Source organism: Pseudooceanicola nanhaiensis DSM 18065 (assembly GCF_000688295.1).
Lineage (GTDB): Bacteria > Pseudomonadota > Alphaproteobacteria > Rhodobacterales > Rhodobacteraceae > Pseudooceanicola > Pseudooceanicola nanhaiensis.
On sequence record NZ_JHZF01000013.1, the window covers coordinates 1,286,799 to 1,395,890 of the forward strand.

The window sequence follows — 109,092 nt, forward strand, 5'->3', positions numbered from 1 at the left end:
GGCTCCAGATCCGGTGCCGGGCGAGGCGGCCGCGCAGCGCCGCGGCGTTCGGGATCCTGTAGAGGCGGAAGAGGTCGGTGCCGCCCGCCGGCGTCGCGCCCGCGCCCGCGGCCAGCCGGTCCATCCGCGCCGCATCCGCGGCGAGGCGGGCGCGCGTCCGCGTGGCCCAGTCGTGGTCGGCGAGCGCGCGGCGGCCGATCTCCTGCGCGGGGCCCGAGATGTGCCACGGGCCGAGCGTCTCGCTCAGGCGGTCGGTGAACTCGGGATCGCCGATCACGAAGGCCAGCCGCAGGCCGCCGAGGCCCCAGAACTTGCCGAGGCTCTTGAGAACCAGCGTCCGGGGCTCGGCCGCAAGCGCGATGTGCGAGCGATCGGGGGCGAGGTCGCAGAAGCTTTCGTCGATGACCCGAAGGCGGGCGCCGCTCGGCGGGGCCGGGTGCCAGCGGCCGTCGGGATTGTTCGGGTGGACGATCACCAGGGCATGATGGTCCGGCACCGGATCGAGGGCGAGGACCTGCCAGCCGGCTGCCGTGAAGGCGGGCGCGTATTCGTTGTAGGTGGGCCCGGGGATCGCGACGGTGCCGGCGGGCGTCAGGCCGGGCAGCCGGCCGATGATGGCGGAAAGCCCCGGCACCGGCAGGATCGCCGCCCCTTCCGGCACACCCCAGAAGCGGCGGGCCGCCTCGACAAGCTCCGTCTGCGCCGCCCGGTCGGGCAGGTCGCGCCAGGTGCGGGCGGAGAGGGCCGGGATCGGGTAGGGCACCGGGTTGATGCCGGTGGAGAGGTCGATCCAGGTGTCACGCGCGCCGCCGAACCGTTCGGCTGCGGCGTCGATCCCGCCCCCGTGGTCGCGCCCCATGATCAGCTCTCCGGCAGCGGCGGGTGGCGGGTGACGAAATGGCCCTTCACGCCCTGCGGCCACTGCCGGAAGGGGACCTGCCCGGTCTCGGAGGCGGCATGCAGGCCGGCATATTCGACGATCGCCGCAGCCGCCTCCGCGCCCGGCTCGAACCGGCCCAGGGTGTAGGAGAGCTTGCCGCCCGCCTGGATCGCGACGTTGCAGCCATGGGTGCAGCCCATCAGGCACGAGACCCGGCGGGTGCGCAGGCCCGCGGCCTCGGCCATCGGTTCGAGCAGCTCGGCCAGACGTGCGCCGTCGGTGTCGGGGACACCGCGTTCGGCCCAGTCCTCGCGCTTGCAGGTGTCGCAGATGGTGATCCAGGTGGACATTCGGGCCTCTCGATGTGATGCGCCTCGGCGTCGGTTTCGCTCGAAAATCCCGGGGGATGCCGGTCCGCCCCGGCCGTCGGAACATTCGCTTTGTGTCAGGCGTCCGAAAAGCGCCGGGTGGGCCGGTTTCGTTAACCGTTTGTTAGGAACTCGCTCGGACCGTGTTCATCATTCAGGCTTCCTCTAGCCTGTCGCGGCCCTTTCGCGCAACGAGGCAATGACCGGCATGACCCACGATCCGCAGCATGGCTCCCACGTGACACGGGTCCTGATCGTGGAGGCCGAGGCCGAGCTTGGCCGGCTCTGGCAGGGCCATCTGGTCCGGCTGGGCTGCGAGACGCGTCTTGTCCACGATCAGGACGCCGCGGTGGCGGCGCTGCAGGCGCGCGAATACGACGTGATCGTGCTGGACCTGATCCTGCCCGGAGGCGCGGCTCTGGCCGTGTCGGATTACGCGAGCTACCGGCAGCCGGGCGCCCGGGTGATCTTCGTGACGAATTCCGCCTTCTTCTCGGACGGGTCGATCTTCAACCATGCCCCGAACGCCCGCGCGCTGCTGCGGGCGGACGGGCCGCCCTCCGACCTGGCCGCCATCGTCGAGCATTACGGCGAGGCCGGGTAGGGCCGCGTTTCCGGCATTGCGGCGCGGGGGGGGCGGGCTAGGCTGAGGCCGCGCAGCGGGGGGAATCGCCATGCTCACGCCATTCGGTCCCGGTCTCAGGACCGCCGACGGCCCCGAGGTCGAGGTCTTCGGCTTCCGCTACCCGACACGCATGGCGCTGATCCGCCTCTCGGACGGCAGGCTGATGGCATGGTCCCCCGTGCGCCTGACCCCCGGCCTGCGCGACGCGGTGGAGGCCTTCGGTCCGCTGGCCCGGATCGTCGCGCCGAACGCGCTGCACCACCTGAGCCTCGGCGACTGGCAGGCCGCCTTTCCGGCCGCGCGTCTTCTCGCCCCGCCGGGGCTTGCGGCCAAACGGGGCGACCTGCGGATCGACGCGCAACTGGGGGAGGCGCCCGATCCGGCCTGGGCGGGCGAGGTCGATCAGGTCATGATCCGCACCCGGATCACGGACGAGGTTGTCTTCTTCCACCGGGAAAGCGCGACGGCGATCGTCACCGACCTGATCCAGCGCGTGCCGGCCGAGACTCTGTCGGGCTGGCGCGCCGTGGTGGCGCGGCTCGACCGGATGAGCGGGCCCGAGCCGCAGGTGCCGCGCAAGTTCCGGATGGCGATGACGGACCGCAACGCGGCGCGCGCGGCCGTGGGGCGCATCCTCGACTGGCCGACGCAGCGCCTGCTGATCGCTCACGGCGCCCCGGTCGCGGTCGGCGGCGGGGCTGCATTGCGCTCCGCCTTCGGCTGGCTGACCGGCTAGCTCAGCCGCGCCCGTGCGGCGCGGTCAGGTCGAGATCCGGCGTGATCGGGATGATCCGGTGCGGATTCACGGTCTCGTGGCTGTAATGGTAGTGCCGCACGATGTGGTCGAAATGCACCGTCTCCGCGACGCCCGGCCATTGGTAGAGCTCGCGCAGGTAGGGCCAGATGTTCGGGTAATCGACGATCCGGCGCAGGTTGCACTTGAAGTGCCCGTGATAGACCTTGTCGAAGCGGATCAGCGTGGTGAAGAGCCGCCAGTCGGCCTCGGTGATCGCGTCGCCCAGCAGGTAGCGGTTTTCGGACAGGATGCCCTCGATCCAGTCGAGGCTGTCGAAGAGCGGGCGGACGGCCTTGTCATAGGCCTCCTGCGTGGTCGCGAAACCCGCCTTGTAGACGCCGTTGTTCACGGTGTCGTAGATGCGCGCGTTGATCGACTCGATGGGCTCGCGCAGGGCCTCGGGCCAGTAATCGTCGGTGTTGCCGGTGATGCCGTCGAAGGCGGAATTGAGCATCCGGATGATCTCGGCGCTCTCGTTCGAGACGATCACCTCGCGCGCCTTGTCCCAGAGGACGGGCACGGTGACGCGGCTCGTCACCTCGGGCTCGGATTTCTGGTAGATCTCGCGCAGGAAATCGAAGCCGAAGAGCTTGTCGCCGGTGGCGCCGGGGAAATCGGTGCGGAACTCCCAGCCGTCCTTCAGCATGTCGGGATGCACGACCGAGACGTCGATATGCGCGCCCAGGTCCTTCAGCTGGCGGAAGATCAGCGCGCGATGCGCCCAGGGGCAGGCGTAGGAGACATACAGGTGGTAGCGGCCGCTTTCAGCCTCGAACCCGCCCTCGCCCGAGGGGCCGGGGCTGCCGTCTGCGGTGATCCAGTTGCGGAAACTCGATTCCTTGCGCTCGAACGCGCCGCCTTCGGAAAGCGCCTCGAGGCTCTCCTCGTGCCATTTACCGTCTATCAGCTGGCCCATGTCATCCTCCGTCGTGCTTCGGGTTCCACATAGACCATGGGACGCCGGTGCCTACGGGCAGGAGCGCGCAGGGGTTTTGCGCCCGCGCACAGGCGGCGCCGGAACCAGGGCGCGGAATGCCGCGAAGGGCGATTGCGGCGGGCGGGGGCCATCCCTATAGAGGGGGCAGACGATGCCGCCGGGGCAAGCCCGGGGGCCGGAAAGGAGCAGGCCCTCCGCGCCGACCCGCACAGGGGGCGCCGGGCCGGATCGTCATGGCCCCGCGGCGGGGCGTCATCCCCTTTCCGTGGCTGAGACGAAAGAGGGACTTCATGCGCCATCTCCTACGCATCACCACGGTGATTTCCGCAGGCACCGCCCCCGTGGCCGCCCTGGCCCACCCGGGCCACCTGACCGAGGTCGCGGGCCACGGCCACTGGCTGGGCGCCGCCGCGATCGGCGCGGCCATCGCCATCGGCCTCTGGCAGGCGCTGAAGGGCCGCAGGAACGCCGCCCGTGACGATGACGCGGCGGAGAGCGCCGAAGCCGAGCCGCAGGACGCCTGAGCCATGACGAAAATCGGAGTGATGATCTGCGGCCACGGCTCCCGGAGCCAGGCCGCGGTGGATGAATTCGCCGTGCTGGCCGAGAAGCTGCCGCCCCTGCTGCCGCCCGAATGGGAGGTCGATTACGGCTATCTCGAATTTGCCAACCCGGTGATCCGGGCGGGCCTCGACCGGCTGCGCGACAAGGGCTGCGAGCGGATCCTCGCGGTGCCGGGGATGCTCTTTGCCGCGATGCACGCGAAGAACGACATCCCAACGGTGCTGAACACCTATGCCGCCGAGCACGGGATCGAGGTCAGCTATGGCCGCGAGCTGGGCGTGGACCCGAAGATGGTCGCCGCCGCGGGCGCCCGGATCCGCGCGGCGGTGGCCGAGGCGGACGCGCGGAGCGGGCCGGTGCCGCTGGAGGAGACCTGCCTCGTCGTCATCGGCCGCGGCGCCTCGGACCCCGATGCCAACGGCAACGTCGCCAAGATCGCGCGGCTGCTGCACGAGGGGCTGGGCTTCGGCTGGTGCGAGGTCGGCTATTCCGGCGTCACCTTCCCGCTGGTCGAACCCTGCCTCGAACACGCGGTGAAACTGGGCTACCGGCGGATCGTCGTCTTCCCCTATTTCCTCTTCACCGGCATCCTGATCGACCGCATCTACGGCTTCACCGACCGGGTGGCCGCGGCCCATCCCGGCATCGAGTTCGTGAAGGCGGGCTATCTCAACGATCATCCCAAGGTGCTCGAGACCTTCGCCGAGCGGGTCCGCGAACAGATGGGCGCCATCGCGCCCCCGAACTGCGGCACCTGCCTGTTCCGGGAACAGATCCTCTCGACCGGCGAGACCGGGCACACCCATGTCACGCCCGCGGAACGCCGGGCGCTGGCCGAGGCGCGCGACAAGGGCCATCCGGCCCTCGGACCCGTTCCGCCGCAGACCTGCGTGATGTGCAAGTACCGGGTCGAGGTCCTGGGCTTCGAGGCCGAGCTCGGCGCCCCGCAGGAGAGCCATCACCACCATGTCGAGGGGCAGGGCGCCTCGGCACCGGGTTCCAACGTGGCCGATTGCACGCTCTGCGACACCTTCTGCACCGGCGCCTGCCGTCTGGAGATGCCGTGGCATCACCATCACCACGGGCACGGCCACGACCACGGCCACGGAGACGGCCACGGGCATCACCACCACCATCACGGTCATGACCACGACCACGCGCATGCGGAATACCCGCATGCGAAGCATCCCCACGGGCCGGAAAGCGCCCGGCCGAAATGACGCCGCTCTTCGACACGCATCTCGTCGTCGACTGGTCCGCGCGCAATGCGCCCAGTCCGGCCCGGCCGACGATGGATGCCATCTGGATCGGGATCGTCCGCGACGGGGTGGCGGAGGATCCGGTCTATTGCCGGACCCGGCACGCGGCGGTCGCATGGCTCTCGGAGTTTCTGGCCGGCGAGGTCGCGCAGAACCGGCGGGTGCTGGCCGGCTTCGATTTCCCCTTCGGCTATCCCCGGGGCGTCGCCCGCAGGATCTGCGGTTCCGACGCGGCGCTCGATCTCTGGGACTGGTTCGCGGGGCAGGTCGTCGACGGTCCGGACAACGTGTCGAACCGGTTCGAGGTGGCGGGACGGATCAACGACCTCTACGCGGGCACCGGACCTTTCTGGGGACGGCCCGAGACCGCACCGGTGCCGTCGATCCCGATCAGGGCCAATGCGCGCGAGGGCGGCGATCATCCGCCCGAACGCCGGATCGCCGACGCGCGGGCGAAGGGGGCCAAGACCGTCTGGCAACTCGCCTATTCCGGCTCGGTCGGCTCGCAGGTCATTCTCGGCCTGCCGGCGCTGGCCGCGCTCCGCTCCGATCCCCGGCTGGCCGGGCACGTGGCCGTCTGGCCCTTCGAGACCGGCCTCGCCGTGCCCGAGGCCCGGATCGTGCTCGCCGAGGTCTATCCCTCCCTGCTGCAGGCCCAGGCCCATGCGGCCGGGGACGAGGTGCTGGACCGGGCGCAGGTGCGGGTCACCGCCTCGGCGCTAGCGGGGCTGGACCGGTCGGGTGGGCTCGGCGCCCTGTTCGAGGCGACGGCCGACCTGAGCGCCGAGGAGCGCGAGACCGTGGCGCGGGAGGAGGCGTGGATCCTCGGCCTCGGCCACGAGACGGCGCTTGTGTCCGCCGCAGGGGGCGAGAGCCCCCCGGCGCAGCCCCGGCCGTATCTCCGCACCATGCGCTACGAGAAGGACCCGGCGGCGATCTACGCGCAGAGCTTTGCCACCGTCCGCGGCGAGGCCCGGCTGGAGCGGTTCGACGAGGGCATGGCCCGGATGGCGGTGCGGCTGATCCATGCCTGCGGCATGGTCGAGATCGCGGACCGGCTCGCGTATTCGCCGCTCGCCTTCGACGCGGGACGGGTGGCGCTCTTGAACGGCGCCCCGGTGATCTGCGATTGCGAGATGGCGGGCGCCGGGGTGATCCGGCGCTACCTGCCCGCGGACAACGAGGTGATCGTGACGCTGAACGATCCGCGGGTGCCCGCGATCGCCGCCGGGATCGGCAACACGCGATCGGCGGCGGCGACGGAGCTCTGGGTCGACCGGCTCGAAGGCGCGGTGGTGGCGATCGGGAATGCGCCGACGGCGCTCTTCCACCTGCTGGAGCTGCTGGACCAGGGCGCGCCGAAACCGGCGGTGATCCTGGGTTTCCCGGTGGGCTTCGTGGGCGCGGCGGAGAGCAAGGCGGAACTGGCCGCCAACCCGCGGGGCTGCGATTTCGTGGCGTTGCGCGGGCGGCGGGGCGGCTCGGCCATGGCCTCGGCCGCGGTGAATGCGCTGGCGGCGGGGCTGCCGGAAGAGAAGGTCTGAGAGGCGGGCGCGTCGCGCCGTCTCGCGTGGAACGGAGTACAGGGTGATGGCGGACGCGTGGCTGCATATCGTGGGGATCGGCGAAGAGGGGATGGACGGCCTCATGCCCGCCACCCGCGCCGTGATCGAGGCGGCCGAGATCATCGTCGGCGGCGACCGGCATCATGCGCTGTCCGACAGCGTGACGGCCGAGCGGGTTGCCTGGCCGCATCCCTTCGATGCGCTGATCGACGTGCTGAAGGGCTATCGCGGGCGGCGTGTCGTGGTGCTGGCCACGGGCGACCCGCTCTGGTTCTCGGTGGGGGCGCGGATCGGGCGGGCGCTGCCTGCGGGCGAGATCGTGTTCCACCCGCAGCTCTCGGCGTTCCAGCTGGCGTCCGTCCGGATGGGCTGGTCGATGGCGGATCTCGAGACGCTGACGGTCCATGGCCGGCCGGTGGAGCAGATGATCGCCTTCATCCAGCCCGATGCGCGGCTGCTGATCCTGACGACGGGCTCCGAGACGCCGGGCCAGATCGCCCGGTTCCTGACGGAGCGGGGGTTCGGCGCCTCGCCCATGACCGTGCTCGCCAACATGGGCGGGAAACAGGAGAGCCGCTTCGACGGGGTGGCGGAGAGCTGGGACCACGCGGTGCCCGCCTTCAACACGCTGGCGGTCGAGTGCCGGGCGGCGCCGGATGCCGCGCTGCTGCCGCGGGTGCCGGGGCTGGCGGACGAGCTCTTCCAGCATGACGGCACGATGACCAAGCGCGAGGTCCGCGCGGCGACGCTGGCGAAGCTCATGCCGATGCGCGGCGCGCTGCTCTGGGACATCGGGACCGGCTGCGGCTCGGTCGCCGTGGAGTGGATGCGGGCGGCGCGCTATGCCCGCGCCGTGGGGATCGAGCCCCGGGCCGACCGGCGGGCGATGGCGGCGGCGAATGCGCTGGCGCTCGGCGCGCCCCGGCTCGAGATCGTCGACGGGGTGGTCCCGGCGGCGCTGGAGGGGCTCGAGGCGCCGGACGCGGTCTTCATCGGCGGCGGGCTCTCGCGCGAGGTCTTCGTGGCGGCCTGGGAGGCGCTCCGGCCGCTCGGGCGGCTCGTGGCCAACGCGGTGACGCTGGAGAGCGAGGCGGTGCTGGCGGAACTCCACGCGGAATTCGGCGGCGAGCTGGTGCGCATCGCCGTGCAGCGGGCGGAGCCGGTCGGCTCCTATCGCGGCTGGCGGGCCTCCATGCCCGTGACGCAATGGTCGCTGGTGAAGCGGTGAGCGGCTTCGTGGACGCGGTGCGCGCCTGGCCCGGCCGCGGGGGAGGTGGCGCGTTCGGGAGCCTCCGGCGGGAGTATTTCCGGAAAGATGAAGAAGAGGGGCGGTCCCGGGGGACACGGGGCTGCGACGGGCTGCAGGCGGCCGACCCGCGGCCGGGATGTCGGGCTCTGTCGGCCCGGAGGGCGTGCTGATGGCGGGGGTGCTCTACGGCGTTGGACTGGGGCCGGGGGATCCGGAGCTGGTGACGCTGAAGGCGGCGCGGCTGATCGGGGCGGCGGAGGTCCTGGCCTATCCGGCGCTCGCCGGGGCGGCGAGCTTCGCGCGGTCGATCGCGGCGGGGCTGATCCCGGCGGGGGCCGAGGAGATCGTCATGGAGATGCCGATGACCGAGGCGCGGGGGCCGGCGCAGGTGGCCTATGATGCGGGAGCGGCGCGGATCGCGGCGGTGCTGGAGGGCGGGCGGGACGTCGTCTGCCTCTGCGAGGGGGATCCGTTCTTCTATGGCTCGTTCATGTACCTTTTCGCGCGGCTCTCGGAGCGGTTCGCGGTCGAGGTGGTGCCGGGCGTGACCTCGGTCACCGCCTGCGCGGCACGGGCGGGCGTGCCGCTGGTGGCGCGGAACGAGCGGCTGGAGGTGCTGCCGGGGACCTTGCCTGAGGATGAGCTGGCCGCAAGGATCGGCGGGGCCGAGGCCGTCGCGGTGATGAAGGTCGGCCGGCATCTGGGCAAGATCCGGCGGGTTCTCGCGGGGCTCGGGCTCGAGGGGCGGGCGGTCTACGTGGAGCGGGCGACGCTCAGGGAGGAGGTCGTGCTGCCGCTGGCGCAGGCGCCGGAGGCGGCGCCCTATTTCTCGATGATACTGGTGACGAAGGGGGGCGATCCGTGGCTCTAGATCCTGTGGTGATGGCGGTGTCGGGCTCGGGCGCGGGGGTGGCGCGCCGGGTGGCCGATGCGCTCGGCGTGGCGATGTGCGGACGCGCGGGGCGGGTCGCCGGGGCGGATGCGGGTTTCGCCGATGCGCTGGTCTTCGCGCGCGAGATGTTCGCGGCGGGGCGCCCGGTGGTGGGGGTCTGCGCGAGCGGGATCCTGATCCGGGCGGTGGCGCCTCTGCTGGGGGACAAGCGGGCGGAGCCGCCGGTCGTGGCGGTGAGCGACGACGGGCGGGTCGTCGTGCCGCTGCTCGGCGGGCATCGCGGGGCGAACCGGCTGGCGCAGCGTGTGGCGGAGGCGCTCGGCGGCGTGGCGGCGGTGACGACGGCGGGCGAGGTCTCGCTGGGGCTCTCGCTCGACGAGCCGCCGGAGGGCTGGGTGCTGGGGACGCCGGAGCTCGCGAAGGACGCGATGGCGCGGCTGCTCGCGGGCGGGACGGCCCGGATCGGGGGGGACGCGGCGGCCGCGGCCGACTGGCTGGCGCGGCTGCCGCAGGCGGCACCGTCGGACGAGGGCGGCCGGGACGTCGTGGCCATCGCGGCGACGACGATGCCTGCGGCCGAAGGCGTGCTGACGTACCATCCGCAGCGCTTCGCGCTCGGGGTCGGGTGCTCGCGGAACTGCCCGCCGGAGGAGCTCGAGACGCTGGCCCGGGACGTTCTGGCCGAGGCCGAGGCTGCGCCGGGGGCGATCCGTGCGGTCTATACGATCGACGTGAAGGCCGACGAACCGGCGGTCGTGGCGCTGGCGCAGACGCTGGGCGTGCCCCTGCGGGTGTTCCCCGCGGAGGCGCTGGAGGCGGTGGCCGGGCGGCTCGAGACGCCATCGGAGGTGGTCTTTGCCGAGGTCGGCTGCCACGGGGTCTCCGAGGGGGCGGCGCTCTGCGGGGCGGGCGCGGCGGGCGTGCTGGCGGTGCCGAAGCGCAAGACGGCGATGGCCACCTGTGCGCTGGCGAAGGTCCCGGGGGTGATCGACGAGCTGCGCGGGCGGCCGCGGGGGCGGCTCTCGGTCGTGGGCATCGGGCCGGGGCAGGCCGCCTGGCGGACGCCGGAGGTCTCGCGGCTGGTGGCCGAGGCGGAGGAACTGGTGGGCTACGGGCTCTACATCGACCTGCTGGGGCCGCTGGCCCTGGGCAAGGCGCGGTCGGATTTCCCGCTGGGCGGGGAAGAGGCGCGCTGCCGGTATGCGCTGGAACGCGCGGGCGAGGGGCGGAACGTGGCCCTGGTCTGCTCGGGGGACGCGGGGATCTACGCCATGGGGGCGCTGGTCTTCGAACTCCTGGACCGGGAGGAGGCCGCGGGCGGCGTGAGTGCCGCGGCGCGTCGGGTGGAGGTGGTCTGCTCGCCGGGCGTGAGCGCGTTGCAGGGGGCGGCGGCGCGGGCCGGGGCGCCCCTGGGGCATGATTTCTGCGCGATCTCGCTGAGCGATCTGCTGACGCCGCGGGAGGATATCCTCCGCAGGCTCCGGGCCGCGGCGGAGGGGGATTTCGTGATCGCCTTCTACAACCCGGTCTCGAAGACGCGGCGGACGCTGCTGGCCGAGGCGCGGGATATTCTTCTCGCGCACCGGCCCGGCGAGACGCCGGTGATGCTGGCGACCAACCTCGGGCGGGCGGAGGAGCATGTGCGCTACCGGCGGCTGGATGAACTGGATGTCGACGAGGTGGACATGCTGACCGTGGTGCTCGTCGGCTCGTCGAATTCGCGGCTGGCGCATCTGGGCGAGGGGCCGCGGATGTATACGCCGCGGGGCTATGCGCGGCGGATCGACGGGGATCTCTCGGGGAAGGCGGGGTCCAAATGAGCCTTCGGCACATGACTCATCGGCCCCCATCCTGGCCTTCCCCCGATCCGGGGGAAGGAAGCCCGTGGCGGGCCGACCCCCTTCTCCGGGACAGGGCGCCCGTGGCGGCGGCGGGGATGTCTGCCGAGATGCGGTTCGGGGGCAGGTCTGCCCCTGAACGCGCCTTTTCAAGTGTGGGTCGAGTCGCGCCCGCCTCAAGGACAGGCCGCGGCGGGGCCGCGGTGCGCGGCCGCGCATCCTTGACCGGGGCCCGACTCGCGACGGGAGAGATGTCATGACGGTGTTCTTCGTGGGGGCGGGGCCGGGGGATCCGGAATTGCTGACGCTCAAGGCGCAACGGGTGATCGCGGCCTGTCCGGTCTGCCTCTATGCCGGTTCGCTGGTTCCGGCGGAGGTGGTGGCGGGCGCGCCGGAGGGGGCGCTCGTGCGGGACACGGCGCCGATGACGTTGGAGGAGACCCATGCGGAGATTGTCGCGGCGCATGCGCGCGGCGAGGACGTGGCGCGGGTGCATTCGGGAGACCCGTCGCTCTATGGCGCGATCGCGGAGCAGATCCGGCTGCTGCGGCGCGACGGCATCGGCTACGAGATCGTGCCGGGGGTGCCCGCCTATGCCGCGGCCGCCGCGGCGCTCGGGCAGGAGCTGACGATTCCCGAGATCGCGCAGTCGATCGTGCTGACGCGGGTGTCGATGAAATCGACCTCGATGCCCGCGGGCGAGACGCTGGAGAACTTCGCGCGGACCGGGGCGACGCTGGCCATTCACCTGGGCGTGCGGAACCTGCGCGAGATCGAACGGCAGCTGGTGCCGCATTACGGCGCGGCCTGTCCGGTGGTCGTGGCCTACCGGGTTGGCTGGCCGGACCAGAGGCTGATCCGCGGCACGCTTGCGGACATCCACGCGAAGGTCCGGGCCGAGAAGATCACCCGGACGGCGCTGATCCTCGTGGGCCCGGCGCTTGGAGACGGGGCGGTCTTCCCGGATTCGGCGCTCTACGATCCGGCCGTGCCGCATGTGCTGCGGCCGCGGGTGCGCAAAGCATGACACTCCGATGAAGATTTGCCGCATTATCTTGACGTAAACGTCCCTCAGGTCAAACTTCGTCAGGGGCGCGCTGGAGAACGGACGAGTCGGATCATGACGGAATATCTGCCGAAAGAGCTTCGGGACGGTCTCAAGGCCGCAAACCAGCTGGCGCGCGCCAAGAAGAGCCGCCTGCGGGTGCGGGCGGGCGACGAGCTGATTCCCGTGATCCGCTTCTGGGACAAGGGCTTTGCCGTGGAGGCCGAGGCCGCGCCGCGGCTGCGCGGGCTGGTCGACATCTACGACGGCACGCGGCATATGTTCCAGTGCCTGATCGTGGCGGCCGACGAGGACGACGGCGAGATGTGCTACGATTTCAAGCGCGCGACGCCGGCCACCGATCATGTGCCGCTGGACTTCGAACGGCCGGACGACGCGCCGGCCGGGCTGATCGGGCGGAACTGACCGGCCGGGGCCGCAAGCGGGGCGACGCCGCGCCCGTCGCGCGGATTGTTATGCCTGATAGCAATTGTTGACAGCAATCTTCCCGCCGGTCATGGTGACGCCGACGGCGGAACCTCCGGCGGTGCGCGATGGCGCGCCGGGAACCGGGGGACGCCCGACTTGGGAGGATACCATATGACCATCATGAAGACCCTTTCCCGGGGCCTCGCCATCGGTGCGGCCGCGACGCTTCTGGGCACCGCCGCCTTCGCGCAGGAGGTGACGCTGAAGATGCACCAGTTCCTGCCGGCGCAGGCATCGGTGCCGAAACACGTGCTCGACGTCTGGGCGGACAAGGTCGAGGCCGACAGCGACGGCCGCATCAAGATCGAGCGCTACCCCTCGATGCAGCTCGGTGGCAAGCCGCCGGAACTGGTCGACCAGGTGCTCGACGGCGTGGCCGACATCGTCTGGACCCTGCCGGGCTATACGCCGGGCCGCTTCCCCTCGACCGAGGTGTTCGAGCTGCCCTTCATGGAGACCAACGCCGAGGCCACCAGCCGCGCCTACTGGCAGCTGGCCGAGAAGCACTTCATGGACACCGAGTTCGGCGACCTGAAGATGCTGGGCCTCTGGGTGCACGGCCCCGGCCTGATCCACTCCTCCGAGCCGGTGACCGAGCCCGCCGACCTGAACGGCGTCAAGCTGCGCGCGCCGACGCGGGTGACCAACCAGCTCTTCACCGGGCTGGGGGCGACCACCGTCGGCCTGCCGGTTCCGGCGGTGCCCGAGGCGCTGTCGAAGGGCGTGATCGACGCCACCGTGATCCCGTGGGAGGTGACCGCCTCGCTCAAGGTGGGCGAGCTGGTGAAGAACCACACGGAATTCGGCGACGCCTCGCTCTACACCGCGACCTTCATCTTCGCGATGAACAAGGACAAGTACGAGGCGCTGCCCGATGACCTGAAGAAGGTCATCGACGACAATTCCGGCGAGGACTTCTCGGCCTTCGCGGGCAAGGTGATGCAGGACTACGATGCCCCGGCGCGCCAGGTCGCCGTGGACCTCGGCAACAACATCATCGAGCTCACGCCCGAGCAGGTGCAGGTCTGGCGCGACGCGTCGGCCGGTGTCGAGAAGGCCTGGGTCGAGGAGATGTCGGGCCGGATCGACGCGCAGGCGCTCGTGGACGAGGCCCGCGCGCTGATCGAGGAAAACACCAAGTAACGCGGACGGGGGCGCGGCACAGGCGCCCCCGATCCCCCCGGAGGCGCGCGTTCCGCGATGACCAAGTTCTTCATGACCCTCGCCCGCGCGATGGCCGTGCTCGGCGGCGTGGTGCTGACCGCGATCATGCTGCTGACCTGCCTGTCGGTGCTGGGCCGGGGCGGCAACACCTTCCTGCACTGGGAGAGTTTCGAGGCGCTGGCCCCCGGCCTGTCGGCCCGGCTGCTCGAGACCGGCATCGGCCCGATAGGCGGCGATTTCGAGCTGGTCGAGGCGGGCATGGCCTTCTGCATCTTCGCCTTCCTGCCGCTGGCGCAGATCTCGGGCGCGCATGCCTCGGTCGACATCTTCACCAGCTACATGCCCGAGCGCTTCAACCGGGTGCTCTCGGCGCTCTGGGAGGTGCTCTTCGCGGTGGCGCTCGTGGTGATCGCGTGGCGGCTCTACGAGGGGATGGCGTCGAAGATGCGCTACGGTGAGACGACCTTCATCCTGCAATTCCCGATCTGGTGGGCCTATGGCGCGAGCTTCGCGGCCGCCTGCGTGGCGGCGCTCGTCGGGCTCTTCACGGCGGCGGTGCGGGTGATGGAGCTGGCGACCGGTCGGACCATCCTCGTCACCGGAGAGGCGGGCGCGTGAGCAATATCGAAATCGGCCTGTGGTCCTTTCCGGCCCTGATGCTTCTCATCTTCCTGCGCATGCCCATCGGGCTGGCGATGTTCGCGACCGGGATGGTCGGGCTGGGGCTGATCAATGGCGGCAATGCCGTGGGGCTCGCCAAGCTGAAGACCGAGACCTATTCGACCTTCTCGAGCTACTCGCTCTCGATCGTGCCGCTGTTCCTGCTGATGGGCCAGTTCGCGACCCTGGGGGGCATGAGCCAGGCGCTGTTCCGCGCGGCCGAGAGCTGGCTCGGGCACCGGCGGGGCGGGGTGGCAATGGCCGCCGTCGGCGCCTGCGCGGGCTTCGGGGCGATCTGCGGCTCCTCGCTCGCGACCGCCGCCACGATGAGCCAGGTCGCGCTGCCCGAACTGAAGCGCTACGGCTACTCGGGCGGGTTCTCGACCGCGACGCTGGCCGCCGGGGGGACGCTGGGGATCCTGATCCCGCCCTCGGTGATCCTCGTGATCTACGCGATCCTGACCGAGCAGAACATCGCCAAGCTCTTCCTCGCGGCCTTCATCCCGGGGATCCTTGCGGCCATCGGCTACATGATCACCATCGCGATCTACGTGCGGATCAACCCGAAATCCGCGGGCACCCGTCCCGCGATGCCGATGGCGGAGCGGTTCCGCGCGCTGGTCGACGTCTGGCCGGTGATGCTGGTCTTCCTCGCCGTGGTGGGCGGGATCTACCTCGGCTGGTTCACCCCGACCGAGGGCGCGGCCGTGGGTGCGCTCGGCACCGGGCTGATCGCGCTGGTGAACGGCGGGCTGCGGGGGCGGGCCTGGCTCGAATGCTTCTACGCGACAGCCCGCAACACCGCGATGATCTTCTTCATCGTGCTGGGCGCGGCCATCTACAACGGCTTCCTCGCGCAGACGCAGGTCCCGCAGGAGCTCAGCCGCTGGGTCCTCGAACAGGGCTTCTCCGCCTGGACCGTGCTGACGATGATCCTCGTGCTCTACCTGATCTTCGGCTGCCTGATGGACAGCCTCTCGATGATCCTGCTGACCATCCCGATCTTCTTCCCCATCGTCTCGACCCTCGATTTCGGGCTGGGGCCGGAGGAATTCGCGATCTGGTTCGGGATCATCGTGCTGATCGTGGTCGAGGTCGGGCTGATCACGCCGCCGGTCGGGATGAACCTGTTCGTCATCAACTCGATGGACCGCGAGACGCCGATCTCGCGGACCTACGGGGCGGTCATGTATTTCGTCGGGTCGGACATCCTGCGGGTCATCCTGCTGGTGCTCTTCCCCGGCATAACGCTGGGACTGCTGCGCCTCTTCCACTGACGGCGCGGCGCGAAGGCGCGGAGACACAAAGAGGAGGAGAGACATCATGGATATCACGGATGGCATCGGGGCGATCGTCACCGGGGGCGGCAGCGGACTCGGCGCTGCCACGGCGCGGCATCTCGCGTCGCTGGGTGCGAAGGTCGGCGTGCTCGACTTCAACGCCGAGGGCGCGCGCGAGGTGGCCGACGAGATCGGCGGGCTCGCGCTGCACGTGAACGTGGCGGACGAGGCGCAGGTCGAAACGGCCTTCGCCGAGTATATCGACTGGGCCGGTTCGGCCCCCCGGATCGTCAATTCCTGCGCCGGCATCGGCACCGCGGCGCGGGTGGTGAACCGCGACGGCGACCTGTCGATCGACAAGTTCCGCCGCACGCTCGAGGTGAACCTCGTCGGCACCTACATCGTCATGTCGAACGCGATCAAGGCGATGTCGTCGCTCGAACCGCTGGGCCGCGACGGCGAACGCGGGGTGGTCATCAACACCTCCTCCGTGGCCTATCAGGACGGCCAGCTGGGCCAGGCGGCCTATGCCGCGTCGAAGGGCGGCGTCGCCTCGCTGTCGCTGCCCGTGGCGCGCGAGACGGCACGCTCGGGCATCCGGATCATGGCCATCGCCCCGGGCCTCTTCGCCACCGCCATGGCGGCGGGCCTGCCCGAGGACATCCAGAAGGGCATCGAGGCCAACATCCCCTTCCCGCCGCGCTTCGGCGATGCCGAGGATTACGCCCTGATGGTCGAACAGATCGTGCGCAACAAGATGCTGAACGGCTCGACCATCCGGCTTGACGGGGCGGTCCGCCTGCCGCCGCGCTGAGGCGATGGCGGAGCCCCCGGTGGACATGCCGGCCGCGCAGGCCGGGGAGCGCCTGCCGGACCACCGGCTCAGGCGGCTGACGGGCTATGCGCTGCGGCTGGCCTATCACCGCCTGAAGAACGAGGCCTCGCGGGTGCTGGAGGGGTTCGGTCTCAGGACCCGGACCTTCTCGGCGCTCGCGATCATCTGCGACACGCCGGGTCTGCGGCAGACGCAGCTGGCCGAGGTCCTGCACATGGAGCGGTCCAACACCGTCACTCTGGTCGACGCGCTGGAACGCGGCGGGCTGATCCAGCGCCGGCAGGTGCCCGAGGACCGCCGCTCCTACGCGCTGCGCGCCACGGCCGAGGGACGCCGCGTCTGTGCCGCCGCCACCGCCGCGCTGGAGGCGCAGGAGGACGCGGCGCTCGCCGGGCTGAGCCCGGAGGAGCGCAGGCTGCTGCTGGGTCTTCTGGCGAAGGTGGACGGGGGCTAGGGCCGCGCGTCAGGGATCGAGGCGGCGCGCCTCGTCCACCAGCATGATCGGGATGCCGTTGCGGATCGGGTAGGCGAGCCCCGCCGCCTCGCTCACCAGTTCGTTCGCGTCCTGGTCGTAGCTGAGCGTCGTGTGGCTTTCCGGGCAGATCAGCGCCTCGAGCATTCGGCGGTCGAAGGCCGGGGCAGAGGGCGCCGTGGTCTCGGGCACGGGTGGGACGTTGGCTTCGGTCATTGCATGATCTCCTTCCCGTTGCCGCCACGCAGCATGTATTCCAGCAGCGTAACGAGCGTCTCGCGGCGGGTCGAGAGCGATGGCGCCTCGAGCAGCGCCTGCTTGTCCTCGGGCTCGAAGCGCAGGAGCATCGAGAGCGAGTTGATCAGCAGCTCGTCCTCCGCCTCCTTCAGGGTGTCCCAGTCGGTGTCGAGCTGGCGCTCGTTGAAATAGCGCGACAGCAGGTCGAAGAAGCGCGCCCGGTCGAGCTCGGTGTCGCTGTCCACGGGGCCGAGGTCGCGCTCGAATCCCGCCCAGTCGACCTCGCACCGCCGGTAGGGGGTGAAGCCGTCAAGCTCGCGCTTCACGCGATACCGCGAGATGCCGGTCAGCGTGATCATGTAGCGCCCGTCCTCGGTTTCCGAGAACTGCGTCAGCCGTCCGGCACAGCCGATGGTGTTCAGCTTCGAGGTGCCGTCCGGCTGGTCGTAGGGCTGGATCATGCCGATCAGCCGATGCGACGTCTTGAGCGTGTCGTCCAGCATCGCCAGATAACGCGGTTCGAACAGGTGGAGCGGAAGTCGCGCCCGCGGGAGCAGAAGCGCCCCCGGAAGCGGGAAAACCGGGATCACGTCGGGCAGGTCGGCCGATTTCATCATACGTCGGAACTAGCCCGCCCGCCGGATCAGGCAAATATCATGGAACTGAGTTTCCGGCGGCCGTGGAGCACCACCGGATCGTTCGGCTTCAGCGCATCGAAGATGGTGAAAAGCTGCGCCCGCGCGGCCCCGTCGTTCCAGTCGCGATCGCGCCGGAACAGCTCGAGCAGCTCGTCCACGGCCTCCTGCACCTGGCCGCTCGCATGGAGCGCCTTGGCCAGGTCGAACCGCGCCTGAAGGTCGTCGGGATCGGCCTCGACCTTAGCCGTCAGCTCGCCCACCGGACCGACGCCGGCCGCCTGCTTCTTGAGCTCGAGCTGGGCATGGGCGGCCTCGACCTCGGGCGATTTGGAGATCTGCACGGGCGCGCCGTTCAGGATCGCCTCGGCCTGCTCCAGATCGCCAAGCGCGATATGGGCGCGGACCAGCCCGCCATAGGCCGCCGCGTGTTCCGGATCCTCCTGCAGGATCGCGGCGAAGGTCTGGGCGGCATCCTCGGCCGCGCCCTCGGCCAGCATCTCCTCGGCCGCGGCAACCGCGTCGTCGAGCCCGTTCGAGGCATCCCCGCCCGCGGCCTCGATGGCGCGCTTGATGAAGGCGTCGAGCTCGGATTGCGGCACGGCGCCCTGGAACAGGTCGACCGGGCGGCCCTTCACGAAGGCCACCACCGTCGGGATCGACTGGAGCGGCAGGCCCTGCTGGGCCAGCGCCTGCGCCAGCCGCTGGTTCTGGTCGACGTCGATCTTGGCAAGGGTCACGGCGCCCTTGGCCTTGGTCACCGCCTGCTCCAGCATGGGGGTGAGCGTCCTGCAGGGGCCGCACCAGGTGGCCCAGAAGTCGACGATGACGGGGGCCTGCATCGAGGCCTCCACCACGTCCTGCATGAAGTTCGCTTCGGTGACGTCCTTGATCAGGTCGCCTGCGGGCTGTTCGGGCTGCGTCTGTCCGCCGAGTTCGATCATCGCTGCCAATCCTTGGGGTCTGGGTGTCTGCGTTCGGGTTCTATATGGACCGCGGGGGCCCGTGTGCCAAGGGGCGCATGGGGTCCGAGAGCCGGGAGAGGGGCGTGACGCCGGGCTGAAGCCCGGCGCCCGGTCAGAGATCGAAGGTCGCGAAGACCGGCACATGGTCCGAGGGCTGCTCCCATCCCCGCACGCTGCGCAGGATCTGCGAGGAATGTGCCGCGTTCGAGATGTCGGGCGTGGCCCAGATGTGGTCGAGCCTGCGGCCCTTGTCGGCGGCGTCCCAGTCCGGCGAGCGGTAGGACCACCAGGAATAGAGGTTGCCCTCCGGCAGGTCCTGCCGCGTGATGTCGACCCATTTGCCCGCATCCTGCGCCTGGGCCAGGTGCTCGACCTCGACCGGGGTGTGGCTGACCACCTTGAGAAGCTGCTTGTGGTTCCAGACGTCGTCCTCGCGCGGGGCGATGTTCAGATCGCCCACCAGGATCGACCGCTCGGGGCGCTCGGCGTGGAACCAGTCGCGCATCCCGGTCAGGTAATCGAGCTTCTGGCCGAACTTCACGTTCACCTCGCGGTCCGGCTTGTCGCCGCCCGCGGGCACGTAGAAATTGTGGATCACGGTGCCGTCCTCGAGCCGGCCCGCGACATGCCGGGCGTGGCCAAGCGCCGCGAAATCCTGGTCGCCCGCGTCCTCGATCGGCAGTTTCGACAGGATCGCCACGCCGTTGTAGCCCTTCTGACCGCGCGCCAGCATGTAGCGATAGCCGAGCGCCTCGAAGACCGGGAACGGGATCTTCTCGACCGGGCTCTTGCATTCCTGCAGGCAGAGGATGTCGGGCGTGTGGTCGGTCAGCAGCCGCGAGACCAGCGCCTCGCGCAGGCGGACGGAGTTGATGTTCCAGGTGGCGAGGGTGAAGGGCATGGGCGGGCTCCGGTCGATGACGTCAGGGGGCAGGGGTCCAACCTGCGCGGTCCGGAGTCAACCCCGGGCCGCCCCCCGCCGGCGCGCCTGCCGCAGGTCGGGGGGACCATGGGCGCGCGGCGCCAACCAGATGTGGCGTGCGCGCGTCAAGATCGCCCCAAATGAAGGTGTGCGCTTGCCGGACCGGCACCCGCCCGGCAGTGTCTGCGCGAGACTCACAACCGGAGCGGACCCTTGATCGTCGCGGAATCCATCGGCTTCGCCGCCACGCATACCATCTCGAGCATCCTGGCCGAGCTTCCGGGCTTCCGGGTGACCCACGGGTCCCAGAACTTCGAGACGGCGGGCGCCATCGGCACGCCGGCCCAGACGCCCGAGGATTTCGCGGCCAGCATGGTGGCGGCCGGAGACCGCGGCGAGCGCCCCGTCGCCCTGCACACGCTGTTCGATCCGCGCCGGATGCAGCCGGTCTGCGCCGGGCAGGGGATCCGCTACGCGCTGCTGCTGCGCGATCCGCAGGCGCAGGTGGAGAGCTGTTACGCCTGGGCCGCGAAGAAGACGCTCGACGGGGACGAGAGCACCTTCGTCTCGGCGATGAAATCCGCGCTGCCGGTGCTGCCGGGGCTGGGCATCCGGGCGACGCTGCCGAACCTGCTCTACGCCTATGCGCTGAACCACGTCTGCCAGTTCAATGTCGTGGGCCTCGACACCGGCGCGCCGGTGCTGAAGATGGAGGAGCTTCTGTCCGACGAGGCGCTCTTCCGCGATGCCTTCGATGTCGGGGCCGAGGCCGAGATCCCTCATTTTTCGGGCGAGGCGCGGCATCTGGCCTCGCACCGCGCGCGGGAGGGGCTGGAAGCGCTCGCCGCGCCCGAGCGCGCGACGATCCGCGCGCTCTTCCCCGTGCGGGCCGGCGCCACCGTGACGACACTGGCCGAGCTGGGGACCCGGCTGGGCTACGCGGCCTGAGCCGCCCGGACCGTCTCCAGCACGGGCCGCAGGTAGCCCAGGAAGACCTCCGGGTTCTCGGACATCGGGAAATGGCCCATGTCGGGCATGATCGTCACCTCGATGCCGAGCGCCTCGGCGAGGGCGCGGCTGTCCTCGGGGCGGCAGGAGAAATCGTATTCCCCGGTCAGCAGGTGCAGCGGGCAGGCCGCCACGTCGATCTTCGCCAGCTCGTCGCGGATGTCGCCCTCGGCCCCGCGGTAGAAGTGCAGGTCGCCCCTGAAGATGCCGGGCCCGCCCTGCATGTAGTGCCAGCGCGTCTCGTCCACGTGTTCGGACGGAGAGGTCGGGGCCATCAGCGAATGCGCGAAGGCGCCGCACATCCGCCCGCCGTGCACATCCGCCCGGTCGAGCCAGCCGGTGTCGTAATAGGGGTCGACATGGGCCGAGCTCTGCAGGCCGATGAGCGCCCGGAACGCCTGCGGATGATGCCGCGCGAGGTGCAGCACGATGCGTCCGCCGATCGAGCAGCCCATGGCCACCGGGCGGTCAAGCTCGAACGCCTCGCAGAACGCCATGATCTGGGCGACGTAATGCGCGGCGGTCAGGCTGTAGTCGTCGTCGACGGTGCCGGGGGCCGGGGACGATTTCCCGTGCCGGGGCATGTCGAAGACCATGACGCGGAAGTGACGAGTGATGTTCGGATCGTTCAGCACCGCGCGGTACTGGCGCCCGTCCGAGCCCGCGGTGTGCAGGCAGACGAGCGGGATGCCCTCTCCGGCCTCTTCCCAGTAGATGCGATGCCTGACCCCCTCGATCGCGATATGGGCGTAGCGGCCGAGGATCGGTTCGATGTCGAGGGCCATCATGCCACCTCCGGTCTGAGCGAGGCGAGAAGCCGCTTGATGTACATGAGGTGCTGCATCATCGGCAGCAGGTTGCCCTCCCACGCCATCCGGCCGTTGCGGAGCAGCGCGTAGATGTCGTGGTAGCCGGGGCGGGGCACGGCGGCGAGGAACGCCTCCCAGTCGCCCGGGGCGGCGGAGAGGCGGGTGTCCCACGACGGCGTGACATGCGGGCCCCGGCGGGCCTCGGTCACGGAGCCGTCGCGGATGATGAGCAGCGTGTCCTCCTCGCCCGCGCGCAGCATGAGCCGCATGTCGAGCCCCCGGGCCTGCGCCGCCAGCGGCGTGCCCGGCCCGGCGGTCCGCGTCAGTTCGTCGAACATGATCCCTCCCGTGTCTCCTCGGGTCAGCCTAGCAGGGTGCCGTGAGGGCGCGAGGAAAATCTGGCGGCGAAATCGGGGTCCCGGGGCTTCGCAGGGGCCGGCGCATCGGGTAGTCTGCGCGGCAAAACGCGCCGGAACTGGCAGGGGCATGGGCAGGCACATCTTTCACATTCTTGGCGCGCTGGCGCTGGTTCTGACGCAGGCGGGCACGGTCCCGGCGCAGGATTTCACCGGGCTGGCAAGGGTCGACCCGGCCGAAAGCGGCCTGCGCGAGACCGCCGGGGGGCTGACCGTCGAGCTGGCGCTGAGCCAGGGGGTGCCGTGGCGGGTCTTCACGCTCGACGCCCCGCCGCGGGCCGTCTTCGACTTCCGCGAGGTGGACTGGTCGGGGCTGGCCGGCGGGGCCTTCGGCGACGGTGTGCGCTTCGGCGGTTATCGTCCCGGCTGGTCGCGGCTGGTCGTCGACCTGCACGGGCCGCTGGCGCTCGACCGGGCCGGGCTTCAGGTGGATGCCGAGACCGGCCGCGCCCGGCTCGTCGCCCGCTTCGCCGAGGTCGGGGCCGAGCGCTTCGCCGCCCTCTCCGGCGCGCCGGAGGATGCCGGCCCCTGGGACGAGGCGACCGCCGAAGCCGTGCCGGCGCCCGATGCTCCGATGGTCGTGGTGATCGACGCGGGCCACGGCGGGATCGACCCGGGCGCGGAACGCGAGGGCCTTGTCGAGAAGGACCTGATGCTGACCTTCGCGCGCGAGCTTTCGGACGTGCTGATCCGGGCGGGCAACGTGGACGTGGTGCTGACCCGGCCCGACGACAGCTTCGTCTCGCTCGAGCGCCGGGTGGAGCTGGCGCATGAGGTCGGCGCGGATGTCTTCCTGTCGCTCCATGCCGACGCGCTGTCCGAGGGCGGCGCGCGCGGCGCGGTGGTCTACACCCTGTCCCAGACGGCCTCGGACGAGGCGTCGGAGAAACTGGCCGAGCGGCACGACCGCGACGACCTGCTCTCGGGCGTCGATCTCACCGGCAAGGACGACGTGGTGGCGGGTGTGCTGATGGACCTCGCCCGGACCGAGACGCGACCGCGCACGCACCGGCTGGCCGATGCGCTGGTGGCGGCCTTCCGGGCTTCGGGCGCGCCGGTCAATTCGCATGTCCGGCGCTCCGCGGGCTTCTCGGTGCTGAAGGCCCCCGACATCCCCTCGGTCCTGATCGAGGTGGGGTTCCTGTCGGACAAGCGGGACCGCACCAACATCGCCGACCGGGCCTTCCGGGCCAGGGTCGCCGCGGCGATCCGCGACGCGCTGGCCGCCTGGGCGCTGGAGGACGAGGCGCTGGCGCCGCTTCTCAGGCAGTGAGGACCCGCGAAAACGGTTGATCGGAGGGCGGAAACCCGGTTCTTTGCGCGGACCCAGGAGGAAGGCCGATGCCAGACACACCGTTTCCCGGTCTCCCGCCGATCCGGCGGGTGAGCTACGCCATGCTCGGCACCGCGCTCCGCCGCGCGCTGGCCGACATGGGCCGTGCGCCGCTCTACGGGTTCCTCTTCAGCCTGCCCTACGTCCTGATCGGCTGGATCCTCATGTGGGTGACGCTGCACACCGGGCAGAGCTACTGGCTGATCTTCGCCGCGGTGTCCTTCCCGCTGATCGGCCCCTTCGCGGCCGTGGGGCTCTACGAGGTCTCGCGCCGGCTCGAGAAGGGGCGGCCGCTGGCCCTGGGCGCCGTGCTCTCGGTCGTGACGCGGCAGGGCGGGCGGCAGCTGCCCTCGCTCTGCGCGATCATCGTCTTCCTGTTCCTGGTCTGGTTCTTCATCGGCCACATGATCTTCGCCCTGTTCATGGGGCTCTCGGTGATGACCAACGTCTCCTCGTCCTACGAGGTCTTCCTGACGCCGAACGGCCTGACGATGCTGGCGGTCGGCACCGTCGTCGGCGCCGGCTTCGCGCTGCTGCTCTACATGATCACGGTGATCGCGCTGCCGCTGCTGCTCGACCGCGAGGTCGATTTCGTGACTGCGATGATCGTGTCCTTCACCACGGTCACGGTGAACCCCGGGCCGATGCTGGCCTGGGGCGCGCTGGTCGCGGCTCTGACCTTCGCGGCGATGATCCCATGGTTTCTGGGCCTGTTCCTGACCCTGCCGCTCCTGGGCCACGCGACCTGGCATCTCTATGACCAGATCGCGGGGAAGGGGCCTCAGTAGTCCTTTTCGTAATAGAGGCCGAGGCTGGTGTCGCCCTCGTCCGACAGCCGTCCGCTCGCGCGGATGTTGTCGGTCACGTCGAGGTTGATCGAGATCGTGCTCTCGCCGCCGCTGGTCACCTCGACGTCGGTATAGACGTTCTCCGAGATGTACTTGCCCGCGCGGATCGCGGTCTCGCCCTGGTCGGTCTGGGTGATGTCCAGATCGTCGAGCCCGAAGTTCTCGCGGATCGAGCCCACGACCCCGCCGTTCGACCGGCCGGTGAGCGTGGCCACGGCCACCGCCAGCTGTGCCGCCTGGAAGGTCGAGAGCGATTGCAGGTCGCGTCCGAAGAAGAGCTGCGCGAGCACCTCGTCCTGCGGCAGGTCCGGTGTCGAGGCGAAGGTCACGTCCGGCGAGGTGGCCGAGCCTTCGACGATCACGTCGATGGTGTAGTCGGACGTGGTGTTGCGCGCGACGAGCCGGATGACCGGGTCGAAGCTGCCCTCGAAGCTCAGCGTGCCCTCCACGAGGTTGAGCCGCTTGCCAAGGATGTCGAGCCGCCCGCGCACCAGGTCGAAGGTCCCGACCGGCCGGATGTTGGACAGCGTGCCCTGCAGGCGGATGTCGCCCCGCAGCTCGGCGTCCAGACCGCGGCCGCGGATGAAGATCGACTCGTCGGTCCGCACCAGCACGTCGAGCCGGAGCGCACTCGTGCCGCCGCCGGCGCTGCCGCCGCCGGAGCCCGAGCCCGAGCCGTCGCCGACGAGGCCCGCGCGCACCCGCGTGATATAGCTGGGCCGGGATTCGTTCAGGTGGGTGATCTCGGGGATCGCCTCGACCCCGCCAAGACCGCCCGAGGGGATACGCACCTCGTTCTGGCTCAGCCCGATGGTGCCCGAGACAAGCCCGCCGCCGGTGATCGGCCCGTTGACGTCCACGGTGCCGTTCAGGACCGAGCTGAAGAGCCCGGGCCGCTCGACCCGCACGTTGCGGATGCTGGTCGAGAGGTTGGCGTTGAAGGGCGCGCTCAGCCCGACCGGACCCGAGACGGTGATCGCCCCGCCGCCCATCGTGCCGCGCAGGTCCACGTTGGCCTGACCGTTCGAAAGGTTGATGGTGCCGCCGAGGTTTTCCAGCGCGAGCTGCAGCTCGGGCAGGACAAGCTGGGCGTCCTGGACCGTCACCTGACCGGAGAGCGCGTCGAGCCCCGGCTGGCCGGACATCCGCAGGTCGAACCGCGCGAGCCCGGTGAGGGAGTTCGGCGTCAGGAACGGATTGGCCAGCGCCAGCGGCGCGGAGCCGTTGATGGTCAGGTCGACCCCGCCGTCGGGCAGGAGGATCCGCCCCGATACGGTTGCCGTCGTGCCGCCGGCGCCTTGCACCTGGACGTCGAGCTGGGTGGTGTCGCCGCTGCGGCCGATGTCGCCGCGCACGGTGAGCGGGCCGCTCAGGTTGCTTTCCAGCCGCCCCAGGTCGTCGAGCCGGGCGTTGAAGCGCAGGTCGATGGCCTCTGCGCCCACGGTGCCCGAGGCGCTCATCTCCACGGCGTTGCCGTCGAAGGTGAACTGGCTCAGCGCCAGCGTGCCGCTGCCGGTGTCGTAGGTGCCGCGCATGGTCACGCGGCTGGTCCCGGTCAGCAGGCCATCGACCACCGGGTTGCCGATGCCGATGTTGGTGCCCGTGGCGTCCAGCGTCAGCGCGTAGGAGGCGCCCTGCTGGGTGACGGTCGCGTTGAACTCGAGCGGGCCCGCGGTGCCGCCGGTGAACCGGGCGGAATTGTCGAGCTGGCCCGACAGTTCCAGCGCACGCTGGCCCTCGGTCAGGTTGCCCGAGGCGAAGAGGCTGACATGCGGCGTCACCAGGTTCAGCCCCTCGAGGGTGATCTCCTCGCCGACGACGAGCGTCAGGCTCAGGTCGGTCTCGCCCCGGAAGAGCCCGTCGACCATGGCCTGCCCGATGCCGATGTCACGGCCGCCGCCGCGCACCTCGATGCGGAAGCCTTCGGGCACCTGGGTGATCTGCGCGTTCAGGCCGATGGCGCCCGCAACCGCGCCCGGGCCGCCCGTGAGGAGCGCGGAGTTGCGCAGGAAGGTGCGGACTTCAACGTCGATCTCGCCGGGGGTGATGTCGCCCTCGGCGGTGACCTCGAACTGCTCGGTGCTCAGGCGGAAGTTCTCGAGCGTGTTGCCGTCCTCTCCGATCTGGGCCTTGTAGGTGAAGCTCGCCCCGCCGGCGAGCAGGCGGTCGACCTGCTCGATCCCGGTGATCAGGTCCGTGCCGGTGCCGACGCCGTCGATGTGCAGCCCGTCGGGCCGCATCTCGAGCCGCCCTTCCAGGCTGACCGGCCCGGCTTCGGTGCCGGTGAAGATGCCCGCGTTGGCCAGCGTCACGTCATAGGCGATCTCGCCCGAGCTGCTGGCCATGGTGCCGGAAGCGCTGCCCTCGATCTCGGGGTTGGAGAGCGTGAGGTCGCGGATCTCGAGCCCCTCGGTCGTGCGCGAGACATCGACCTTGAGCCGGGTGACCGGGTTGATCAGCGGATCGAGCGGCGCGACGCCGATCGACAGGTCCTCGGTCCCGCCCTCGGCCACGAGGTCGAAGGTGCCGCCGACGAGATCGGCGCGCAGGTCGAGCGCGAGGTCGGCCGCGCCGCTGAGGTTCATGCCCGACACGGGGGCGAAGGCCGAAAGGTCCTGCGCCTGCATCCGGGCATCGGCCCGCAGCTCCATCGTGCCCTCGCCGGGGACCAGGTCGATATCGCCGGTCAGCCCGTAGGTCTCGCCGGTGACGTCGAGGCCGCGGATCTCGACCGGGCCTTCGCCGGCCCAGTCGATCCGGGCGCTGCCGGTGATGTCCTGGCCGAGCGCCTGGCCGACGGCCTCGTCCTCCGCCACGAGCCCTGCCGCGGCAAAGGTGACATCCGCGCCGAAGCTGGCGTCCGCGCCGGTCACGATGTTGCCGTCGAGGTCGAGCGTCAGGCTCTCCGCCGTGTAGCCCGGCATCTGGAAGCCGAGCACGGCGAAATCGCCCCGCACGGCGGTGTCGGCGGCGGAATCGAACTGCACGTCCAGCGTGGTCGAGGCGACCGAGATCCCGTTGCCGAAGGGCAGCTCGATGCGGCTGCCGTCCTCGGACTGGATGCGCCCGGTGACGTCGAAGGCGACCGGCTGGAAATCCCCCGTCAGCCGGGCCGTGCCCTGCAGGTCGAGCGCCGCGGCGCTCAGCTCGAACGACGCGAGGTCGAGCGCGCCGTCGGCGGCGACGGTCCCGGCAGCGGTCAGGCCGACCTCGGTGCCGAAGAAGTCGCGGTATTGCTGAAGGACAAGCGCGGTGATGTCGCCGCCGAGGTCCACGGTGAAGTCGCGCCCACCTTCATCGTTTGCGGCCAGGGTCACGGCGCCCGTCAGCCGGTCCTCGCCGTCGGTGTCGAGGTCGATCTCGGCCCGGTAGTCGTCCAGCGGCCCGGTGCCCGAGACGGTGAGGTCGATGGCCGGATCGCCCGGCAGATCCATCAGGCTCGAGGCGATGCCGCCCGACGGTTCGCGCAGCGTCAGGTCCACCGCCAGCGTGGTGTCGGCGGGGTCATAGGACGCGTCGATGCTGAATTCGCCCGGCGCGTCGAGACGGTCGACCTTGATGTCCACGTCCATCCCGCCGTTCTCGAGAGAGGCGCTTCCGGTCAGCGTCAGTGTCGCCGCCTGTCCGAGCACGGCCTCGCCGAGGACGAGGTTGTCGACCGCCACGTCGTCGATGTCGATCGCCACGCGCAGGTTCGGAATGCGGAAGCCCGTCGCCTCGGGAGCCGGGGTATCGTCCTCGATCGCCTCGGGAAGGCGGGTGAGGGTGATGGTCTCGGCGGTGAGCGTGTTGATCTGGAGCCGGCCGCGCAGCAGGGCGGAGCGGTTCCAGTCGAGCTCGGCATTGTCGATCTCGAGCCAGACGCCCTCTTCGTCGGCGATGGTGAGCCGGTCCATGGTCGCGTTCGAGAAGATGCCGCCCGAGAAGCCCGAGATGTTCACGACGCGGCCCGCGTCGGACAAGGCGTTCTGGATCAGCCGGATGGTGAAGCTCTCGCCGTCGTCGGACGGCGTGTCCTGGGCGCCGGCCGGAAGGGCGAGGCCCGTGACCAGCGCGAAGAGAAGAATAAACCGTTTCATCAGAATGCCTGCCCGATCCCGACATAGATGCCGTATCCGCTTTCCCCGGAGATCGGCACGGCGATGTCGAAGCGCACCGGTCCGATGGGGGTGTAATAACGTCCGCCGATGCCGGCGCCCGCGTGGTCGTCGCCGCCCGAGAAGTCCGGGCCGGGGCTGACGTAGCCGTAGTCGACGAAGCCGACCACGCCGATGCTGTCCGTGACTTTCGCCCGGATCTCGCCCGAGAGGCCCAGGAAGCTGCGGCCACCGACAGGCTGGCCAGCGACGATGGCGCCGCTCAGGGACTGGTAGTCCTGACCCCGCACCGTGCCGCCGCCGCCCGAGAAGAACAGGAATTCCGGCGGCGTGCCCTCGATCGAGGCACCAAGGACCGAGCCGGCCTGAACCCGTCCGGCCAGCGTGAACCGCTCCGAGAAGGAATAGAAGGCGCGCAGGTCGGTCGAGAGCCGCGCCCCGCTTTCCGAGCCGTCGATGCCGAGGAACGGGATCGCGCCCACCTCGGTGTAATAGCCGCTTCTCGGATCGAGCTCGTCGTCGCGCCGGTCCCATGTCAGGTCGCCGCGCCCGAGGACGTGGTTGAAGTTGCGCTCGCCGTAGGCGTCCTCGACGCGGGCGAAGCGGACACCCAGCCCGAATTCGCCGGTGAGATCCTCGCTGAAGTAGCGCTGCACGCCGGCGATCGCCTCGAAGAGGTCCGAGACATAGGCCGGCTCGTCGTTGTGTTCGAGCGTGATGCGGAAGCGCGCGTCATTGTCCGGATGCAGGAAGGCCGGCCGCGTCAGCTGCGCCGTGAGCCCGTAGTCGATGCCGCCGGAATCGCCGCCGACCCCGCTGACGTCGCCGTCGATGCGGAAGCGTTCGGCCCCCCCGAAGAGGTTGCGGTGCAGCCAGTAGGCGTTGGCCGCGGCCCCCTCGTCGCTGCTGAGCTCGAGGCCGAAGCCGAAGCGGCGGGGCAGGGTGTCCTCGACATCGACGATCATGTCGAGCGAGCCGTCCCGGTTCGGCACCTCGGCCTCGTCGACGACCGCCGAGCGGAAGGCCCCGGTGCGGCGCAGGCGTCGCTGGGCCTCGCGCACCTCCTGCGGCGAGAAGGCCTCGCCGGTCGGGATGCCCGCGATGGCGAGGATCCGCTCCTGCCGCACGGCGCTGGTCTGGCTCCGTTCGCTCAGGAGCGCGCGTCCGAACCGCAGGAACGGGCCCGGCGCAAGGTCGATGCGCGACCGCACGGTGGCGTTGGCGTGTTCCGCGACAATGTCCTGCCCCGCGACGTCGGCCTTCGCGTGGCCCGCCTCGCGCCAGTCGTCGACCCCGTCCTGGGCGGCCCGGCGGATGACCGGGGTGGTCGCGGTTTCGCCCACGCGGTAGCCTTCCACCGGCTCGGCGTCCCGTGGCAGCGGCGCGATCTGCGCCCGCGAAAAGCGGTAGCGCGGCCCCGGCACGACTGTGATCAGGATGTTGTTGACGCTGGCCACGCGCCGCAGCGGCGAGACGTCCGCCGCCTCGGTCCCGTCGAGCTTGATGGAGACCACGCCGCCGAAATAGCCGTTCTCGTAGAGCGCCGCCACCATGCGCTGGTAATCGGCCTGCGCGGCGGCAATCAGCTCCTGCCCGTCGGTGGTGCCCTCTTCGACCGCGCCGAGCGCGAGGGACGCCGCCTCGAGGTCCTCCTGCAGGTCGGAGCCGGCGCCGGTGGCGACCAGCCGGGCTTCGGTGGCGTAGAGCTGTGATGCGGCGAGAACGGTGACCGTGCACGCGGTGAGAAGAGAGCGAATCATGGGGATGCACGGCCTCGGATTATCGTATTCGTCATTGACCCGACGATAACACGTCACGGCCCGGAGGCCAGTCACACTTACCCCGAGGTCAGTCGCCGGCGCGAAGCGTTGCCGACTCCCTTCAGTTCGCGTCCGGGGCCCCTGGTGGCCGACACCGCGAGCCTGGTCGCGCCCGCGTCGTTCTTCCGGAGGTTGTCAGCGCTCCCGGCGGGCGTGAGGCTCCCGGGGCAGCGGAAAGGGCGGCCCGTCTCCGGTGCCGCCCCCATCAGTCATGCGCTCGCCGCGCCGTCGCGAAGCGCGCTCAGATCAGCCCGGTTTCCGCGAGCATGCCGCGGCGCTTGGCCTCGTAGTAATAGCCGCGCGCGTACCATTGCACCGCTTTCGGCTCGCTCCCGTCCGAAACCATCCAGGCGCCGCGAAGGTATTTCACCGCGTATTTCAGGTTGGTTTCGGCGTCGAGCAGGTCGCCCGCGCTGCCGCGGAAGCCCATCGAGCGGGCGGTGGCGGGAAGGATCTGCATCAGGCCGTAATAGGGGCCGTTGCGGGCGTGGGGCCTGTGCGTGCTTTCGCGGACGATCACGCGCTGCACAAGCGATACGGGAACCTCGTATTCGTCGGCGTACTTGACGATCAGCTCGCGGAGCTCCGGGGTTTCGTTGGGATAGAGCGGCGCCGCGAAGGCGGCGCGGGTCACTTCGGGTTTCGGTGCGCAGGCCGCAAGCGATAGCGCTGCGACAAGCACCAGCAAACGACGTCTTGTGTGGGGCGTCATCCGGAACCGTTCCTCTTGCCTGTCCATCTCGTGGCACCGTGATTACGACAGGCATCGTCTCTGCGCCAAGCGCGGAGACTCCGCATGGGCAGACCTTCGCCGATCGGCGAGGTCGCTAGTCGAAGATCCCGGCGACGCGTCCCAGCAGCATGAAGGCCCGCGCCGTACGGGTGTTCGACAGGTCGGACAGTTCGGCATCCGAGGCGCTTGGTTCAAAAGCCTGCACCATCCGGTCGAAAAGTCTCAGGAAATGATGCGCGGCGTCGCGGAAGATCGGGTCCTGTTTCATGCGCCCGGCGGCCAGCGCGAGCGAGGACCGGTCGCGGATCCCGCCGAGCGGCGCCACGGGTTTGCCGCGCGCGCCCTCGGCGAAACGGCGCCAGACCTCGGGGCGGGCCATGTCGGGTTTCAGGTCGTCCATGTAGATGCCGTCCTGGCTTAGCAGGGTCAGCACGTCCTGCGCGGCCTGAATCAGCTGCGCCGCCTGCCGGTCCTTCAGCGCCCGGCGGAGCGCGGCGAATCCCTCCTCGTCCTCGGCGGTCTCGGGGAAGTTCAGCGCGCGGATGAAATCCTCCCGCTCCAGCGGCGGGGCGGTGTCCTCGGCCCGGGTGCCGAGCGGCAGGGGGGCCTGGTCGTCCTGCGGGGGCTGCGGCGGCGGGGCGAGGGGGCGGACCCGCTCGCGCGAGGACGAGAAGGTCGCCAGTGCCGTCTCGGTCTTGCGGGTGGCGGCCGCGATCTCTTCGAGCTTGCGGGCCACGGCGGGCTCCCCGGCCGCGCTCTGGCGCTGAGACTGCGCGACATAGGCCTGCCGGATCGCGTCGATCGCCGCCTGCAGCCGGGCGCTTTCCTCGCGCATCACCCGGGCCGAGCGCGCGGCCGTCGCGGCGACCCAGATCATCGCGACCGGCAGGAAGACCGCCATCAGCGTCATCACGAAGCGCAGGCTGTCGAAGGTCGCGGACTCGGTCCCGGTGGCGCTGTCCGTCGCAAGGAAGAACAGCGCCGAGCCGCAGAGCCAAAGGCCCGACAGCACCAGCGCCGCGATCTCGATCCCGGACAAGCCGCCGCGCTGCGGCCTGTCATAGATTCCCAGCGGGGTGGGGCGTGACTGGGGGTTCTCGCTCATGCGGGCCTCGTCCGATCCGTCGGGGCGTTCGGTCATGGCCGGCTCCCCCGCGGGTTACTTATAGACGATGTCGAGAATTTCGTAGGCCTTGTCACCCCCCGGTGTGCGGACTTCCACCGAGTCGCCCTCTTCCTTGCCGATCAGCGCGCGGGCGATCGGCGACTTGATGTTCAGAAGGCCCTTCTCGATGTTGGCCTCGTGCTCGCCCACGATCTGCCAGGTCTTCTCCTCGTCCGTGTCCTCGTCGACGAGGGTGACCGTGGCACCGAACTTCACAGCGCCCGACAGCGATTTGGGGTCGATCACGTCGGCCAGGCCGATGACGCCCTCGAGTTCCTTGATGCGGCCCTCGATGAAGCTCTGCTTCTCGCGGGCGGAGTGATACTCGGCATTCTCCGAGAGGTCGCCATGTTCGCGCGCCTCGGCAATGGCCTTGATGATCGCAGGGCGCTCGACAGACTTCAGCTGCTTCAGCTCGGCATTGAGCTTGTCGTAGCCGGCGCGGGTCATCGGTATCTTTTCCATCCGCCTCGTCCCTTCCTCGGGCAATGACAGAGGGGCCCCGTGAGGCCCCTGCTGCCGGATTCATCCGTCGAGACAGGGAACAGGATCGGAGGGGCGAATGCAAGGGAAAGTGGCGGGGGTTAAGACGGGCGGGAGCGGAGATTCGCGGAAGGCGCAAGGGAGCAGGATCGGGCGCGGCCGCGCGGCAAGGCGGGGTGGGTTCTTCACCCCGCCCTCGTCCCGTCCGATCCCGCACAGGCGCCGACACGGCAAGACCTCCAGGCCACCGCGTCAGCGCTGGTGCGACGCCACCTCCCACTCGATCCCGTCCCCGTCGAGGAAATAGAACCGCCGTCCCGGCGCGTAATCGCCGTGTTTCATCGGCTCGAACCCGGCCGCCTTCACCCTGTCCTCCACGGCGTCGATATCCTCGTCCGTGAAGACCGCGAGATGGTTCAGCATGCCCACCGAATGATAGCGCTTCCCCTCGACGCGCTCGCCGGAGCCGTAATCCGTCAGCGCCACATAGGCGTCTTCGGTGCCCAGGTGCACCCCGTAGCTGCCACCCGCGCCCGGCCCCTCCCACCGGATCCTCCAGCGGAAGATCCCGGCCAGCACGGCGGCCGAGGCCTTCGGGTCGGACACGGTGACGTTGGCATGTTCGAGACGGATACCCATGGCTTCTCTCCTTTCGGGGGATTCGATCTTGCCCCAGCCTGCGACCTCAAGTTAACTTCAGCTCAAGCGGAAACTGCAGGAGGCCCGCATGAAGGACGGTCTGCCCATAGGTTACGTGTCCGAACGCACCGGCCTCGCCGTCTCGGCCATCCGGCACTATGAATCCGAGGGGCTCGTGAAGGCGTGGCGCAATGCAGGGGGGCAGCGCCGGTTCGAGCGGTCGGACATCCGGCGGCTCTCCTTCGTGATGATCGCCCAGAAGCTGGGGTTCTCGATCGCCGAGATCCGCACCCAGCTCGAGGTGCTGCCCAAGGGCCGGACGCCGACGGCGGGCGACTGGCGGAGGATTTCCGAACATTTCCGCGCCCAGCTCGAGGCGCGCATCGACGCGCTGACCCGGCTGCGCGACGATCTCGACGGCTGCATCGGATGCGGGTGCCTGTCGCTCGAGCGATGCCGCCTGCACAACCCCGGCGACCGGCTGGCGGCGCAGGGGCCGGGGCCGCGCTCCGGGCCCGGACGGGTGGTCACGGATGTGCAATGACGCCGCGTTCCCCGGAAAACCTGTGCCGGAACGCGATAGAGCACTATTGTCATGATTGACCGTCCGGCAAGGAACGGTCTATCTGCCTGCGCAAGAATATTACCAGAAACGCCACCCGAGGAGGGGAAGCCGGAATGTCCGACGTCGAACGCGAAGCCATGGAATACGATGTGGTCATCGTCGGGGCCGGGCCTGCGGGCCTGTCGGCCGCGATCCGTCTGAAGCAGCTCGATCCCGAGCTCTCGGTCGTTGTCCTCGAAAAGGGCTCCGAGGTCGGGGCGCATATCCTCTCGGGCGCGGTGCTCGACCCCTGCGGTCTCGACGCGCTGATCCCCGACTGGAAGGAAAAGGGCGCGCCGCTCAACACGCCCGTGAAGGTCGACAACTTCTACATGCTGGGCGAGGCCGGCAAGGTCCGGGTGCCGAACTTCCCGATGCCGCCGCTCATGAACAACCACGGCAATTACATCGTCTCGATGGGCAATGTCTGCCGCTGGATGGCCGAACAGGCCGAGGGGCTGGGCGTCGAGATCTTCCCCGGCATGTCCTGCTCGGAGCTGGTCTATGACGGCGACCGGGTGAAGGGCGTCGTCGCCGGCGTCTTCGGGCTGGAGCCCGACGGGTCCATCGGTCCGAACACCGAGCCCGGGATGGAGCTGCACGGCAAGTACGTCTTCATCGCCGAGGGCGTGCGGGGCTCGCTCTCGAAGGAGCTGATCCGGAAATACGACCTCTCCAAGGGGCACGAGCCGCAGAAATTCGGCCTCGGCATGAAGGAGATCTGGGAGATCGACCCCGCCAAGCACAAGGAGGGCACCGTCTCCCACACGATGGGCTGGCCACTGGGCGGCAACGCCGGCGGCGGGTCGTTCATCTACCACGCCGAGAACAACCAGGTGTTCCTCGGGTTCGTGGTCCACCTGAACTACAAGAACCCACACCTCTTCCCCTACATGGAATTCCAGCGGTTCAAGACCCATCCGATGGTCAGGGACCTGCTCGAGGGCGGCAAGCGCGTCGCCTACGGCGCGCGGGCGATCACCGAGGGCGGCTATCAGTCGATGCCCAAGATGGTGGTGCCGGGCGCGGCGCTGCTCGGCTGCTCGGTCGGCATGGTGAACGTGCCGCGGATCAAGGGCAACCACAACGCGATGCTCTCGGGCAAGGCCGCGGCCGAGGCCGCCTATGCCGCGATCCAGGAGGGCCGGCAGGGCGACGAGCTGAGCGACTACGAGACCGAGGTCCGCGAGGGCGCCATCGGCCGCGACCTGAAGAGGGTCCGCAACGTGAAGCCGATGTGGTCCAAGTGGGGCCTGACCTCGAGCCTCGCGCTCGGTGGGCTCGACATGTGGACCAACACGCTCGGCTTCTCGTTCTTCGGCACGATGGGCCATGGCAAGACCGATGCGGAGGCCACAGAGCCCGCGGACAAGCACAAGCCGATCGACTACCCGAAACCGGACGGCAAGCTGACCTTCGACCGGCTCACCAACGTCTCCTTCTCGATGACCAACCACGAGGAGAGCCAGCCGTCGCACCTGAAGCTGAAGGATCCCGAGATCCCGGTGAAGATCGACCTGCCGAAATACGCAGGCCCCTCGCAGCGCTATTGCCCCGCGGGCGTCTACGAATTCGTGCAGGAGGACGGGCAGGAGCCCAAGTTCGTGATCAACTTCCAGAACTGCGTCCACTGCAAGACCTGCGACATCAAGGACCCGCCGCAGAACATCAACTGGACGCCTCCCCAGGGTGGTGACGGGCCGAATTACCCCAACATGTGAGCAATCCCGCGCCAATCGGCCGTTCGTTGCAAATTTGTGATGCCGTGTCCCCATGTCGGGGGCGCGGCATCATTGATTTGGACGCAGGCCTGCGGTTACGCTTGATTCAATGAAGAACCTGTAAGGGGAACGGCATGGCATCGAAACGGATCCGGGCGCTGGTCGCCGCGGCAGCACTCCTCGCCACCACCGCGCCAGTCGCGGCTCAGGGCGTTTCGGGTGATTACCTGGCAGCACGACAGGCCCGCCTTTCGAGCGATTACCGGGCGGCCGTCCACTATTACATCCGGGCCCTCGGTGCCGATCCCAAGAACCCCCAGATGCTGGAAGGTGCGGCGCTGTCGCAGCTCTCGCTCGGCGCGCTCGAGAAGGGCGTCCCGATCGCGCAGCGCATGGACGACAACGGCGTCCGCAGCCAGATCGCCAGCATGGTGCTCATCGCCGACGACGTGACCCATGACCGCTGGCAGGCGGTGCTCGACCGGGTCGCGGCCGACCGCGGCGTCGGACCGCTGGTCGACGGGCTGATGACCGCCTGGGCGCTTGCGGGGCAGGGCGACATGACCGGGGCGCTTGCCGCCTTCGAGAAGGTCGAGGGGCAGCGCGGGCTGCGCGGCTTCGCGCTCTATCACCGTTCTCTCGCGCTGGCCATGGTCGGCGATTACGAGGCCGCCGAAGCGATCTATACCGACCAGAAGGACGGCCCGCTGCAGATGACCCGCCGCGGCGCCATGGCCCGGATCGAGGTGCTGAGCCAGCTCGGCCGGAACGACAAGGCGATCCAGCTGATCGAGGCGCTGTTCGGCACCGACCTCGACCCGGCGCTGGCCGAGATGAAGCAGGCCCTGGAGGCCGGCGAAGAGCTCGAGTTCACCCATGTCCGCAAGGCATCGGACGGCGTGGCCGAGGTGTTCTATTCGGTCGCCGCCGCGCTGCGGGGCGAGGCCTCCTACGATTACACGCTGCTCTATTCCCGCACCGCCGAGCATCTGCGCCGAGATCACATCGACGCGCTGCTGCTCTCGGCCGAGCTGCTGGAAGACCTCCAGCGGCCCGAGCTGGCGGTCGAGACCTACCGCCGCGTGCCGCATGACAACCCGGCCTTCCACGCCGCGGAACTGGGCCGCGCCGCCGCGCTGCGGACCGCCGGCAAGGACGATGCCGCGATCGAGGTGCTGGCGCAGCTGGCCGAGACGCATTCCGACATGCCGGTCGTGCATGCCACGATGGGCGACTTCCAGCGCGGCCTGAAGAACTATGCCGAGGCCGTGCGCGCCTATGACGCCGCGCTCGAGCTCTACGGCTCCGAAGACACCTCCCGCTGGTTCGCGCTCTATGCCCGCGGCATCTGCCATGAACGGCTCGGCGACTGGCCCGCGGCCGAGAAGGACTTCCGCGCGGCGCTGGAACTGAACCCGGAGCAGCCGCAGGTGCTGAACTACCTCGGCTATTCGCTGGTCGAGGCGAACGAACACCTCGACGAGGCGCTGTCGATGATCGAACGCGCCGCCGCCGCCCGGCCGGAAAGCGGGTACATCATCGACAGCCTCGGCTGGGTGCTCTACCGCATGGGCCGCTACGAGGACGCCGTCGCCTACATGGAACGCGCGACCGAGCTGATGCCGGTGGACGCGGTGGTGAACGACCATCTCGGCGACGTCTACTGGGCCGTCGGCCGCGAGATGGAGGCGCATTTCCAGTGGCTCCGCGCGCTCTCCTTCGACCCCGAGGACAAGGACGCGACCCGCATCCGGCGCAAGCTGAAGGTCGGGCTGGACGCGGTGCTGGCCGAGGAAGGCTCCGAGCCGCTGACCGTCGCGGGTGACAACCGCTGACACTCCAGGGCACGGCGGTCGCGGCCTTCGCGCCCGCAAAGATCAACCTCGCATTGCACGTGACCGGCCGTCGGCCCGACGGCTATCACCTGCTCGATTCCCTCGTGGTCTTCGCCGACATCGGCGACCGGCTGAAGGTCGCGCTGTCGCCGGGCGCGCCCTCGATGACGGTCACCGGCCCGATGGCCGAAGGGGTGCCCGCGGATGGCCGCAACCTGTGCCTGCGGGCCGCCTATCTCTTCGGCGCGGATGCCGCGATCGCGCTGGAAAAGCACCTGCCGGCCGAGGCGGGGATCGGGGGCGGCTCCTCCGACGCGGCCGCGGTCCTGCGGGCGCTGACCGCGCTCACCGGCCGCCCGGTGCCGCCGGGGACCGAGGCGCTCGGTGCCGACGTGCCGGTCTGCCTCGACGCCCACGCCACCCGGATGCGCGGGATCGGCGAGGTGCTGGCCAAGGTCCCCGCGCTGCCGCCGCTGAACGCCGTGCTGGTGAACCCCGGCGTGGCGGTCCCCACGCCCGAGGTCTTCCGCCGCCTCGCCACGCCCGACAATGCCCCGATGCCCGAGCTTCCGGCGCTGGCCGACCCGGCGGCGCTCGCCCTGTGGCTCGGGGACACGCGCAACGATCTGGAAGCCCCCGCGCGCGAGGTCGCGCCGGTCATCGGAGAGGTGCTCTCTGCGCTCGAGGCGCAGCCCGGCTGCCTTCTGGCCCGGATGTCGGGGTCGGGCGCGACGTGTTTCGGCCTCTACCCCGACACGGACAGCGCCGGAAAGGCCGCCGCCGCCCTGCGGGAGGCGCAGCCCGGCTGGTGGATCCACCCGACGATCCTGCGGTGACGCCCGGACCCGGTGACGCGGTGCGCAGAAGACGAAGCCTGCGAAGGGCGGTGCGTGTCTGCACGCACCGCGCCGCTTACCAAAGCGACGCCTTCGCCCGCTCCGGCCAGCTCCGGTCATAGGCGTCCCCGCCGACCTCGCCCTGGGTGACGTCCGCGAGCATCTGCCCGACGGTGGGCAGGGCGGCGCTCTCGTCGCCCGCGCTCCACGTCCGGGCCCGCATCAGCGCCCGGGCGCATTGCGCGTAGATCTCGGAGATGGCGATCACGATCACCGTCCGGGGCCGCTTGCCCGCGCGCTCGAACCGGGCGCAGAGCGCCGCGTCCGCCGTGACGCGGGCGGTGCCGTTGACGCGGATCACGTTGTTCGACCCGGGCACCATGAACATCAGCGAGATGCGCCCGTCCCGCACGATGTTGCGCAGGGTGTCGATGCGGTTGTTGCCCTTCCAGTCGGGCAGGGCGAGCGTGGTCTCGTCGAGTTCCAGCACCACTGGGCCGTCATCGCCCCGGGGCGAGCCGTCGGTGCCCTCGGGCCCCACGGTCGAGACCATGCAGAGCCGCGAGGCCATGATCCACTGCCGGTAGGTCGGCGTCAGCCGGTGCGCCACCTTGCGCATCGCGGCGTCGCCGGGCGTGCCGTAATGCGCCTCAAGCGCCTCGATCGTCGTGAGAAATTCCATAGGGGTTGAACCCTCCTTCCCGCATCAGGGCATCCGACCGGGTCTCGACCACGGTCTCGAGCCGCTTCATGAAATGCGCCCGGTCGAGGCCCGGCTCGATCGGATCGAGGAACTCCAGCACCGCGAGCCCCGGCTTGCGCAGGATGCCCCGGCGTGGCCAGAACACGCCCACGTTCGTGGCGGCGGGCACGCAGGGCTGTTCGAGCTCGCGGTAGAGCACGGCGGCCCCGACCTTGTAGGGCACATGGACGCCGGGGGCCACGCGGGTGCCCTGGGGAAAGATGATCAGCTGTCCGGGCGGAGAGGTGCCGTCCGTCACGCCCGCGACCATCTGGCGGATCGCCTCGGCCCGGCGGCCGCGGTCCACCGGCACGCAGCCGATCCGCATCGCGTACCAGCCGAGGAAGGGGGCATAGCGCAGGATCGCCTTCATGATGAACTTGGGCGCGGGCGTCGCGTTCACGATCATGATGATGTCGAGGAACGACTGGTGCTTCGAGCAGATCAGCACCTCGTCCGTGGGCACCGTGCCGCGGATCTCGGTCCTGAGCCCGAGCATCCAGCGCGCCGTCCAGAGCACCCAGCTGGTGTAGTGATGCACCGCGATCTGCGCCCCGTCCCGGCGCAAGAGCGCGACCGGGACGTAGGCGATCGCCATGACCGCCATCACCAGATACATCTGCACGATGAAGAGCGCCGAGAAGACGTATTGCAGGGGCCCGTGTCTCATGGGATCTCCGCCAGTCTGCGCCGCGCGGCGGTCCGGGTGGCCCAGAAGGCGACCATGCCGGCCAGCGGCGGCAGGATCAGCGGCCAGAGCCAGTGCCAGCCCTGGAACCCCAGGCCGGTGAGGAAGCCGCCCTCTTCCTGCGCGGGCGGCAGGATCAGGATCGCGAGCACCCCCAGCACCATGCCGACCGCCGCCCCCGACAGGGCGCGCAGCGTGAAGCGGCGGACGAAGGCCCGCGTGATGTAGCTGTCGCGCGCCCCGACGAGGCGGAGCACCGCGATCACCTGCGTGTTGGCCGCCAGAGAGGCCTGCGCGGCCAGCGTGATCATCGCCGCCATCGCGGTGCCGATCAGCAGGATCGACACGAGGCCCAGGAGCCGCAGCCGCGAGGCCGCGGTGACCAGCGGCCGCCGCCAGCGGGTGTGGTCGTCCAGCACCGCGCCCGGCACCTCGGCCTGAAGCCGCAGGCGCAGCCCGGCGGCGTCATAGCCGGTGCCGTCCTCGACGATCTCGACAAGCTGCGGGATCGGCAGGGTCTCGACCGGCACGTCCGGGCCGAACCACGGCGCGAGCAGGGCGCGCTGTTCCTCGACCGACAGCGCGCGGGCCGAGGCCACGCCCTGCGTCGTCTCGAGCACGCGGAGGGCGGCACGGGTCTGCGCCTCCATCTGTTCGGCCGGGGCCGAGATGCGCAGGGTCGAGGTGCGCGCCAGTTCCGAGGACCAGCGGTCGGCCAGCCGCCCCGTGGCCAGCGACAGGGCAAGGGCGAAGACGGCGAGGAAGGTCATGACGGCCGCGGAAAAGAGCGTCAGCGTCGCGGTATGCCCCGTCGGCGGGACCACGCGGTCGGCCTGCGCATCGCCGCGGAGCGCGGTCATCACCCGGTCGAGAAGCGCCTTCACAGGTCGGCCCCCGCAAGCTGCACCCGACGCTGGGCGATCCGCAGCACCCGGGCCTGGACATGGGTCTTGGCGGCGCGGATCAGGCTCAGGTCGTGGGTGGCGACGAGGACGGTCTTGCCCATCCGGTTGAGCTCGACCAGCAGGGTCAGCAGGCGCTGCGACATCTCCCAGTCGACGTTGCCCGTGGGCTCGTCCGCCAGGATCACGTCGGGCGACATGATGATCGCCCGCGCCAGTGCCGCACGCTGCCGTTCGCCGCCCGACAGCTCGGGCGGGCGGGCCTGCGCGCGGCTCGACAGCCCGACCCAGGCCAGCAGGTCCTTGAGGTTGGCCTGCTCCTTCAGGGCGTCGCGGCCCGAGACCACGAGCGGCAGGGCGACGTTCTCGGCGATCGGCAGGTGGTCGAGGAAGGTGCAGTCCTGATGCACCACGCCGATCCGGCGCCGGGCCAGCGCGACCGCGTCCCGGTCCATCCCGCGCACGTCCTGCCCGAAGAGCGAGGCCTGTCCGGCCGTCGGAACGAGGGCGCCGTAGCAGAGCTTGAGAAAGGTCGTCTTGCCCGCCCCGGATGGCCCGGTCAGGAAGTGGAACGAGCCGGGCGCGAGTTTCAGCGTCACGTCGCTCAGAAGGTCGCCGCCGCCGTAATTGTAGGCCACGTTCTCAAGTTCGATCACGGAATAGAGCCCCCCGGGCCGGTCTCGCGACCCCCTTTTGCACAAGTGTCACGACGCTTTCAATTGGCAATGGGCGGCTTTCTTTGCTCTTTTCTGACATGGCCCAACAACATATGGTGGCCCAAAGAAATAAAGGGTCCGCACGCGCTGCGTGACGGGAGGTACGATGCGGCTAGTCTGTCCCAATTGCGGTGCACAATATGAAGTGCCCGACGAGGTGATCTCGTCGGAGGGGCGGGACGTGCAATGCTCGAACTGCGGCATCACCTGGTACCAGCCGAGTGCCGCGGCACTGGCCGCCGGAGAGACCGCGCGGCTCGCCGGGACCGGGACGGAGATGGCCGCCGGGGAGGTCGAGACCGACGCGGAGGGCGACTGGCCCGAGGACCCGGAGGTCCCGGAGGTCCCGGACGCGGAGGAGGCGGACGAGGACCTGTGGGACGAGGCTGCCGAGCCGGCGGATGCCGCCGATGACGACCTCTTTGCCGAAGACGAGTACGAAGACGAATACGAAGACGATTACGAAGACGGGGCCGGCGCGCCTGCGGCCGATCCGACCCTCGCGGAGAAGGTGGCCGACCCGGTTCCGGCTCCGACGCCCGCCGCGCGCGATGACGACACCGTGGCGCCGCTCGACACCGACGCGGCCGACGAGACCTGGGAGGACGAGGCGCCCGAGGATTGGGACACGCCTTCCGACGATCACGGCTCCGACGCGGCGTCGGACGACGACGACCCCGAGGCGTGGGACGAGCCTGCCGATGACGATGTACCCGACGCGACGGATGCGGCGGGAGACGAGACGCCCGCCGTCGCGGCCGCCCCGCGCGTGACCCCGCGCCGGCCGCTGCCCTCCGACGTGCAATCCGTGCTGCGCGAGGAGGCGGCCTTCGAGGCCCGCGCCCGCACGCGCAGCGCCGACCCTCTCGAGAGTCAGCCGGACCTCGGCCTGGGCGAACCCGAGACCGAGGCGCAGCGCCGCGACCGTGAATCGCGCGAACGGCTGGCCCGCCTGCGCGGCATGACCGCCATGGCCGCCGGGACCGGCGCTGCGGGCACGGCCGATCCTGCGCCTGCCGCCGCGCCCGCGCACGCACCCGCGCCGAAGCCAGCGCCGGAACCGGCCGCGGACCCGGCACAGGCTCCGCGCCGCGACCTGCTGCCCGATATCGAGGAGATCAACTCCTCGCTGCGGACCAAGGGCCCGAAATCCCGTCCCGCGCCGGGGGGCGAGACCGTGGTCGACACGCAGGACCAGCGGCGCGGCTTCCGGCTCGGCTTCGGGCTCGTGGTGCTGATCGGTGCGCTGCTGATCCTGTTCTACATGCACGCGGAATGGGTGAAAGAGACCGTCCCCGCGCTGGAAGAGACGACGGACGCCTATGTCCGCACCGCCGACGCGTTCCGCGCCTGGCTCGATACCCAGGCCGGACGGCTGCAGGCGTGGATGGAGGGGATGTCCGAATAGGGCAGCCCCGGGCGGCATCGGTCCTGCCCGGGCGGGGGCGCCGATCGGCAGCCTCGGAGCCGAAGGGCCCTTCGGCCGCGGCCGGGGCGTGACAGAGGGAACCGGCGCGCCTCCGGCCCTGAGCCTTGCGGCGGAGGCGCCGGCCGCATCACGCCAACCGCGCGTGGGACTTCAGAACCGCTCCATCAGCCGTTTCAGGTAGTCCAGCTCCACGTCCGGCCGTTCGCCTTCGCCCGAGCGGCGCCGGATCTCGTCCAGCAGCTCGCGGGCCCGGCGGTAGACGTCCTCGCCCTGCAGCATGTTGCGGTCGTTGCCGAGCTGGCCGTTCGAGCCGGCGTTGCGGCCGAGCGGGTCGTTGCGTTCGCCGCCGACGTTGCCCTGCATCTCGCCCTGGCCACCCTGCATCTCGCGCTGGTTCTCGGCCATGGCCTCGCCCAGGTTGCGCATGCCCTCGCGGAGCGCCTCCATCGCCTCGGACTGGCGGTCGATGGCGCCGGCGTAATCGTCGTTGCGCAGGGCGTCCTCGGCGCCGCGCATCGCGCGGTCGGCACGCTCGAGCGACTCGCGGGCCGCATCGCCCGCTTCGCCGCCGAGGTTCGGCAGGGCGCCGCGCTGGCGGTCGAGCTCGCGGCGGAGCTCTTCCTGGCGTTCGGCGAGCGAGCGGTCGTCGTTCGTGCCGCCCTGCGCCTGTCCGCCCGGCTGACCCTGGCCCTGGCCGGGCTGGTCCTGCTGGCCTTCGCCGGTCTGGCCCTCGTGCGACTGGCCCTGGCCCATGCCGCCGTTGCGGCCGGTGTTGCCCTGGCTCTGGCCGGAATTGGCGCCGGGATTGTATTGCTCCTGCAGGTCGCGGAAGGCTTCGTCCGACAGGCCCTGCTGGTTGCGCAAAGTCTCGGAGAGCCCCTCCATCGCCTGATCGCCCGGGCTTTGCCCCTGGCCGCCCTGGCCCTGGGTGACGCGCATGTTCTCCATCATCTGCTGAAGCTCTTCCAGCGCCTGCTGCGCCTCGGCCATGCGGCCCTGCTCCATCAGCTCCTGGATGCGGTCCATCATCTTCTGCAGGTCGTCCTGCGTCATCTGCATGCCGCCCTCGGGCTGCTGGCCCTGCGGCTGGTCGGTGCCGTCCTGCTCCTGCTCCCGCTGGGCCTGCCGCGACAGCTGGCGCAGGTAATCCTGCGTGGCATCGCGCAGATCCTGCATCAGCCGGGCGATCTCCTGCGGGGAGGCGCCGTTCTTCATCGCCTCGTTGAGCTTCTCCTGCGCCATGCGCATCCGCTCCATCGCGTCGTCGATGTCGCCTTCCTCGATCTCGAGCGCGAGATCCCAGAGCGCCTGCGCGATCTCGTCCCGCGTCTCAGCGGAGAGCGGTCCGGCCTTGGTCATCGCGTCGAGCCGGCGCATGACGGTGCGCAGCCGCAGGTAATGCGTCTCCTTCCGGAAAAGTCCTTCGGGCTGCCACGACACGGCCTTGAGCACCTGCGCCACGCGGCGCCCGTTCTCGCGGTTCCACAGCAGGTCGCGGCGCATCTCGATCACGGCGGCGGCCAGCGGGTCGAAGAAGCGGCGCGCGGCGAGCCTGATCTCCAGCCCCTCCGTCGTGCCCTCCTGGCCCGCGGCGTCGGTGGCGTGCAGGTCGATGGTGACGGGCATGTTGGCCCAGGGATGTTCGGAGAAATTGTCGATCAGGTTCTCCTCGAACTCCGCGCGGGAGCCGGAGATCGGCACCGGGAGCGGCAGGACGACGGGATCGCGCGCCTCGGGATCCAGCGCCAGCCCGTGCCGCCGGTCGAGCCGGTCGAGGTCCAGCGTGATCACCGCCTCGCCCCCCTCGACGCCGTAATCGTCCGAGGCCGCGAAGGGCAGGGTCATCCGGCCGTCGACATTCGCCTCGGCCTCGCCGGTGAGGGTCACGCTGGGCGGTTGGTCGGGGATCACCGCGAAGTCCCAGGCGCGGCCGCCGGGGCCGTCGATGGTGACCGTGCCGTCCCGCGCCACGGTGAAGTCCTGCGACGGCGTGCCCGGGTCCGGCAGGTCGCCGACCCGGCCAGAGACGTCCTCCGCCACCTGGATCGCGCCTTCCTCGCCATAGAGGCGCAGGGTCACGCGGCTGCCCTCCGCGACGCGGAGCGGTCCGGCCTCGATGTCGTTCAGGTAGACGACGGGCAGGCCGGTGTAGGCGGGCGGTTCGACCCAGCCTTCCCAGCTGGGCCCCGCCGCGGCCTGCGCGCTGCCGGGCGCCATGCCGGCCACCGATCCGACCCGCCAGAACGAGCCGAAGAGCAGCGCGATGCAGAGCGCGGTGAGCGCGACGTAGCGCATGCCGAAAGGATCGAAGCGGGCGACGCGGAGGTCGGGTTCGACCGGCTGCGCGGCTTCCGCCCTTGTCGCCATGCGCGACTGGTGCGCGGCCCAGATCCGGGCCGAGGCGCCGTCCTCCGCCCCCATCACCTGCGCATCGCGCAGGGCGGTCAGCGGGCGGCCGACGAGCGAGGCGTCGAGGCGCTGGAACGCGTCCTCCCGGCTGGGCCAGCGGAAGGCCATGGCGCCGCGGACGAGGAACCACAGCCCCGCGAGGGCGACGAGCACGCCCGCGACCCAGACGGTTTCGACCGAGGCATGATCCTGAAGGCCGAGCATCAGCGCGGCGAGCACCGCGATCAGCAAGGTCCAGAGCGGCCAGAAGGCCCGCGCCGCACGTTCGGCGAACATCCCGATGCGGGTCAGGACGAGCGGCAGACGGATCCGCTGCATCGTCCGACGCAGCAGCGCGTCGTCCTGGCGTGGGTCGCTCGGGGGGCCGTCGATCTGCTCTGCCATGCCTCGTTCCGGGACCGGTCGGTGCGCGGGACCCGGTCGTCTCCGCTTCTACCTCACAGCCATGAAGGGATGGTATCGCGGTTGAGCATCTCGTCAAAGGACGGTCGCGCCCGAATGACGGCGAATTGATCTCCGTTCACGAGGATTTCGGGCACCAGCGGGCGGGAATTGTATTCGCTTGCCATCACCGCGCCATAGGCGCCGGCCGAGCGGAAGGCCACGAGGTCCTCGGGCGAGAGCCGGGGCAGGGGCCGTCCGCGGGCGAAGGTGTCGCCGGATTCGCAGACCGGGCCGACCACGTCATAGGCGATCCGGTCGACCCCGGGCACGGGTTCGACCACCGGGACGATGTCGTGATGCGCATCGTACATCGCCGGGCGCAGCAGGTCGTTCATCGCCGCGTCGAGGATCAGGAAGTCCCGGTCCTCGCCCGATTTCGCGTAGATCACGGATGAGACGAGCAGCCCCGCGTTGCCGACGACAAGCCGTCCCGGCTCGATCTCGATCTCGCAGCCCTTGTCGCCCAGTACCTCCTTGATCAGGTTGCCGTATTCCAGCGGCAGGGGCGGCGCGGCGTTGCCCTGGGTGTAGGGGATGCCGAGCCCGCCGCCGAGGTCGAGCCGGCTGATCTCGTGCCCGTCGGCGCGCAGCTGGTCGGTCAGCTCTCCCACCTTCTCGAAGGCCGCGCGATAGGGGGCGAGATCGGTCAGCTGGGAGCCGATGTGGACGTCGATCCCCATCACCCGGATGCCGGGCAGGGCGGCCGCCTCGGCATAGACCGCCCGGGCGCGGGAGATCGGGATGCCGAACTTGTTCTCGGACTTGCCGGTGGCGATCTTGGCGTGGGTCCTGGCGTCGACGTCCGGGTTCACCCGGATCGCGATCGGCGCCTTCGTGCCGAGCGACAGGGCCACCTCGTTCAGCGCCTGCAATTCGGGTTCCGATTCCACGTTGAACTGCCGGATGCCGCCGACCAGCGCCTCGCGCATCTCGATCCGGGTCTTGCCGACGCCCGAGAAGACGATTCTGTCGCCCGGGATGCCGGCGGCCTTCGCCCGGGCGTATTCGCCGCCCGAAACGACGTCCATCCCGGCGCCCAGATCCCCGAGCGTCTTCAGGATCGCGAGGTTGGACGCCGCCTTCATCGCGTAGCACACCAGGTGTGGCAGGCCGTCCAGCGCCTCGTCGAAGAGCCGGAAATGCCGCGTCAGCGTGGCGGTCGAATAGACGTAGAACGGCGTGCCGATGGTGGCGGCGATGTCGGGGATGGCGACGTCCTCGGCATGCAGGATGCCGTCGCGATAGAGAAAGTGGTCCATGTCTGCCCGTCCCCGTGCCGTGTTCGCGGGAGGGATTAACAGGTTGGGCCGGGCGCGGGAAGATGGGGGAATGCGCAAGGCCGGGCTTCCGCCCGGCGCCCCCCTCACACCGGCCGCGTCCGCAGGAACAGATAGAGCGGCAATCCGCAGCTGACCCCGATCAGGAAGGTCGCGGGGATCGCCAGGAGCGCCGACCAGTTCCGGCGCGCCGAGACCTCGGCGAGGATCCAGACCGTCAGGGTGATCGCCGCGATGGTGAGATCCCAGACGAGGCCCGAGGTCGCGGCATTGGCATGCCAGGCCTCGAGCATGGCTCCGAGGCTCCAGCCGTTCTCCGAGAACCAGCTGACGAAATACGCCATCGGATGCACCGCGCCCCAGATCGCGAGCGCGAGAAACAGCAGGCGCAGGGGCGACATCAGAAGGTCTTCACCACGCCGATGCGGGCGTCGCCCGAGATGGTGATCCCGTTCGCGGGCGCCGTGCCGGCGCGGGTCGGGGGCACCGGTTCTCCGTCCGCGCCACAGGCGGCGAGGAGGGAGAGGAGGACGAGGGCGGAGAGGGGTTTCATGCCAGTTGCTCCTTCCAGCGGGCGACCTGTTCGCGGACCCGCTCGCCCGAGGTTCCGCCATAGGAGACCCGGCTGGCAACCGAATTGTCGACGCCGAGCACGGAATAGACCTCCTGCGTGATCCCCTCGTGTCCGGTCTGGAGCTCCGACAGGGAGAGGTCCGGCAGGTCGCAGCCCTTCTTCTCGGCCAGCGCGACGAGGGCGCCGGTCACGTGATGCGCCTCGCGGAAGGGCAGGCCCAGCTCGCGCACCAGCCAGTCGGCCAGGTCGGTCGCGGTGGAGAACCCGGCGGAGGCCGCGGCGCGGAGCGCCTCGCGGTTGGCGGTCATGTCGCCCACCATCCCGGTCATCGCGGCGAGCGCGAGCATCAGGTTGTCGGCGGCGTCGAACACCTGTTCCTTGTCCTCCTGCATGTCCTTGGAATAGGCCAGCGGCAGGCCCTTCATCACCGTCATCAGCGCGACGTTCGCCCCGAAGATCCGGCCGATCTTGGCGCGGATCAGCTCGGCCGCGTCGGGGTTCTTCTTCTGCGGCATGATCGAGGAGCCGGTGGAGAAACGGTCGGACAGCGTCACGAAGCGGAACTGGGCGGAGGACCAGATCACCAGCTCCTCGGCGAAGCGCGACAGGTGCATCGCGCAGATCGAGGCGTGGGCGAGGAATTCCAGCGCGAAATCCCGGTCGCTGACGGCGTCGAGGGAGTTCGCCATGGGGCGGTCGAAGCCCAATGCCTTCGCGGTCATCTCCCGGTCGATCGGGAAGGAGGTGCCGGCCAGCGCGGCCGCGCCGAGCGGGCTTTCGTTCATCCGCACCCGGGCGTCGGTGAAGCGGGAGAGGTCGCGCGAGAACATCTCGACATAGGCCATCATGTGGTGGCCCCAGGTCACCGGCTGCGCGGTCTGGAGATGGGTGAAGCCGGGCATCACCCAGTCGGCGCCCGCCTCGGCCTGGGTCAGCAGCGCGCCGATCAGGGCGCGCAGGCCCTCAGTCGCGGCGTCGATCTGGTCGCGGACCCAGAGGCGGAAGTCGGTGGCGACCTGGTCGTTGCGGGAGCGCCCGGTATGGAGCCGGCCGGCGGGGTCGCCGATCAGGTCCTTCAGGCGGGCCTCCACGTTCATGTGGATGTCCTCGAGCGCGGTGGAGAAGGCGAACTCCCCGGCCTCGATCTCTGACAAGATGGTGAGCAGGCCTTCCCGGATCGCCTCGGCATCGCTATCGCTGATGATGCCCGTTGCGGCCAGCATCGCCGCATGGGCCCTCGAGCCCGCGATGTCCTGTGCCGCGAGCCGCTGGTCGAAGCCGATCGAGGCGTTGATCGCCTCCATGATCGCATCGGGCCCCGCGGCGAAACGGCCGCCCCACATCCTGTTCGAGGTCTTGTCGCTCATCGGGCACCTTTCGGAGGTCACATGTCATTCCTGCGTTCCGCGATCCTTTATACGGGCTTGATCCTCACTGCAAACGGCGCACTTGCCGGTCCGATGCAGGCGGCGATCGAGGCCGCCAAGGGGGACGCGCTGAAGGCGCTGGCCGTGCGTGGGGAGCCGAAGGCGCTGCCGGAGGTGGCCTTCGAGGGCGAGGGCGGGCTGACCGGCCTCGCGGACTACCGCGGGCAGATCGTGGTGCTGAACTTCTGGGCCGTCTGGTGCGCGCCCTGCCGCGAGGAGATGGCGACGCTCTCGGCGCTCGAGGCCGAATTCGGCGGCGAGGATTTCGCCGTGGTGACGCTGGCGACCGGGCCGAACGCGGTGCCTGCGATCGAGAAGTTCTTCGACGAGATCGGGGTGGAGAACCTGCCGAAATACCGCGATCCGAGGTCGGTGCTGGCGCGGGGGGCGGGGGTGTTCGGCCTGCCGGTGACGCTGGTGCTCGACCGCGAGGGGCGGGAGCTGGCGCGGCTCGTCGGCCCGGCGGACTGGCATTCGGAGGAGGCGCGGGAGATGGTCCGGGCGTTGCTCGCGACAGAGGGGGCGTGACCTGACGGCGCGCCTGCGGCGCATTTTATCCATTCTTGCTGACGAGGGGGGCGTTGCCCCCCTCGAGCTCCCCCCAGGATACATGGACCAGAGGAAGATCAGGTTCCGGGGCCGGGCATGGCCGCGACGCGGTCGTGGCAATGGCAGGTGGTGAGGTGATCGTTGACGAGGCCGCAGGCCTCCATGAAGGCGTAGGTGATGGTGGGGCCGCAGAAGCGGAAGCCGGCCTTCTTCAGGTCCTTCGAGACCTGTTTCGAGAGCGCGGTCTCGGGGGGGACCTCCGCCTGCGTGGCGTATCCGGGCTGGAGCGGCTGGCCCTCGACGTAGCGCCAGAGGAAGGGGGAGAAGCCGTCCTTTGCCTCGATCTCGAGGAACGCGCGGGCATTGGTGATCGTGGCCTCGATCTTGCCGCGGTGGCGGATGATGCCGGGGTCGGCGAGAAGGCGCCGGACCTCGTTCTCGCCCCATTCCGCGATCACCGCGGGGTCGAAGCCGCGGAAGGCGCTGCGGAAATTGTCGCGCTTCTTCAGGATCGTGATCCAGCTCAGCCCGGCCTGGAACCCGTCGAGCACCAGCTTCTCCCAGAGCGCCCGGCCATCGTGTTCGGGCACGCCCCATTCGGTGTCGTGGTAGGCGATGTAGATCGGTTCGGGCCCGGCCCAGGCGCAGCGTTCCGGCATCTGTTCTTTCCGCGGTTCAGCAATTCTTATCGGTTCGGCGGCATTCTCCATGGATGGGCGCCGGGGGCAATGGGCCGGACGGCGCGGAACGGAGGCCCCGGATGTGGAGCGATGGCGAGAACGGCGCGCCCTTTGGCGCCCCGCCGCCCGACCGGCGCGGGATGGAGGCCACGGTGCGGGATGCCGTGGCCCAGGGACACGTCTCGCTGGCCTTCCAGCCGGTCGTGCAGGCGCTCAGGCCCGACCGGGTGGCGTTTCATGCGGGGCTGATCCGGGTCCTCGACCCGCAGGGCCGGCCGCTGCCGGAGGCGGAGGTCGCGGCGGCGGTCGAGGCCACGGCGACGGGGCGGGAGCTCGACCGCCTCGCGCTCCGGCTCGGGCTCGAGGCGCTGGCAGCCGAACCGGGGCTGCGGCTTTCGGTCGGCATGTCGGCGCGGTCCATCGGCTACCCCCGCTGGACGCGGGCGCTGAGGGAGGGGCTGATGCGGGATCGGACGGTGGGGGAGCGGCTGATCCTCGAGATCCCGGAACGCTCCGCGCTGCTGCTGCCGGACCTCGTGGCGCCCTTCATCGCGGATCAGGCGCGGCAGCGGATCAGCTTCGCGCTTGCGGGGTTCGGGGCAGGCTACACCGCGCTCCGGCACCTGACCGAGCTGCGGTTCGACCTGCTGAAACTCGACGGCGGTCTTGTCCGCGGCGTCGCGCGTCACCCGCAGAACCAGGTGCTGATCCGGGCCCTCGCCACGGTGGCGGCGACCTTCGACATCTTCACACTGGCGCCGTCGGTGGACCGGGGCGAGGATGCGGATTGGCTGACCGGAGCGGGGATCGACTGCCTCCAGGGCTCCTACTTCGCCGCGCCGACGATGCATCCGCCCTGGGTGTCGCTCGGACCGAGGGCGCAGGCGTGAGGCCCGAGGGGCGCGCCGGTGTCCGGAGCCTCCGGGCTGCTGCCCCGTCGCGTGGATGCGAAGAGCTGGCGGCAGGCGGGACGGGTCCGCGGCCCGGCGCGGGCGGGTGAATGGCGGCGCGCGCCGGTGTCCGGCGCGAGCATTCCCTTGCCGGCGCGGTCCGGGCCACCGCCTCCGGGACGCGCTGCCCTTGGGCCGCGGCGAGGCCGGGCGCGCGTATCTGTCCGGCGCGAAAATGGCCTTCACCCGGCGCGATGGTGAGCCGCAGCCCGGGGCCCGCCGCCGGCTCAGGTCAGGCCCGAGGCCGGTCTCGCCCGTGACGCCGGGGCGCGGCAGATTTCCGCTGCGGAGGGCGTTGTGACGTAGGGGCATCTCATATATGCGTTGCAGCATGGAGGCGCGGGGCGAGAATTCCCTGCGTCATTTGATGGAGGATCATCCATGACCAACGTCGTAATCGCCTCGGCAGCCCGCACCGCTGTCGGATCCTTTTCCGGTGCCTTCGCGAACACCCCGGCCCATGACCTGGGTGCGGCCGTGCTCGAAGCGCTCGTCGCGCGTGCCGGCATCGACAAATCGGACGTGTCCGAGACCATCCTCGGCCAGGTGCTGACCGCCGGACAGGGCCAGAACCCCGCACGCCAGGCCCATGTGAACGCCGGCCTTCCGATCGGATCGGCCGCCTGGAGCATCAACCAGGTCTGCGGCTCGGGCCTGCGCGCCGTCGCGCTTGGCGCACAGCACATCATGCTGGGCGACGCCGACATCATCGCCGCGGGCGGGCAGGAGAACATGACGCTCAGCCCTCACGTCGCGCACCTGCGCGCCGGTCACAAGATGGGCGACGTCAAGTATATCGATTCGATGATCCGCGACGGCCTCTGGGACGCCTTCAACGGCTACCACATGGGCCAGACCGCCGAGAACGTGGCCGAGAAATGGCAGATCTCGCGCGATCAGCAGGACGAATTCGCCGTCGCCTCCCAGAACAAGGCCGAGGCCGCGCAGAAGGCCGGCAAGTTCGATGACGAGGTGATCCCTTTCACCGTGAAGACCCGCAAGGGCGAGATCACGGTCGACAAGGACGAATACATCCGCCACGGCGCGACCAAGGACGCGATGGAGAAGCTGAAACCCGCCTTCGCCAAGGACGGTTCGGTCACCGCCGCCAATGCGAGCGGGATCAATGACGGCGCGGCCGGCGTCCTGCTGATGTCGGATGCCGAGGCCGAGAAGCGCGGCATCGAACCGCTGGCGCGGATTGTCTCCTACGCGACGGTGGGCCTCGACCCGTCGATCATGGGCGTGGGGCCGATCTATGCCTCGCGCAAGGCGCTGGAGAAGGCCGGCTGGAAGCCCGAGGACCTCGACCTCGTGGAGGCGAACGAGGCCTTCGCGGCACAGGCCTGCGCGGTGAACAAGGACATGGGCTGGGATCCGTCGATCGTGAACGTGAACGGCGGCGCCATCGCCATCGGCCACCCGATCGGCGCCTCGGGCGCGCGGATCCTGAACACGCTGCTGTTCGAGATGAAGCGGCGCGACGCGAAGAAGGGTCTCGCCACGCTCTGCATCGGCGGCGGCATGGGCGTCGCAATGTGCGTCGAGCGCGGCTGAGCGGACCATCCCCCGGAGAAGGCGCCTGCGGGCGCCTTTTTCTTGCCCGGTCAGGGATTTGCGAAAGAGGCGCAATCCCGATGCGGAGAGACGTGAATTTCATCGCGCAATAATGTTGCGCGCGACGGTCTTGCCGAGTAACAGAGTTACCAAGGGTATTCGAATACACGGAGGAGTGATTCATGGCCAGAACGGCACTCGTGACCGGCGGCTCGCGCGGCATCGGCGCGGCGATTTCCAAGGCGCTGAAGGCGGCGGGCTACCAGGTGGCGGCCACCTACGCGGGCAATGACGACGCCGCGAAAGCCTTCACCGAGGAAACCGGCATCAAGACCTACAAGTGGAACGTTGCCGATTACGAGGAGAGCAAGGCGGGCCTCGAGCAGGTCGAGGCCGAGGTCGGCCCGATCGACGTGGTGGTCGCCAACGCCGGCATCACCCGCGACGCGCCGTTCCACAAGATGACGCCCGAGCAATGGCACCAGGTGATCGACACCAACCTCACCGGCGTCTTCAACACGGTCCACCCGGTCTGGCCGGGGATGCGGGAGCGCAAGTTCGGGCGGGTCATCGTGATCTCCTCGATCAACGGGCAGAAGGGCCAGTTCGGCCAGGTCAACTACGCGGCGACCAAGGCGGGCGACCTCGGGATCATCAAGTCGCTCGCGCAGGAGGGGGCGCGGGCCGGGATCACGGCGAACGCGATCTGCCCGGGCTACATCGCGACCGACATGGTGATGGCCGTGCCCGAGAAGGTGCGCGAGGCGATCATCGGCCAGATCCCCGTCGGGCGTCTGGGCGAACCCGAGGAAATCGCGCGCTGCGTGGTCTTCCTGGCGAGCGACGATGCGGGGTTCATCAACGGATCCACGATCACCGCGAACGGGGCGCAGTACATCGGCGGGTGACGGGTGGTGGCCGGCACGGGCACCGCGCCCGCTCCGGCCACGGCCACGACCTCCGGCGCGCGCATGCGCGGAACGACAAGCAGGGGCCGCGCCGCAGGGTGTGGCCTTTTCGCTTGATTGACAGCGGCTTGGGCGCCGGTCATCCCCGGGGCCATGAAACACCCCGCCCGCCATCGCGCGACCCTCATCGGCTTCACCGCCGTCCTGCTCTGGGCGCTGCTGGCACTCTTCACCGTGGGCAGCGCGCCGGTGCCGCCGTTGCAGCTCAACGCGATGTGCTTTGCCATCGGCGGGGCGCTCGGGGTCGGCTGGCTGCTCGCCAGGGGCGGCGCGGCGCGGCTGAGGGCGGTGCCGCCGAGGGTCTACCTCTTCGGGACGGCGGGGCTCTTCGGATACCATGCGCTCTACTTCGCGGCGCTCAGGCTCGCCCCGCCGGCCGAGGCCGGGCTGATCGCCTATCTCTGGCCGCTGCTGATCGTGCTCTTCTCGGGCCTGCTCCCCGGCGAGAGGCTGGGGGCCGGGCACCTGATGGGCGCGCTCGCGGGTTTCGCGGGGGCGGCGCTGATCGTGGGCGGCGGCGCGGGCTTCGACAGCACGGCGCTGCCGGGCTATGCGCTGGCCTTCGCCTGCGCGCTGACATGGTCGGGCTATTCGGTGATCTCGCGCCGGCTGGGCGCGATCCCGACCGAAAGCGTGGTGGTCTTCTGCCTCGCCACCGCCGCGCTCTCGGTCCCGCTGCACCTGGGTTTCGAGGAGACGGTCTGGCCCGTCTCGGCCCTTGGCTGGGCGGCGGTCGCGGGGCTGGGGCTGGGGCCCGTGGGGCTTGCCTTCTACGTCTGGGACCACGGCGTGAAGCGCGGCGACATCCAACTGCTCGGCGTGGCGAGCTATGCCGCGCCGCTCCTGTCCACGCTGGTGCTGGTCCTGACGGGGTTCGCCGAGCCGACGTGGCGGCTCGGCGTGGCTGCGCTGCTGATCACCGGCGGGGCGGCGCTTGCCGCGCGCGCCAGTTTCCGGGCCGCGGACCAGGCGCCCTGATCCCCGGATGATCGCATCCGGTGAGGGTCAGCTCAGCCGGCTGATCTCTTCCTTGAGTCGCAGTTTTTCCTTCTTGAGTTCCCGGATCTCCTGATCGGAGCAGCCGGGCGACCGCTGTGCCTTGTCCACGGCGGCCGAGAGGACCTGGTGTTTCTTCTTCAGCTCTTCGATATGCGAACCCAAGCTCATCAGTCTCTCCTCTCAATGATGACAACAGGTGAAGTGGAACACAGATTTACATTTGTGTCACGCGGCACCGAAGCACTTTGAAAGAGCGGCTGTTAACAGCCGATTAGCGCGCGGCGTGGAATTCCAGCGCCGATTCGCCGCGCAGAATCGCGGCCGCGAGGGGGGTGTAGTCGGCCCGTCCGCCATAGCTGTCGCCCGCGTGGACAAGCAGCCCGTCATGCAGCCGGAAGGCGGCCCTGCCGCCCTTGCGGCCCCGCAGGAGCGCGAGCTGGCTTTCGCGGCCGCGGCGCGGGACAAGCGGTTTCAGCTCCAGCGAGCCGAGGCGCGCGGCGAAGGCGGTCAGCAGCTCCGGCAGGCGTTCGGCGCGATGGATGAAGGTCACCGTGCCCCCCGGGGCCGTGCGCCGGGCGGCGGCGGCGACCCAGATGTCGAGCGGCGTGGCCTCGCCATAGGCGGCCTCGCGCGAGGGGTCGGGCCCGGCGACCGAGGCGTCGCGGCGGAAGTAGGGCGGGTTGGCGATCACGTGGTCGAACTGGCGCTGGCGCAGCGCCGCGGGCAGCTCGGCCAGGTCGCCGGTGAAGACCTCCATCTCCAGGCCGTTCAGACTGGCGTTGCGGATGGCGAGTGCGGCGTGATCGGCCTGCCGCTCGACCCCGGCCAGCACGAGGCCCGGCACCCGCATGCCGGCGCAGAGCGCCGCCGTGCCGACGCCGCAGCCGAGGTCCAGCAGGCTCTGCCCCGGCTTCGCCGGCACCGAGGCGGCCAGCAGCACCGGGTCCACCCCCGCGCGGTAGCCCCGCTTCGGCTGGCAGAGCATCAGCCTGCCGCCAAGGAAGGCATCGCGGGAGAGGGTCGCCTCATCCATCCGCGTCGATTCCGTTGTCGCGGATCGTGCGGAGGGCGCGGTCGTAATCCTCGGCCCGGACCATCAGGCGGCGCGGCAAGATGCCGATGGATCCCTCGAGGACGCTCATGTTTACGTCCATTTCGAAGCAGTCTATATCCTCCCCCTGAAGCAGGGCCCGGGCGAAGGCGATCACGGTGATGTCGGTGCTGCGTAGGAGCTGTTTCATGTCGGGGAAAGTGGGGGTGCGACGCGGTTTTGTCGAGGTTGCTCTCCGGCGCTGAAGGAATGACGATGGATCAGGTAGCCACCAAACCGCACGACGCGCTGGCCGCGCATCTGGCAGACGAGATGGCGGCCGTCAACGAGGTGATCCGGGAGCGCATGGCCTCGCGCCACGCGCCGCGTATCCCCGAGGTGACGGCCCATCTTGTCGAGGCCGGGGGCAAGCGGCTGCGGCCGATGCTGGTGCTCGCCGCCGCGCGGCTCTGCGGATACGAGGGGCGCCACCACGTGAGCCTCGCCGCGACGGTGGAGTTCATCCACACGGCGACCCTTTTGCATGACGATGTCGTCGACGAGAGCGCGCAGCGGCGCGGGCGGCCGACGGCGAACCTGCTCTGGGACAACAAGTCCTCGGTCCTCGTGGGTGATTACCTCTTCGCCCGCGCCTTCCAGCTGATGGTGGAGCCCGGGAACCTGCGCGTCCTGTCGATCCTGTCCGACGCCTCGGCCACGATCGCCGAGGGCGAGGTGCTGCAATTGTCGGCGGCGCAGGACCTGCGCACGTCCGAGGACGTCTACCTCCAGATCGTGCGCGGCAAGACCGCGGCGCTGTTTGCCGCGGCGACCGAGGCGGGGGCCGAGATCGCGGGCGCCGAGCCTGAGGTCGTGGAGGCGCTGCGCGATTATGGCGACGCGCTTGGAATCGCGTTCCAGATGGCCGACGACCTGCTGGATTACGAGGGCGACGCGGGGGCCACCGGCAAGAACATCGGCGACGATTTCCGCGAGCGCAAGCTGACCCTGCCGGTGATCAAGGCGGTGGCCGCCGCCGATGCGGAGGAGCGTGCCTTCTGGGTGCGCTGCATCGAGAAGGGGCGGCAGGAGGAAGGCGACCTTGCGCAGGCCCTCGGGCTTCTGGCGCGGCACGGGGCGCTTGACGCGACGCGGGAGGCGGCCTTCGGATGGTCCGCCACGGCGAAGGCGGCGCTTGCGAAGGTGCCGGCGCATCCGGTGCGCGACATGCTGGCCGAGATCGCGGATTACGTGGTCGCGCGTCTGCGGTGAGCGGCTGCCGGGCCGCAGCCCGGCCTGCGGAGATCCGAGAGGGCGGGGTCTACCCCGCCTTTTTCGTTTCACTGCCTGCCGAAGCCCTGAGGGCGCGGGCGCCGGGCAGAGGTTCGCGCCAATGAAAAACGCCCGCTCCGTGGGAGCGGGCGTTTCGATGGCGTCCGAAGGCCCTACGCGTGGATCGCGCCGTCGCCGCAGGCCAGCGCGGCCTCGCGGACGGCTTCCGACCACGTCGGGTGCGCGTGGCAGGTGAGCGCGAGGTCCTGCGCCGAGGCGCCGAATTCCATCGCCACGCAGACCTCGTGGATCAGGTCGCCCGCGCCCGGCCCGATGATATGGGCGCCGAGGATGCGGTCGGTTTCCTTGTCGGCGAGGATCTTCACGAAGCCCTCGGCGGCGAAGACCGCCTTGGCCCGCGCGTTGCCCATGAAGGAGAACTTGCCCGCCTTGTAGGCGCGGCCGGATTTCTTCAGCGTGTCCTCGGTTTCGCCCACCGAGGCGACCTCGGGCCAGGTGTAGATCACGCCCGGGATGACGCCGTAGTTCACGTGGCCATGCTTCCCGGCGATCACCTCGGCGCAGGCCATGCCCTCGTCCTCGGCCTTGTGGGCGAGCATCGGGCCCTTCACCGCGTCGCCGATGGCGTAGATGCCCTTGACGCTGGTCGCCCAGTGCTCGTCGGTCTCGATCACGCCCCGGTCGGTCATCTTCACGCCGAGATCCTTGAGCCCCAGCCCGTCGGTGAAGGCCTTGCGGCCGGTGGCCACCAGCACGACGTCGGCCTCGAGCTCGGCCTCGCTGTCGTCCTTCTTGAGCTTGTAGGTCACCTTGGCCTTCGTCTTCGTGGCCTCGACCGTCTGGACGGCGGCGCCCATGATGAACTCCATCCCCTGCTTCTTGAGGATCTTCTGGAAGTTCTTCTGCACTTCGGGGTCCATGCCGGGGGTGATCTGGTCGAGGAATTCGACCACCGTCACCTCGGTGCCGAGCCGGGCGTAGACCGACCCCATCTCGAGCCCGATCACGCCCGCGCCGATCACCACCATCTTCTTGGGGATCTTCGGCAGCGACAGCGCTCCGGTGGAGCTGACGACGATCTTCTCGTCAAGCTCCACGCCGGGGAGGGAGGCCGCCTCGGATCCGGTGGCGACGATGATGTTCTTCGCCTCGTGGACCTCGTCGCCGACCTTGACCTTGCCCGCCTCGGGGATCGAGCCCCAGCCCTTGAGCCAGTCGATCTTGTTCTTCTTGAACAGGAATTCGATGCCCTTGGTGTTCTGGTTCACGACGTCCTGCTTGTAGGCCTGCATCGTCTCCCAGTCGACGGTGGGCGCCTTGCCCTTCAGCCCCATGGTGGCGAAGTTGGCTTCCGCCTCGTGCAGCTGATGGGTCGCGTGCAGCAGCGCCTTGGAGGGGATGCATCCCACGTTCAGGCAGGTCCCGCCCAGCGTCTCGCGGCCCTCGACACAGGCGGTCTTGAGCCCGAGCTGCGCGCAGCGGATGGCGGCCACGTATCCGCCGGGGCCTGCGCCGATCACGATCACATCATAGGATGCCATTTGCTTCTCCTTGGGTCGGTTGCGACGTCGGGGGCACGGGCCTCGCGTCGGTCATATATATGTCGTTCCGGGACGGCTGCCGTTGCATCGCCGTCATCCCTGCCATGTCAGGGCGGTTACCAGCAGGATCGTGGTGGCGGCAAGGCCGACGAGCCAGATCAGAGAGCGCCATGGCACCCAGCCGAAGACATAGGCGGGGATGTAGAGCACGCGGGCGGCAAGGTAGAGCCACGCGCAGGCCACGGTCAGCGGCCCGGACTTGTCGGCCACGGCCAGCACGAGCACCGCGATGGCGAAGAGGATCAGCCCCTCGAAATGGTTGTCGAGCGCGCGCTTGATGCGGCCGGGCTTGCCGGTCAGCTCGATCGGCTCGTCGCGCGGCCTGAGCGCGGCCTTGCGCCCGGCCTGGGCCTGGCCGGCGACAGAGTAGAGCGCGAGCTGTCCGACCTGGAGCAGCCCCGCGAGGGCAAGCGCCGTGAGTTCCGGGGTCATCGCCATCAGAGCACCGCCGCCACGATCATCGCCAGCGTGGCCAGAAGGCCCAGGGTGAAGATCAGCGAGCGCCACGGCGCCCAGCCATAGAGATAGGCCGGCACGTAGAGCGCACGGGCGCCCACGTAGGTCCAGGCGCAGAGGGCGGTGAACCACGAGTTCTGGCCGGTGAACTGGACGAGCACGACGGCGGTGATGAAGAGCCCGATGTTCTCGACATGATTGTCGAGCGCCCGGCGCAGGCGCTTGGTGTCCCGCGACAGCTCGGGCATGTCGTCGCGCGGCGAGGTGTTCTTCTCGACCCCGGCGTCGCGGGTCAGGCGCTGCTGCGCCATCGCCATGATGACGACGTGGATCAGGGCGCAGGCGGCAAGGGCGGCGAGCTCGTGAGTCATGCGGTCCTCAGGAAATGCGCGTCGGAGGCGGTGACCCCGGCCCGGCGCCCGTGGGTGTCCGCGGCGGCGCGCTGGAGCCAGCCTTCGGCCTTCGCCCGGTCGGAGACGTCGAAGAGGATCCAGACCCGGCCGGCCTGGTCCGCGTCGGTCCAGAGCTGAAGGCGGGAGAGGCCGGCGTGGGCCTGGTCCTCGCTGTCGTCCATCAGCGCCTTGACCAGCGTCTCGGGGTCGGAGCCGTCGAGGCGGCAGAGAAGTTGCAGAGCCATGATGTGCCTCAGAGTGCCAGAAGATAAAGCCAGAAGGTCATCGCGTAGCCCACGAGCCAGGCCGCGGTCCGCACCCAGGGGATGCCGAGCGCGAAGACCACCACGTAGACGATGCGGGCGAACAGGAAGATCCAGGCGAGGCTGTCGGCGACGGGCGGGATCGCGCCCCGGCCCTCGAGGATCAGGATCGCCGGGGCGAAGAGCGCCATGGCGACGACGGAGTTCATCTGCGCCTTGTCCATGCGCCCGGCGAGCCCGGTCAGCAAGGGCAGGCTCTCGCGGTTGCCGGCCAGCTGCGACAGTTCGAGCTTCCGGCCGGCCGCCAGCACCTGCACGAGGATCGTCAGCAGCACCACGAGGCCGTAGAGCGCGAGAACGCCGGTGAGGGAGGTCATGGGCATGTCCTTTCAGCTCTCTTCGTCCGTGGTTTCGGTATGGTAGGCGATTTCGTCGAAACTGTCCGCCGGGAAGGTGTAGAGAAAGCGCATCCGTCCCTTGGCGTTGCGCCATTCGTGGACACAGCCGGGCGGCACGAAGAACGTGTCGCCGGGGCGCATCTCGAGCACCTCGCCGTCGAGCCGGGCGTGACCGTGGCCCTCGATCACATGCACGGTTTCCGGCACGTCGTGCCAATGCGCCGCCTCGACGTCGCCGGGGTGCAGCGTCGCAATCCCCTGCACGAGGCCGTGGCTGGGCGTCGCGTCGCGTGACAGGAGCGTGCGGTAGGTGACGAGCGTTTCCTCCCGCGGGTCCCAGAGATGGGGCGGGCTGTCGGCAATGCTGACGCGCGTGGCCTTGGACATCGGATACCGGTCCCGGGCTTTGCCGCCGGGCGGGCGGCGGTTGAGTCCCCGTGAGCCCCGCTCGGGGGCACACGGGGGGGGTGTTGGTGCGGCGCGTGGCCCGGCCCGCGGCCGGACCCACGCACCCGTCTTACAGGTCCATCAGCAGACGGCGCGGATCCTCGAGCGCCTCCTTGACGCGGACGAGGAAGGTCACGGCGCCCTTGCCGTCGACGATCCGGTGGTCGTAGCTGAGGGCGAGGTACATCATCGGGCGGATCTTGATCTCGCCGTCGACGACCATCGGCCGGTCCTGGATCTTGTGCATGCCCAGAATGCCGGACTGCGGGGGGTTCAGGATCGGCGAGGACATCAGCGAACCGTAGACGCCGCCGTTCGAGATGGTGAAGGTCCCGCCCTGCATCTCGCCCATCGAGAGCTTGCCGTCCCGGGCGCGGCGGCCCTTCTCTGAGATGGCCTTCTCGATCTCGGCGAAGGACATGGAATCGACGTCGCGGATCACCGGCACGACAAGGCCCTGCGGGGTCCCGGCGGCGATGCCCATGTGGACGAAGTTCTTGTAGACCACGTCGGTGCCGTCGATCTCGGCGTTGACCTCGGGGACCTCCTTCAGCGCGTGGCAGCAGGCCTTGGTAAAGAACGACATGAAGCCGAGGCGGACGCCGTGCTTCTTCTCGAACTCGTCCTTGTACTGGCTGCGGAGCGCCATCACCTCGGTCATGTCCACCTCGTTGTAGGTGGTCAGCATGGCCGCGGTGTTCTGCGCGTCCTTCAGGCGGCGCGCGATGGTCTGGCGCAGGCGGGTCATCTTCACCCGCTCTTCGCGGGCCGCGTCGTCGGCGGGGACCGGCGCGCGCGGCGGGGCCTTGGCCTCGGGCGCGGCGGACCTGGCGGAGGTGGCGGCGGCGACGGCCTTCTGGACGTCTTCCTTCATGATCCGCCCGTCACGGCCCGAACCGGTGACCTGATCGGCCGAGATCCCGGCCTCGGCCATCGCCTTCTTGGCCGAGGGCGCGTCCTCGATGTCCTTGTCCGAGGCTTTCGCCGCAGGCGCCGCCTCGGGCTCCTGCGTGCCTGCCTCGGGTTTCGGCGCGGCCGCAGCGCCGCCGGCGCCCGATGTCATCTCGGCCAGCTTGCCGCCGGCTTCGACCGTCTCGCCCTCGGGCTTGAGGATCTTGCCCAGCACACCCGCGGCGGGCGCGGGCACCTCGACCGAGACCTTGTCGGTCTCGAGTTCGCAGAGCATCTCGTCCGCCTCGACCTGGTCGCCTTCCTTCTTGAACCAGGTGGCGACGGTCGCTTCGGTCACGGATTCGCCCAGCGTCGGGACCATGACGTCGATCGTGTCGCCGCCGGATGCCTGGGCGGGGGCCGGGTCGGGGGTTTCCTCGGATTTGGCCTGAACCCTCTCGCCGTCCGCCTCGTCGGAGCGGGGCTTCACCTCTTCGGGGCCGGCGTTGCCTTCCTCGGAGATGTTGCCGAGGAGTGCGTCGACGCCCACGGTCTCGCCCTCGGCGGCGACGATGTCGGCCAGTGTGCCGGCTGCGGGCGAGGGGACCTCGACCGTCACCTTGTCGGTTTCCAGCTCGCAGAGCATCTCGTCCACGGCGACCTTGTCGCCCGGTTTCTTGAACCAGGTGGCGACGGTGGCCTCGGTGACGCTTTCGCCCAGGGTGGGGACGCGGATTTCAGTGGTCATGCGTTTATTTCCCTTCGATGGTCAGGGCCTCGTCCACGAGGGCGGCCTGTTGCGCCTTGTGCTGCGCGGCGAGCCCCGTGGCGGGCGAAGCGGTGGCGACGCGGCCGACATAGCGGGCGCGTCCGTGCTTGGCCTTGATCCGGCCCAGCACCCATTCGATGTTCGGTTCGATGAAGTTCCAGGCACCCTGGTTCTTCGGTTCCTCCTGGCACCAGACCATCTCGGCCTCGGGGAAGCGCTCCAGCTCCTTCACGAGGCTGATGGCCGGGAAGGGATAGAACTGCTCGATCCGCAGCAGGTAGACGTCGTCGATCCCGCGCGCGTCGCGTTCCTCCAGCAGGTCGTAATAGACCTTGCCCGAGCACATGACGACGCGCTTGATCTTGTCGTCCGGGGCCAGCGTCGTGTCCGAATTGCCGTACTGGGCGTCGTCCCAGAGCACCCGGTGGAAGCTGGAGCCGGTGGTGAACTCGTCCGCCTTCGACACCGCGAGCTTGTGGCGCAGAAGCGACTTCGGCGTCATCAGGATCAGCGGCTTCCGGAAGCTGCGGTGCAGCTGGCGGCGCAGGATGTGGAAGTAGTTCGCCGGCGTCGTGCAGTTCGCGACGATCCAGTTGTCCTGCCCGCACATCTGCAGGAAGCGTTCGAGACGGGCAGAGGAATGCTCCGGCCCCTGGCCCTCGTAGCCATGCGGCAGCAGGCAGACGAGGCCCGACATCCGCAGCCATTTCGATTCACCCGAAGAGATGAACTGGTCGAACATGATCTGCGCGCCGTTGGCGAAATCGCCGAACTGCGCCTCCCACATGGTGAGCGCGTTCGGTTCGGCCAGCGAGTAGCCGTATTCGAAGCCCAGCACCGCGTATTCCGAGAGCATCGAGTCGATGACCTCGTAGCGGGCCTGGCCCTGGCGGATGTTGTTGAGCGGGTAGTAGCGCTCTTCCGTCTCCTGGTTGATGAGGCCCGAATGGCGCTGCGAGAAGGTGCCGCGGGTCGAGTCCTGCCCCGAGAGGCGGACCGGGTAGCCCTCGGTCACGAGCGAGCCGAAGGCCAGCGCCTCGGCGGTCGCCCAGTCGAAGCCCTCGCCGCTGTCGAACATCTTCTTCTTCGACTCGAGCAGACGCTCGACGGTCTTGTGCAGCGGGAAGCCGTCGGGGGCGGAGGTCAGCGCCGCGCCGATCTCCTTGAAGGTCTCTTCCGCGATGGCGGTCTCGCCGCGCTGGTAATCCTCCTTCTCGCGTTCGAGATGGGACCACTTCCCGTCGAGCCAGTCGGCCTTGTTGGGCTTGTATTCCTTGCCGGCCTCGAACTCTTCGTTGAGGTGGGCCTGGAAGGCGGCCTTCATGTCCTCGATCTCTCCCTCGGGGATGAGACCGTCCTTGACCAGCCGATCGGTGTAGAGGCTCAGGGTCGTCTTGTGACCCTTGATCTTCTTGTACATGATCGGGTTGGTGAACATCGGCTCGTCGCCTTCGTTGTGACCGAAGCGGCGGTAGCAGAAGATGTCGATCACCACGTCCTTGTGGAACTTCTGGCGGAACTCGGTCGCGACCTTGGCGGCGTGGACCACGGCCTCCGGGTCGTCGCCGTTCACGTGGAAGATCGGCGCCTCGACCATCAGCGCGATGTCCGTGGGGTAGGGGGACGAGCGCGAGAAGTGCGGCGCGGTGGTGAAGCCGATCTGGTTGTTCACCACGATATGGATCGTGCCGCCGGTGCGGTGGCCGACGAGGCCCGAGAGCCCGAAGCATTCCGCCACGACGCCCTGGCCCGCGAAGGCCGCGTCGCCGTGCAGCAGCACGGGGATGACGGCGGTGCGGTCATGGTCGTTCAGCTGGAACTGCTTGGCCCGCGCCTTGCCCAGGACGACGGGGTTCACCGCCTCCAGGTGGCTGGGGTTCGCGGTCAGCGAAAGGTGCACGGTGTTGCCGTCGAATTCGCGGTCCGAGGAGGCGCCGAGGTGGTATTTCACGTCGCCCGAACCGTCCACGTCCTCGGGCTTGAAGCTGCCGCCCTGGAATTCGTTGAAGATCGCGCGGTAGGGCTTGCCCATCACGTTGGCCAGCACCGACAGGCGGCCGCGGTGGGGCATGCCGATCACGATGTCCTTCGCGCCCAGCGAGCCGCCGCGCTTGATGATCTGCTCCATCGCCGGGATCAGGGCTTCGCCGCCGTCGAGGCCGAAGCGCTTGGTGCCCATGTACTTGACGTGCAGGAACTTCTCGAAGCCCTCGGCCTCGACCAGCTTGTTCAGGATCGCGCGGCGGCCTTCGCGGGTGAAGGTGATCTCCTTGCCGAAGCCCTCGATCCGCTCCTTCAGCCAGCCGGCCTCCTCGGGGTTCGAGATGTGCATGTACTGGAGCGCGAAGGTGCCGCAGTATGTCCGCTTCACGATCTCGACGATCTGGCGCATCGGGGCGATCTCCAGCCCCAGCACGTTGTCGATGAAGATCGGGCGGTCCATGTCCGATTCCTCGAACCCGTAGCTCTTCGGGTCGAGCTCGGGATGCGCGGTCTCGTCCCGCATGCCCAGCGGGTCGAGGTCGGCGGCGAGGTGGCCGCGGATCCGGTAGGCGCGGATGATCATCAGGGCGCGGACCGAATCGAGCACCGCCTGCTTCACCGCCTCGTCCGAAACCTTGACCCCCTTTTCGGCAGCCTTGGCCTTGATCTTGTCGCCCGCGCCCTTCGCCTCGGCCGGGAGCGGCTGCGGCCACATGCCGTCGAGCGCCGCGGTCAGCTCGTCATTGGGTTGCGGCGGCCAGTCGCTGCGCGCCCAGGAGGGGCCCGCGGCCTCGGCCTTCACCGCGCGGTCGTCGTCGCCGAGGGTGCGGAAGAATTCGGCCCAGGCCTCGTCCACCGATTTCGGGTCGTTGGCGTAGCGGGCATAGAGCTGTTCGAGGTATTCCGCGTTGTGCCCCTGCATGAAGCTGGAGGCATGGAACTGGTCGTTCGGCGATTGGTCGGTCATTGCGAGACCTCTTGCGGGTTGGGGCCCCACTGGTTGGGGCCGGGTTGCGACGGGCGTGTCAGCCAGAAGAGCACGATGAACGGCGACAGGAACAGGACGACGACGGCAAACAACAGGATGATGCCGATCGCGCCCGAGAAGAGCTGCCCCAGGTTGCCGGAGGCCAGGTGATCCATGCCGCCGACGAAGGCGATGAACATGAAGGTGCCGACCATCGCGATCACGGGGTAGAAGACATAGAGCCCCGACCGCCCGGTGTCGTGCATCCGCCGCCAGGCGGCGGCGAGGGCGGGCAGGAAGGTGGCAAGGCTGAAGAGGGCCGCGAGGGGGCCGTTCGATTCAGCCGAGAAGCTGGTGCCGGTGACATCGACCCTGCCCGTCCCGAACAGGATCCCGTCCAGGATGCCGGCGACGATGTTGCCGAGGATGATGAAGAGGGCGAACCACCAGTATTCGGAGCGCGGCGCGCGGCCCGAGAAGGTGACGTACTTCCGGAAGCAGGTCCGGACGGCTTCTGCGAAACTCATGTCCTGTGCTCCTTCCGGGTCAGGGCCGGGCCCGGAGGCCCGGCCTCGGGTGTTACCCGATCGCTTTCAGAACGGCCTCGCCCAGCCCGGCGGGGCTGTCCGCGACCACGATCCCGGCGGATTTCATCGCCTCGATCTTGTCCTCGGCACCGCCCTTGCCGCCGGCGACGATGGCGCCCGCGTGACCCATGCGGCGGCCCGGAGGCGCCGTGCGGCCGGCGATGAAACCCGCGGTCGGTTTCGACCGGCCGCGCTTCGCCTCGTCCTTGAGGAACTGCGCCGCGTCTTCCTCGGCCTGGCCGCCGATCTCGCCGATCATGATGATCGACTGGGTCTCGTCGTCCGCGAGGAACATCTCGAGCACGTCGATATGTTCGGTCCCCTTGATCGGGTCGCCGCCGATGCCGACGGCCGACGACTGGCCGAGGCCCGCGTCGGTGGTCTGCTTCACGGCCTCGTAGGTCAGGGTGCCCGAACGGGACACGACGCCGACCGAACCGCGCTTGTGGATGTGGCCCGGCATGATGCCGATCTTGCAGGCGCCCGGCGTGATGACGCCCGGGCAGTTCGGTCCGATCAGCCGCGACTTGGAGGTCTGCAGCGCGGCCTTCACCTTCATCATGTCGAGGACCGGGATCCCTTCGGTGATGCAGATGATCAGCGGCATCTCCGCGTCGATCGCCTCGAGGATCGAATCCGCGGCGAACGGCGGCGGCACGTAGATGACCGAGGCATTCGCCTGGGTCTCGTGCATCGCCTCGTGGACCGAATTGTAGACCGGCAGGTCGAGGTGCGTGGTGCCGCCCTTGCCGGGGGTCACGCCGCCGACCATCTTGGTGCCGTAGGCGATCGCCTGCTCGGTGTGGAAGGTGCCCTGCGAGCCGGTGAGGCCCTGGCAGATGACCCTGGTGTTTTCGTCGACGAGAACTGCCATGTGCCTTACCCCTTCACTTCTTTCACGATCTTCTCGGCACCGTCGGACAGGTTGTCCGCCGCGATGACGTTCAGGCCGGAATTGTTGATGATCTCCTTGCCCTTCTCGACATTGGTGCCTTCGAGCCGGACGACCAGCGGAACCTGGAGCCCGACTTCCTTCACCGCGGCGACCACGCCCTCGGCGATGACGTCGCAGCGCATGATGCCGCCGAAGATGTTGACGAGGATGCCCTTCACGTTCGGATCGCTGGTGATGATCTTGAACGCCTCGGTCACCTTGTCCTTGGTCGCACCGCCGCCCACGTCGAGGAAGTTGGCAGGCTCCGCGCCGTAGAGCTTGATGATGTCCATCGTCGCCATGGCGAGGCCCGCGCCGTTCACCATGCAGCCGATCTCACCGTCGAGCGCGATGTAGTTCAGGTCGTACTTGGAGGCGGCGAGTTCCTTGGGGTCTTCCTCGGTCTCGTCGCGCAGCGCCTGGATGTCGGGGTGGCGGTAGAGCGCGTTGCCGTCGAAGCCGAGCTTGGCGTCGAGCAGCTTCAGGCTGCCGTCCTTGAGCGTGATCAGCGGGTTGATCTCGAGCATCTCCATGTCCTTCTCGATGAAGGCCTTGTAGAGCTTGCCCATCAGGTCGACGCAGGCTTTGACCTGCTTGCCCTCGAGACCCAGCATGAAGGCGATGCGGCGGCCGTGGAACGGCTGGTAGCCGGTGGCCGGATCGACGCTGAAGCTGAGGATCTTCTCGGGGGTCGACGCGGCGACCTCCTCGATGTCCATGCCGCCTTCGGTCGAGCAGACGAAGCTGACCTTCGAGGTCTGGCGATCGACGAGCAGGGCGAGATAGAGCTCGCGCTCGATATCCGAGCCGTCCTCGATGTAGATGCGGTTGACCTGCTTGCCGGCCGGGCCGGTCTGGTGCGTGACCAGCGTGCGGCCAAGCATCTTCTTGGCTTCCTCGGCGGCCTCTTCCACGGACTTGGCGAGGCGCACGCCGCCCTTGTCGCCGGCGTCGGCTTCCTTGAACTTGCCCTTGCCGCGTCCGCCCGCGTGGATCTGCGCCTTGACGACCCAGAGCGGTCCGTCGAGTTCGCCCGCGGCGGTCTTGGCCTCCTCGGCTTTCGTCACCGCGCGGCCGTCCGACACCGGACAGCCATATTCGCGGAGAAGCGCCTTGGCCTGGTATTCATGGATGTTCATGAAATCCGTCCCTCGTTGCTGTGCTTCAGGGGTAATGCCACCACCTTGCGACAGGATGAATGGTTTTTTCCGTGCTGTCGGGGTTTTCCGCCGATTTTCTGCAGTTTGTGATCACAGGTTGAAAACGTGTGATCACAAAAACTGTCCACAGGTGCGAGGTGGCCTGCGGAAGCGGCACGGTAGGCGCCGCAGCGGGCAGAGAGGGAACGAAACGCGCCCGAGTCGCGGCGGATGGCAGCCATCACGAGGCACGCTTCCGGTAGAGACGTCCGCCCCCGGCCTTCTCGCCGGTGTCGGTCACCTGCGGGAAGGCGCCGGAGCGGACGAGGTCCAGGAAGCCGTGACCGCGGCGGACCTTCTCTCCGATGGGCAGGTCGTCCCAGCCCGGTCCGTAGACCTCGGGGAAATGAAAGGGGCCCGCGGACAGGTCTTTCAGGCGGGCGCGCAGGCGGCTGATCTCGGCATCGTCCATGCGGGGGGAACGGTCCCGGGCGCCGCGGGGTTCCGAAATGCAGAAGGGCGCCCCCGCGAGGGCGCCCTTCCGGCGAATGAACTGTCGCGATGCGCTCAGGAGAGGCTGTCGTCGATGCCCCGGCAGGCTTCCATCAGGCCCTTCACCGCGTCGACCGACTTGTCGAACATGGCCTGCTCGTCCTTGTTCATCTTGATGTCGACGATGCGCTCGATGCCGCCGGCACCGATCACGGTCGGCACGCCGACATACATGTTCTTCAGCCCGAACTCGCCGTCGAGATGGGCGGCGCAGGGCAGGACGCGCTTCTGGTCCTTCAGATAGGCCTCGGCCATCTCGATGGCGGAGGTGGCCGGCGCGTAGAAGGCCGAGCCGGTCTTCAGCAGGCCCACGATCTCGGCGCCGCCGTCGCGGGTGCGCTGGATGATCGCGTCGAGCTTCTCCTGCGTGGTCCAGCCCATCTTCACCAGGTCGGGCAGCGGGATGCCGGCGACGGTCGAATAGCGCGAGAGCGGCACCATCGTGTCGCCGTGGCCGCCCAGCACGAAGGCGGTGACGTCACGCATGGAGACGTTGAACTCGGAGGCGAGGAAGTGGCGGAAGCGTGCGGAATCAAGCACGCCGGCCATGCCGCAGACCTTGTTCGCGGGCAGGCCCGAGAACTGCTGCAGCGCCCAGACCATCGCGTCGAGCGGGTTGGTGATGCAGATGACGAAGGCGTCGGGCGCGTGGGACTTGATGCCCTCGCCCACGGATTTCATGACCTTGAGGTTGATGCCCAGCAGGTCGTCGCGGCTCATGCCCGGCTTGCGGGGCACGCCGGCGGTGACGATGCAGACGTCCGCGCCCGCGATGTCCTCGTAGCTCTGGGTGCCCTTGAGGGTCGCGTCGAAGCCTTCGGAAGGGCCCGATTCCGCGATGTCGAGCGCCTTGCCCTCGGGGATGCCCTCGGCGATGTCGAAGAGGACGACGTCGCCCAGTTCCTTGAGCGCGGCGAGGTGGGCGAGCGTGCCACCGATCTGACCTGCGCCGATCAGGGCAATCTTGGGTCTGGCCATTGGATGTTCTCCGGTCCGTTGGAAATCTCGGCGAAAGCCCTATGGCGTTTGCCCCTGACGCGCAAGTCCGCTCCGGGGGGCGGGGCCGAGCATCCAAAGCGGAAGCCCGCGGAAAACCCCGTGATATCAGGAAACTGCCGCCGTTCCGCGCATGTCTTTCGGTCTCCGGCCCCGTTGGCGACTGCGTCCCGAAGCCGCTCCGGAGGCGACTCGCCCGCCTGGCCCCGCCGCGTCCTCACGTCCTTTGCGTGCCGGCGCCCGGCGCACCCTATGCCGGATCCGAGGTGTCCGGCAGGGCCTCCGCCAGCGCCTCGTAGGCCTGCCCGCTGGCGACGAGGCAGGTCACCCCCGCCGGAGAGGTCACGGTGATCGTCCATGTCCCCGACTCGTCCGAGGCGAAGACCTCGACCACCTGGTTGTTCGCCCCGATGCCGATGGACTTGCGGCTTTCGCCGTAGCCCTCGGCCAGCCGGGCGAGCACGTTCTCGCGCGGCGCGCAGGCGCGGGCCTGCGCGGCGTCGGGTGCCATGAGGACGGCCATCAAGAGCGCGGCCGTTGCGAAGGTGAGAGCTTTCATTCCCGTGTTCCTTGCATGAAGGGCGACCGGTCGGCTGGCCTGCCCCGCGCGGAGCGACGGCCCGTCCCCTGGTGAGCTTGGCGGACACTGAACCCCTGAGCCGGCGGCCAAGCCGGGGGCCCTCCCTCTGCGTCCGGAACAGACGATGGGGCAGGGGCAAGAACAGGCGGTTAACCCCGCGGGCGTTGCCTCGCATCCGATCTAAATTTTCGGCCGCGCCGGCCCGGGGGAACATCGCTGCCGCGCAGCGAAACTGGGCTTGAAATTTCCCTGCGATTGATGCGATGGACGCGCAACAATGTTTCAGAAGGGATTGCCCGCATGGACGCCTCGACCCGCCCCTACCGCTCCGTCCTCTACATCCCCGGCTCGAAGGAGCGCGCGCTCGACAAGGCGCGGGGCCTCCCGGTGGACGCGATCATCTTCGATCTCGAGGACGCGGTGACGCCCGATGCGAAACCCGCCGCGCGCGAGACGCTGAAGGCGGCGCTGGACCAGGGCGGCTATGGCGAGAAGGCGCGGATCATCCGGATCAACGGGCTCGACACGGAATGGGGCGCGGAGGATGCGACGCTTCTGAAGGATGCCGACGCGGACGCGTTCCTCCTGCCCAAGGTCAATTCGGCCGCCGACGTGCAGGCGCTGGTCGACATCCTGGGCGACAAACCCGTCTGGTGCATGATCGAGACCCCGCGCGGCGTCTTCAACGCGCTCGAGATCGCCGCGCATCCCTCCGTCGCGGGCTTCGTCGCGGGGACCAACGACCTTGCCAAGGAACTGGGCTGCCGGTCGCGCGAAGACCGCCTGCCGATGATGTTCGCGCTCCAGCAGATGCTGCTGGCGGCCCGGGCGCATGGCGTCGTCGTGGTGGACGGGGTCTACAACCAGTATCTCGACGAGGCGGGGCTGAAGGCCGAATGCGAACAGGGGCGCGACCTCGGCTTCGACGGCAAGACGCTGATCCACCCCGCGCAGGTCGACATCGCCAACGCGGCCTTTGCGCCCACGGAAGCAGAGATCGACCTCGCCCGCCGACAGATCGAGGCCCACGAGGAGATCGAGCGCACGGGGCAGGGTGTCGCCGTCGTCGACGGCAAGATCGTCGAGAACCTGCATGTCGAGACCGCGAAGAAGACGCTCGCCAGGGCGGAGGCCATTGCACGCATGGCCTGACCGTCGCAGGGTGACGGCAACCAAAGGCGAAAGGCAGCTCTTCCATGACGCTACTCATTCTCGGTGTCCTGCTCTGGGCAGGGGCTCACATGTTCAAGCGGATCGCGCCGGATGCGCGCGCCCGGATGGGCGACCCGGGCAAGGGCGCGATCGCCGTCGTGCTGGTCGTCTCGATCCTGATGATGATCTTCGGCTACCGCATGGCCGAGGGCGCCTTCTTCTGGGGCCGCCACCCCGCCACGGTCGGCATCAACAACCTGCTGATGCTGGCGGCGCTCTACTTCGTCTCGCCGGGGCCGAAGAAGGGGGCGATCTTCTACCGGATGCGCCACCCGATGCTGACGGGCTTCCTGCTCTGGACCATCGCGCACCTTCTGGTGAACGGCGACGTGCCGTCCTTCGTGCTCTTCGGCGGTCTCGGGATCTGGGCGATCGCGGAGATGATCGTCATCAACCGGACGGAACCCGGCTGGACGCCGCCCGCCAAGGGCTCCTTCGGCAAGGACGCGATGTTCGCCGCCATCGCCCTCCTCCTGCTTCTCGTGATCGGCTGGGTGCACACCTGGCTGGGCTATCCGGCCTTCGGCTGACCAGGGACCAAGACATGAAACTCTACCGCTACCTCACCGAGGCCGATACCTCGGCCTTCTGCCACAAGGTGTCCAAGGCGCTCGACGCCGGATGGGAGCTCTACGGCCCGCCCGCCTATGCCTATGACGCGACGCGGGGCGAGATGCGCTGCGCCCAGGCTGTCGTGAAGGAGGTCGAGGGGACCTATTCGCCGGACCTCAAGCTGGGAGAGCAGTGATGGCCAAGACCAACCCGGGCCGCTTCTTCGAGGATTACCGGATCGGCGAGGTGATCCACCACGCGGTGCCGCGCACCGTGGGCGCGGGGGAGCGGGCGCTCTATCACGCGCTCTACCCGGCCCGGCACGCGCTCTATTCCTCGGACGAATTCGCGAAGGGATGCGGTCTGCCGGAAAGCCCGCTCGACGATCTGGCGGCCTTCCACGTGGTCTTCGGCAAGACTGTGCCGGACGTGTCGCTGAACGCGGTCGCGAACCTCGGCTATGCCGAGGGGCGCTGGCTGCGGCCCGTCTACGCGGGCGACACGCTGCATTCCGCGTCCGAGGTGATCGGTCTGAAGCAGAATTCCAACGGCAAGACCGGGGTGGTCTATGTCCGCACGACCGGGACGAACCAGCGCGGCGAACCCGTGATGGACTACGTCCGCTGGGTGATGGTGCGGAAGAACGACCTCGAGGCGCCGGCGCCCGAGGTGGTGGTGCCCGAGCTGAACGCGGTGATCCCGGCGGAGGACCTGGTGATCCCCGAAGGGCTCGACTTCTCGCGCTACGACTTCCAGCTGGCGGGCGAGCCCCATCGGTGGGGGGATTACGAGATCGGCGAGGTGATCGACCACGTCGACGGCGTCACCATCGAGGAGGCCGAGCACATGATCGCCACGCGTCTGTGGCAGAACACGGCCAAGGTGCATTTCGACGCGACCTTCCGGCCCGACGGCCAGCGGCTGATCTATGGCGGTCACGTGATCTCGATGGCCCGCGCGCTGTCGTTCAACGGGCTGGCCAATGCGCAGATGATCGTCGGGCTGAACGGCGGGGCGCATGCGAACCCGTGCTTCTCGGGGCTGACCGTGAAGGCCTGGTCCGAGGTGCTGGACAAGGCCGAGACGGAGGTCCCGGGCGTGGGCCTGGTGCGGCTGCGGCTGGTGGCGACCTCGGACGGGTCGGTGGGCGCGGTGAAGGGCGAGGACGGGAAATACCTCTCCGGCGTGCTGCTCGACCTGGATTACTGGGCGGTGATGCCGGTCTGAGATTGATCCGGCCGCGGGCGCGGCCGGATCAAGCCTCCGGCGGGGATATTTAGGGCAAGAGGAAGCCGGGGCGTGTCATCGGCCCCCCGGCCGGGCCCGGAAATCCGACCCGCTTGTGATCACGTGTTTTCGTCATGTGATCACAGAAGCCGCGGCATCGGCGCGCGGATGGTGAAAAACCTCCGCCCGATAGGTGTCATGGTGATGACAAGGCTCCAAAAATGAGTATCAAGGCCCCAGAGATACCGGAAAGGAAAGCTCATGGCTGATGACAAAAGGGTCGAGCGCCCGCTTTCTCCCTTCATGATCGGGCCCTATTACCGGCCGCAGCTGACCTCCATCACCTCGATCCTGACGCGCATCACGGGCAATGCCCTGGTCGTCGCCGTCGTGATGATCGTCTGGTGGCTGCTGGCGGCGGCGGCGGGGCCGGAGTACTTCGACACCGCGGATGCCTTCGTGACCTCGTGGTTCGGCGACATCATCCTGACCCTGTCCTGCTGGGCCCTCTGGTATCACTACCTCGCCGGGCTGCGGCACCTGATCTGGGACTCGGGCCGCGGGCTCGACCTGCCGGTGGCCGAGATGCTCGGCTGGATCTGCATCGGGGGCTCCGTCGTGCTGACCCTCATCACCATTCTCGTCGTGTGAGGAGGACGCCATGCGCTATCTGACCGACCGCAAGCGGGCCGAGGGCCGGGGCGCCTCCGGCACCGGGACCGAACATCACTGGTACATGACCGTCAGCGCCGTCGGCCTGGCGCTGATCGTGCCGATCCTGATCTACGTCATCGGCTCGACGCTGGGCAGCGACCGGGCGACGGTGCTGGACGTCTTCGCCCATCCCGTCATCGCGATCCTCACGGGCCTCGGGCTCTTCGTCGGGCTGCAGCACTTCCAGAAGGGCGCGCAGACCGCGATCGAGGATTATTTCCGGAAATCCACCAAGAAGGTGCTGATCATCTCGGTGACCGTGCTGAGCTACGGGCTCACCGCATTCGGGCTCTTCGCCCTCGCCAAGATCGCGCTCTGAGGGAAAGACAATGGCCGCATACGAATACGAGACGCATGATTATGACGTCGTGGTGGTGGGCGCCGGCGGTGCCGGGCTGCGCGCGACGCTGGGCATGGCGGAGCAGGGGCTGCGCACGGCCTGCGTGACGAAGGTCTTCCCGACCCGCTCGCACACCGTGGCGGCGCAGGGCGGCATCGCCGCCTCGCTGTCGAACATGGGTCCCGACCACTGGCAGTGGCACATGTACGACACCGTGAAGGGTTCGGACTGGCTGGGCGACACCGACGCGATGGAATACCTCGCCCGGGAAGCGCCCAAGGCGGTCTACGAGCTCGAGCATTACGGCGTGCCGTTCTCGCGGACGGAAGAGGGCAAGATCTACCAGCGGCCCTTCGGCGGCCATACCACCGAATTCGGCGAAGGCCCCGCGGTGCAGCGCACCTGCGCCGCCGCCGACCGGACCGGCCACGCGATCCTGCACACGCTCTACGGCCAGTCGCTGAAGCAGAAGGCCGAGTTCTACGTCGAATATTTCGCCATCGACCTGATCATGTCCGAGGACGGCGTCTGCCAGGGCGTGGTCTGCTGGAAACTCGACGACGGCACCTTCCACGTCTTCAACGCGAAGATGGTCGTGCTGGCCACCGGCGGCTACGGCCGGGCGTATTTCTCGGCCACCTCGGCGCATACCTGCACCGGCGACGGCGGCGGGATGGTGGCGCGCGCGGGCCTCGCGCTGCAGGACATGGAATTCGTGCAGTTCCACCCGACCGGCATCTACGGCTCGGGCTGCCTGATCACGGAAGGCGCGCGCGGCGAGGGCGGCTACCTGACGAACTCCGAGGGCGAGCGGTTCATGGAGCGCTATGCGCCCCAGTACAAGGACCTCGCGCCGCGTGACTATGTCTCGCGCTCGATGACCATGGAGATCCGCGAAGGCCGCGGCGTGGGTGAGCGGAAGGACCACATCTTCCTCAACCTCAACCACCTGCCCGCCGAGGCGCTGCACGAGCGGCTGCCGGGGATCTCCGAATCCGCGAAGATCTTCGCCGGTGTCGACGTCACGAAGGAGCCGATCCCGGTCCTGCCGACCGTGCACTACAACATGGGCGGCATCCCGACGAACTACTGGGGCGAGGTGATCAACCCGACCGCCGAGAACCCGAACGCCATCGTGCCGGGCCTGATGGCCGTGGGCGAGGCGGGCTGCGCGAGCGTTCACGGGGCGAACCGCCTCGGGTCGAACTCGCTGATCGACCTCGTGGTCTTCGGCCGCGCCGCCGCGATCCGCGCGGGCAAGGTCGTGGACCCCGAGACCAAGAACCCCGAGCTCAACCAGGCCTCGGTGGACAAGGCCTTCGACCGGTTCGACGGGCTGCGCAACGCGAACGGAGGCACGCCGACCGCGGATCTGCGGCTCGAGATGCAGCACACGATGCAGTCGGACGCGGCCGTCTTCCGGGAAGCCAAGACGCTGGAAGAGGGTGTCGAGAAGATGACCGCCATCGCGGCCAAGCTGGGCGATCTGAAGGTCACCGACCGCAGCCTCGTCTGGAACTCGGACCTGATGGAGACGCTCGAGCTCACCAACCTGATGCCGAACGCGCTGGCCACGATCTACGGCGCAGAGGCCCGGAAGGAGAGCCGCGGGGCGCATGCCCACGAGGACTTCCCCGACCGCGACGACGAGAACTGGCGCGTCCACACGATCAGCCGCGTCGAGGGCAACAGCGTGGAGCTCAGCTACCGCGACGTGATCACCGATCCGCTGACCACCGAGAGCGAGGGCGGCATCGCCCTGAAGCGGATCGCGCCGAAGGCGCGGACCTTCTGAGGATGAGATGAGTGCGATTCCGCAGCCCACTGCATTTCGGCACAGTCCCGTTTCGATGGCTCCGGTGAGCTCCGCAGCGGAACGGGCAGATGAGCAGGGGCAGCGGAACGCGCCGCGCTTCCGGCTGAGGGTTTATCCAACCGTCAGCCGGAACCCTTATCTCGGCTTGCTCTACGGCGCCTTCGAAGGTGCCGAGGTCGAGATGCTGGAACGCGTGCGGCTGATGCGCCGCTTCGGCTTCATGGGCCGCGCCGACGTGCTGCACTTCCACTGGGAAGACGGAAGCTTCTGGGGCGTCAAATCGCCCTGGACCGTGCGGCACCGGCTGAAGATCGTCCTGCGGATGCTGAACCGGCATCGGGCGTTTGGGGGCAAGATCGTCTGGACGGTCCACAACGAAGCTCCGCACCGCCCAGGCGAGGACCACGAGGGGTTTCGTGCGCTGCGCGCCTGGCTTGTCGCGCATGCCGACATGGTGCATGTCCATTCCGAAGCAGCGGCGCGCATGCTGATCGAGACATGGAAGGCCGATGCGGCCAAAATCGAAGTCATCGCGCACCCGAGCTATCTGGGTGTCTACCCGCAGACTCCAGGCTCTCCGCCCGCGAAGGTGGCGGGCAAGGCGGCATTTCTCTTCTTCGGCGTTTACAGCGCCTACAAGGGCGGCGACGCGCTCCGCCGCGTCTTTGCGGCTCCGGGCGCGGAGGGCTTTGTCCAAAGCCTGACCGTCGCCGGGGCGACGCCTGACGACGAGGCGGTCCGCCTTCGGGACGCCTTCGCTGGGGCGATGATGCCCGTGCACCTCAGGCTCGATCGTGTGCCCGACGAGGATGTGCCGGGGCTTTTCCGGGGGGCCCATGCCTGCGTGCTGCCCTACCGGCGGACAATGACGTCGGGTGTTGCGAACCTGGCTTTGACCTACGGTGTGCCGGTGGTGGCGCCCGATATGGGGGGCATCGCCGAGGGGCTGCCGGAGAGCGCGCGCGCGCTGCTCTACAATCCGGACGATCCGAATGGCCTCGCCCGGGCCGCCGAACGCGCGGCCGCGCTCGATCAGACCGACTGGAGCCGCATTTCGGCCGAGTGTCGTGCGCTGGCCGCTGACCGCGCTCCGTTCAGGCAATCGCAGAGGCTGCTTGCAGCAATGATGCGCCGGGGGATAGTGTGATGGTACGTCCCCGCAACAGGATTTCCTGCCGCCCCGCGCGCTTCGCGCGGCCGCCGGCCAGCCAAAGAGGTGTCGGTGCGGCCACGCTCCGCCCCTGCCAAAGGAGACAGACATGGTTCAACTGACGCTACCCAAGAACTCCAAGATCCGCACCGGCAAGACCTGGCCGAAGCCCGAGGGCGCGACCAATGTGCGGGCGTTCCACATCTATCGCTGGAACCCGGACGACGGCGAGAACCCCCGTGTCGACACCTATCACCTCGACATGGACAAGTGCGGGCCGATGGTCCTGGACGCGCTGATCAAGATCAAGAACGAGGTCGATCCGACGCTCACCTTCCGGCGCTCCTGCCGCGAGGGGATCTGCGGCTCCTGCGCGATGAACATCGACGGGATCAACACGCTGGCCTGCATCTACGGGCTGGACGAGATCAAGGGCGACGTGAAGATCTACCCGCTCCCGCACATGTCGGTGGTGAAGGACCTGATCCCCGACCTCACGCATTTCTACGCCCAGCACGCCTCGATCATGCCCTGGCTCGAGACCAAGACGAACCGTCCCGCGAAGGAATGGCGGCAGTCGATCGAGGACCGCAAGAAGCTCGACGGGCTCTATGAATGCGTGATGTGCGCGTCGTGCTCGACGGCCTGCCCGTCGTACTGGTGGAACTCCGACCGCTACCTCGGGCCGGCGGCGCTGCTGCATGCCTATCGCTGGATCGTTGATTCCCGCGACGAGGCGACGGGCGAGCGTCTGGACGACCTCGAGGATCCGTTCAAGCTCTACCGCTGCCACACGATCATGAACTGCGCGAAGACCTGCCCCAAGGGTCTGAACCCGGCCAAGGCCATCGCGGAGATCAAGAAGATGATGGTCGAACGGACGGTCTGATCGGGCGCCATGAAACCTTCGCCCGGCTTGAGCCCGGCTGGAACGCCCGCCACATGCGGGCGTTTCGCGTTTCCGGAACCGACCGTTTCGCCCATGCCCCGATCCGGCCTTGCCGGATCGGATCGCGCCGGCCCCCCGGGCCGGGCACGATTGGGAGGTGTCTACCCACGCTCGCGCGATCGGGGCTTTTGCAAGATGACATCGCCACGTCCGACACCGCCCTCGGGGTCGGACGCGATCCGGTGGTGCATGCGACAGCCGACGCGCCCGTGACGCTGCGTCCCTTGCGCTCACTTCATGCCGCACTTGCAGCATCGGGGGGTGCGCCCGCCAGCCCCAAGGTCCATATCACCCCCGAGGGAGGAGCCGGATGATAGGACGAGGCACCCGAGATGACACAGCAATCCCAGACCAAGGCCGCCGCGGCGCTGAAGGCGCTCGAAGAGGCATGGGCCTATTACACCCCGCTCCCGTCGCTGGTTTCGACGACGCAACAGCCCGCGGCCCCGGTCTACGCGCCCTACACCCAGGACGAGCGCGCGGCCTGACGGCGGTGACCCGATGATCTACATCATCGGCTTCGTCCTCGCGATCGTGCTGGTGGCGATCTATGCCCGGCCGGACATGCGGGCCTGCCGCTGGCGGGCCGACAGGTCGCGCGACGCGGAGGGGCAGAGCTACTGGCGCTGCGCCGCCTGCGGGGCGGAGCGCTTCACCGAAGGCGACCCGCCGGACCTCTGCCTGAAGCCCTAGCGGAACTTGTCCGCCAGCCGCTGCAGCGGCGAACGGGTGTCCTCGGCCGGGGAGGCGGGCGCCTCGGCCCGGGTCTCGGCCGCCTTGGCGGAGGGGCCCGACGTCGACGACCGCGGCGGTGCCGTCCGCAGCGCGACCGCGTTCATGAACTTCCCCGCATCTCCGGCGGCAAGGTCCGGCGCCCCGTCGGCCACGCCGCGCAGAACGTCGTCGAGCCAGTCCTGATCGGCCTTCGCGAAATCGCTCAGCACGTAGGGCGAGACCTTGTCCTTGTGCCCCGGATGCCCGATCCCGAGCCGTACCCGCTGGTAATCATGGGTGATGTGCTGGTGGATCGAGCGCAGGCCGTTGTGCCCCGCATGACCGCCCGCCTGCTTCACCCGGACCTTGCCGGGTGCGAGGTCGAGCTCGTCGTGAAAGACGGTCACGTCCTCGGGCTCCAGCTTGTAGAAGCGCATCGCCTCGCCCACCGACTGGCCGGAGAGGTTCATGAAGGTCTGCGGCTTCAGCAGCAGGACCTTCTCCCCGCCCAGAACGCCTTCGGCGATCTCGGCCTGGAACTTGGCCTTCCACGGTCCGAACCCGTGGTCGGCGGCGATCCGGTCCAGCGCCATGAAGCCGATGTTGTGCCGGTTGCCCGCGTATTTGGCCCCGGGATTGCCGAGACCGACGAAGATTTGCATCGGGATACCCCGTTTCCGCCCGAAGGCCCGTTCGGTTGAGGTCTAGTGCGGGGCGCCCCTGCAATCAACCCGCGAGCCGGCCCCGCGCGCGCTGCGCCTTCACCCGTTCGCGCCAGAGCGTGAAGAGCCCGGCGGTGACGATCATCCCCGCGCCGATGGCGACGTTGAGGCGGATCGTCTCTCCGAAGATCAGGATGCCGATGCAGGCCGCGAAGGGGAGCTGGAGGAAGGCGAAGGGCTGGACCGAGGCGGCCTCGGCCACCTCGTAGGCGCGGATCAGCAGGTAATGCCCGAGCGCGCCGGTCAGGCAGAGCGTGCCCATCCAGAACCAGTCCGGCCGGGCCATCGGCTCCCAATGGGTGATGCCGACGGCGGTCATGACGATGGCGCCGGTGACGCCGGTCCAGAAGAAGGAGGTGGCCGAGCTGTCCCGCCGGGCCACATAGCGCGTCAGCAGCCCGTAGAGCGCGAAGAGCAATGCCGCGATCAGCGGGACGATGGCGGCCGGGGCGAAGACGCCCAGGCCCGGCTGCAGGATGACCAGCACGCCGACGAAGCCGACCGCGATCGCAGCCCAGCGTCGCCAGCCCACGCTCTCGCCCAGCACCGGGCCCGAGAGCGCGGCGATCAGCAGCGGGTAGCAGGTGAAGACCGCGTGGCTCTCGACCAGGCCCAGCAGGGTGAAGGCCAGGACCATGACGCAGATCTCGATCGCCAGCAGCGCCCCGCGGAAGGCCTGCACCGGCCATTGCGTCGTCGCCGCCGCGGCCCGGACGCCGCCCGCCTTGCGCGCGGCGATGGCAATCACGAAGAGGCCGAAGAACCAGTAGCGGATCATCACCACCATGAGCACGTTGTATTCGTCGGCGAGGTGGCGCGAGATGCCGTCCTGCACGGCGAAGACGAAGGTGGTTGCGATCATCAGCAGGATGCCGAGCCGCGTGTTCTGTTCCGTCATGGTCTCACTGCCGTGCTCATGTGCCTCTTGCGCCCGTATCCCGGAACGCGGCTGACCGCAAACCCCGCCGCCGCAAGCCCGCGCCTGACGAAACCGGCGGCGGTGTAGGTGGCGGCGGTGCCCCCCGGCGCGGTGTGGGCGAAGACCTGCGCCATCAGGCTCTCTTCCCAGAGCTCGGGGTTCTTTGCGGGCGAGAACCCGTCGAGGAACCACGCATCCGCAAGACCGTCCCACGCGGCCAGCGTGCCGCGCGCGTCGCCTTCGACGAGGGTGAGGGAAACGCCCTCCGCCACCTCGACCGGCCCGGCGCCGAGGCGCGCGTGCACGGCCATCAGCGCCTCGGCCTCGGGCGCGAGTTCCGGAAAGGCGGTCAGGGCGCGGGCCGTGTCGGCGGCGGCCATGGGAAAGGCCTCGAAACTGGTGAAGGACAGGCGGCCCGGCGCGCCCGCCTCGCGCCAGAGGCGCAGGGTGGCGAGGAAGTTCAGCCCGGTGCCGAAGCCCAGCTCGGCCACCCGGAAGCCGTCGCGGAAGCGCGCGGGCAGGCCGTTGCCGGCAAGGAAGACGTGGCGGGTTTCCGAGAGCCCGTTCTCGAGGCTGAAATAGGGGTCGTCGAAGCGCTCGGAGACCGGGACCTCGGCCTCCGTCCAGCTCAGCGCCGCCTGCTTTTCCTGCATCCCGTCCTGCCGTAGAGAGGGTCGAGGCCGGACAATGGCCGGGCAGCAGGGGAATGGCAATGGGCGTGGACGTGACGATCCGGGGCGCGGGCATCTTCGGCCTCTCCATCGCCTGGGTGCTTTTGCGGAAGGGCGCGACGGTGCGCGTCGTCGATCCCCACGGACCGGGCGCGGGAAGCTCGGGCGGGATAGTGGGCGCCCTGGCGCCGCATGTGCCCGAGGCCTGGAACGCGAAGAAGGCCTTCCAGCTCGACAGCCTGCTCATGGCCGAGGCGTTCTGGACCGGGGTCGCCGCGACCGGCGGGAGCGATCCGGGCTACCTGCGGAGCGGCCGGTTGCAGCCCCTGGCCGATGCGCGCGCGGTGGAGCTGGCGCGCGAGAGGGCGGTCGGCGCGGCGGCGCTCTGGCAGGGCCGTGCCGTCTGGGAGGTGGTGGAGGCGGTCGATCCCGACTGGCATCCGCTCAGCCCGACCGGGCTCCATGTCCGCGACACCCTGACGGCCCGGCTTCATCCCGGGCAGGCCTGCGCGGCGCTCGTGGCCGCGATCTCGGCACGGGGCGGCACCGTCGTGGGTGAGGCCGGTGACGAGGGCGCGGTCATCCATGCCACGGGGGCTGCGGGTCTTCAGGTGCTCAACACCGCCTTCGGCCGGACGGTCGGCACCGGCGTGAAGGGACAGGCCGCGCTTCTCCGGCTCGACCGGCGGGCGGCGCCGCAGCTCTTCTGCGACGGGGTGCACGTGGTGCCGCATGGCGACGGGACGGTGGCCGTGGGATCGACCAGCGAACGCGACTTCGACGACCCGGCGCAGGTGGACGGCCAGCTCGACGCCGTGATCGCGAAGGCGCGGGCCGCAGTGCCCGCCCTGCGCGACGCCGAAGTGATCCGCCGTTGGGCCGGTGTCCGCCCGCGCGCCAGAAGCCGCGCGCCGCTGCTGGGGCCCTGGCCGGGCCGTCCGGGGCATTTCATCGCGAACGGCGGGTTCAAGATCGGTTTCGGCATGGCGCCCAAGGTGGCGCATGTGATGGCGGAGCTGGTGCTCGACGGCAAGGATGCGGTGCCGGAGGGCTTCCGGACCGACGAGGCCCTGGGCTGAGCGCCGCGATCCTCGGCAAAGGACGCGACGGCGCGGGGCCGATCCGGACGGAAGAACTGGACCCCTGCCGAGGTTTGTTGTTAGCAACCTTCTGCCGGGCGAGGAGGCCGGGCGAGGGAGGATTTCAACACATGGACGGCGCGACGCAAGGGCGGGACCGACGGGGCAGAGGCTGCCCCGAGGGGCCGCCGCGCGTGTCCGGGCCGCCACGACCCGCCCCGCCGGGCCGGGAAACAGAGACCGCGGGACGGCCTCGCAAGGGAAGGACATGAAGATGAATGGCACGATGATGCACCAGCCGCTCACGATCACCTCGCTGATCGTGCATGCCGGCAAGTACCACGCCGGGACCGAGGTCGTTTCGGTCGAGACCGACGGCTCGGTCGACCGCTCGACCTGGGGCGCGGTGGCGGCGAATGCCCGCAGGCTTACCTCGGCGCTCGACCGTCTGGGCATCGACCCGGGCGCGCGCTGCGGCACGATCGCGTGGAACAACCGCCGGCATCTGGAGATCTATTTCGGCGCCTCGGGCGGCGGCCGGGTGACCCACACGATCAACCCGCGGCTCACGCCCGAGCAGATGATCTACATCATCAACCATGCCGAGGATCAGATCCTCTTCCTCGACCGGACCTTCCTGCCGGTGGCCGCCAAGCTGGGCGCGCATCTGAAGACCGTGCGCCACTTCGTCCTGATGGGCCCGCGCGACGACGAGGCCGCGGCGATGGTCGATGGCCTGATCTTCTACGATGAACTGCTCGAGACCGGGTCCGCCGACGCCGCCTGGCCCGAGCTTGACGAAAACGCGCCCGCCACGCTCTGCTACACCTCCGGGACGACGGGCAATCCGAAGGGCGTGCAGTACACGCACCGTTCGACCGTGCTGCACACGCTGGCGGGCAACCAGCCCGACGGGATCGCCATGGCGGCCCGCGACGTGGTGATGCCGGTCGTGCCGATGTTCCACGTCGCGGCCTGGGGCACGCCCTACATCGCCGCCGCCACCGGCGCGAAGATCGTGCTGCCGGGGCCGAAGCTCGACGGCGAGAGCCTCGCCCGGCTGATCGACGCGGAGCAGGTGACGCTCTCGCTCGGCGTGCCGACGATCTGGATGGGCCTGCTCGCCGGGCTCGAGAAGACCGGCTCCAAGGCGGCCTCGATGGAGCGCACGGTGGTCGGCGGCTCGGCCCTGCCGCCGTCCATGATCCGCGAGTTCCGGGACAAGTACGGGGTGGAGCTGATCCACGCCTGGGGCATGACCGAGACCTCGCCGCTCGGCACGCTGAACCAGCTGCTGCAGAAGCACGGCGACCTGTCGGAAGACGCGCAGGCGAAGATCCGGGAAGGGCAGGGGCGTCCGCCCTTCGGCGTCGACCTCAGGATCGTGGACGAGGCGGGCAAGGAGCTGCCGCGCGACGGCGAGACGCAGGGCGAGCTGCAGATCCGTGGCCACTGGATCGTCGAGAGCTACTTCGGGCAGGACCAGAGCGCCCTGACCGAGGACGGCTGGTTCGACACCGGCGACATCGCCACGCTGGACGAGGACGGCTACATGATCATCCGCGACCGCTCCAAGGACATCATCAAGTCCGGCGGGGAATGGATCTCGACCGTCGAGCTCGAGAACATCGCGATCGCGCATCCGGGCGTGGCCAATGCCGCGGCGATCGCGGCGCGGCACCCGAAATGGGACGAGCGCCCGGTGATCGTCGCCGTGCCGGCCGAGGGGGCCGAGCCCGAGGAAAGCGACGTGCTCGCCGCCTTCAAGGGCAAGGTGGCCGACTGGCAGATCCCCGACCGGGTCATCTTCGTGAAGGACCTGCCGCTCGGCGCGACCGGCAAGGTGATGAAGAACAAGCTGCGCGATGAATACGGCGACGTGCTGATCGACGCCTGAGGGGCAGGGCGGGCGGGGCGGAGGCATCCGTCCCGCCGCCGCGGACCGGCCGGAGCCGGGACAGGAACGGAAAAGGGCGGCGCCCGGAAGCGCCGCCCTGTCAGGATCGCGAGGGGAAGGGGATCACTCCTCTTCGGATTCCTCGACCGTATCCACGTTCTGTTCGATGACCTCGGTGGTCGGTTCTTCCTCGTCCTCGTCATCCGAGGCGCGCAGACCCGACGGGGCCGAGATGTTCGCGATCACGAAGTCGCGGTCGATCGTCGGCTTGGCGCCTTCCGGCAGCTTGATCTGCGAGATCGTCAGCGTGTCGCCGATTTCCATGCCCGAGATGTCGGCCACGATCTGCTCGGGGATGTCGCCGGCGGTGACCACCAGCTCGACTTCCGGACGCACGACCGTCAGCACGCCGCCCTTGCGGAGGCCGGGGCATTTCTCTTCGCCTTCGAACTCGACATGGATGAAGAGGTTGATCTTCGTCGTGCGGCGCAGGCGCATGAGGTCGACGTGGGTCGGAAGGTCCTTGACCACGTCACGCTGGACGTCGCGGCAGATGACGCGGACGTCGTCGTGACCGTCGACCTTCAGGTTGAAGAGGGTCGATTTGAACCGGCCGGCCTTCAGCTTCTGCAGCAGGGCGTTGAAGGGCAGGTTGATCGGAAGCGGGTCGTTTTCACCACCGAAAACGATGCCAGGTACGAGGCCGTCACGACGAGCCTGACGAGCGGCGCCCTTGCCTGTCCCCGTCCGAACCTGGGCGTGAAGATCAGGAATTTCTCCAGCCATGGGTATATCTCCATTGGTTATGCGGGCATCCTCCAAGGCTGTATGCCCGCGTGAAGCCGCGCCTATAGCCGCAATGGGGGGCGGTGAAAAGGGGGAAGTTGCAGCGTCTGCCGCGCTCAGCGCGGGATGTCCGAGACGAGATGCCCGCCCGCCACCATCACCGCCTCGTAGAGCGCCCATTCCTCGGGCCGGGCCGCCACGAAGGCCGCCTCCATCTCGGGCGAGAGCGGTGCGTCCACCTCGGGCGAGACGTTCTTGCGGCCGGGGCGGACCTTTTCGCCCAGCCGGTCCTCGAGGAAGGCGTGGAAGACGTCCGGGCGTTCGTAGGCAAACAGGTGATCGACACGAAGCGCGCCCTCGGGCGAGGAGAGAAAGCCCCACTGGCTGCCGATCCGCGCGTGCTCGGGCGGGCTGGGCGATATGACGTCGGCGATGAAGTCGTCGAAGCTCATGCCCGAGAGGTCCATCGGCCCGCCCGCGACCTTGGGGCGCTTGCGGTAGCGGAACCAGCTGCGGACCTGCTCGAGCGGATCGCGGATCACCGCGACCCGCTCGGGGTCGAGGTCATGGGCGCCCTTGAGATAGGGGGCGAAGAACTTGTCGTATTTGCGCAAGGGCATGTGCTTGAGCGCGGTGTCCCGCGCCAGCACGATCTGGGCGTGCCGGCTGAGCGCCATGTGATAGGCGGTCGAGCCGGTCTTGGGCACGGCGAAGAGCGTGAAGTTGGCGCGGGTGAAAACGAGCATGATCCGTCACTTGCGGCTGGCACTGGCGGCGAGAGTGCCGGGCCGCTTCCCGCTTGTCAAAGCGTGCCGCCGCCCGGCGCGGCACGGCGCACCGGGCGTGGATTGCGGGCCACCCGGCCGCAGGCCGGTCGCGCGGCGCCGGTCAGGCCCAGTCGCCCGAGAAGCCGGCCGGGACCAGCAGGATGTCGCGGTCGACCTCCTTGATGTCCCGCTTGCCGCAGAGCGCCATGGAGATGTCCATCTCCTTGCGGATCACCTCGAGCGCCGCCATCACGCCTTCTTCGCCCATGGCGCCGAGCCCGTGGATGTAGGCGCGCCCGATGTAGGTGCCCTTGGCCCCCATGGCGATGGCCTTCAGCACGTCCTGGCCCGAGCGGATGCCGCTGTCGAGATGCACCTCGACCCGGTCGCCGACCGCCTGCAGGATCGGCTCCAGCATCCGGATCGAGCTGAGCGCCCCGTCGAGCTGCCGCCCGCCGTGGTTCGAGACCACGATCGCGTCGGCCCCCATCTCGGCCGCCATCCTGGCGTCCTCGACGTCGAGGATGCCCTTCAGGATCACCGGGCCGTCCCACATCTCCTTGATCTGTGCGACCTTCTTCCAGTCGAGACGGGGGTCGAACTGCTCGGCGGTCCAGGACCCCAGCTCGGCGGTGTCGGTGATGCCCTTCACATGGCCCACGATATTGCCGAAATGCCGGCGCCTGGTGCCCAGCATCTCGAGGCCCCAGGCCCATTTGGTGGCGAGGTTCGCGATGGTCGAGGGCGTCAGCTTCGGCGGGGCCGAAAGGCCGTTCTTCAGATCCTTGTGCCGCTGGCCGAGGATCTGCAGGTCGAGCGTGATCACGAGGGCCGAGCATTTCGCGTCCTTCGCCCGCTGGACCAGGCGGCGGACGTAATCCTCGTCGCGCATGGTGTAGAGCTGGAACCAGAACGGCTTCTTCGTGTGTTCGGCCACGTCCTCGATCGAGCAGATCGACATGGTGGAGAGGGTGAAGGGCACGCCGAAACGCTCGGCGGCGCGGGCGGCCTTGATCTCGCCGTCGGCGTTCTGCATCCCGGTGAACCCCACCGGGGCCAGGGCCACGGGCATCGCGACGGGCTGGCCGATCATCTCGGAGGCCAGCGAGCGGTCCGACATGTCGACGGCAACCCGCTGGCGGAAGCGGATCTGCTGGAAGTCCGAGGTGTTCTCGCGGAAGGTCTGTTCCGACCAGGAACCGCTCTCGGCGTAATCGTAGAACATTCGCGGCGTGCGCTTCCGGTGCAGGCGCTTGAGGTCGTCGATGCAGGTGATCACGGGCATGTCTGAAGTCTCCTCGATCGTCACGAAGCAGTAGCGGGCCGCGGGAGGGGCGGCAAGGGAGGGGGTGCCGCACCGCCGCCCGGCCCTGAGCATCCGGCCGGGGGCGGACTTCGAGCGGAGATCCGGGCCGGGCTCGAGCCGGGCAAGGCAAGACCCTTGAAATGTCTCCCGTTACCGGGGTCTGCCGGGTCGGACGCCGGGGGCAAGGCCGCGCCACCACCGGCGAGGGCCCCGCCGCCGCGCCTGCCGTCCGGCCCCGCTTGCACCGCCGGGCGTCATCGCCTATACGCCCCCGGTGGCCCGCCATGGGCCCGACTCGACCCAACATGAACATGCCGTGTCCCTCCCGCAATCGCTTCGGGGAGGTCGTCCGGCAAGGAGAAGCGACATGAAACTCAACGAACTGCGCGACAATCCCGGCGCGGCCCCGAAGAAAAAGCGCGTTGCGCGCGGCCCCGGCTCCGGCAAGGGCAAGATGGGCGGCCGTGGTATCAAGGGCCAGAAATCCCGCTCGGGCGTGGCCATCAAGGGCTACGAGGGCGGCCAGATGCCGCTCTACCAGCGTCTGCCCAAGCGCGGCTTCAACAAGCCGAACCAGAAGAAATACGCCGTGATCAACCTCGGCATCATCGCCAAGTACATCGAGAGCGGCAAGCTCGACGCGGGCGCAACCATCACCGAGGACGCGCTGGTCGCGGCCGGTGCGGTGCGCCGCAAGCTTGACGGTGTCCGTGTCCTCGCCAAGGGCGACATCGCGACCAAGGTCAACCTCGAGGTGACCGGCGCCTCGAAATCGGCGGTCGAGGCCGTCGAGAAGGCTGGCGGTTCGCTGAAGGTCACGGCAGCGGCAGCCGCCGCCGAGTAAGTGGTTGTGAGCGGCTCCGGAGCCGCTTACATAGCCTACGTGTTTTCCTGAAACGCCGCCGAGCCGGGAAACGGCCCCGGCGGCGTTCTCGCATCGAAAGAGACCTTTGCATGGTATCTGCAGCAGAACAGATGGCGGCCAACACAAGCTGGGCGGCGCTCGGCAAGGCCACTGAACTGCGTCACCGGATCTTCTACACGCTCGCGCTGCTGGTGATCTACCGGCTCGGGACCTACATCCCGGTCCCCGGCATCGACGGCGGCGCACTGCGTGAATTCATGGAAGGTGCGGCATCGGGACTCGGCGGCATCCTGACGATGTTCACCGGCGGCGCGCTCGGACGGATGGGGATCTTCGCGCTCGGGATCATGCCGTACATCTCGGCCTCGATCATCGTGCAGCTTCTCGCGGCCATGGTGCCGTCGCTGGAGCAGCTGAAGAAAGAGGGCCAGCAGGGCCAGAAGAAGCTCAACCAGTACACCCGCTACGGCACGGTCGCGCTGGCGACGATGCAGGCCTATGGCCTTGCCGTGTCGCTCGAGGCGGGCGACCTGGTGACCGATCCGGGCATGTTCTTCCGCGTCTCCTGCCTGATCACCCTCGTCGGCGGCACGATGTTCCTGATGTGGCTGGGCGAGCAGATCACCCAGCGGGGCGTGGGCAACGGCATCTCGCTGATCATCTTCGTCGGCATCATCGCCGAGGTTCCGGCCGCGCTGGCGCAGTTCTTCGCCTCGGGCCGCTCGGGCGCGATCAGCCCCGCCGTCATCGTCGGCGTGATGGTCATGGTCGTCGCGGTCATCGCCTTCGTGGTCTTCATGGAGCGCGCGCTGCGCAAGATCCACATCCAGTACCCCCGCCGCCAGGTCGGCATGAAGGTCTATGACGGCGGCTCCAGCCACCTGCCGATCAAGGTGAACCCGGCGGGCGTCATCCCGGCGATCTTCGCCAGCTCGCTGCTGCTGCTGCCGGTCACGATCTCGACCTTCTCGGGCAACCAGACCGGGCCGCTGATGTCGACGATCCTCGCCTATTTCGGGCCGGGCCAGCCGCTCTACCTCGCGTTCTTCCTCGCGATGATCGTTTTCTTCGCGTATTTCTACACCCACAACGTCTCGTTCAAATCGGACGACGTGGCGGACAACCTGAAGAACCAGAACGGTTTCGTCCCGGGGATCCGTCCCGGCAAGCGGACGGCGGAATACCTCGAATACGTGGTGAACCGCGTCCTCGTGCTGGGCTCGGCCTACCTCGCGGCGGTCTGCCTGCTGCCGGAGATCCTCCGCAGCCAGCTGGCGATCCCGTTCTATTTCGGCGGGACCTCGGTGCTGATCGTCGTCTCGGTGACCATGGACACGATCGAGCAGGTGCACAGCCACCTGCAGGCGCACCAGTACGAAAGCCTGATCGAGAAATCGCGTCTGCGCGGTAAGGGCAAGGGGCGCAGACGGAAAGGAACTGCACGTCGATGAACATCATTCTTCTCGGACCGCCCGGGGCCGGCAAGGGCACCCAGGCGGCGAAGCTTGTCGCATCCCGCGACATGACCCAACTGTCCACCGGCGACATGCTGCGTGAAGCACGGACCTCCGGGACCGAGATGGGCAAGAAGGTTGCCGCGATCATGGACGCGGGCGAGCTTGTCACCGACGAGATCGTCATCGGCCTGATCCGCGAGAAGCTGGAAAGCCGGTCCGCCGGCGGCTTCATCTTCGACGGCTTCCCGCGCACGCTGGCGCAGGCCGATGCGCTCGAGGCGCTGCTGACCGAGACGGGGCAGGGGCTTGACGCCGCGATCGAGCTGCGGGTCAACGACGAGGTCCTCGTGGACCGGATCGTCAACCGCGCGAAGGAAGCGGCGGCCGCGGGCCAGCCGGTCCGCGCGGACGACAATGCCGAGAGCCTGAAGGTCCGCCTGATGGAGTATTACAAGAAGACCTCTCCGCTGATCGGCTACTACTATGCCAAGGGCCAGCTGTCGCAGGTCGACGGGTTGGCGGATATCGGCGAGGTCGAGGCTTCGATTGCGCGGGTTCTGGACAAATCCTGAATCGCTCCCGCATCGGGTCTTGACCCTTCGGGCAAACTTACATAGTCAGCCCTATCCCGGACCCCGGCGGCGATTCCCATTGCCGCCGGGTCCCGTTTGGACCACCGAAATTCGACATGACCTTCGGCACACGGCCCCTGGTCAGATGTTGTGAAAAAAGGTTCTGGAGCTACGGAACCGCAACCAAAGGAAAGTGACACGTGGCACGTATCGCCGGCGTTAACATCCCGACCGCTAAGAGGGTTCCGATCGCCCTCACCTACATCACCGGAATCGGCCCCAGCTCGGCCCGTGACATCTGCGACGCCGTCGGCATCGACGCGGCCCGCCGTGTCAACGAGCTGTCGGACGCCGAGGTGCTCTCGATCCGCGAGCACATCGACGCCAACTACACCGTCGAGGGCGACCTGCGCCGCGAGACGCAGATGAACATCAAGCGCCTGATGGACCTCGGTTGCTACCGCGGCCTGCGCCATCGCCGCAACCTCCCCGTCCGCGGTCAGCGGACGCACACCAACGCACGGACCCGCAAGGGCCCCGCGAAGCCGATCGCCGGCAAGAAGAAGTAAGGGGAGACTGCACCAATGGCACGCGACACGCGCCGCGCAGGCGGCAAGAAGAAGGTCTCCAAGAACATCGCCGCTGGCGTTGCTCATGTGAACTCTTCGTTCAACAACACCAAGATCCTGATCTCGGACGTGCAGGGCAACGCGATCGCATGGTCGTCCGCCGGCACCATGGGCTTCAAGGGTTCGCGGAAATCGACCCCCTACGCCGCTCAGATGGCTGCAGAAGACGCAGGCAAGAAGGCGCAGGAACACGGCGTGAAGACGCTGGAAGTCGAAGTTCAGGGCCCCGGTTCGGGCCGTGAATCGGCGCTCCGCGCTCTGGCGGCCGTCGGGTTCAACATCACCTCGATCCGTGATGTGACCCCGATCGCGCACAACGGCTGCCGCCCGCCGAAGCGTCGCCGGGTCTGATTTCGGTCACCGCCTTGCGGGAGGCTGCGCTTGAGCGCGGCCTCCCTCATGTCATTCAACCTCGGGCGTTGCGACCTTTGGACATGGGGACGCAACAGGAATTGAGGAGACATCCATGATCCACAAGAATTGGGCCGAACTGATCAAGCCGACCCAGCTTGACGTCAAGCCGGGCAACGACCCCCAGAAGGAAGCGACCGTCGTCGCGGAACCGCTCGAGCGCGGCTTCGGCCTGACGCTCGGCAACGCGCTGCGGCGCGTCCTGATGTCGTCGCTCCAGGGCGCGGCCATCACCTCCGTCCAGATCGACAACGTGCTGCACGAGTTCTCCAGCGTGGCCGGTGTGCGTGAAGACGTCACCGACATCGTCCTGAACCTCAAGGGTGTATCGATCCGCATGGATGTCGAGGGGCCGAAGCGCCTTTCGGTGAACGCGAAGGGTCCGGGCGCCGTGACCGCCGCCGACATCGCCGAGACCGCGGGCATCGAGATCCTCAACAAGGACCACGTGATCTGCCACCTCGACGAGGGCGCCGACCTGTTCATGGAGCTGACCGTGAACACCGGCAAGGGCTACGTCGCCGCCGACAAGAACAAGCCGGAGGACGCACCCATCGGCCTGATCCCGATCGACGCGATCTACTCGCCGATCAAGAAGGTCTCCTACGACGTGCAGCCGACCCGCGAGGGCCAGGTGCTGGACTACGACAAGCTGACCATGAAGGTCGAGACCGACGGCTCGCTCTCGCCGGATGACGCCGTGGCCTTCGCCGCGCGCATCCTGCAGGACCAGCTGTCGATCTTCGTCAACTTCGACGAGCCGGAATCGGCCTCGCGTCAGGACGACGACGACGGTCTCGAGTTCAACCCGCTCCTCCTCAAGAAGGTGGACGAGCTGGAGCTCTCCGTGCGTTCGGCGAACTGCCTGAAGAACGACAACATCGTCTACATCGGCGACCTGATCCAGAAGACCGAAGCCGAGATGCTCCGCACCCCGAACTTCGGCCGCAAGTCGCTGAACGAGATCAAGGAAGTGCTGTCCGGCATGGGCCTGCACCTCGGCATGGATGTCGAGGACTGGCCGCCGGACAACATCGAGGACCTGGCCAAGAAGTTCGAAGACCAGTTCTGAGTGTTTCGGGTGGGACGCGCCTTGAGGCGTGACCCACCCGCCCACCCATGTCACGCCTCAAGGCGCGGCAGGGTGGCACGGTTGGTTCCCGGCGCGGCACCGGGAGCCTCTCATCGAACCCTCCGGGTTCGACCGCCGCACTGGTCGCATTCCCCGGATGCGCCCCAAGGAGAGCCGGTGACACGCATCGCCGGCCGGACAAAGCAAAACGCCCGTAGAGGGCACTGATTGGAGTAAGACAATGCGTCACGCACGTGGTTACCGCCGCCTGAACCGTACTCATGAGCACCGCAAGGCGCTCTGGGCGAACATGGCCGGCTCGCTCATCGAGCACGAACAGATCAAGACGACCCTTCCCAAGGCGAAGGAGCTGCGTCCGATCGTCGAGAAGCTCATCACCCTCGGCAAGCGCGGCGATCTGCACGCCCGCCGCCAGGCCGCCTCGCAGCTGAAGCAGGACGAATACGTCGCGAAGCTCTTCGACGTGCTCGGCCCGCGCTACGCCGACCGCCAGGGCGGCTACATCCGCATCATGAAGGCCGGCTTCCGCTACGGCGACATGGCGCCGATGGCGATCATCGAATTCGTCGACCGCGACGTCGATGCCAAGGGCGCGGCCGACAAGGCCCGCGTCGCGGCAGAGGACGATGCCGAGGCCTGATCCTCGCCTGACAGCGTCACATTTTCGGGAACCCCCGGTCGCAGGACCGGGGGTTTTTCCTTGCGGCGCGGGCGGTATGCCACCGGCGAGGGCTGAAAAGCGCCCCCGGATGCGTCCGGGGGACGCTTTCAGCCTTGAACGGGCAAAGCCCCCGGAAAGGATGAAGCGGGGGCCGGCGCTTGCATTCCCCCTGGACGGTCCGCATATCCTGCGGCCATGAAGCCGTTCCTTTCCGCAGTGATTGCCATCGGGATGATGTCCGCGCCTGTCGCGGCCACCGAACCCGCCGTCCCCAACAGCCAGGCCGAGATCGCGCTGAGCTTCGCGCCCGTCGTGAAGCAGGCCGCCCCCGCGGTGGTCAACATCTACGCGAGCCGGGTGGTGCAGAGCCGCCGCTCGCCCTTCGCCGACGATCCGTTCTTCTCCGACTTCTTCCGGAACTACGGGCAGACGCGTCCGCAGGTGCAGAACTCGCTCGGCTCCGGCGTGATCCTGAGCGCCGACGGGATCGTCGTTTCGAACAACCACGTGGTCGAGCAGGCCGACGACATCCGCGTCGTGCTGAACGACCGGCGGGAATTCCGCGCGCGGGTGCTGATGGCGGATGCCGAGGCGGACCTCGCGATCCTCAAGCTCGAGGAGGCGGCGGAGATGCCGCATCTGGACCTGCGCGACAGCGACGGGGTCGAGGTGGGCGAGCTGGTGCTGGCCATCGGCAACCCGTTCGGCGTGGGGCAGACGGTGTCGTCGGGCATCGTTTCGGGGCTGGCGCGGTCCGGCACGGCCACGGGCAACGCGCGCGGGTATTTCATCCAGACGGACGCGCCGATCAACCCGGGCAATTCGGGCGGCGCGCTGATCGACCTGAACGGCCGGCTCATCGGGGTGAACACCTCGATCCTGTCCAAATCGGGCGGGTCCAACGGGATCGGCTTCGCGATTCCCGCCTCGCTGGTGAAGCAGTTCGTGGCGCAGGCGCGCGCCGGAAACGAGGTCTTCCATCGCCCCTGGGCCGGGCTCAACGGGCAGCCGGTGGACGCGGCCATGGCCGAGGGGCTGGGGCTCGACCGCCCCGGCGGAATCGTGATCGCGGAGGTCCATGCGGCCTCGCCCTTCGGCGTGGCGGGGCTGGAGCCGGGGGACGTGATCCTCGACGTGGGCGGGCTGCCGGTGAACACGCCGGCCGAGATGATCTATCGCATGTCCGTCGCGGGGGAGGGCGGCGAGGTCCCCGTGCGCTATTCCCGCGAGGGCGAGGCCCTCGACACGATGGTCCGCCTGACCAGGCCGCCCGAGGATCCGCCGCGCGGCGATCTGGTGACCGACGAGCGCTCGCCGATCCCGGGCATGGGCCTCTGCGGGGTGAACCCGGCGGTGCTGGCGGAGTTCGGGCTGCCGCTCTCGGCCTCGGGCGCGGTGGTGACCGATCCCGGGCCCGTGGGCCTGCGGGCCGGGCTGCGGCGCGGCGACATGATCCTTGCGGTGAACGGCGAGACGGTCGCGGATGGCCGCGCCGCCGCGGCCGCCCTGCGGGACACCGGCCGCTGGCTGGCGCTCGACGTCCAGCGCGGGCGGGAGCGGATGTCGCTGAGGTTCCGCCTCTGATGGGGGACCTGTTCGACAGCCCCGGCGGCAACGAGGCGGAGACCAACGCCCCCCGTCCGCTCGCCGACCGGCTCCGGCCCAGGGCGCTGTCCGAGGTGATCGGCCAGCAGCAGGTCCTGGGCCCCGAAGCGCCGCTCGGCGTGATGCTGGCCTCGGGCGCGCTTTCGTCGCTGATCTTCTGGGGGCCGCCGGGGGTGGGCAAGACCACCATCGCGCGGCTGCTCGCGACCGAGACCGACCTGCATTTCGTCCAGATCAGCGCGATCTTCACCGGCGTGCCGGAGCTGAGGAAGGTCTTCGAGGCCGCCAAGATGCGGCGCCGGAACGGGCAGGGGACGCTGCTCTTCGTCGACGAGATCCACCGCTTCAACAAGGCGCAGCAGGACGGTTTCCTGCCGCACATGGAGGACGGGACGATCCTCCTCGTCGGCGCGACGACCGAGAACCCGTCGTTCGAGCTGAACTCGGCGCTCCTCAGCCGCTCCCAGGTCCTGGTGCTGGAGCGGCTGTCGCTTGCCGACATGGAGCTGCTGACCCAGCGGGCCGAGAAGGACCTGGGGGTCGCCCTGCCGCTCGACGGCGCGGCGCGCGAGGCGCTGCAGGAGATGGCCGATGGCGACGGCCGCGCGCTCCTGAACCTCGTCGAGCAGGTCGCGGCCTGGAAGGTCGAGGGCAAGCTCTCGACCGACAAGCTGACAGCACGGCTACAGCGGCGGGCGGCGAAATACGACAAGTCGGGCGACGAGCATTACAACCTGATCTCGGCGCTGCACAAATCCGTCCGGGGGAGCGACCCCGACGCCGCGCTCTACTGGCTGGCGCGGATGCTGACGGGGGGCGAGGATCCGCGCTACCTCGCCCGGCGGATCACCCGCATGGCGGTCGAGGACATCGGCCTCGCCGATCCGCAGGCGCAGGAGATCTGCCTCGGCGCCTGGCAGACCTACGAGCGCCTCGGCTCGCCCGAGGGCGAGCTTGCGCTGGCGCAGGCGGTGACGTACCTCGCGCTCGCGCCCAAGTCGAACGCGGGCTACGTCGCGTGGAAGGCCGCGATGCGCTCGGCGAAGTCGTTCGGGTCGGAGCCGCCGCCGAAGCACATCCTGAACGCGCCGACCTCGCTGATGAAGGAGCAGGGCTACGGCGCGGGCTACGCCTATGACCACGACGCCGAGGACGGCTTCTCGGGTCAGAACTACTTCCCCGAGACGATGAAGCGCGAGGCCTATTACCTGCCCGTCGAGCGCGGCTTCGAACGCGAGCTGAAGAAGCGGCTCGACTGGTTCACGAAGCTCCGGGCGAAGCGGGGCTGAGGCCCCCCTTCCTCTGGTCCATGTATCCTCGGGGGGAGTCGGCGCTTCGCGCCGACGGGGGGCGGAAAGCCCCCTCCGCCCCCTCCGCAAAGGCGCCCCAGCTTGACAATCCGCCCCCTCCGCGCGATGGACGCGGCATGGTCGGAACCCTCATACAAGTCGCCTGCGGCGGCGCGATCGGCGCCACGCTGCGTCACCTCGCGGGCGTGGGACTGGCGCGTGCCTTCGGCGTCACCGGCTTCCCGCTCGGGGTGATGTCGGTGAACGTCCTGGGCTCGGCGCTCATGGGGATCCTGCTGGTCCTGCTCGCGCATCGCGGCCAGACCCACCTCAATCCCTTTCTGATGACCGGGGTGCTGGGCGGGTTCACCACCTTCTCGGCCTTCTCGCTGGAGGCCTTCACGCTCTGGGAGCGGGGGGCCGCCCTTCAGGCCGGGCTCTACGTCATCCTCTCGGTCACCCTTTCCATCGCCGCGCTGGTCGCGGCGGTCCATGTCACGCGGAGTGTCCTTGCATGACCGGCGTCCAGACGATCACCGTGGGGCCGGGCGATGCCGGCCAGAGGCTCGACCGCTGGCTGCGGCGGATGTTTCCGCACCTGCCGCAGGGCCGGATCGAGAAGATGTGCCGCAAGGGCGAGCTGCGCGTCGACGGCGGCCGGGTGAAGGCCAATGCGCGGCTGGAGCCCGGGCAGGACGTGCGGATCCCGCCGCTGCCCGAGCCCGAGCCGCAGCAGGCCGTGCGCAAGATCCGCGTGACCGAGGCCGACGCGCGGTTCATCCGCTCCTGCGTGCTCTGGGAAGACGAGTGGATCATCGCGCTGAACAAGCCGCCGGGGCTGCCGGTGCAGGGCGGCTCGAAGCTGACCCGCCATGTCGACGCGCTGGCCGAGGGGCTGCGCGAGGGTGAGGGCGACAAGCCGCGGCTGGTGCACCGGCTGGACAAGGACACCTCGGGGCTGCTGCTGCTCGCCAAGACGCGCGAGGCGGCGGCGGCTCTGACCGAGAGCTTCCGGCATCGCAACACGCGCAAGATCTACTGGGCCGCCGTCGCGGGCGTGCCGGCGCCCCGGATGGGGACGATCAAGTACGGGCTCGTCAAGGCGCCGGGCCACGGCGCGGGCGGCGAGGGCGAGAAGATGATCTGCATCCATCCGGACGCCGTCGCCTCCACCAAGGACGCCAAGCGCGCCACGACCGATTACGCGGTGCTCTCGCCGCTGGCCAAGCGCGCCTCGTGGTGCGCGCTGGTTCCCGTGACGGGGCGCACGCACCAGCTGCGGGCGCACATGGCCGAGCTGGGGCATCCGATCATCGGCGACGGGAAATACGGCGGCTCCGGTCAGGAGAACCTCGGCGACGGCTGGGGCGCCCAGCTTGGCGGTGAGCTGAGCCGGAAGCTGCACCTGCACGCGCGCTCGCTGACGCTGGAGCATCCCTTCACCAAGAAGCAGCTCTCGCTCACCGCGCCGCTGCCCGAGCACATGGCGCGGACCTGGAAAGAGGTCGGCTGGGCCGAGGAAGACGTGCCCGAGGATCCCTTCGCGGAGGAGGAATGATGCAGCCGCGCCTGGTGATCTTCGACGTGGACGGGACGCTCTCGGACAGCCAGGGGCATATCCTCGCGGCGATGGCGGATGCCTTCGCGGTGGTGGACGCGCCCCTGCCGCCGCGCGAGGTCGTGCTGTCGATCGTCGGGCTCTCGCTCGAGGTGGCGATCCCGCGACTGGCGCCCGCGCTCACCCCCGAGCAGCACGCGGCGATGGTCGCGGGCTACCGCGCCGGCTTCCGCTCGCGCCGCGAGGCGGGGGGCGTGGCGGCGACGCCGCTCTATCCCGGCATCCGAGAGGCGGTGGAGGTTCTGGCGGCGCAGGAACACACCGTGCTGGGCATCGCCACGGGCAAGTCGATGCGGGGGCTCGAGGCGCTGCTCGACGGGCAGGGGCTGCGGCATCACTTCTTCACGCTCCAGGTGGCGGATCATCACCCGTCGAAGCCGCACCCTTCGATGCTGCTCACCGCGATGTCGGAGACCGGGATCGGGCCCGAGCGCTCGGTGATGATCGGCGACACCAGCTTCGACATGGACATGGCGCGCGCCGCCGGGATGCCGGGGATCGCGGTCGGCTGGGGCTATCACCCGGCGACGGAGCTTGGCTCGGCCATCCGTCACGTCGCCACGGCGGCGGAGCTGCCGGGCGCGGTGGATGCGGTACTGGAAAGAGAGGCCACGGCATGAGCGAATGGAAGGCGAAGCGCTTCTGGAAAGAGGTCAACGTGGACGCGGGCGAGGGGGGCTATTCGGTCCTGCTGGACACTCGGCCCGTGCGGACCCCCGCGAAAGCGCCGCTGACGCTCCCGACCCGCGCCATGGCCGAGGCGGTCGCCGCCGAGTGGGAGGCGCAGGAAGCCGAGATCGACCCGATGTCGATGCCGGCCACCCGCGCCGCCAATGCCGCCATCGACAAGGTGGCGATCCAGTTCGACGAGGTCGCCGACATGCTCTCGGCCTATGGCGACAGCGACCTGCTCTGCTACCGCGCCGAGGCCCCGGACGAGCTGGTGGCGCGGCAGGCCTCCGCATGGGATCCCCTGCTCGACTGGGCGCAGGAGACCTACGGCGCGCGGCTCGAGACCCGGACGGGGATCATGCATGCGCCGCAATCGCCCGAGGCGCTGGCACGGCTCGACGCCGAGCTGCGGAAGATGTCGCCGTTCCAGCTGGCCGCCTTTCATGACCTCGTGGCATTGAGCGGATCGCTGGTGCTTGCGCTGGCCGCCACGCGGGACCACCTGCCGATCGACGAGCTCTGGGCGCGGTCGCGCGTCGACGAGCTGTGGCAGGAGGAACAATGGGGCCGGGACGAGGAGGCTTTCGAGGCCGCCGAGGTCAAGCGCGCCGCCTTCCTGAACGCGAAACAATTCTACGATCTCACCGGGCCCGGCGACACTTTGTGACGCCTTCCCCGGCGCGGCGGAGCGATGCGTTTCGCGGAGTGCCGAAAAGCCGGTCAAATCAATGGCTGACGGCGGGGCAAGTGCCTCGAAGCTCCATTGATTTTGGTGATGACACCCTTGACCAAATCAGATGAATGCGACCAAACTCCCCCATGCTGTGCGGGGGGAGCTCTCCTGTCGCGCATTTCGCCACCGACCCCGGGGCGGGTCGGAGCTAACCGCCAGAACGTACAGGCGGACAATCAGGAAGAGGTAAAAATGAAGAAAACCGCAATTTTCGGAGCGCTGACAGTCGCTGGCCTGATGGCCGGCGCAGCTGGCGCCGCCACGCTGGACGACGTCAAGGCGCGCGGCAAGCTGAACTGTGGCGTGTCCACCGGTCTCGCCGGGTTCTCGAACCCCGATGCTAACGGCAACTGGGAAGGCTTCGACGTCGCGGTCTGCCGCGCTGTCGCCGCCGCCGTCCTGGGTGATCCGCAGGCCGTCGAATTCGTGCCGACCACCGGCAAGACCCGCTTCACCGCGCTCGCCTCTGGCGAGATCGACATGCTGGCCCGGAACACCACCTGGACCCTGTCGCGCGACGCGGACCTGAAGTTCACCTTCGTCGGCGTCAACTACTACGACGGTCAGGGCTTCATGGTCCCGAAAGAGCTGGGCGTCTCCTCGGCCAAGGAACTGGACGGCGCGACCGTCTGCATCCAGACCGGCACCACGACCGAGCTCAACCTCGCGGACTTCTTCCGCAAGAACAACATGAGCTACGAGCCCGTGCCGATCGAGACGAACGCCGAAGCGCAGCAGCAGTACCTTGCCGGTGCCTGCGACGTCTACACGACGGACGCCTCCGGCCTGGCCTCCACCCGCGCGACCTTCGAGGATCCCTCGGCGCACGCCGTGCTGCCCGAGATCATCTCGAAAGAGCCGCTCGGGCCGCTCGTCCGCCACGGCGACGACGAGTGGGGTGACATCACCCGCTGGACCCTCAACGCGCTGGTCGCGGCCGAGGAACTGGGCATCACCTCCGCCAATGTCGCAGAGATGGCCGCTTCGGCCGGCGACAACCCGGAGATCAACCGTCTGCTCGGCACCGAGGGCAACCTGGGCGAGATGCTCGGCCTCGAAGCCGACTGGGCCGTCAAGGCGATCTCGGCCGGCGGCAACTACGGCGAGATCTTCGAGTCGAACATCGGCGAGAGCACTCCGATCGGCCTCGCACGCGGCCTGAACGCTCAGTGGACCGATGGCGGCCTGATCTACTCGCCGCCGTTCCGCTAAGACAACCGGCAGGGGCGCGGATCCTTTCCGCGCCCTTCGCCTTCCGCCGTACCCGGGGCGCAACGACCGGGCGGCAATGATCCGGCCACTGGCGCATCAAGACGCCGCAGCACAAGGCCGGAACAACGGGGAACACCAGAAATGGCTACACTCACCGACCCACCGTCGGAGTCGTTCAAGCTTTCGATGCTGATCTACGATACGCGGTATCGGTCGATCACGTTTCAGGTCATCGCGCTCATCCTGTTTCTCACCCTGATCGGCTGGCTGATCAACAACACGGTGCAGAACCTCCAGGATCTCGGGAAGGAGCCGTCCTTCGGCTTCATGAACCAGCCCGCCGGCTATGACATCAACCAGACGCTGATCCCGTACAATTCGCAGGACACCCACCTGAGGGCGGCCTTCGTCGGGATCCTGAACACGCTGCTCGTCGCGGTGATGGGCTGCATCACGGCCACCGTCGTGGGCGTCTTCGTCGGCGTCCTGCGCCTTTCGGGCAACTGGCTCGTCGCACGGCTGATGACGGTCTATGTCGAGATCTTCCGCAACGTGCCGGTCCTGATGTGGATCGTGCTCTGCATGGCCATCCTGATCGAGAGCCTGCCCTCCCCGAGCGATTTCCGGGGCGACGACCCGGAGGCGACGATGTCGTTCTTCGATACCGTCGCCATCACCAACCGAGGCGTCTATGTGCCGGCGGTGGAATTCTCGCGCGGGCTGCCCGCGCTGCCGGTCGGCAATGCCTTCGACCTCAGCCTGAACTTCGTCGTGGCCCTGCTGGTCCTGCTGGGCGGCATCTGGGCCTCGGGCGCGATCCGCCGCCGGGCGGATGCGATCCAGAACAGCACCGGCGTGCGGCCCCGGACGTGGCACCTGCGGGTGGGCGTGATCCTGATCCCGCTGATCGCCGTGCTGACGATCCTCGGCTTCAACCTGCAATACCCCGAACTCAAGGGCTTCAACTTCGGCGGCGGGCTCTACATGCGGAACTCGCTGATCGCCCTGTGGCTGGCGCTGTCGCTCTACACCGCGGCCTTCGTCGCCGAGATCGTGCGCGCGGGCATCATGGCGGTCTCGCACGGCCAGACCGAAGCCGCCGCGGCGCTCGGACTGCGTCCGCGTCGCGTGATGAGCCTCGTGGTGCTGCCGCAGGCGCTGCGGATCATCATCCCGCCGCTGATCTCGCAATACCTGAACCTGACCAAGAACTCCTCGCTCGCCATCGCCGTCGGCTACATGGACGTGACCGGCACGCTGATGGGCATCACGCTGAACCAGACGGGCCGCGAGCTCGAGACGGTCCTGCTGGGGATGCTGGTCTACCTGACCATCTCGCTGATCATCTCGGCCGTGATGAACCTCTACAACTCGCGCGTAGCCCTGGTGGAGCGGTAAGATGTCGAACACGCATGCAGATACCGTCTCCTACGTCCGCGACACGATGCTCATGCAGCAGGACCCGCCGTCCACCTCGGTCGGCGTGGTCGGCTGGGCACGCGGCAACCTGTTCTCGGGCTGGTTCAACACGATCCTGACGATCCTCTCGGCCGCCTTCGTGCTCTGGCTGCTGGCCGGGATCGTGCCCTGGGTCGTCTCGCCCACCTGGAACGCCTCGTCGCTGACCGAGTGCCGCGAGATCCTCGCGGGTCACGAGGGCGCCTGCTGGGGCGTCATCCACGAACGCTGGAACCAGCTCCTCTTCGGGTTCTACCCGCAGGAGCTCTACTGGCGCCCGGTCCTGGCACTCGTGCTGCTGCTGATCGCGCTCGGGCCGATCCTCTTCGCCGACTTCGTGTCGCCGAAGATCCTGCCCTTCTCGGCGGTCTATCCCTTCATCGGGGCGTGGCTGCTCTGGGGCGGCACGATCTGGACCCCGGTGATGGCCGCGCTCGGCTTCGTGGTGGGCTACGGCGTCTTCGTCCTGGCGCAGAGGTTCATCGTCCCGGGGCTCGCCTTCCTCGCCGCGGTGCTCGCGGCGCTGGTCTGGTGGCTGGTCATCATGCCCTTCGCGCTGCCGGACCTCGCCCGGCTGATCCCGATCGGGCTGGAAGCGGTGCAGTCGCGCCAGTTCGGGGGCTTCATGCTGTCGATCACCATCGGCGTGACGGCGATCCTGTTCTCGCTGCCGATCGGCATCCTGCTGGCGCTCGGCCGCCGCAGCGACCTGCCGCTGGTGAAATGGCTCTGCGTGGGCTTCATCGAGTTCATCCGCGGCGTGCCCCTCATCACCCTGCTGTTCGTGGCCTCGACCCTGCTCAACATCTTCCTGCCGCCCGGCACCAACTTCGACATCATCCTGCGGGTGATGATCATGGTGACGCTCTTCGCGTCGGCCTACATGGCCGAGGTCATCCGGGGCGGTCTCGCCGCCCTGCCGAAGGGGCAGTACGAGGGCGCCGATTCGCTCGGGCTCGACTACTGGCAGGCGCAGCGGCTGATCATCATGCCGCAGGCGCTGAAGATCTCGATCCCCGGCATCGTCTCCACCTTCATCGGCGTATTCAAGGACACGACCCTGGTCTCGATCATCTCGATGTTCGACCCGCTGGGGCTCGCCAACGCGATCCGCGCCGACTCGGCCTGGAACGGCATCTACTGGGAGCTCTTCATCTTCATCGGCGCCGTCTTCTTCATCTTCTGTTTCTCCATGTCCCGCTACTCGATGTATCTGGAGCGCAAGCTTCAGACCGGGCACCGCTAAGAGGTTTCAACCATGACCGACACGGCATTCGACACGCCCGCAATCGACCGGTCCGCGATGAAGGTGAGCGACGAGGTCGCCATCGACATCGTGAACATGAACAAGTGGTTCGGCACCTTCCACGTGCTCCGGGACATCAACCTGACGGTGAACCGGGGCGAGCGGATCGTCATCGCCGGGCCTTCGGGTTCGGGCAAGTCCACGCTGATCCGCTGCATCAACCGGCTGGAGGAACACCAGACCGGCAAGATCGTGGTCGACGGGACCGAGCTCACCTCGGACCTGAAGAACATCGACAAGATCCGGTCCGAGGTCGGGATGTGCTTCCAGCACTTCAACCTCTTCCCGCACCTGACGATCCTCGAGAATTGCACCCTCGCGCCGATCTGGGTCCGCAAGGTCCCGAAGAAGGAGGCCGAGGAAACCGCGATGCACTTCCTCGAGAAGGTGAAGATCCCCGAGCAGGCCAGCAAGTATCCCGGCCAGCTCTCGGGCGGGCAGCAGCAGCGGGTCGCCATCGCGCGCTCGCTCTGCATGAAACCGCGGATCATGCTCTTCGACGAACCGACCTCGGCGCTCGACCCCGAAATGATCAAGGAGGTGCTCGACACCATGATCGAGCTCGCGCAGGAGGGCATGACCATGATCTGCGTGACCCACGAGATGGGCTTCGCGCGTCAGGTCGCCAACCGCGTGATCTTCATGGACCAGGGCCAGATCGTCGAACAGAACGAGCCGGAGGAGTTCTTCAACAACCCCCGCTCGGAACGCACCAAGCTGTTCCTGTCGCAAATCCTCGGCCACTGAGACGGCCTGCGGGTCGAGAAACAGGAAGGCCCCCGCCATGGCGGGGGCCTTTTTCGTGCGTGGAGCGCGTGATGCAGCGTGATGGGTTCGGCTGGCCATGGCGGTTTCGAGTCCGGAGCAGGCCCATGGAGGTGAAGCTGCCTGTCAGCGCCAAGAAAGTCGCCCCGGCCGGCCGTGGGGACCATTTCAAGCGTCCTGAAATGAGGGCCGAGGCGGCGGCCGAAACGGGATGTGCTGGCCGGGCTTGCGTTCGCGGTGAGGATGGTGGCGCACCTTGTCCGCGGCCTTCGCCGGTCAGTCGCCCGTCAGTTCGCGCGGCGTGATGAAATCCACGACCCGGCCGGCGCCCGGTGTGACCTCGGACCACGCGTCCACCGGCAGGTCCGCCACCAGGGTCGCCCCCGTCGGGTAATCGAAGAACCGCCCGTGCGGCGGCGGGGCGGACAGGATCATCTCGGCGAAGGTGCCGATGCCGGGGTTGTGGCCGATCACCGCGACGGTGCCGCCCCCGGCCGCCTGAAGCTCGGCCAACAGCGTCTCGGGGCTGGCGTGGTAGAGCGCGGGCAGGATCACCGGCTCCGGATCGAGCGCGAGCAGCGCGCAGGTCTCGCGGGTGCGGGCGGCCGAGGAGCAGAGGATCCGGTCGGGCAGGAAGCCCTTCTCGCGCAGCCAGTGGCCGATCGCCACGGCGGAGCGCTGGCCGCGGCGGTTCAGCGGACGCTCGTGGTCGTCCTGGCCCGGGTCGGCCCAGCTCGATTTCGCGTGCCGGATGAGGATCAGCCTGCGTGTCATGGTCTCTCTCAGAGGAACTGCGTCATGTGATAGGCCGACTGCGCCGCGAGCCTGCCATGCCGCTGCCCCGCCGGGCAAGCGGATCTGACCTGGCAGCCGCCGGTCCGGCAGGCGTGGCCCTCGGGCCCCGTGACGAAAGCCTTGCAGGCGGCGGTGTCGTATCCTGCGGGTGTGAGCGCCGCGACCGGGCAGGCCGTGCGGCAGGGCTGCGCGGCGCAGGCGGGGCAGGGCGGCGCGGGCGGAGGCGGAAGCGCCAGCCGCTCGCGCAGGGCGAGGGCGCCCCGGAACGAGACCCAGAGCCCCGCCTCGCCATGGACGAGCAGGTTCACAGGAGAGGACTGGACCCAGCTGCTCGCCAGCGCCCAGGACACGAAGGGCAGGAAGGGCGGGCCGCCGAAGGGAAAGACGGCGCGGGCACCGAACCTCTCGGCCAGAGCGCCGATCACCCGGAGCGACCAGCGATCCACCGGGTCTGGCCGACCGTCGCGCCATTCCGGACCGGCGGTGAGGGCGGGCCAGTAGCCGGGCTCCCGCGGGCCGAGCAGGAGGAGGGTGCGGGTGCCCTGCGGCAGGTGCGGGTCCGCCTCGGGGTGAAGGGCCGCATAGACGCCGAGGTGATGGGCCGCGGCGGCGCGCGCGATCTCCTCCCAGGTCATTTGCGGAACGGGAGCCTCAGGCTCCACCACAGCCGGGCCGGGCGGTCGTCCTGCCATTCGAGCCCGAGCGTCATCCCCTCGTGCCCGCGCCCGGGCTGCGGCGTGTAGGTGCGGAACACCCGGTCCCAGAGCGAGAGGGTGAAGCCGAAATTCGTGTCATGCTCCGCCTGCTCGGTCGAATGGTGGACCCGGTGCATGTCGGGGGTCACCAGCACCCGGCGCAGCCAGCGGTCCGCGCGCCCGGGCAGGGCGATATTGGCATGGTTGAACATCGCACAGCCGTTGAGCGCGATCTCGAAGAGCACGACCGCCAGCGCCGGGGCGCCAAGTGCGTAGATCAGGGCGATCTTCCAGAGCATGGACAGCCCGATCTCCAGCGGATGGAAGCGGATCGCGGTGGTGACGTCCATGTCCCGGTCCGCGTGGTGCACCCGGTGCAGCCGCCAGAGCAGGGGCACCTTGTGCGTCGCCCAGTGCTGCGCCCAGATCGCGAGGTCGAGCGCGAGGAAGGCCAGAAGCCCCTCGATCCAGCCGGGCCAGGTGGTGAGGTTGAAAAGCCCCCAGCCCTGCGCCTCGGCATCCATCGCCGCGCCGACCGAAAGGAGCGGCAGGACCAGCGCCATGCCCCGCAGCAACCCGGCATCGAGGATCGAGATGGTCCAGTTCGTGCCCCATCGGTGCCAGCGGCCGGTCACCCGCCGGCGGCGGGGCAGCCAGGCCTCGGCCAGCGCGAAGAGCGCGAAGAGGCCGAGGAAGGCGGTCAGCCTGAGAAGCGTTGCATGGTCCATGCCTCATGGATGGACGCAGGCGCGGCTCTTGGCAATGCGGCGCGTCAGCCCTTGCGGATGATCGAGCCCGCCCCGTGCTCGGTGAAGAGCTCGAGAAGCGTCGCATTCGGGGCGCGTCCGTCGAGGATCACCGCCGCGCGGACCCCACCCTCGAGCGCCATCAGCGCGGTTTCCGTCTTGGGGATCATGCCGCCCGCGATGGTGCCGTCGGCCGTCATCTCGCGGATCTGGGCGGCGGTGAGGTCGGTCATCACCTCGCCCTCGGCGTTCTTCACCCCGGCCACGTCGGTCAGCAGCAGCAGGCGGTCGGCCTTCAGCGCCGCCGCGATGGCGCCCGCCGCGGTGTCGCCGTTCACGTTGAACGTCTCGCCGTTGCGGCCCATGCCCAGGGGCGCGATCACCGGGATGATGTCGGCCTTGAACATCGCGTGCAGGATCGTCGTGTCGCATTCCGCGGGCGTGCCCACAAGGCCGAGCGCCGGGTCGGTCGGATCGCAGACCATGAGGTTCGCGTCCTTGCCGGAGAGGCCGACGCCCTTGCCGCCCTGCGAGCTGATCGCCTGCACGATGCGCTTGTTCACCCGGCCCGAGAGCACCATCTCGACGACCTCGACGGTCGCCTCGTCGGTGACACGCTTGCCGTTCACGAACTCCGACTTGATGTCGAGCTTCTCGAGCATCTCGTTGATCATCGGGCCGCCGCCGTGGACGATCACCGGGTTCACGCCGACTTGGCGCATCAGCACGATGTCGCGGGCGAAAGTTTCCATCGCTTCATCGTCGCCCATGGCGTGACCGCCGAATTTGACGACGACGATGGCGCCCTCGTACCGCTGAAGATACGGCAGGGCCTGGCTTAAAGTTCGGGCAGTGGCGATCCAGTCGCGGTTCATGGCGGTCTGTTTTCTCATGCGAACATCCGTGGGTTTCGGGTTTGATACGGTGCGAGGCGGGTGTTTCCAAGCCCTTAGAATTAGGGCCGAAAAGAGCCATGGGGAATTCCGCCGATCACGAAGAAGTGGATTGCGCCTGATATCAGAGGGTTCCGGGCCATTTTCCGCCTATCTGCCCCGGATGTAACAGAAATCACGCGCGGTTACGGGAGCGCGAGGAGGGGGGTGGCGCAAATCCGCCACAGGTTAAGAAAGGGGATGTGGAGGTGCAACCGAAGGCATAGGTGACGGTTGTGGACATGCCGCCCCCGGACAAACCAGGGGGCGCAGGATTTTGGTCTCGAACCGGAGCCACTCCGGAGGGGCAAAACGAGGGCAGCAGGCCCGCAAGAAGGAGAAACTACATGTTCCGCATTATTGCTTCCGCAGCGACTGCAGGCAGTCTGATCGCAGCACCGGCTCTCGCCGGCAGCATGAGCCCCCCGCCGGCAGATCCGGTTCCGGTCGCACCGGCACCGATCGTCATGCCGAGCGCTGACTGGACCGGCGGCTTCGGCGGTGTCCAGCTGGGCTACGGCGATTTCGACCTCGCACCGGGTGGTGACGATGGTGTCGTCTACGGCGGTCAGCTCGGTTACGATTACGATTTCGGTAACTTCGTCCTCGGTGGCGAATTCGACTACATCGGCTCGGACGCCAGCATCGGCACCACCGAAGTCGACAGCGTGATGCGCCTGAAGGCACGTCTCGGCTTCGACATGGGCAACACCCTGATCTACGGTGTGGCCGGTGGCGCACGTGCAGACACCTCGATCGGCGACGACACCGGCTGGGTGGTCGGTCTCGGTGCCGAATACATGGTCTACGAAAACGTCTCGATCGGTGGTGAATACCTCTACCACAAGTTCGACGACTTCAACGGCTCGGGCAGCGACCTGGAAGCGAACACCATCGCAGCCAAGGTGAACTACCGCTTCTGATCCCTGTCGGGACCATCTGACACGAAGTTTCCGGGCCCCGCGCGCAAATCCCGCCGCGGGGCCCGGTTGCGTTAAGGAACCGTTAGCGAAGAGCGTGCGTTAATGGCACAGTATTCTCAGTAGGGGCGAGCGCTTGAAACGGTTCTTCAGACTACCGACCTCGGGCAGCGCGGCGCTTCTGCTCCTCCCCTCCATTTCCATCGCCGATCCATTGTCCGAGGCCGACTGGTCCGGCACCTATTTCGGCGGCAACCTCGATTTCCATCGCGGTGTGCCTGACGGCTCGGGGCTCATCAGTGTGCATGCCGGCATCGACCGGGCCATGGGGAACACGGTTCTGGGGGGCGAGGTCGAGGTTTCGGATGCCGATGCAGGGGCGCCGGGCGGCACGATCGACTGGATGACGCGCGGCAAGCTCAGGGCCGGCATGGCCTACGGGCGGACGCTCTTCTACGCCACCGCGGGCGGGGTCCGGGCCGAAAGCAGCACGGGGCCGGAATACGGGCTCCTGGCCGGCGCGGGCGTCGAATACCGTCTCATCGGTCGCTGGACCGTGGGTGGAGAGGTCCTGACCCACCATTTCCCGAATTTCGACGGCGCGGAAAGCTACGACGTCCAGACCGTCTCGGCCCGGGTCTCGTTCCGGTTCTGACGCGCTAGACGAGCCCGGCGATCACCGCGCGGAGCGTCGCGATTCCGTCGCCCTTCTCACTCGAGGTCTGGATGATCTCGGGGAAGGCGGCGGGGTGCTTCGCCAGCTTCGCCCGCACCTGGTCCAGGATCTTCCCGCGTTCGGCGGCCTTCACCTTGTCGGCCTTGGTCAGCACGCACTGGAAGGTGACGGCAGAGGTGTCGAGAAGCTTCAGGATCTCCTCGTCCACCGACTTGATGCCGTGCCGCGCGTCGATCAGCACGAAGGCCCGGCGCAGGTTGGCCCGGCCCGAGAGATACTGCTTCAGAAGCCGCTGCCATTTCTCCACGACCGCCAGCGGCGCGTTGGCATAGCCGTAGCCGGGCAGGTCGACGAGGTAGTGGCTCTGGGCGAGCGTGAAGAAGTTGATCTCCTGCGTGCGGCCCGGCGTGTTGGAGGCCCGCGCGAGGCCCTTGCGGCCGGTCAGCGCGTTGATGAGGGTCGACTTGCCCACGTTGGAGCGGCCCGCGAAACAGACCTCGAGCCGGTCGTCCGGGGGCAGGCCGTTCATCGCGACCACGCCCTTCAGGAAGTCCGTCTCGCCCGCGAAGAGCAGGCGGCCGGCCTCTTCCTGTTCGGGCGTGACCTCGACCAGCGGGAAGGGCAGGGGGGCGCTCATGCGATCTCGACCGTGTCGCCGGCGGCGATCTCGCCCGGGCGGGTGACCAGGGCATAGACGCCGAAATCCTGGTGGCCGTAGGTGCCGTTCAGCAGCGCCAGCGTATCGACGTCGCGCTCCCCGGTTTCCGGGTTGGCGCAGGTGGCCTTGCAGCGGGTGATGCGCGCGCGGATCTCGAGCTCGGCCGCGCCGATCCGGAGGGTCCGGCCGATCAGATCGAATTCCTCGAACGGCGCCCAGCCCTCGACCCAGAGGTTGCCGCGGAACCGGTGCGGAGAGAGCGGCGCCCCGGCCTGGTCCGACAGCGCGTCGAGCGATCCGGTGCCGAGGATCGAGATGAACGGATCGGGCCAGTCGGTCATCGCCTGGCCCGGCACATGCACCACGTTGCGCGGCGCCGGCAGGTCGGCACCCCAGAGCGGCGCGAGCCAGTCCAGCAGGCGCGCGCTCTCGGTCATGGGGTCGAGCGTGATCGTCTCGGCCCGGGGATGCGAGAGGGTCAGGCGCCCCGTCGCCTCGTCAAGATCGGAGCGGATCGCCATCAGGTCGGGCTGGGTGACCCCGCGCAGGAAGTTCAGCTTGCGCTGCCATGCCTCGGGATTGCCATCGAATTTCGCGTTCTCATGCGCGACGGCCCAGTGCCGGTCCCAGGGGAGCGCGGCGCCGGGCGCGACGGCCACCCGGTCGAGCGGCTCGTAGCCGATCGATTTCACCGGGTGGCGGAAGATATGGGCGAGCGTTGCTATTTCTTGCCCTCCGCGACCTTCTTGCGGCTGAAGCTCCGGCGGATGTTGCCGAAGACGTCCGGCTTGTACCCGTGGCCGCGCATGATGGCGTATTGCTGCACGAAGGTGATGGTGTTGTTGGTGATCCAGTAGAGCACCAGGCCGCTGGCAAAGCTGCCGAGCATG

116 protein-coding genes (2 of these 116 running past the window's edge) are annotated in these 109,092 nt (G+C 68.9%); 61 read left to right on the top strand and 55 right to left on the bottom strand.

Going from position 1 to position 109,092, the window contains the following annotated elements; genetic code table 11:
* Both Q344_RS0116330 and Q344_RS0116335 read right to left on the bottom strand, forming a co-directional pair.
* Positions 1-859: the 5' portion of an aminotransferase class I/II-fold pyridoxal phosphate-dependent enzyme gene (locus Q344_RS0116330; protein WP_188781514.1), read on the bottom strand. Its footprint begins 86 nt before the window's first position; 859 of the gene's 945 nt are visible here — the first part of the coding sequence; the start codon lies at positions 857-859; the stop codon falls past the left edge of the window.
* A gap of 2 nt (positions 860-861) precedes the next feature.
* Positions 862-1,230 carry a DUF1636 family protein gene (locus Q344_RS0116335; RefSeq protein ID WP_028287695.1) on the bottom strand — a complete coding sequence of 123 codons (369 nt, stop codon included), beginning with the start codon at positions 1,228-1,230 and terminating at the stop codon, positions 862-864.
* Between the two features lie 217 nt (positions 1,231-1,447).
* On the opposite strand from Q344_RS0116335, the gene Q344_RS0116340 reads away from it, so the two are divergent.
* Both Q344_RS0116340 and Q344_RS0116345 read left to right on the top strand, forming a co-directional pair.
* Positions 1,448-1,852: a response regulator gene (locus tag Q344_RS0116340; RefSeq protein ID WP_244881789.1), complete on the top strand. Its 405-nt coding sequence runs from the start codon at positions 1,448-1,450 to the stop codon at positions 1,850-1,852.
* 70 nt (positions 1,853-1,922) lie between these two features.
* On the top strand, positions 1,923-2,609 hold the full coding sequence (locus Q344_RS0116345; RefSeq protein WP_028287697.1) for a DUF4336 domain-containing protein: 687 nt from the start codon (positions 1,923-1,925) through the stop codon (positions 2,607-2,609).
* 1 nt (position 2,610) lies between these two features.
* Here the strand turns inward: Q344_RS0116345 and Q344_RS0116350 are convergent, their stop codons facing one another.
* Positions 2,611-3,585 (bottom strand): glutathione S-transferase family protein, encoded by a 975-nt coding sequence (locus Q344_RS0116350; RefSeq protein WP_028287698.1) that lies wholly within the window; start codon positions 3,583-3,585, stop codon positions 2,611-2,613.
* Positions 3,586-3,896: 311 nt separating this feature from the next.
* Here Q344_RS0116350 and Q344_RS0116355 point away from each other — a divergent pair, with 311 nt between their 5' ends.
* The 13 genes from Q344_RS0116355 to Q344_RS0116415 all read left to right on the top strand — a co-directional run bounded on the left by Q344_RS0116355 (position 3,897) and on the right by Q344_RS0116415 (position 16,900).
* Positions 3,897-4,130: a DUF6732 family protein gene (locus tag Q344_RS0116355; protein WP_028287699.1), complete on the top strand. Its 234-nt coding sequence runs from the start codon at positions 3,897-3,899 to the stop codon at positions 4,128-4,130.
* Between the two features lie 3 nt (positions 4,131-4,133).
* Positions 4,134-5,390 carry a sirohydrochlorin chelatase gene (locus tag Q344_RS0116360; protein ID WP_028287700.1) on the top strand — a complete coding sequence of 419 codons (1,257 nt, stop codon included), beginning with the start codon at positions 4,134-4,136 and terminating at the stop codon, positions 5,388-5,390.
* Positions 5,391-6,337: 947 nt separating this feature from the next.
* Positions 6,338-6,973 (top strand): precorrin-8X methylmutase, encoded by a 636-nt coding sequence (locus Q344_RS0116365; protein ID WP_028287701.1) that lies wholly within the window; start codon positions 6,338-6,340, stop codon positions 6,971-6,973.
* Between the two features lie 46 nt (positions 6,974-7,019).
* Complete coding sequence (locus Q344_RS0116370; protein ID WP_028287702.1) at positions 7,020-8,222, top strand: bifunctional cobalt-precorrin-7 (C(5))-methyltransferase/cobalt-precorrin-6B (C(15))-methyltransferase; 1,203 nt, start codon at positions 7,020-7,022, stop codon at positions 8,220-8,222.
* Between the two features lie 190 nt (positions 8,223-8,412).
* On the top strand, positions 8,413-9,114 hold the full coding sequence (cobI, locus tag Q344_RS0116375) for a precorrin-2 C(20)-methyltransferase (RefSeq protein ID WP_028287703.1): 702 nt from the start codon (positions 8,413-8,415) through the stop codon (positions 9,112-9,114).
* Positions 9,105-10,955 (top strand): precorrin-3B C(17)-methyltransferase, encoded by a 1,851-nt coding sequence (gene cobJ, locus Q344_RS0116380; protein WP_028287704.1) that lies wholly within the window; start codon positions 9,105-9,107, stop codon positions 10,953-10,955. The genes cobI and cobJ overlap by 10 nt, the downstream gene beginning before the upstream one ends.
* A 274-nt stretch (positions 10,956-11,229) precedes the next feature.
* Positions 11,230-12,000, top strand: a complete 771-nt coding sequence (gene cobM, locus Q344_RS0116385; RefSeq protein ID WP_028287705.1) for a precorrin-4 C(11)-methyltransferase — start codon at positions 11,230-11,232, stop codon at positions 11,998-12,000.
* Between the two features lie 93 nt (positions 12,001-12,093).
* Positions 12,094-12,444 (top strand): hypothetical protein, encoded by a 351-nt coding sequence (locus Q344_RS0116390; RefSeq protein ID WP_028287706.1) that lies wholly within the window; start codon positions 12,094-12,096, stop codon positions 12,442-12,444.
* 174 nt (positions 12,445-12,618) lie between these two features.
* Positions 12,619-13,650, top strand: coding sequence for a TRAP transporter substrate-binding protein (locus tag Q344_RS0116395; RefSeq protein WP_028287707.1), 1,032 nt, complete (start codon positions 12,619-12,621; stop codon positions 13,648-13,650).
* A 57-nt stretch (positions 13,651-13,707) separates the two neighbouring features.
* Positions 13,708-14,289, top strand: coding sequence for a TRAP transporter small permease (locus Q344_RS0116400; protein ID WP_028287708.1), 582 nt, complete (start codon positions 13,708-13,710; stop codon positions 14,287-14,289).
* Entirely contained in the window at positions 14,286-15,608 is a 1,323-nt protein-coding gene (locus tag Q344_RS0116405) for a TRAP transporter large permease (RefSeq protein ID WP_028287709.1), read from the top strand. The genes Q344_RS0116400 and Q344_RS0116405 overlap by 4 nt, the downstream gene beginning before the upstream one ends.
* Positions 15,609-15,654: 46 nt before the next feature.
* On the top strand, positions 15,655-16,425 hold the full coding sequence (locus Q344_RS0116410) for an SDR family NAD(P)-dependent oxidoreductase (RefSeq protein ID WP_028287710.1): 771 nt from the start codon (positions 15,655-15,657) through the stop codon (positions 16,423-16,425).
* A 25-nt stretch (positions 16,426-16,450) separates the two neighbouring features.
* Complete coding sequence (locus Q344_RS0116415) at positions 16,451-16,900, top strand: MarR family winged helix-turn-helix transcriptional regulator (RefSeq protein ID WP_036539741.1); 450 nt, start codon at positions 16,451-16,453, stop codon at positions 16,898-16,900.
* A 9-nt stretch (positions 16,901-16,909) separates the two neighbouring features.
* Here Q344_RS0116415 and Q344_RS0116420 read toward each other — a convergent pair whose 3' ends face one another.
* The 4 genes from Q344_RS0116420 to Q344_RS0116435 all read right to left on the bottom strand — a co-directional run bounded on the left by Q344_RS0116420 (position 16,910) and on the right by Q344_RS0116435 (position 19,656).
* On the bottom strand, positions 16,910-17,134 hold the full coding sequence (locus Q344_RS0116420; protein WP_051630698.1) for a Trm112 family protein: 225 nt from the start codon (positions 17,132-17,134) through the stop codon (positions 16,910-16,912).
* Entirely contained in the window at positions 17,131-17,772 is a 642-nt protein-coding gene (locus Q344_RS0116425; protein WP_028287713.1) for an LON peptidase substrate-binding domain-containing protein, read from the bottom strand. Before Q344_RS0116425 ends, Q344_RS0116420 begins: the two co-directional genes overlap by 4 nt.
* Before the next feature lie 26 nt (positions 17,773-17,798).
* Positions 17,799-18,734: a thioredoxin family protein gene (locus Q344_RS0116430; RefSeq protein ID WP_028287714.1), complete on the bottom strand. Its 936-nt coding sequence runs from the start codon at positions 18,732-18,734 to the stop codon at positions 17,799-17,801.
* A gap of 133 nt (positions 18,735-18,867) precedes the next feature.
* Positions 18,868-19,656 carry an exodeoxyribonuclease III gene (locus Q344_RS0116435; protein ID WP_028287715.1) on the bottom strand — a complete coding sequence of 263 codons (789 nt, stop codon included), beginning with the start codon at positions 19,654-19,656 and terminating at the stop codon, positions 18,868-18,870.
* 234 nt (positions 19,657-19,890) lie between these two features.
* On the opposite strand from Q344_RS0116435, the gene Q344_RS25210 reads away from it, so the two are divergent.
* Positions 19,891-20,625, top strand: coding sequence for a hypothetical protein (locus Q344_RS25210; RefSeq protein WP_051630700.1), 735 nt, complete (start codon positions 19,891-19,893; stop codon positions 20,623-20,625).
* Here Q344_RS25210 and Q344_RS0116450 read toward each other — a convergent pair.
* Together Q344_RS0116450 and Q344_RS0116455 are read right to left on the bottom strand one after the other, a co-directional pair.
* Positions 20,613-21,473 (bottom strand): alpha/beta fold hydrolase, encoded by an 861-nt coding sequence (locus Q344_RS0116450; protein WP_211249923.1) that lies wholly within the window; start codon positions 21,471-21,473, stop codon positions 20,613-20,615. The two genes, Q344_RS25210 and Q344_RS0116450, sit on opposite strands and share 13 nt — an antisense overlap.
* On the bottom strand, positions 21,470-21,832 hold the full coding sequence (locus Q344_RS0116455) for a hypothetical protein (protein ID WP_051630702.1): 363 nt from the start codon (positions 21,830-21,832) through the stop codon (positions 21,470-21,472). Before Q344_RS0116455 ends, Q344_RS0116450 begins: the two co-directional genes overlap by 4 nt.
* Positions 21,833-21,980: 148 nt before the next feature.
* On the opposite strand from Q344_RS0116455, the gene Q344_RS0116460 reads away from it, so the two are divergent.
* Both Q344_RS0116460 and Q344_RS0116465 read left to right on the top strand, forming a co-directional pair.
* Positions 21,981-23,183, top strand: coding sequence for an N-acetylmuramoyl-L-alanine amidase (locus Q344_RS0116460; protein ID WP_028287719.1), 1,203 nt, complete (start codon positions 21,981-21,983; stop codon positions 23,181-23,183).
* Between the two features lie 68 nt (positions 23,184-23,251).
* Positions 23,252-24,031 carry a DUF2189 domain-containing protein gene (locus tag Q344_RS0116465; protein WP_028287720.1) on the top strand — a complete coding sequence of 260 codons (780 nt, stop codon included), beginning with the start codon at positions 23,252-23,254 and terminating at the stop codon, positions 24,029-24,031.
* Here the strand turns inward: Q344_RS0116465 and Q344_RS0116470 are convergent.
* The 6 genes from Q344_RS0116470 to Q344_RS0116495 form a co-directional block, all read right to left on the bottom strand.
* Positions 24,025-28,170, bottom strand: coding sequence for a translocation/assembly module TamB domain-containing protein (locus tag Q344_RS0116470; protein WP_028287721.1), 4,146 nt, complete (start codon positions 28,168-28,170; stop codon positions 24,025-24,027). The two genes, Q344_RS0116465 and Q344_RS0116470, sit on opposite strands and share 7 nt — an antisense overlap.
* Positions 28,170-29,948: an autotransporter assembly complex protein TamA gene (locus Q344_RS0116475; protein ID WP_028287722.1), complete on the bottom strand. Its 1,779-nt coding sequence runs from the start codon at positions 29,946-29,948 to the stop codon at positions 28,170-28,172. The genes Q344_RS0116470 and Q344_RS0116475 overlap by 1 nt, the downstream gene beginning before the upstream one ends.
* Positions 29,949-30,249: 301 nt before the next feature.
* Positions 30,250-30,720, bottom strand: coding sequence for a lytic transglycosylase domain-containing protein (locus Q344_RS0116480; RefSeq protein WP_028287723.1), 471 nt, complete (start codon positions 30,718-30,720; stop codon positions 30,250-30,252).
* Positions 30,721-30,835: 115 nt separating this feature from the next.
* Complete coding sequence (locus Q344_RS0116485; protein ID WP_036539393.1) at positions 30,836-31,882, bottom strand: hypothetical protein; 1,047 nt, start codon at positions 31,880-31,882, stop codon at positions 30,836-30,838.
* Positions 31,883-31,900: 18 nt separating this feature from the next.
* On the bottom strand, positions 31,901-32,371 hold the full coding sequence (gene greA, locus Q344_RS0116490; protein ID WP_028287725.1) for a transcription elongation factor GreA: 471 nt from the start codon (positions 32,369-32,371) through the stop codon (positions 31,901-31,903).
* A gap of 270 nt (positions 32,372-32,641) precedes the next feature.
* Positions 32,642-33,028 carry a VOC family protein gene (locus Q344_RS0116495; RefSeq protein ID WP_028287726.1) on the bottom strand — a complete coding sequence of 129 codons (387 nt, stop codon included), beginning with the start codon at positions 33,026-33,028 and terminating at the stop codon, positions 32,642-32,644.
* A gap of 88 nt (positions 33,029-33,116) precedes the next feature.
* On the opposite strand from Q344_RS0116495, the gene soxR reads away from it, so the two are divergent.
* From soxR to Q344_RS0116515, 4 genes are all read left to right on the top strand, one after another.
* Entirely contained in the window at positions 33,117-33,572 is a 456-nt protein-coding gene (gene soxR, locus Q344_RS24235) for a redox-sensitive transcriptional activator SoxR (RefSeq protein ID WP_036539397.1), read from the top strand.
* A gap of 134 nt (positions 33,573-33,706) precedes the next feature.
* Positions 33,707-35,353 carry an electron transfer flavoprotein-ubiquinone oxidoreductase gene (locus Q344_RS0116505; RefSeq protein WP_028287727.1) on the top strand — a complete coding sequence of 549 codons (1,647 nt, stop codon included), beginning with the start codon at positions 33,707-33,709 and terminating at the stop codon, positions 35,351-35,353.
* Between the two features lie 134 nt (positions 35,354-35,487).
* A complete protein-coding gene (locus Q344_RS0116510; RefSeq protein ID WP_028287728.1) occupies positions 35,488-37,188 on the top strand; it encodes a tetratricopeptide repeat protein in 1,701 nt (566 codons plus the stop codon).
* The gene (locus tag Q344_RS0116515; protein ID WP_028287729.1) at positions 37,185-38,024 is read left to right on the top strand and encodes a 4-(cytidine 5'-diphospho)-2-C-methyl-D-erythritol kinase; all 840 of its coding nucleotides are present in this window, start codon (positions 37,185-37,187) and stop codon (positions 38,022-38,024) included. Before Q344_RS0116510 ends, Q344_RS0116515 begins: the two co-directional genes overlap by 4 nt.
* A 76-nt stretch (positions 38,025-38,100) precedes the next feature.
* Here the strand turns inward: Q344_RS0116515 and Q344_RS0116520 are convergent, their stop codons facing one another.
* The 4 genes from Q344_RS0116520 to Q344_RS0116535 are packed head-to-tail and all read right to left on the bottom strand — an operon-like array spanning position 38,101 to position 41,012.
* Complete coding sequence (locus Q344_RS0116520; protein WP_028287730.1) at positions 38,101-38,706, bottom strand: pyridoxamine 5'-phosphate oxidase family protein; 606 nt, start codon at positions 38,704-38,706, stop codon at positions 38,101-38,103.
* Positions 38,675-39,436: a lysophospholipid acyltransferase family protein gene (locus Q344_RS0116525; protein ID WP_028287731.1), complete on the bottom strand. Its 762-nt coding sequence runs from the start codon at positions 39,434-39,436 to the stop codon at positions 38,675-38,677. Before Q344_RS0116525 ends, Q344_RS0116520 begins: the two co-directional genes overlap by 32 nt.
* Positions 39,433-40,314 carry a cell division protein FtsX gene (locus Q344_RS0116530; RefSeq protein WP_028287732.1) on the bottom strand — a complete coding sequence of 294 codons (882 nt, stop codon included), beginning with the start codon at positions 40,312-40,314 and terminating at the stop codon, positions 39,433-39,435. Before Q344_RS0116530 ends, Q344_RS0116525 begins: the two co-directional genes overlap by 4 nt.
* A 20-nt stretch (positions 40,315-40,334) precedes the next feature.
* On the bottom strand, positions 40,335-41,012 hold the full coding sequence (locus Q344_RS0116535; protein WP_028287733.1) for a cell division ATP-binding protein FtsE: 678 nt from the start codon (positions 41,010-41,012) through the stop codon (positions 40,335-40,337).
* 166 nt (positions 41,013-41,178) lie between these two features.
* Between Q344_RS0116535 and Q344_RS26475 the strand changes: the two genes are divergently transcribed.
* Positions 41,179-42,480 (top strand): zinc-ribbon domain-containing protein, encoded by a 1,302-nt coding sequence (locus Q344_RS26475; protein WP_211249924.1) that lies wholly within the window; start codon positions 41,179-41,181, stop codon positions 42,478-42,480.
* 171 nt (positions 42,481-42,651) lie between these two features.
* On the opposite strand, the gene Q344_RS0116545 is transcribed toward Q344_RS26475, so the two are convergent.
* The 5 genes from Q344_RS0116545 to argH all read right to left on the bottom strand — a co-directional run bounded on the left by Q344_RS0116545 (position 42,652) and on the right by argH (position 48,572).
* Positions 42,652-45,294, bottom strand: coding sequence for a TIGR02302 family protein (locus Q344_RS0116545; RefSeq protein WP_051630704.1), 2,643 nt, complete (start codon positions 45,292-45,294; stop codon positions 42,652-42,654).
* Positions 45,295-45,347: 53 nt separating this feature from the next.
* Positions 45,348-46,613: a diaminopimelate decarboxylase gene (gene lysA, locus Q344_RS0116550; protein ID WP_028287736.1), complete on the bottom strand. Its 1,266-nt coding sequence runs from the start codon at positions 46,611-46,613 to the stop codon at positions 45,348-45,350.
* A 104-nt stretch (positions 46,614-46,717) separates the two neighbouring features.
* Positions 46,718-47,032, bottom strand: a complete 315-nt coding sequence (locus tag Q344_RS0116555; RefSeq protein ID WP_028287737.1) for a DUF2834 domain-containing protein — start codon at positions 47,030-47,032, stop codon at positions 46,718-46,720.
* Positions 47,032-47,184, bottom strand: a complete 153-nt coding sequence (locus Q344_RS26145; RefSeq protein WP_156954720.1) for an argininosuccinate lyase — start codon at positions 47,182-47,184, stop codon at positions 47,032-47,034. The genes Q344_RS0116555 and Q344_RS26145 overlap by 1 nt, the downstream gene beginning before the upstream one ends.
* Complete coding sequence (gene argH / locus Q344_RS0116565; RefSeq protein ID WP_028287738.1) at positions 47,181-48,572, bottom strand: argininosuccinate lyase; 1,392 nt, start codon at positions 48,570-48,572, stop codon at positions 47,181-47,183. Before argH ends, Q344_RS26145 begins: the two co-directional genes overlap by 4 nt.
* A 21-nt stretch (positions 48,573-48,593) precedes the next feature.
* Between argH and Q344_RS0116570 the strand changes: the two genes are divergently transcribed.
* On the top strand, positions 48,594-49,160 hold the full coding sequence (locus Q344_RS0116570) for a TlpA family protein disulfide reductase (protein WP_028287739.1): 567 nt from the start codon (positions 48,594-48,596) through the stop codon (positions 49,158-49,160).
* Between the two features lie 98 nt (positions 49,161-49,258).
* Here Q344_RS0116570 and Q344_RS0116575 read toward each other — a convergent pair whose 3' ends face one another.
* A complete protein-coding gene (locus Q344_RS0116575) occupies positions 49,259-49,840 on the bottom strand; it encodes a DNA-3-methyladenine glycosylase I (protein WP_028287740.1) in 582 nt (193 codons plus the stop codon).
* Between the two features lie 101 nt (positions 49,841-49,941).
* Here Q344_RS0116575 and Q344_RS24240 point away from each other — a divergent pair, with 101 nt between their 5' ends.
* The 4 genes from Q344_RS24240 to yddG all read left to right on the top strand — a co-directional run bounded on the left by Q344_RS24240 (position 49,942) and on the right by yddG (position 54,314).
* Complete coding sequence (locus Q344_RS24240) at positions 49,942-50,751, top strand: EAL domain-containing protein (protein ID WP_051630706.1); 810 nt, start codon at positions 49,942-49,944, stop codon at positions 50,749-50,751.
* A 441-nt stretch (positions 50,752-51,192) separates the two neighbouring features.
* Positions 51,193-52,368, top strand: a complete 1,176-nt coding sequence (locus tag Q344_RS0116585; protein ID WP_028287741.1) for an acetyl-CoA C-acetyltransferase — start codon at positions 51,193-51,195, stop codon at positions 52,366-52,368.
* A gap of 182 nt (positions 52,369-52,550) precedes the next feature.
* A complete protein-coding gene (gene phbB / locus Q344_RS0116590; RefSeq protein ID WP_028287742.1) occupies positions 52,551-53,276 on the top strand; it encodes an acetoacetyl-CoA reductase in 726 nt (241 codons plus the stop codon).
* 153 nt (positions 53,277-53,429) lie between these two features.
* The gene (gene yddG / locus Q344_RS0116595) at positions 53,430-54,314 is read left to right on the top strand and encodes an aromatic amino acid exporter YddG (RefSeq protein WP_036539401.1); all 885 of its coding nucleotides are present in this window, start codon (positions 53,430-53,432) and stop codon (positions 54,312-54,314) included.
* Positions 54,315-54,341: 27 nt separating this feature from the next.
* Here the strand turns inward: yddG and Q344_RS25610 are convergent, their stop codons facing one another.
* The 3 genes from Q344_RS25610 to Q344_RS0116610 all read right to left on the bottom strand — a co-directional run bounded on the left by Q344_RS25610 (position 54,342) and on the right by Q344_RS0116610 (position 55,576).
* A complete protein-coding gene (locus tag Q344_RS25610) occupies positions 54,342-54,503 on the bottom strand; it encodes a YdcH family protein (RefSeq protein WP_084178448.1) in 162 nt (53 codons plus the stop codon).
* A 103-nt stretch (positions 54,504-54,606) separates the two neighbouring features.
* Positions 54,607-55,368 carry a tRNA1(Val) (adenine(37)-N6)-methyltransferase gene (locus Q344_RS0116605; protein WP_028287744.1) on the bottom strand — a complete coding sequence of 254 codons (762 nt, stop codon included), beginning with the start codon at positions 55,366-55,368 and terminating at the stop codon, positions 54,607-54,609.
* Entirely contained in the window at positions 55,361-55,576 is a 216-nt protein-coding gene (locus tag Q344_RS0116610) for a putative signal transducing protein (RefSeq protein ID WP_028287745.1), read from the bottom strand. The genes Q344_RS0116605 and Q344_RS0116610 overlap by 8 nt, the downstream gene beginning before the upstream one ends.
* A gap of 59 nt (positions 55,577-55,635) precedes the next feature.
* Between Q344_RS0116610 and Q344_RS0116615 the strand changes: the two genes are divergently transcribed.
* Positions 55,636-56,637, top strand: a complete 1,002-nt coding sequence (locus Q344_RS0116615; protein ID WP_028287746.1) for a polyprenyl synthetase family protein — start codon at positions 55,636-55,638, stop codon at positions 56,635-56,637.
* A gap of 173 nt (positions 56,638-56,810) precedes the next feature.
* On the opposite strand, the gene lpdA is transcribed toward Q344_RS0116615, so the two are convergent.
* The 14 genes from lpdA to Q344_RS0116685 all read right to left on the bottom strand — a co-directional run bounded on the left by lpdA (position 56,811) and on the right by Q344_RS0116685 (position 69,592).
* On the bottom strand, positions 56,811-58,199 hold the full coding sequence (gene lpdA / locus Q344_RS0116620; RefSeq protein WP_028287747.1) for a dihydrolipoyl dehydrogenase: 1,389 nt from the start codon (positions 58,197-58,199) through the stop codon (positions 56,811-56,813).
* Between the two features lie 93 nt (positions 58,200-58,292).
* Positions 58,293-58,691 carry an MAPEG family protein gene (locus tag Q344_RS0116625; RefSeq protein WP_028287748.1) on the bottom strand — a complete coding sequence of 133 codons (399 nt, stop codon included), beginning with the start codon at positions 58,689-58,691 and terminating at the stop codon, positions 58,293-58,295.
* Between the two features lie 5 nt (positions 58,692-58,696).
* Positions 58,697-59,086: an MAPEG family protein gene (locus Q344_RS0116630; RefSeq protein WP_028287749.1), complete on the bottom strand. Its 390-nt coding sequence runs from the start codon at positions 59,084-59,086 to the stop codon at positions 58,697-58,699.
* Positions 59,083-59,352, bottom strand: a complete 270-nt coding sequence (locus Q344_RS0116635) for a hypothetical protein (RefSeq protein WP_028287750.1) — start codon at positions 59,350-59,352, stop codon at positions 59,083-59,085. Before Q344_RS0116635 ends, Q344_RS0116630 begins: the two co-directional genes overlap by 4 nt.
* An 8-nt stretch (positions 59,353-59,360) precedes the next feature.
* Positions 59,361-59,747, bottom strand: coding sequence for an MAPEG family protein (locus Q344_RS0116640; RefSeq protein WP_028287751.1), 387 nt, complete (start codon positions 59,745-59,747; stop codon positions 59,361-59,363).
* A gap of 12 nt (positions 59,748-59,759) precedes the next feature.
* The gene (locus Q344_RS24245) at positions 59,760-60,155 is read right to left on the bottom strand and encodes a cupin domain-containing protein (RefSeq protein WP_051630708.1); all 396 of its coding nucleotides are present in this window, start codon (positions 60,153-60,155) and stop codon (positions 59,760-59,762) included.
* Between the two features lie 130 nt (positions 60,156-60,285).
* Positions 60,286-61,854, bottom strand: coding sequence for a 2-oxoglutarate dehydrogenase complex dihydrolipoyllysine-residue succinyltransferase (gene odhB, locus Q344_RS0116650; RefSeq protein ID WP_028287752.1), 1,569 nt, complete (start codon positions 61,852-61,854; stop codon positions 60,286-60,288).
* Between the two features lie 4 nt (positions 61,855-61,858).
* Positions 61,859-64,825 carry a 2-oxoglutarate dehydrogenase E1 component gene (locus tag Q344_RS0116655; protein WP_028287753.1) on the bottom strand — a complete coding sequence of 989 codons (2,967 nt, stop codon included), beginning with the start codon at positions 64,823-64,825 and terminating at the stop codon, positions 61,859-61,861.
* Positions 64,822-65,352 (bottom strand): DUF805 domain-containing protein, encoded by a 531-nt coding sequence (locus Q344_RS0116660; RefSeq protein WP_028287754.1) that lies wholly within the window; start codon positions 65,350-65,352, stop codon positions 64,822-64,824. Before Q344_RS0116660 ends, Q344_RS0116655 begins: the two co-directional genes overlap by 4 nt.
* Before the next feature lie 52 nt (positions 65,353-65,404).
* Positions 65,405-66,286: a succinate--CoA ligase subunit alpha gene (gene sucD / locus Q344_RS0116665; protein WP_028287755.1), complete on the bottom strand. Its 882-nt coding sequence runs from the start codon at positions 66,284-66,286 to the stop codon at positions 65,405-65,407.
* Positions 66,287-66,291: 5 nt separating this feature from the next.
* Positions 66,292-67,485, bottom strand: a complete 1,194-nt coding sequence (gene sucC / locus Q344_RS0116670) for an ADP-forming succinate--CoA ligase subunit beta (RefSeq protein ID WP_028287756.1) — start codon at positions 67,483-67,485, stop codon at positions 66,292-66,294.
* A 241-nt stretch (positions 67,486-67,726) separates the two neighbouring features.
* Positions 67,727-67,957 carry a DUF1413 domain-containing protein gene (locus Q344_RS0116675; protein ID WP_028287757.1) on the bottom strand — a complete coding sequence of 77 codons (231 nt, stop codon included), beginning with the start codon at positions 67,955-67,957 and terminating at the stop codon, positions 67,727-67,729.
* A 95-nt stretch (positions 67,958-68,052) separates the two neighbouring features.
* Complete coding sequence (gene mdh, locus Q344_RS0116680; protein ID WP_028287758.1) at positions 68,053-69,015, bottom strand: malate dehydrogenase; 963 nt, start codon at positions 69,013-69,015, stop codon at positions 68,053-68,055.
* A 268-nt stretch (positions 69,016-69,283) separates the two neighbouring features.
* Positions 69,284-69,592, bottom strand: coding sequence for a hypothetical protein (locus Q344_RS0116685; protein WP_028287759.1), 309 nt, complete (start codon positions 69,590-69,592; stop codon positions 69,284-69,286).
* Between the two features lie 321 nt (positions 69,593-69,913).
* Between Q344_RS0116685 and Q344_RS0116690 the strand changes: the two genes are divergently transcribed.
* The 11 genes from Q344_RS0116690 to Q344_RS0116740 all read left to right on the top strand — a co-directional run bounded on the left by Q344_RS0116690 (position 69,914) and on the right by Q344_RS0116740 (position 78,266).
* Entirely contained in the window at positions 69,914-70,765 is an 852-nt protein-coding gene (locus tag Q344_RS0116690; RefSeq protein WP_028287760.1) for an HpcH/HpaI aldolase/citrate lyase family protein, read from the top strand.
* Positions 70,766-70,809: 44 nt separating this feature from the next.
* Positions 70,810-71,355 carry an NnrU family protein gene (locus Q344_RS0116695; protein ID WP_028287761.1) on the top strand — a complete coding sequence of 182 codons (546 nt, stop codon included), beginning with the start codon at positions 70,810-70,812 and terminating at the stop codon, positions 71,353-71,355.
* Between the two features lie 14 nt (positions 71,356-71,369).
* The gene (locus tag Q344_RS0116700; protein WP_028287762.1) at positions 71,370-71,573 is read left to right on the top strand and encodes a DUF1737 domain-containing protein; all 204 of its coding nucleotides are present in this window, start codon (positions 71,370-71,372) and stop codon (positions 71,571-71,573) included.
* A complete protein-coding gene (locus Q344_RS0116705; RefSeq protein WP_028287763.1) occupies positions 71,573-72,604 on the top strand; it encodes a MaoC family dehydratase in 1,032 nt (343 codons plus the stop codon). The genes Q344_RS0116700 and Q344_RS0116705 overlap by 1 nt, the downstream gene beginning before the upstream one ends.
* Before the next feature lie 261 nt (positions 72,605-72,865).
* Positions 72,866-73,255 (top strand): succinate dehydrogenase, cytochrome b556 subunit, encoded by a 390-nt coding sequence (gene sdhC, locus Q344_RS0116710; RefSeq protein WP_028287764.1) that lies wholly within the window; start codon positions 72,866-72,868, stop codon positions 73,253-73,255.
* 10 nt (positions 73,256-73,265) lie between these two features.
* Positions 73,266-73,637 (top strand): succinate dehydrogenase, hydrophobic membrane anchor protein, encoded by a 372-nt coding sequence (gene sdhD / locus Q344_RS0116715; protein WP_028287765.1) that lies wholly within the window; start codon positions 73,266-73,268, stop codon positions 73,635-73,637.
* Between the two features lie 10 nt (positions 73,638-73,647).
* Complete coding sequence (gene sdhA, locus Q344_RS0116720) at positions 73,648-75,453, top strand: succinate dehydrogenase flavoprotein subunit (protein ID WP_028287766.1); 1,806 nt, start codon at positions 73,648-73,650, stop codon at positions 75,451-75,453.
* Positions 75,454-75,460: 7 nt separating this feature from the next.
* Positions 75,461-76,621, top strand: a complete 1,161-nt coding sequence (locus Q344_RS0116725; RefSeq protein WP_084178449.1) for a glycosyltransferase family 4 protein — start codon at positions 75,461-75,463, stop codon at positions 76,619-76,621.
* Positions 76,622-76,733: 112 nt separating this feature from the next.
* A complete protein-coding gene (locus Q344_RS0116730) occupies positions 76,734-77,513 on the top strand; it encodes a succinate dehydrogenase iron-sulfur subunit (RefSeq protein ID WP_028287768.1) in 780 nt (259 codons plus the stop codon).
* Between the two features lie 392 nt (positions 77,514-77,905).
* Positions 77,906-78,061, top strand: a complete 156-nt coding sequence (locus Q344_RS26395) for a hypothetical protein (protein WP_169739203.1) — start codon at positions 77,906-77,908, stop codon at positions 78,059-78,061.
* Between the two features lie 13 nt (positions 78,062-78,074).
* On the top strand, positions 78,075-78,266 hold the full coding sequence (locus tag Q344_RS0116740) for a hypothetical protein (protein ID WP_028287769.1): 192 nt from the start codon (positions 78,075-78,077) through the stop codon (positions 78,264-78,266).
* Here Q344_RS0116740 and pth read toward each other — a convergent pair.
* The 3 genes from pth to mnmC2 form a co-directional block, all read right to left on the bottom strand.
* Positions 78,263-78,949, bottom strand: a complete 687-nt coding sequence (gene pth / locus Q344_RS0116745) for an aminoacyl-tRNA hydrolase (RefSeq protein WP_028287770.1) — start codon at positions 78,947-78,949, stop codon at positions 78,263-78,265. The genes Q344_RS0116740 and pth overlap by 4 nt on opposite strands.
* A gap of 64 nt (positions 78,950-79,013) precedes the next feature.
* Positions 79,014-79,907: a DMT family transporter gene (locus tag Q344_RS0116750; protein ID WP_028287771.1), complete on the bottom strand. Its 894-nt coding sequence runs from the start codon at positions 79,905-79,907 to the stop codon at positions 79,014-79,016.
* The gene (mnmC2, locus tag Q344_RS0116755; protein ID WP_028287772.1) at positions 79,904-80,581 is read right to left on the bottom strand and encodes a tRNA (5-methylaminomethyl-2-thiouridine)(34)-methyltransferase MnmC2; all 678 of its coding nucleotides are present in this window, start codon (positions 80,579-80,581) and stop codon (positions 79,904-79,906) included. The genes Q344_RS0116750 and mnmC2 overlap by 4 nt, the downstream gene beginning before the upstream one ends.
* Positions 80,582-80,634: 53 nt before the next feature.
* Here mnmC2 and Q344_RS0116760 point away from each other — a divergent pair, with 53 nt between their 5' ends.
* Positions 80,635-81,678, top strand: coding sequence for an NAD(P)/FAD-dependent oxidoreductase (locus Q344_RS0116760; RefSeq protein WP_028287773.1), 1,044 nt, complete (start codon positions 80,635-80,637; stop codon positions 81,676-81,678).
* A gap of 274 nt (positions 81,679-81,952) precedes the next feature.
* Entirely contained in the window at positions 81,953-83,575 is a 1,623-nt protein-coding gene (locus Q344_RS0116765) for a long-chain-fatty-acid--CoA ligase (protein WP_028287774.1), read from the top strand.
* Positions 83,576-83,698: 123 nt separating this feature from the next.
* On the opposite strand, the gene Q344_RS0116770 is transcribed toward Q344_RS0116765, so the two are convergent.
* The 3 genes from Q344_RS0116770 to Q344_RS0116780 form a co-directional block, all read right to left on the bottom strand.
* Positions 83,699-84,361, bottom strand: coding sequence for a 50S ribosomal protein L25/general stress protein Ctc (locus Q344_RS0116770; protein WP_028287775.1), 663 nt, complete (start codon positions 84,359-84,361; stop codon positions 83,699-83,701).
* Positions 84,362-84,477: 116 nt separating this feature from the next.
* Complete coding sequence (locus Q344_RS0116775) at positions 84,478-85,107, bottom strand: hypothetical protein (RefSeq protein ID WP_028287776.1); 630 nt, start codon at positions 85,105-85,107, stop codon at positions 84,478-84,480.
* A 142-nt stretch (positions 85,108-85,249) separates the two neighbouring features.
* Entirely contained in the window at positions 85,250-86,413 is a 1,164-nt protein-coding gene (locus tag Q344_RS0116780; RefSeq protein ID WP_028287777.1) for an alpha-hydroxy acid oxidase, read from the bottom strand.
* 388 nt (positions 86,414-86,801) lie between these two features.
* Between Q344_RS0116780 and rplO the strand changes: the two genes are divergently transcribed.
* The 17 genes from rplO (at position 86,802) to Q344_RS0116865 (ending at position 102,762) form a co-directional block, all read left to right on the top strand.
* Positions 86,802-87,278: a 50S ribosomal protein L15 gene (gene rplO, locus Q344_RS0116785; RefSeq protein ID WP_028287778.1), complete on the top strand. Its 477-nt coding sequence runs from the start codon at positions 86,802-86,804 to the stop codon at positions 87,276-87,278.
* 110 nt (positions 87,279-87,388) lie between these two features.
* A complete protein-coding gene (secY, locus tag Q344_RS0116790; RefSeq protein ID WP_028287779.1) occupies positions 87,389-88,750 on the top strand; it encodes a preprotein translocase subunit SecY in 1,362 nt (453 codons plus the stop codon).
* The gene (locus tag Q344_RS0116795; RefSeq protein WP_028287780.1) at positions 88,747-89,328 is read left to right on the top strand and encodes an adenylate kinase; all 582 of its coding nucleotides are present in this window, start codon (positions 88,747-88,749) and stop codon (positions 89,326-89,328) included. The genes secY and Q344_RS0116795 overlap by 4 nt, the downstream gene beginning before the upstream one ends.
* 200 nt (positions 89,329-89,528) lie before the next feature.
* Positions 89,529-89,897 carry a 30S ribosomal protein S13 gene (rpsM, locus tag Q344_RS0116800; RefSeq protein ID WP_028287781.1) on the top strand — a complete coding sequence of 123 codons (369 nt, stop codon included), beginning with the start codon at positions 89,529-89,531 and terminating at the stop codon, positions 89,895-89,897.
* A gap of 15 nt (positions 89,898-89,912) precedes the next feature.
* A complete protein-coding gene (rpsK, locus tag Q344_RS0116805; RefSeq protein ID WP_028287782.1) occupies positions 89,913-90,308 on the top strand; it encodes a 30S ribosomal protein S11 in 396 nt (131 codons plus the stop codon).
* 115 nt (positions 90,309-90,423) lie between these two features.
* Entirely contained in the window at positions 90,424-91,440 is a 1,017-nt protein-coding gene (locus Q344_RS0116810) for a DNA-directed RNA polymerase subunit alpha (RefSeq protein WP_028287783.1), read from the top strand.
* Between the two features lie 241 nt (positions 91,441-91,681).
* Entirely contained in the window at positions 91,682-92,101 is a 420-nt protein-coding gene (gene rplQ, locus Q344_RS0116815; protein WP_028287784.1) for a 50S ribosomal protein L17, read from the top strand.
* Between the two features lie 216 nt (positions 92,102-92,317).
* On the top strand, positions 92,318-93,706 hold the full coding sequence (locus Q344_RS0116820; protein WP_028287785.1) for a trypsin-like peptidase domain-containing protein: 1,389 nt from the start codon (positions 92,318-92,320) through the stop codon (positions 93,704-93,706).
* A complete protein-coding gene (locus Q344_RS0116825; protein WP_028287786.1) occupies positions 93,706-95,016 on the top strand; it encodes a replication-associated recombination protein A in 1,311 nt (436 codons plus the stop codon). The genes Q344_RS0116820 and Q344_RS0116825 overlap by 1 nt, the downstream gene beginning before the upstream one ends.
* A 137-nt stretch (positions 95,017-95,153) precedes the next feature.
* Positions 95,154-95,534, top strand: coding sequence for a fluoride efflux transporter CrcB (crcB, locus tag Q344_RS0116830; RefSeq protein WP_028287787.1), 381 nt, complete (start codon positions 95,154-95,156; stop codon positions 95,532-95,534).
* The gene (locus Q344_RS0116835; RefSeq protein WP_028287788.1) at positions 95,531-96,574 is read left to right on the top strand and encodes an RluA family pseudouridine synthase; all 1,044 of its coding nucleotides are present in this window, start codon (positions 95,531-95,533) and stop codon (positions 96,572-96,574) included. The genes crcB and Q344_RS0116835 overlap by 4 nt, the downstream gene beginning before the upstream one ends.
* Positions 96,571-97,254 carry an HAD-IA family hydrolase gene (locus Q344_RS0116840; RefSeq protein WP_028287789.1) on the top strand — a complete coding sequence of 228 codons (684 nt, stop codon included), beginning with the start codon at positions 96,571-96,573 and terminating at the stop codon, positions 97,252-97,254. The genes Q344_RS0116835 and Q344_RS0116840 overlap by 4 nt, the downstream gene beginning before the upstream one ends.
* Positions 97,251-97,973, top strand: a complete 723-nt coding sequence (locus Q344_RS0116845; RefSeq protein ID WP_028287790.1) for an ATP12 family chaperone protein — start codon at positions 97,251-97,253, stop codon at positions 97,971-97,973. Before Q344_RS0116840 ends, Q344_RS0116845 begins: the two co-directional genes overlap by 4 nt.
* Positions 97,974-98,231: 258 nt before the next feature.
* Positions 98,232-99,251, top strand: coding sequence for an amino acid ABC transporter substrate-binding protein (locus tag Q344_RS0116850; protein WP_028287791.1), 1,020 nt, complete (start codon positions 98,232-98,234; stop codon positions 99,249-99,251).
* A gap of 141 nt (positions 99,252-99,392) precedes the next feature.
* Positions 99,393-100,649 (top strand): amino acid ABC transporter permease, encoded by a 1,257-nt coding sequence (locus tag Q344_RS0116855; protein ID WP_028287792.1) that lies wholly within the window; start codon positions 99,393-99,395, stop codon positions 100,647-100,649.
* A 1-nt stretch (position 100,650) separates the two neighbouring features.
* Entirely contained in the window at positions 100,651-101,955 is a 1,305-nt protein-coding gene (locus Q344_RS0116860; RefSeq protein ID WP_028287793.1) for an amino acid ABC transporter permease, read from the top strand.
* 12 nt (positions 101,956-101,967) lie between these two features.
* Positions 101,968-102,762 carry an amino acid ABC transporter ATP-binding protein gene (locus tag Q344_RS0116865; protein ID WP_028287794.1) on the top strand — a complete coding sequence of 265 codons (795 nt, stop codon included), beginning with the start codon at positions 101,968-101,970 and terminating at the stop codon, positions 102,760-102,762.
* A 294-nt stretch (positions 102,763-103,056) separates the two neighbouring features.
* Here the strand turns inward: Q344_RS0116865 and Q344_RS0116870 are convergent, their stop codons facing one another.
* From Q344_RS0116870 to argB, 4 genes are read right to left on the bottom strand one after another with little or no spacing between them, the layout of a single operon-like run.
* Positions 103,057-103,554 carry a SixA phosphatase family protein gene (locus Q344_RS0116870; RefSeq protein ID WP_028287795.1) on the bottom strand — a complete coding sequence of 166 codons (498 nt, stop codon included), beginning with the start codon at positions 103,552-103,554 and terminating at the stop codon, positions 103,057-103,059.
* Between the two features lie 8 nt (positions 103,555-103,562).
* The gene (locus Q344_RS0116875) at positions 103,563-104,210 is read right to left on the bottom strand and encodes a hypothetical protein (protein WP_028287796.1); all 648 of its coding nucleotides are present in this window, start codon (positions 104,208-104,210) and stop codon (positions 103,563-103,565) included.
* A complete protein-coding gene (locus Q344_RS0116880; RefSeq protein WP_028287797.1) occupies positions 104,207-104,998 on the bottom strand; it encodes a sterol desaturase family protein in 792 nt (263 codons plus the stop codon). Before Q344_RS0116880 ends, Q344_RS0116875 begins: the two co-directional genes overlap by 4 nt.
* Before the next feature lie 44 nt (positions 104,999-105,042).
* A complete protein-coding gene (argB, locus tag Q344_RS0116885) occupies positions 105,043-105,909 on the bottom strand; it encodes an acetylglutamate kinase (RefSeq protein ID WP_028287798.1) in 867 nt (288 codons plus the stop codon).
* Between the two features lie 506 nt (positions 105,910-106,415).
* Between argB and Q344_RS0116890 the strand changes: the two genes are divergently transcribed.
* Positions 106,416-106,871: an outer membrane protein gene (locus Q344_RS0116890; RefSeq protein WP_051630709.1), complete on the top strand. Its 456-nt coding sequence runs from the start codon at positions 106,416-106,418 to the stop codon at positions 106,869-106,871.
* Positions 106,872-107,004: 133 nt separating this feature from the next.
* Complete coding sequence (locus Q344_RS24250) at positions 107,005-107,523, top strand: outer membrane protein (protein ID WP_169739204.1); 519 nt, start codon at positions 107,005-107,007, stop codon at positions 107,521-107,523.
* A gap of 4 nt (positions 107,524-107,527) precedes the next feature.
* Here the strand turns inward: Q344_RS24250 and yihA are convergent, their stop codons facing one another.
* The 3 genes in view from yihA to yidC are tightly spaced (each overlapping or abutting the next) and all read right to left on the bottom strand, a layout consistent with a single transcriptional unit that may run on beyond the window.
* Positions 107,528-108,181 (bottom strand): ribosome biogenesis GTP-binding protein YihA/YsxC, encoded by a 654-nt coding sequence (gene yihA / locus Q344_RS0116900; protein ID WP_028287800.1) that lies wholly within the window; start codon positions 108,179-108,181, stop codon positions 107,528-107,530.
* A complete protein-coding gene (locus Q344_RS0116905) occupies positions 108,178-108,927 on the bottom strand; it encodes an MOSC domain-containing protein (RefSeq protein WP_028287801.1) in 750 nt (249 codons plus the stop codon). Before Q344_RS0116905 ends, yihA begins: the two co-directional genes overlap by 4 nt.
* Positions 108,924-109,092, bottom strand: the end of a protein-coding gene (gene yidC, locus Q344_RS0116910) for a membrane protein insertase YidC (protein WP_028287802.1). 1,658 nt of this gene lie beyond the right edge of the window; only the last 169 of its 1,827 coding nucleotides appear in the window; the start codon falls outside the window, past its right edge; it ends in the stop codon at positions 108,924-108,926. The genes Q344_RS0116905 and yidC overlap by 4 nt, the downstream gene beginning before the upstream one ends.

Excerpts from the sequence above, each read along its gene's own strand:
- Q344_RS0116335 (WP_028287695.1), bottom strand. The coding sequence starts at position 1,230 with ATGTCCACCTGGATCACCATCTGCGACACCTGCAAGCGCGAGGACTGG.
- Q344_RS0116340 (WP_244881789.1), top strand. The coding sequence starts at position 1,448 with ATGACCGGCATGACCCACGATCCGCAGCATGGCTCCCACGTGACACGG.
- Q344_RS0116345 (WP_028287697.1), top strand. The coding sequence starts at position 1,923 with ATGCTCACGCCATTCGGTCCCGGTCTCAGGACCGCCGACGGCCCCGAG.
- Q344_RS0116350 (WP_028287698.1), bottom strand. The coding sequence starts at position 3,585 with ATGGGCCAGCTGATAGACGGTAAATGGCACGAGGAGAGCCTCGAGGCG.
- Q344_RS0116355 (WP_028287699.1), top strand. The coding sequence starts at position 3,897 with ATGCGCCATCTCCTACGCATCACCACGGTGATTTCCGCAGGCACCGCC.
- Q344_RS0116360 (WP_028287700.1), top strand. The coding sequence starts at position 4,134 with ATGACGAAAATCGGAGTGATGATCTGCGGCCACGGCTCCCGGAGCCAG.
- Q344_RS0116365 (WP_028287701.1), top strand. The coding sequence starts at position 6,338 with ATGCGCTACGAGAAGGACCCGGCGGCGATCTACGCGCAGAGCTTTGCC.
- Q344_RS0116370 (WP_028287702.1), top strand. The coding sequence starts at position 7,020 with ATGGCGGACGCGTGGCTGCATATCGTGGGGATCGGCGAAGAGGGGATG.
- cobI (WP_028287703.1), top strand. The coding sequence starts at position 8,413 with ATGGCGGGGGTGCTCTACGGCGTTGGACTGGGGCCGGGGGATCCGGAG.
- cobM (WP_028287705.1), top strand. The coding sequence starts at position 11,230 with ATGACGGTGTTCTTCGTGGGGGCGGGGCCGGGGGATCCGGAATTGCTG.
- Q344_RS0116390 (WP_028287706.1), top strand. The coding sequence starts at position 12,094 with ATGACGGAATATCTGCCGAAAGAGCTTCGGGACGGTCTCAAGGCCGCA.
- Q344_RS0116395 (WP_028287707.1), top strand. The coding sequence starts at position 12,619 with ATGACCATCATGAAGACCCTTTCCCGGGGCCTCGCCATCGGTGCGGCC.
- Q344_RS0116400 (WP_028287708.1), top strand. The coding sequence starts at position 13,708 with ATGACCAAGTTCTTCATGACCCTCGCCCGCGCGATGGCCGTGCTCGGC.
- Q344_RS0116410 (WP_028287710.1), top strand. The coding sequence starts at position 15,655 with ATGGATATCACGGATGGCATCGGGGCGATCGTCACCGGGGGCGGCAGC.
- Q344_RS0116415 (WP_036539741.1), top strand. The coding sequence starts at position 16,451 with ATGCCGGCCGCGCAGGCCGGGGAGCGCCTGCCGGACCACCGGCTCAGG.
- Q344_RS0116420 (WP_051630698.1), bottom strand. The coding sequence starts at position 17,134 with ATGACCGAAGCCAACGTCCCACCCGTGCCCGAGACCACGGCGCCCTCT.
- Q344_RS0116425 (WP_028287713.1), bottom strand. The coding sequence starts at position 17,772 with ATGATGAAATCGGCCGACCTGCCCGACGTGATCCCGGTTTTCCCGCTT.
- Q344_RS0116430 (WP_028287714.1), bottom strand. The coding sequence starts at position 18,734 with ATGATCGAACTCGGCGGACAGACGCAGCCCGAACAGCCCGCAGGCGAC.
- Q344_RS0116435 (WP_028287715.1), bottom strand. The coding sequence starts at position 19,656 with ATGCCCTTCACCCTCGCCACCTGGAACATCAACTCCGTCCGCCTGCGC.
- Q344_RS0116450 (WP_211249923.1), bottom strand. The coding sequence starts at position 21,473 with ATGATGGCCCTCGACATCGAACCGATCCTCGGCCGCTACGCCCATATC.
- Q344_RS0116455 (WP_051630702.1), bottom strand. The coding sequence starts at position 21,832 with ATGTTCGACGAACTGACGCGGACCGCCGGGCCGGGCACGCCGCTGGCG.
- Q344_RS0116460 (WP_028287719.1), top strand. The coding sequence starts at position 21,981 with ATGGGCAGGCACATCTTTCACATTCTTGGCGCGCTGGCGCTGGTTCTG.
- Q344_RS0116465 (WP_028287720.1), top strand. The coding sequence starts at position 23,252 with ATGCCAGACACACCGTTTCCCGGTCTCCCGCCGATCCGGCGGGTGAGC.
- Q344_RS0116470 (WP_028287721.1), bottom strand. The coding sequence starts at position 28,170 with ATGAAACGGTTTATTCTTCTCTTCGCGCTGGTCACGGGCCTCGCCCTT.
- Q344_RS0116475 (WP_028287722.1), bottom strand. The coding sequence starts at position 29,948 with ATGATTCGCTCTCTTCTCACCGCGTGCACGGTCACCGTTCTCGCCGCA.
- Q344_RS0116480 (WP_028287723.1), bottom strand. The coding sequence starts at position 30,720 with ATGACGCCCCACACAAGACGTCGTTTGCTGGTGCTTGTCGCAGCGCTA.
- Q344_RS0116485 (WP_036539393.1), bottom strand. The coding sequence starts at position 31,882 with ATGACCGAACGCCCCGACGGATCGGACGAGGCCCGCATGAGCGAGAAC.
- greA (WP_028287725.1), bottom strand. The coding sequence starts at position 32,371 with ATGGAAAAGATACCGATGACCCGCGCCGGCTACGACAAGCTCAATGCC.
- Q344_RS0116495 (WP_028287726.1), bottom strand. The coding sequence starts at position 33,028 with ATGGGTATCCGTCTCGAACATGCCAACGTCACCGTGTCCGACCCGAAG.
- soxR (WP_036539397.1), top strand. The coding sequence starts at position 33,117 with ATGAAGGACGGTCTGCCCATAGGTTACGTGTCCGAACGCACCGGCCTC.
- Q344_RS0116505 (WP_028287727.1), top strand. The coding sequence starts at position 33,707 with ATGTCCGACGTCGAACGCGAAGCCATGGAATACGATGTGGTCATCGTC.
- Q344_RS0116510 (WP_028287728.1), top strand. The coding sequence starts at position 35,488 with ATGGCATCGAAACGGATCCGGGCGCTGGTCGCCGCGGCAGCACTCCTC.
- Q344_RS0116520 (WP_028287730.1), bottom strand. The coding sequence starts at position 38,706 with ATGGAATTTCTCACGACGATCGAGGCGCTTGAGGCGCATTACGGCACG.
- Q344_RS0116525 (WP_028287731.1), bottom strand. The coding sequence starts at position 39,436 with ATGAGACACGGGCCCCTGCAATACGTCTTCTCGGCGCTCTTCATCGTG.
- Q344_RS0116530 (WP_028287732.1), bottom strand. The coding sequence starts at position 40,314 with ATGACCGCGCTCCGCGGCGATGCGCAGGCCGACCGCGTGGTCCCGCCG.
- Q344_RS26475 (WP_211249924.1), top strand. The coding sequence starts at position 41,179 with ATGCGGCTAGTCTGTCCCAATTGCGGTGCACAATATGAAGTGCCCGAC.
- Q344_RS0116545 (WP_051630704.1), bottom strand. The coding sequence starts at position 45,294 with ATGGCAGAGCAGATCGACGGCCCCCCGAGCGACCCACGCCAGGACGAC.
- lysA (WP_028287736.1), bottom strand. The coding sequence starts at position 46,613 with ATGGACCACTTTCTCTATCGCGACGGCATCCTGCATGCCGAGGACGTC.
- Q344_RS0116555 (WP_028287737.1), bottom strand. The coding sequence starts at position 47,032 with ATGTCGCCCCTGCGCCTGCTGTTTCTCGCGCTCGCGATCTGGGGCGCG.
- Q344_RS26145 (WP_156954720.1), bottom strand. The coding sequence starts at position 47,184 with ATGAAACCCCTCTCCGCCCTCGTCCTCCTCTCCCTCCTCGCCGCCTGT.
- argH (WP_028287738.1), bottom strand. The coding sequence starts at position 48,572 with ATGAGCGACAAGACCTCGAACAGGATGTGGGGCGGCCGTTTCGCCGCG.
- Q344_RS0116570 (WP_028287739.1), top strand. The coding sequence starts at position 48,594 with ATGTCATTCCTGCGTTCCGCGATCCTTTATACGGGCTTGATCCTCACT.
- Q344_RS0116575 (WP_028287740.1), bottom strand. The coding sequence starts at position 49,840 with ATGCCGGAACGCTGCGCCTGGGCCGGGCCCGAACCGATCTACATCGCC.
- Q344_RS24240 (WP_051630706.1), top strand. The coding sequence starts at position 49,942 with ATGTGGAGCGATGGCGAGAACGGCGCGCCCTTTGGCGCCCCGCCGCCC.
- Q344_RS0116585 (WP_028287741.1), top strand. The coding sequence starts at position 51,193 with ATGACCAACGTCGTAATCGCCTCGGCAGCCCGCACCGCTGTCGGATCC.
- phbB (WP_028287742.1), top strand. The coding sequence starts at position 52,551 with ATGGCCAGAACGGCACTCGTGACCGGCGGCTCGCGCGGCATCGGCGCG.
- yddG (WP_036539401.1), top strand. The coding sequence starts at position 53,430 with ATGAAACACCCCGCCCGCCATCGCGCGACCCTCATCGGCTTCACCGCC.
- Q344_RS25610 (WP_084178448.1), bottom strand. The coding sequence starts at position 54,503 with ATGAGCTTGGGTTCGCATATCGAAGAGCTGAAGAAGAAACACCAGGTC.
- Q344_RS0116605 (WP_028287744.1), bottom strand. The coding sequence starts at position 55,368 with ATGGATGAGGCGACCCTCTCCCGCGATGCCTTCCTTGGCGGCAGGCTG.
- Q344_RS0116610 (WP_028287745.1), bottom strand. The coding sequence starts at position 55,576 with ATGAAACAGCTCCTACGCAGCACCGACATCACCGTGATCGCCTTCGCC.
- Q344_RS0116615 (WP_028287746.1), top strand. The coding sequence starts at position 55,636 with ATGACGATGGATCAGGTAGCCACCAAACCGCACGACGCGCTGGCCGCG.
- lpdA (WP_028287747.1), bottom strand. The coding sequence starts at position 58,199 with ATGGCATCCTATGATGTGATCGTGATCGGCGCAGGCCCCGGCGGATAC.
- Q344_RS0116625 (WP_028287748.1), bottom strand. The coding sequence starts at position 58,691 with ATGACCCCGGAACTCACGGCGCTTGCCCTCGCGGGGCTGCTCCAGGTC.
- Q344_RS0116630 (WP_028287749.1), bottom strand. The coding sequence starts at position 59,086 with ATGACTCACGAGCTCGCCGCCCTTGCCGCCTGCGCCCTGATCCACGTC.
- Q344_RS0116635 (WP_028287750.1), bottom strand. The coding sequence starts at position 59,352 with ATGGCTCTGCAACTTCTCTGCCGCCTCGACGGCTCCGACCCCGAGACG.
- Q344_RS0116640 (WP_028287751.1), bottom strand. The coding sequence starts at position 59,747 with ATGACCTCCCTCACCGGCGTTCTCGCGCTCTACGGCCTCGTGGTGCTG.
- Q344_RS24245 (WP_051630708.1), bottom strand. The coding sequence starts at position 60,155 with ATGTCCAAGGCCACGCGCGTCAGCATTGCCGACAGCCCGCCCCATCTC.
- odhB (WP_028287752.1), bottom strand. The coding sequence starts at position 61,854 with ATGACCACTGAAATCCGCGTCCCCACCCTGGGCGAAAGCGTCACCGAG.
- Q344_RS0116655 (WP_028287753.1), bottom strand. The coding sequence starts at position 64,825 with ATGACCGACCAATCGCCGAACGACCAGTTCCATGCCTCCAGCTTCATG.
- Q344_RS0116660 (WP_028287754.1), bottom strand. The coding sequence starts at position 65,352 with ATGAGTTTCGCAGAAGCCGTCCGGACCTGCTTCCGGAAGTACGTCACC.
- sucD (WP_028287755.1), bottom strand. The coding sequence starts at position 66,286 with ATGGCAGTTCTCGTCGACGAAAACACCAGGGTCATCTGCCAGGGCCTC.
- sucC (WP_028287756.1), bottom strand. The coding sequence starts at position 67,485 with ATGAACATCCATGAATACCAGGCCAAGGCGCTTCTCCGCGAATATGGC.
- Q344_RS0116675 (WP_028287757.1), bottom strand. The coding sequence starts at position 67,957 with ATGGACGATGCCGAGATCAGCCGCCTGCGCGCCCGCCTGAAAGACCTG.
- mdh (WP_028287758.1), bottom strand. The coding sequence starts at position 69,015 with ATGGCCAGACCCAAGATTGCCCTGATCGGCGCAGGTCAGATCGGTGGC.
- Q344_RS0116685 (WP_028287759.1), bottom strand. The coding sequence starts at position 69,592 with ATGAAAGCTCTCACCTTCGCAACGGCCGCGCTCTTGATGGCCGTCCTC.
- Q344_RS0116690 (WP_028287760.1), top strand. The coding sequence starts at position 69,914 with ATGGACGCCTCGACCCGCCCCTACCGCTCCGTCCTCTACATCCCCGGC.
- Q344_RS0116695 (WP_028287761.1), top strand. The coding sequence starts at position 70,810 with ATGACGCTACTCATTCTCGGTGTCCTGCTCTGGGCAGGGGCTCACATG.
- Q344_RS0116700 (WP_028287762.1), top strand. The coding sequence starts at position 71,370 with ATGAAACTCTACCGCTACCTCACCGAGGCCGATACCTCGGCCTTCTGC.
- Q344_RS0116705 (WP_028287763.1), top strand. The coding sequence starts at position 71,573 with ATGGCCAAGACCAACCCGGGCCGCTTCTTCGAGGATTACCGGATCGGC.
- sdhC (WP_028287764.1), top strand. The coding sequence starts at position 72,866 with ATGGCTGATGACAAAAGGGTCGAGCGCCCGCTTTCTCCCTTCATGATC.
- sdhD (WP_028287765.1), top strand. The coding sequence starts at position 73,266 with ATGCGCTATCTGACCGACCGCAAGCGGGCCGAGGGCCGGGGCGCCTCC.
- sdhA (WP_028287766.1), top strand. The coding sequence starts at position 73,648 with ATGGCCGCATACGAATACGAGACGCATGATTATGACGTCGTGGTGGTG.
- Q344_RS0116725 (WP_084178449.1), top strand. The coding sequence starts at position 75,461 with ATGAGTGCGATTCCGCAGCCCACTGCATTTCGGCACAGTCCCGTTTCG.
- Q344_RS0116730 (WP_028287768.1), top strand. The coding sequence starts at position 76,734 with ATGGTTCAACTGACGCTACCCAAGAACTCCAAGATCCGCACCGGCAAG.
- Q344_RS26395 (WP_169739203.1), top strand. The coding sequence starts at position 77,906 with ATGACACAGCAATCCCAGACCAAGGCCGCCGCGGCGCTGAAGGCGCTC.
- Q344_RS0116740 (WP_028287769.1), top strand. The coding sequence starts at position 78,075 with ATGATCTACATCATCGGCTTCGTCCTCGCGATCGTGCTGGTGGCGATC.
- pth (WP_028287770.1), bottom strand. The coding sequence starts at position 78,949 with ATGCAAATCTTCGTCGGTCTCGGCAATCCCGGGGCCAAATACGCGGGC.
- Q344_RS0116750 (WP_028287771.1), bottom strand. The coding sequence starts at position 79,907 with ATGACGGAACAGAACACGCGGCTCGGCATCCTGCTGATGATCGCAACC.
- mnmC2 (WP_028287772.1), bottom strand. The coding sequence starts at position 80,581 with ATGCAGGAAAAGCAGGCGGCGCTGAGCTGGACGGAGGCCGAGGTCCCG.
- Q344_RS0116760 (WP_028287773.1), top strand. The coding sequence starts at position 80,635 with ATGGCAATGGGCGTGGACGTGACGATCCGGGGCGCGGGCATCTTCGGC.
- Q344_RS0116765 (WP_028287774.1), top strand. The coding sequence starts at position 81,953 with ATGAATGGCACGATGATGCACCAGCCGCTCACGATCACCTCGCTGATC.
- Q344_RS0116770 (WP_028287775.1), bottom strand. The coding sequence starts at position 84,361 with ATGGCTGGAGAAATTCCTGATCTTCACGCCCAGGTTCGGACGGGGACA.
- Q344_RS0116775 (WP_028287776.1), bottom strand. The coding sequence starts at position 85,107 with ATGCTCGTTTTCACCCGCGCCAACTTCACGCTCTTCGCCGTGCCCAAG.
- Q344_RS0116780 (WP_028287777.1), bottom strand. The coding sequence starts at position 86,413 with ATGCCCGTGATCACCTGCATCGACGACCTCAAGCGCCTGCACCGGAAG.
- rplO (WP_028287778.1), top strand. The coding sequence starts at position 86,802 with ATGAAACTCAACGAACTGCGCGACAATCCCGGCGCGGCCCCGAAGAAA.
- secY (WP_028287779.1), top strand. The coding sequence starts at position 87,389 with ATGGTATCTGCAGCAGAACAGATGGCGGCCAACACAAGCTGGGCGGCG.
- Q344_RS0116795 (WP_028287780.1), top strand. The coding sequence starts at position 88,747 with ATGAACATCATTCTTCTCGGACCGCCCGGGGCCGGCAAGGGCACCCAG.
- rpsK (WP_028287782.1), top strand. The coding sequence starts at position 89,913 with ATGGCACGCGACACGCGCCGCGCAGGCGGCAAGAAGAAGGTCTCCAAG.
- Q344_RS0116810 (WP_028287783.1), top strand. The coding sequence starts at position 90,424 with ATGATCCACAAGAATTGGGCCGAACTGATCAAGCCGACCCAGCTTGAC.
- rplQ (WP_028287784.1), top strand. The coding sequence starts at position 91,682 with ATGCGTCACGCACGTGGTTACCGCCGCCTGAACCGTACTCATGAGCAC.
- Q344_RS0116820 (WP_028287785.1), top strand. The coding sequence starts at position 92,318 with ATGAAGCCGTTCCTTTCCGCAGTGATTGCCATCGGGATGATGTCCGCG.
- Q344_RS0116825 (WP_028287786.1), top strand. The coding sequence starts at position 93,706 with ATGGGGGACCTGTTCGACAGCCCCGGCGGCAACGAGGCGGAGACCAAC.
- crcB (WP_028287787.1), top strand. The coding sequence starts at position 95,154 with ATGGTCGGAACCCTCATACAAGTCGCCTGCGGCGGCGCGATCGGCGCC.
- Q344_RS0116835 (WP_028287788.1), top strand. The coding sequence starts at position 95,531 with ATGACCGGCGTCCAGACGATCACCGTGGGGCCGGGCGATGCCGGCCAG.
- Q344_RS0116840 (WP_028287789.1), top strand. The coding sequence starts at position 96,571 with ATGATGCAGCCGCGCCTGGTGATCTTCGACGTGGACGGGACGCTCTCG.
- Q344_RS0116845 (WP_028287790.1), top strand. The coding sequence starts at position 97,251 with ATGAGCGAATGGAAGGCGAAGCGCTTCTGGAAAGAGGTCAACGTGGAC.
- Q344_RS0116850 (WP_028287791.1), top strand. The coding sequence starts at position 98,232 with ATGAAGAAAACCGCAATTTTCGGAGCGCTGACAGTCGCTGGCCTGATG.
- Q344_RS0116855 (WP_028287792.1), top strand. The coding sequence starts at position 99,393 with ATGGCTACACTCACCGACCCACCGTCGGAGTCGTTCAAGCTTTCGATG.
- Q344_RS0116860 (WP_028287793.1), top strand. The coding sequence starts at position 100,651 with ATGTCGAACACGCATGCAGATACCGTCTCCTACGTCCGCGACACGATG.
- Q344_RS0116865 (WP_028287794.1), top strand. The coding sequence starts at position 101,968 with ATGACCGACACGGCATTCGACACGCCCGCAATCGACCGGTCCGCGATG.
- Q344_RS0116870 (WP_028287795.1), bottom strand. The coding sequence starts at position 103,554 with ATGACACGCAGGCTGATCCTCATCCGGCACGCGAAATCGAGCTGGGCC.
- Q344_RS0116875 (WP_028287796.1), bottom strand. The coding sequence starts at position 104,210 with ATGACCTGGGAGGAGATCGCGCGCGCCGCCGCGGCCCATCACCTCGGC.
- Q344_RS0116880 (WP_028287797.1), bottom strand. The coding sequence starts at position 104,998 with ATGGACCATGCAACGCTTCTCAGGCTGACCGCCTTCCTCGGCCTCTTC.
- argB (WP_028287798.1), bottom strand. The coding sequence starts at position 105,909 with ATGAGAAAACAGACCGCCATGAACCGCGACTGGATCGCCACTGCCCGA.
- Q344_RS0116890 (WP_051630709.1), top strand. The coding sequence starts at position 106,416 with ATGCCGAGCGCTGACTGGACCGGCGGCTTCGGCGGTGTCCAGCTGGGC.
- yihA (WP_028287800.1), bottom strand. The coding sequence starts at position 108,181 with ATGAGCGCCCCCCTGCCCTTCCCGCTGGTCGAGGTCACGCCCGAACAG.